The organism is Actinophytocola sp. KF-1 (assembly GCF_054661535.1).
In genome coordinates this window covers 145777-259699 of the sequence record NZ_BAAFVK010000007.1, presented here as the reverse complement: position 1 = coordinate 259699, position 113923 = coordinate 145777, and the positions used below count along the sequence as shown (strand labels likewise).

Sequence of the window (113923 nt, the reverse complement as noted above, 5' to 3'; positions counted from 1 at the left end):
AATTGCCCCTCCAGTTCAGCAAGGGACAGTTCGCCGACCGGCTCGGTACTGTCCGCGATCACCATGCACCTCCCTGCGCGCCAATGAGGTTAAGTCGAGTGCCTGTTCGACTCGTTGGCTGGATTCAGGCTGGTCGTCATGGCGCCGCCGTCGTCCTCAGTGCCGTGTTCGCCGTCATCCAACCTCTCTTGAGCTTGACAGCCGCGACTGTTCTCGATCTGGCGCGACACACCGCTGGTCAGCCAGCAGATGATGAGAGTCGTTGTCCAAGTAGACTAGAATTATGGCGGAGATTGACGGGATGTGTGTTGGAATGACATGTCAGAAATACCTGTCCCCTAAGAGGTCGTATCAGAATGATAGAGCTATGCACCACCTGCGGCACGAACCCGTCAACCGGGCAGGGCGAACACGTATGGCCGCAATGGTTCCTTAAGACGATGGATGCTCTTGGATCACCCAGGAACCCGTGGGCAGTCAACTCAAAGCCAGTACTAAATCGACAAGGCCAGCCCATCCACCACCCCACTCGACAACGCGTTCTTCTGCCAGTATGCAGGGACTGCAATCAGGAACTCAACAATCGCTTCGAGAAGCCAGCAAGACCTATCGTCGAAGCACTCGCAACTAATGGCTGGGCGGGAACTTTCGATGAAACAGAGTGGCGGGCCGTAGGGTTGTGGTGGGCCAAGGTCTTGTTGATGCTAGGACACCCCAAAGCAAGACTAGCTGACAGTCGTCTGAACGACATCGCCGTACGATTCGACAATGCCCCTCCTCATTACACATGGATGATCAACGGCGATCCGCCACCATCCTACTTATCCTTGTGGGTTTTCAGGGGAGCAATCATAGACGCTGACCCCGAGTTCATGATGGTACTTCCCAATGATGTAGCAATGGCCGACGGAACGATTGCCCTATGTCACGAAATGTCTCTTGTCACCGAAGGGCTGTGCGTGACGGTCGTATCCCACCCAGGGATATCTATTGGTCATCCGCTCGCAGAACGCCAGGACGCCTGGGAACTTCTCCATAGTCCCCCGAAGCGAGGAGATCTTTCTAATTTTTCGGTTCTCTCAGGTAAGACAGTTGCGTGGGTTCAAGGAGGAACGGTGCCCGAGAATCATCGTGTCGGACCAGATCAAACGTCACAGCTTACTGCACTATTCGGGTACGAGTCCGATGACCTCACGCCAGAATAGAACACCTTCTGGCGCAGTGAGATGTGCGGGAAGGCTGTAGTCCGGTTATGGATGAACGTGACCGGCCGCCCGGCCAGGTGCGGCAGCAGCACGGACGCGATGCGCGAGTAGTAGTTGATGACCTCGCCCTTGGTGAACCCGTCGGGGTAGAGGACCTTGTCCAGATTGGAGATGGTCAGCCGACGGTCACCGGCTCGCACCCGTGACCCGCTGACCCGCCGGCCCCGTCGAGGTGGCCGGCGCGGGCGCTGATGAGGTCGGCGGCTCAGACGGCGTCGTTGCGGCGCGGGTCTGCGGAGCGAGCACGTCGCTGGGGGTGCGGTCCGCGCGCAGGCCCCGCCAGGCGGTGTGGCGCAGCCGTCCTCCGCTGCGGGTGACCTGCCGGTAGACGACCTCACCGACCAATTCGGGCCGCACCCAGTGGGCTCGGGCGACGTCTTCGCGTGGCGGGGTAACCGCGAAGGGGTGGTCCGGCTGTTCCAGGGTCTCGAGCCGGGCCAGCAATCGGGCGCGTTCGGCCTCGCTGAACCCCCTTCCCACGGCCCCACGTAGATCAGCTCCCCGGTGCCGGGGTGGTAGCCGCCCAGGAGCAGGCCGCCGAGGGTGCCGGTGAAGCGGCGTTGACCGGGCCGCCACCCGCAGATGACGACCTCGGCGGTCTGGATCAGGGGGTGCTTGCACCAGAAGTCGGGGCGCTTGCCCGGCTGGTAGGGCGAGGTGCGGCGCTTGGCGACCAGGCCCTCGTGGCCGGAGGCGGCGACGTGTGCGAGCAGGTGCTCGGGGGTGCGGCGGTCGGCGGCCAGGTCGGTGAAGGTGAAGGCGCGGACCACCGACACGAGGTACGGGTCGGGCATCGGCAGCGTGGTCAGCAGCCCGCGCCGCTCGTCGTAGGGCGCGTCCAGCAGCGAACTCGCGCCCAACTGCAACAGGTCGAACGCGAGGAACCGGACTTTCAGGTCGTCGAACGGCTCGTCGCGGCGGATCGAGCTGTGGTGGGTCTGGTACCGGCCGCGGCGCTCCTGCAGCAACCCGAAATCGATCTCTCCGGCATCGTTGTAGACCACCATCTTGCCGTCCAGCACCGCCGCCCGCCCATCGAGCGCCGGTCCGAGAACCCTGGCCAGGTCCGCGAACTCATGGGTGAAATCGATCCCGTTGCGGCTGGTGAGCACCGTCGTCCCGTCCGCGGCGATCCGCATACAGGCCCGGTAGCCGTCCAGCTTGTACTCATACGCCCACTCCGGGCCCTCCCGCAGCCGGCCACCGTCGGACTTGGCCAGCATCGGCTCGATCCATGCCGGCAGTGCCGAAGGGTCAGCCCGCGCTGGACGCGCCACGGCGACCACCTCCCCGCGCCGCGGCGACCACGCCGGAGCCGTGCACCGCCACGGCCTCCATCGTGCCGCCAACCCGGGCGATCTGCCAGCCGACCGTCCACAACGAACACGGCATGAGCTGCCAAGACGAAGCGCGCTTCGGCAGGCACTTGGCATCAACTGTTGAAGCCCACGACCCGTCACTCCTCAGCCGACTAGCGATGACGGGAAGTCAGCGAGTCGCGGCGGCGGCTTTCCATGCCGTGCCGGGACACGAGGGCAGCGAGCACCTGCCCGTGCACCCCACGCTCGTCGTCGGGGTCGAGGCCGAGGCATCCGTGATGCTTTTACGCGCGGCTGCGCCCCCGCATCCCCAACCTCAATCCGCAACCTTCGGGATGAACACGAGCTACTACTCCGGCCGCTCAAGCTTCACGTCGGACGCATCTCTTCAGCCCTGATGGACTCCCCGTCACGGTGCTTCCGGACCGGGATCTGTCCAATCAGTCGAGCCCACTTCGCTGGACATGCACGTGCAGATGCACGTGCATAATAAGTGATCTAAGCTACCCGAGAGGCAGCCGAGGACTGCCAGAATGTGTCTGGCGAGCGAGGTGTCACACTTTCGTGTGAACTTCACTGGGCTGAAAGTGTCGTATTTCCATAGGTGTAGCTCGAAGGCGTGTCCCCTGGGTAGGGAATGCACATTCGAGCTATCTGCGGTTGCGTGAGGTTTGGCGAGGTTGACGCGGTGCTGGCACCTCGTTTTCTGCCCTGGACGTGGGGAATTAACCCGATTGATGGAACGTCTGGCGTGAGCGGCTGGCTGTGGGTGCTGCACGTGCATATGATCTTGAACCGGTTGGAATGAAGAGTTGTGGAACGGTCGTCGAGTACTCCACAGTCTGCGCCGTGAGCGATTTTCGGCCTGGCGTGTCCGGGCATTGGGTCCCTGTCGGGGGTATTGAAAAGCTGCCTTCCCGCATGGTGCAAGAGGGAGCGTTCCGTCCGGCTCCGCTACACGACGACCTTGAACTCAGCATGAGCACATACCAGGCTGTCGCTGACGCACAGGGTGAGCTCGGTCGGCTGGACGAGGCAGCCGCCCGTCTGCCGAACCGCGAGGCGTTGGTCAGAGTCACGCAGCTTCGCGAGGCAGGCGCATCACTCGACCTCGATGGCCTGTTCGTCTCTCTTGCGGAAGTCATGGCGATGGACCTGCCGCACGTGGACATACCGGCCGCGATCGATCCCCGTGTGCTCCGTTTTCGGCGTGCGGATGACGACGCCGTGGCGCGTATCGCCGGCGGTGCGTCGCTCGCGGGCACCCTGCTTGTCCGGACAGCGCACATGCTCGCCGGTGGGCCGTCCCGAGAGTCCGACGAACGGGCGGAGCTCATGGCACGGGTTCCTTGGCGGACTGGTCACGCATGGCTGGGCGGCCGTTTTGCCGAAGACGCGAACCTGTTGTGCGTCCCACCGGGGCCGGAGATGCAAGCCGCGGTGGCCGAATTCGCCACCTGGCTCGAGGCCGATACTGACCTTCCGCTGGTGGTGCACCTCGCGTTGGCGCACCTGCAGTTCGTGCTGCTCAGTCCGGTTTCTTACAGTGACCACCTCGGTCGCCTCATGATCCCGCTCGCCTGTATCCGGGCGAACATTCTGCGGGATCAGATCCTGGCGCCGTCTCTGTGCTTCTCGTACGCGAACGAGGAGTATCGACAACAGCTTCGCAATTTCGTGGACCGCGGCAACTTCGACGCTTGGGTGGTCTTCTTCGCCAACGAGCTCCGCGAGCTGTGCAAGAGCCAGATCGAGCTCGTGTACGCGCTCGAGGAGATCCGGGACGAGCTGCTCAACAAGCTGAACCGGCGGAACGACGGTCTTGCGCGCCTGGTCGACTCGCTCATCTCGACCCCGGTCTTCAACACGGAACTCGCGATGAAGCTCAGTGGTCTGGGCGAAAGGCAGGTGCGCACCCTTATCGCGACTCTGGAACGTGCGGACCTGGTGCGCACGCTCGACAAGAACCGGTGGCCTCGGAAGAAGAACCAGCAGGTAGTGCGCGAGGTCCCGGCTGTCGTCAAAGCGATCGGCATGCTCGACCACCTGCCATTCCGCCGGGATCGCACAGCACTCGACAAGTAAGCCCAGGTCCCCCGCTGGACGCTCCACCTGAAAGTACCGACATGAGCCAACCCGAACGTCCCCACCACTGCCACCGCGTCGCGTGCGAGGTTTGCGAGAACCGCTCCCGGCGCAAGCCACGCCGCATACGACGTCGCCTGCGCTCGAGAGCAGCACCGATCCAGAGCGTGGTAGCCCTGATCCAGCTCGCAGGAGCCTTGCTGCACCTGTTTCGTGAGTGACTCAGGATCCTCGGCTTGCGCTGCTGACTGCGGCGAGGAGATCACGCACGTCGTCTGCTGCCTCATCGTCGACGTCGACCAGCTCGGCCAGGGCGCGGCTGTAGACCGGCATAGCCGTCGCCGGGGAACCCAGCTCTTCCCAGAGCAGGCCGATTGTCACCAGCTGCTGGGCGTGGCGGCTGACCTCACGTGGCGAGGGTGCATCTATCACCAACGTGTCAAGAGCGCGGTCGAGATAGTGCCCGGCGTCGTCTCGTCGGCCACCTCGTAGGAGAGTGACGGCCGTCTCGGTCAGAGCTTCCGCAAGGCCGAGGTGATCGTCAGTGTCGTCATACAGGCGGATCAGTTCGTGGCAGACCGTCAGTGCCTGGCCGAACAGTCTGGCCGAGCGGCGTCGCTCGCAGATCAGCAGGAGAAGCGCGGCCGCGCGCCGACGATCGTGTGTGGCGTCGGCCAGCACGAACGCTCGACGCCACTGTCGATCGGCGCGGTGACCTGCTCCAGAGCGGGTGTAGGCAGTGCCGCTCTCCTGCAGCAGGTCGATCAAGCGGTCCGCCTCGTGTGCTTCGGTGGCGATCTCCTCGCTGACGTGAGCCAGTGTGTGCCACCAGGCCCAATCGCCCCTGGGCGTGGTGGCTCGCCACGTCTGCATTGCCAGGGTCAGCGCCTCGTCCACGAGGTTGAGCCGTCCGGCCGCAGCCACCGCGGCGACGATGGCCGCTTGCCGGTGCGTGTCCAGCGGTGTTTTCCCTGCATCTGCCAGGGCCGCGGCGAGGTGACGTGTGAAGGCACGGACGTGCACGGTCGCGGTCGTGGCGGTGAGCTCTTCAGCCAACGAAGCGACCAGGTGCTCGGCTTCGGTCGTCACCGTCCAGCGGCCGGGACTGACCTCGGACACCCAGCCGCCTCGAGCCAGATCGGTCAAGGTTGGGGCGACATCCTGATGATCGAGATCACCAAGAGGAGCGACGTCGTTGGTCTCGAACGTGTGTGCGCCGACGGCTGCGAGCCCGCGCAGGACGCTTCGTCCGGCGGAGGAGAGGATCTCGCACGACTGCGCCCAGGGCTCAGTCATACGGCATCCTTCCGCCTCGTCGAACCGCCCGCCCGGTTCGCCGTGGTTCCCAGCATGGTCCACGTCGGGTCAGATCCGAAGCGGAACCACCCGGGCGGAGGAACCGGGCGGCAGCGGCGGCCATGCCCTGGTTGCTTGGTGCTCGACGTCTCAGCAACCTCATGCCGAGGGCTGTCTACGATCGCCGGCCGGGGTGATTGCCGAGTCAACCACCCCGCGCGGGTGCCAGGCGCAGGTTGCTGGACAACGCCCGGAACCGGCGCGCTGCGGTGTCCCCGGGGGCTCGGGCGACGTCCGGGGCGCCCTCGACATCCGGCCGGTGCTCGCCCGTCGGTGACCTTGCCCACGAAGGTGGTCGACCACTTGTGGGCGCGGTGAACGGCCTTGTCCCTGCTTGCGGAGCGGCTGGAGATTCGCCATGTCATCGGTACGCCTTCACCAGCGATCGCAGCAGGGCTGAGCTCTTCTCGCTGGACAGCGTCAAGCGGTCCAGCAGGTCGATCTTGTTCGTGTAGTGCTGTGCTTGATCGTCGAACAGGTACACGCTTCCGCCGGTGATCTCTACGTTCACCACCGGCGCGCTGTTCGGGAATGTCATGTAGAGCCAGCTGTAGCTGATCACGACGTAGGGCAGGCACCTCGGCATGATGCGGACCGCGATGCCGCGCTCTCGTGCGCCGGCCAGGTGTTCCAGTTGAGCGCGGTGGGCGCCGGGGCCGCCAAACGGGACGTCGAGCGCTGCTTCGTGGATGAACGCTGTGTAGTCGACATTCCCGAGGATCGTTTGACGTTGTTTCCTCGCTTCCCACTGGGGTTGAGCGTCTTCCTGATTGACGCCTCCTGACTTCCACATGGCCATCGCGTAGAGCTCGGTCTGAAGCAGACCGGGCACGGCCATCACCGACCAGTCGGTCAGGCTGTTCGCTTCCGCGGTATAGCCCGCCAGAACGCCCATCTCTGTCGGCACTCCGGGCAATGGTTGATCCCACCATCCTGCGGAGTGCTCTGCGCGCGCGTCCTGGATGATCTTCACCCGGTCGGCTGCGGGAAGGCGGTAGGCGGTGACGATCGTAGCGACCTCTTCGCTGGTGATCTCGCGGATCCCGTTCTCCGTACGAGAAAGCGTCGAAGCAGACCAGCCCAACAGCTCCGCGGCCTCCTCCAACGTGAGATCAGTAAGCTGCCTGCGGATCGCCCGCAGCCGTGCGCCGATACGCCTGTTGCGTGGCTTCGCTTGCCGACGCCTGTCGCCCACTGCCTGTTCCCTTTCCTGGGTGGAAAGGAGACCTGCCTTTCCAACGGACAATTCGGTTACTGCTCGGGAACCTCCCGGCGGGCCGCCGGGAGGTTCGCTAGTCGGTATTGTCGATGCTGAACGTGTCGAGCACCGTTTCGTTCACCCCCGGAGAGTGGATTCCGACTCTGACTGAGGCGATTGGACCGTCATCGTCATCCATGATGCTGCGGAGGCCACGTGTCGCAGGTCTTCGCCGGTGATGGCCGCCGGGGTCTTCGCTCTCGTTGTGGTCGCCACTGCACCAGCCGTCCTCGGACCGAGCTGCACACGGGGCGTAGCCGGGGAACCTTGACGATGTCGGGTGTTCGGTACTGCGCGTTCCGCGCTGGTTCGACGGTCATGAGGCCGCCGATTGGTCGAGGCTGAGGTCCTGGGGGTGTTCGGGGATGAACTGAGCGAGGTAGTCGGCCAGTACTTGATGAGGGCAGCCCATGAAGGTGGCGAGTTCGCGTACGGAAGAGGGCGGTAGTTCGACGATCCCGTCGGGGTAGTCGATCAGCTTGTTGTGCGCCCATTGGAACAGGGGGAGGAACCTGGGATTCCTGTCGTTGAGCAGGTGGCGCAGGTCGATCTGCAGCACGAGATTCCGGAGGTGGATTTGTGCGCGTTGAAGGGCTTGGTTGAGCAGTGTGGGTGCTGCGGCATCCATTGCCGCGCATAGTTCGATGAAGCGGAGGAGGGTGAGATGTCGGGTGCCGTGTTCGTAGGAGAGCAGGGTGCGTGCGCCGATGCCGGATGGCAGGCGGGTGACGAAGGAGTTGCGTGACCAGCCTGCTGATTCGCGGGCTTGGCGGAGTTCCTCGCCCACCGCTCGTGAGATCGCCTTCTCGGTGATCTCGGTCTGCTGGCCGGTCTCCTGGTTCTGGTGGGAGGTGAGGTCGGTCATGCGGACGCTCTCTGGTCCCCGGAAGCCGGGGTACAGTCGTCCGATTCCAAAGCAGGGGTGGAAGACTCAAAGAGACGTGCCTGTGCTGGTCGCCGCGTCTTCTGCCGCCAGTCGATGGACAGCGCGGCCAATGTGGACCGCTGGTCACGGCTGAGCACCTTCCATGCTGCCGCGAAATCCTCCATCGAAACTTGCCAGTCCAGGTCATCGCAGAACTGGTGCCACCGTCCGGGCGTACCGAACTCGATGGATTCGTAACGACTGAAGTCGTTCGTGATGTCGGCGATGATCCCGGCCGCGGACTGCGTGCCGATACCGTGAATGTCGCGGACGGCATGAAAGAGCGCGTCAGGCGGGAATTGAGCCCACGCCGTCTGGCGTTCGAGGTACATCCTGGCCGCGGCTCGTACGCGACGGACCCACGGCCGGTTTGCCAACTCGCCCCAGGCTTTGTCGTCGGCGGAAGCGACTGTTCTCGCGCGTGGGGTTATGAGCAGGGTGCCCAGGGACGTGGTGACTCTGTCTCCGATCGCCGTGCAGAGCGCTCGGTAGCGTTGAATGGTCTGTGCGATATCGCCGTGCTGACGCACAAGGTGCGGGAGGATGGCCTCCCACAGGTCCGTGCTGCGCACGCGCCAAAGCCGACCGTAGTCGCGGATCAGCGGTGTCTCTCGAAACGGTGAGGGGAGCTGCCCCGGCTCGAAGGATCCGATCACCTGCCTGATGTCCATATCAGACACTTCAGGCCGGATCACGTCGATCTTCGGTTCGAACACGGTGCTGCTCGTCTGGTCACAGGTGACCATCCATACTGTTTCTCTCGCGCGGAAGGCGCGTTGCGCCTGACCCCCTGACGTTGTGAACCAACCGGGATGGTCAAGCATCAGCGTCGACGCTCGGGCGACGAGGCAAGGTGGCGTCATTGTGGCTCCCTGTCGTTCATCTCCTTGACAGCAGCCGAGACCAGTTCCTCGAACGCCCCCAACGCGTCGCGCTCGACCACGAACTCGAAGGCGTCATCCCGTGCTCGTCCGCAGGTGAACTGCACGTGGTCGCTGCCCTCGAAGGAGAAGGCGAGAGGGCAACCCTTCTTGATGATCACGTATGTCCCTACGACAAGATCTTTGCCGTGCATGGTGGTCCTCCGTTCACGGATTCGATGTCATGTGGGAGGGCGTGGCTCGCCTTCCCAATGCGGTGGTTGGATGAGGAAAGCGATCGCGCCGCGGAGGGTGCCGCTGAAGGTCTCGGGCGCTAGAGCTGGTCGCGTGCGGCCTTCGATCGGTCGGCGGTTGGCACCGACGTGCAGGGGGTCGGCGATGTGGACGGTCTCGACGAAGTACTCGTACACGCGCTGGCAGCACACCTCGCCGTCCGAGCGTGTCATGACGCGCCACGGTGGCCCCGGCAGCTGGAGCAGCATCGTCAGACCCGGCCACTTCCTGCACGCGTCGGTGACCTCCGCGGAGTTGGCGTTGTCGCTCACCAGGCGCCTCGGCGGTAGGAGGGTGGTGGACCCGGGCGCGGGGATGAATGCCCGGGTCCACCACCGGACGGGTGGCGGCGCGTTCGGGGGAGCAGCGCCACTCGTCGGCGGGCTCGGACCGTCGCGGTCGTCCGAGCGGAGTCAAAGGAGCGGGCATCATCACGCGGCCCGCCGGTGTGCCGAAGAGAGGGCAGGACTCGCGCAGTTCCGGTTGGTGCCCGTCGGACGCGGTCGGTAGGCGACCAGCGCTGTCGGGTTCGCCGCTCGGTACCGGCGCCGGAACCGCCGGTTCGCAAGCCGACGATGCCGACGCGAGTACCGAACGATCCGCACGATGACAACCGCGACGACGAGCACGGCACCACCCAGCAGGGCCAGAGCGAGCGACGACAACCAATCGGACGTGCTCATGGCACGACCTCCGTCATCGACCACGACACGCACCCGAGGTCACAGGCCTCGGCCGTCACCGGCTCGACCATGATCTCCTGCAGGTTGACCAGCTGACCATCGGACGCGGCAAGGAGGAGCTCGCGGTAGAGGTCGGCACGACCGGTCTCGGTGACGCTCCAGGTGGCGACCGCCAACGGCGTCCACAGCACGACCGGGGACGTCACTTGGACCGAGTCGCACTTCCCGTGCCAGTGGAGGCGTTCGAGCGTCCATCGGGTCGACGGCAGACTGGGGGGATCGCCGTCATCGAACGGCACCACCGGACTGCGCGCCGTCCGGTGGTGCCGCCGCCCGTCGACGAGGCCATGCGGCGCCCAGCAGGGGACGCGGCACGCGTCATCCTCCGCCTGGGCGCCGCGCGTCGACGAGGCCTGGGGGTCCATGCAGGCAGTCGCATCGCTGATAGGGTGTGTACCCATCATGAACCACCTGCCTTGAACGTATGTGGAGTGTGTGCAGCCAACGTAACATTGGGTACAAAGATTTTGTACCCAACTAAACGGGTGAATCTGCGGCTGCTACCGTCCGTGATCAAGTCAGGTGACGACGACGGAGGTCTGCTTCATGGCTCGTGGTCCGCTCCCGCCGCTGATCTACAAGATCATGTGCGGTCGGAAGCTGGAGGCTGCTCGTGAGCGTGCCCAGCTGTCCCAGGTGGAGGTGGCGGCCCGGCTCACGACGACGCGGGGCAAGTGGTCGCAGCAGAAGGTCGCGAACGGCGAGACCGCGGTCAGCGCAGTGAACGATCGCGACCTGGAGTTACTGCTCGACCTGTACGGCGTAGACGGCTCCGAACGAGACGAGTACTTCGAGTTGTCCGCGCTCGCCCGCAAGCAGCTGCCGCGCCGGAAGGGGACGCTGCGCAGCATGTTCGAAGGCGACATGCGCCAGGTCGTCGACATGGAGTTCAGCGCGGCGACCCTGGGATCTCACAACAGCATGGTTATCCCCGGCCTGCTGCAGACCGAGGCGTACATGCGTTACCTGTTTCGTGCCTATCGGCCGTCGTCAGCACCTGACCAGATCGAGAAGTATGTCGAGATGCGCCTGGGACGGCAGGTGGTTCTGGACAACGCCGACCAGCAATTCTGGTTCGTCATACACGAAGCTGCGCTCCGCTCTCTGGAGAACGTCGACGGCGACATGTCGGTCATGCGTGGTCAGGCCGCCGCCTTGATGGAGGCTCTCGACCGGCCCAACGTCGAAATTCAGATCGCGCCCTTCCGTCACGGCTACTACCCCGGGCAGGAGGAGACGTACGGGATCTTCGGGTTCGATACGGAACCCGCTGTACAGGTGACGTACGTTGAGAAGTACGACGGCCTCGACATCCTGCACGACGTGAAGAACCTAACGAGGTTCACCACGTTCTGGGAGCACCAGCGGGTGCACGCTCTTGGGCCGGAGCAGACCCGCCCGTTCCTGCGGGAGCTGTCGAAGCTGTAACGGCACGCACCGAAAGGAACACCGGATGAACAGCTCCCACGGTCGGTGGGTGTGGCGGACGTCCACCTTCAGTCAAGGCGACACCAACTCGGCCTGTGTCGAGGTGGGGCATTGGCGCAAGTCCAGCTTCAGCCAAGGCAACGGCAACTCCGCCTGTGTCGAGGTTGCCTGGGCGCCTGAGGCGACCGCAGTGCGTGACTCGAAGAACCCGGATGGCGGCATGCTGCTCGTTTCCGAGAGCGGGTGGAGCGCCTTCCGCACCTCGGTCACGCGCTGACCGCGTCGCCAGCAGCGATGGCGCGCCTACGCGCCTGCCGAGGGAGGGGATGAGCGTGTCCCACAGGGGGCGGGCTGTTCGATGTTCGTGTACGTCCAAATGCCCCCGATGGCGACCGCGTACGCCGTTTCGCTGCAGGTGGCGTCGCGCGCCACACCGCTAAACCGTCTGCTCAGCGACCGGCCGCGGCCGGTGTGTGACCGGCCGCGGCCAGCCTGGCGATGAAGAATGCAGTCGCACGTTTGATGAGGTCAGACCATCAGATGCCAGGTCAACTGGAGAGTAGGAGTGGCTGTTCAGGCAGGTCTCCGGCGAGGATGGCGTCGACCAGGGTGGGGAGTTCGGCGGGTAGGAGCTTGTCCGGGCAGCTGTGGAGTTCGGTGGCGGTGAACCAGGCGCGTTCGATGAGTCCGGCTTTCTCGTTCTCGGTGAAGGTGGTGGCGGTGGTGGGGATTGGCTGGGCGCACCTTGCGAGGAAGACGTGGTCGATGCGGTGGTGGTCGCGGCCTCGGTAGTGGAAGCGGGATTCGCGGGTCCACAGCTGGGGGCCGAGTTGGTCCAGTTCGATGCCGGTTTCCTCGGTGACTTCGCGCCGGGCCCCTTCCTCGGGTGACTCGCTTTGGTCGAGGCCGCCGCCGGGGAGTTCCCACCAGTGGTGGTCCGGGGCGTCGGGGTCGCGGGCGTGGATGAGGAGCACGCGGTCGTGCTGGTCGAGGAGTAGGACGCGGGCGCCGATGCGGGGTGTGTCGAGCTGGGTGGTGGGGGACATTCAGCCGGTTCCTCCGTGTCGCTGGCCGCTGCCTGATCGAAGCGGCCGGCGTCCGGGGCCGGTTAGAAGAGGGTCGGTTCGCTGGTCGCTTCGACGGGGTCGGAGGTTAGCAACGGTGTGGTACCGGTGCGGGTGAGGCGCACCGTGAGCGCGGAGTGATCGCTGAGCCGGGTGAGTCGTGGCTCGTGGACGTACTCACAGTGAGCGAGTTCGGCGAGCAGATCCTTGGACGCGTGAGCGTGGTCGTAGCGGTAGCCGTCGCCGGTGCGTCCGACCCAGCTGTATTCGCGCTGGTCGGGGTGGAGGTGCCGAAAGGCGTCCACGAGTCCGTGCTGGTCGGCCAGCGCGCGGTAGAAGTCGTATTCGAACTGCTGGAAGAAGGGGTAGCGGGGGTGGTGGTCGGGTTCGAGCACGTTGAAGTCGCCGATGAACACGGTGGCGGTATCGGTGTCGGTGAGGACCGCCGAGAACTCGGTCAGCCAGCGCTTCTTCCGCTCGACCTTTTCCGGTGAGGCGTCGCGGGAGGGGATGTAGGCGCCGAGCACCCGCAGTGGTCCGCGGTCGGTGGTGATGGTGACTCCGGTGACGCGGGTCGGCAGGTAGGTGAGCCGGTGAGTGATGGGGTCCGGTTCTGTGGCGTATCTGCTGACGATCATGACGCCGTACTCGCCGGGTGCGGGTTCGGGGTAGGTGACCGAGTAACCGGCGGTGCGGAACGCGTCGGCGAGGTGGCGGCAGCCGTCGCTGGCCTTGGTCTCGGTGAGCACGAGGACGTCCTCGGGTCGTGCCGCGAGCCACTCGAGCAACCGGCCGGCGCGATCGAGTGACGGGCTCCAGAGGTTGAGCGTGATCAGGCTCAGGCCGGGCATGCGCGGCTCCGCTTCTCGTGCATGGTCATGACGTGTTGGGCGATGTCCTGCGCGATGGTCGCCGGGTCGGTGGAGGTGACGTCGACGGCGAGGAGTGGCCATCCGGCGTCGGCCAGTTCAGCGGCGGCTTGATGGTAGAGGCGGCACTCGGCGCGGCTCGATCCTGGTGCCTGCTCGAAGCGGCTGTTGGTGCCGCGGGCACGCAGGCGCTGCCCGATGACCTCAGGGTCTCCGGTCAGCAGCACGGCGGTGTCGGGGACAAGGACGCCGGCGTTGAGCTGCCACACCGTTGTGGTGGACAGCCCGTCGAGTCGCTGCAGGACGAGCGAGGATGGCAGATAGCGGTCGCACAGCACGACCGCGCCGGTCGTAAGGGCGGGCACGATCTCGGTGGCGAGCTGGTGGTGGCGATCCCCGGCCACGAGGCAGGCGAGCGCCATGCCCTGGTAAGTGTGGGTGCCGTGCCGGATGTGGTTGCCGAGGTCAGTGCGGCTCGGTTGGGTCGTCCGGTGCACAGGCACCCCGCTCGCGATCAAGATCTCCGCGATGATGGCGACGACGGTGGTCTTGCCCGCGCCGCCGGGTCCGTCGACCGAGATGAACAGGCCCTGGTTCATCGGGTGAACACCGGCAGGAGCCGTCGTCCTTCCGGAGGGGCGACAACGGGGCATTGCTCGGCGTCGACGTCTCCGATCCGCCCTCCCGATGCCACGACCGCCGCCGGACAGCCCTTCCCGCACACCCCGTCGAGCGAGCAACTGCGGCAGGTCGGGTTAGCGCCCACCTGATATCGCTCGTGGAGCCGGTAGGCGTCCAGGCGGTCGGCGATGTCGGCGTCGTTGAAGACATTGCCGACGATGAACTCAGCCGGATCATGCAGCGACGTCGAGGTTTTCGCCGCGAACACCAGGTAGGGGCACACCGTCACCTCGCCAGGCGTGAAGACGTAGATGATCGTGCCTGCCTCGCAGCCGGCCAGCGGCTTCCCGGCGTCGTTGGGGAAGCGGATGTGCGCGACGTCGAGCTCTGGACCGCCGAACGGCGCCGTCAGTTCGAAGATCTCACGCATCTGGTGGGCGGGACTGCGGAGCATCCGCTGCGCCTTGACGCCCCGGCCCATGTTGGACAGCGGGTTCATCAGGACGTAGCCGGCACCGAGCTCGGTCGCGAACGCGCAGAGCTCACGGTACTCATCGACCTCGGCCAACGAGTTGGGCGTGCACAGCAAACCCTGCAGCAGCCCCGCTTGCGCGAGGGCTCGCACAGTCTCGACCGTGACGGCGAACGACGCGCGATCCCCTCGGAACTTGCCATGCGAGTCAGCGTGGAACCCGTCGAGAGACACGTTGCAATGAACCCCGCCGATCTCGGCCAACCGCGCGATCCCTTCCTCGTCGAGCAGGGTGGCGTTCGTGCACACCCCAACATCCATGCCCGCGTCTCGGAAGGCGCGCACGACCTCGAAGAAGTTGGGGTGCATCGTCGGCTCGCCACCGGTCAGGGTGACGCGCCGGACACGGGCATCCCACAGCCGCGGGACGACGCACTCAACGACGCTCGGGAGCGACATGTACTGCCCAGTCTTGACCGCATTGACGAAGCAATGCGCGCACCGGAGGTTGCAGCGTTCATCGATCTGAACCAGTGCCTTTCGGAACGGTGCTTCGACCGTTGTGCGGAAATAGCACGACGATGCGAAGTCCTCGCTGGCGATACTGCGTGCCGGCACGACGCCTCCCGTTGATCACCGAACGTGGTGGCCGTAACAGAAGGTGAGTGTTCTCTGGATGAGTTCGAGCTGTCTAGATGTTCTAGCGGACATCTTGAGATATTCTCGCGGGGAACTGCGGTCAAGAACACCTGAACTGTCCGCGCGAACAGCAGGAGGCTCGATGAGCGAGAAGAAGCTGATCGAGCTGGCCCCCGCGGACGCGACATCAGAGCTCGTTCAGATGCCGGGACCGTTGCTCGACCTCACCGTCGACCAGCTGCGCACCCTGGTGATCGTGCACGAGGAGGGCAACGCCCTGGGAGCGGCTCGTCGGCTTGGTCGTGAACAGTCAAGCGTGCAAAAGCAGCTCAACACCCTCAATGAACTCGGCCGGCAACTCGTCGGCGAGGCACTCGTCATCAAGCAAGGCCGTGGGCAAGCCCTGTTGTTCACGCCCACCGGGGAACAGTTGGCGTCCCTCGCAGCGTCGACGATCGACACCTGGACGACCGGAATCCACTCGGCCCGGCGCAGGTTGGGAAGCACCATCACCATTGGCACGACGGAATTCACCATCCGCTTCATCGGCGAAGTGTGGCCACACCTGCGGAGCGAGTTCCAGCGGCGCGAGGTCGAGTTGAAGGTGGTGCACGTACGCACCCGCGACTTTTGGGAGAAGCTCGAGTCGAAGCAGGTGGACCTCGTGTGCGGAAGTTTCGCTACGCAAGCAGGCCAGCTTCCCGACCTCGACTACGACTTCATCGAATGGCAACGAGAAGGCGTCGCCCTGCTCACGAACCTCACCGATTACGAACTTCCCGATCGTCCCGTCTCGACGAACAGGCTGCGCGCTCTTCCGTTGCTCGCGCCGGCAGCCGGACTGCTCGCCGAATTTCTGCGGCGTTGGTATGGACCCGCCTACACCACGGAACTAAACGTCGTGGCCACGATCGACGCGCTGTACTACGGCCTCGGCCTTCTCGACTCGCAACTGATCCGGGGCTGCTTGCTCACGACCAGCAAGGTGGCGCAAGCCGCGGTCGAAGGCCGCCTTCCAGGAGGACATGGCTTGCGGGTCGTGCCGCTTGGCGACGACTTCGAGCCAGCGCTGGAGCTCGTCACTGGTGTGTTCGGACGTCGAAACGAACGGGATCACTACGCCGCCGATCATCCCCTCAACGTGCTGTGGAACGAGTTCCGCGTGCGGCGACCCGCTGCGCGACAATGACTGTCACCCACCCGCAAGAGGGGTCGCCGGTCGGGGTGACGACCCCATCCACGGATGCCGATTCGTCGGGTACTCGGCGCTGAGACCGCTTCGGAATTGGCGCGTTGCGTGATTCACCTATTGCAGGGGTGTTCTCTAGAGTTCGGTTTCTGATACTGTAATGTTGTATGCAGCGCGCGTAACCCACGTATCGCACGCCTTCGGTTGAAAGTAGGGAAATGGCTCAACAGGTTCTGGTGCGGTTGGTCGACGACCTTGACGGCACCTCTTCGGATGATGTTTCCACCGTCTCGTTCGGACTCGACGGTGTGGAGTTCGAGATCGACCTCACCGGATCGAACGCGGAGAACCTCCGCAAGGTGCTGGAGCAGTACGTCGCCAAGGCGCGGCGCACCGGCGGCAGGAAGCGGCGAGGCGTGTCGTCGAGCGGGTCGGGTAGCCAGGGTGATGCTGGTGCCATCCGTGAGTGGGCGAACGAGAACGGCTACGAGTTGGCTGCCCGAGGGCGGATCCCGGGCCATGTCGTGGAGGCCTACAACGAGGCCAAGGCGGAGCCTAAGGCGTCGACGCGTAGAGCGTCTCGCAAGAAGTGACGATCCGCCGGGCGTCTCAGATCGCCCGGCGGATCACGTAACTCGTGAAGCCTGCCGCTACATCAGTAGAACGGCGAACGCGCCGACGAGCATGCCAGGTCCATGTGGAATGGCCGTTTGCTCCCACCTGCGGCTGGTCCAGGCAGCTGCGATTACACCTGTAGCGAGGAAACCCAGCGCGGTACCCGCGAACAGAACGGGCCACCCCTGCCATGCGAGCACGGCGCCGACCAGTAGTGCCGTGCGGACATCTCCGGCACCCAAGCCGCCGCGGCTCGCGACCGCCATGATCAAATAGCCGGTTACCAGTGCGATTGCTCCTGTAGCCGCTCGCAACAGGTGGTGGGCGCTTGGGCCGTTGCTGAGGCCCTCAATGAGGAGAAGCGTCGCGACGGCTGCGCATGTGGGCCACACGAGTGTTCGAGGCAACTGCCGCGCCACGATGTCTATCGTCGCGAGTAGGACGCCGACGGCGGCGAACACGCTCAAGGCCAACTGCTCAGGCGTCAGGGGGTACTTCCCGGCGAGGGCGGCGAAGGCGATGCCGGTCGTGGCGCTGATCAACAGGCGGTAGAGCCTACGGTGCCGCACCTCGGCGAGCCAGGCGGCGGTCGGCGCGAGCGTCGCGCCTGCGCCGACGCCGATAGCTGCCCAAACCAGTTCATGGGTTGCGTTCATGGCTGGCGCTTCCCTTGCGGATACCTGCTACGCAATGTGATCGACCATCCACCGTTCGGGTACACCTTGCGGTTACGGGTCCATGACCTGCGAAGAAGCACTTACCGTCGATCGTCGGGGCGGAGAGTTCGGGGCGATCTCGGTAGTGCGCAGGTTCGGGGGAGCTATGGCAGGGGAGACGAAGATCGGGCTGTTGGCGCCGCTGCGTGTCCGGGAGTTCCGGTACTTGTGGGGGGCTGAGCTGGCGTCGGTGGCCGGTGACCAGCTGGCACGCGTGGCGCTGGCCGTGCTCGTGTACTCGCGGACCTCGTCGGCGTCGCTCACGGCGTTGACCTACGCGTTGACGTTCGTGCCCGCGATCATCGGCGGGCTGCTGTTGTCCGGGCTCGCGGACCGCTTCTCGCGCCGGCAGGTGCTGGTGGTCACCGACCTGGTCCGGGCTCTGCTCGCCGCGGCCATGGCCGTTCCCGGACTTCCACTGCCGGTGCTGTGGGGACTGGTGGCTGTGCTCAGTGCCGCGGCGGCGCCGTTCAAGGCGGCTCAGCTCGCGGTGCTCCCGCAGGTCCTGACCGACGAGACGCTCTACCGCGCGGGACTCTCCCTGCGGCAGGTCACCGCACAGACAGCCCAGGTCGTCGGGTTCGGTGCGGGCGGTGCGCTCATGACTGTGCTCGAGCCACACCTCGCCCTGCTGGTCAACGCCGCGACGTTCGTGCTCAGTGCCGCGCTGGTCATGGTCGGAGTGCGTGCCCGGCCCATCCCGCTTCAGGACGTCGACAAGTCCGAGAGCTCCGGCACGGGGGCAGGGGCGTCGGTGTGGCCGGTCTTCGTGTTCGCGGCCCTGATCGGGCTGTATGTAGTCCCCGAAGGGCTCGCCGCGCCGTACGCGGACCAGCTGGGGCTGCTGGCGGTGGGGGCCGGCGTGTTGATGGCCGCGGATCCGGTGGGCAGCGTGGTCGGGGGGTGGCTCGCCCCGCGCATCAGCATACGAACCTCGACCGTGGCCGCGGCGTGGCTGTCGGTCGCGGCGGGGGTTCCGCTGGTGTTCTGTGCGCTGTCGCCGGGGCTGATCGTGTCCGCCCTGCTGTGGGCCGTCTCCGGCGCCTTCTCGACCCTGTTGATCGTGCAGATCCAGGAGTTGGTCGTCCAGCGGGTGCCGGACGCCCGGCGCGGCGGGGTGATGGGCCGGTTGTCGACGACCCTGTACTCGTCTCAGGGCCTGGCCATCCTGGGCGGTGGTGTAGTCGCCGAGGCGTTCGACGCCTACCGCGCGGTGGCGATGGCCGGGATGCTGGCGATCGTGCTGGCCGTGCTGGTCGGGGCGACGGTGTGGGTGACTCGTTCCCGGCCGGCGAGTGCCGGGAACGAGCCGGATGTGAAATCTGTTCATCACAGGTCCTTGTTAGCCACGTCGGGCACCTCCTCCCCAGGTACGGACCGCCAGCCCAATCCCGGAGTCGAGGAAGTGGTGGGTGACCAGGGATCGGGTGAAGACGCAATTTCGCCGTTTATCAGTGCAGCACACCATCGCGCCCCAGGTGAAGGCCGAAAACGACGCCGACGGTCACAACAGGGTCGGTGGCGTATCTGGACGCTGGCACCACGGCCGCGCGCCTTCCTGGTCGGGGTGGAAATCGTCGCGGTGGTGACGACCGTGTTTCTCGCGATCCGTTACCCGGTCACGGTCGAGGCTGCACGGAACTTCGCCGTCATCGTCGGCATGGGCATCCTGGTGGCCGAGGTGACCAAGCGTGTCGAGCGGATGCGGCGTCGGTTCTCCGACACCCCGCACGTGAACATGAGTTCGGTGTGGACGTTCTCCGCCGCCCTGGTCACCTCGCCCGCTCTCGCCGCCGCCACCACGGTCGTGCTGTACCTGCACCTGTGGCGGCGGAGCTGGCGGGAGATCACGGGGATGCGCCCGTTCCGGGTTGTGTTCAGCGTGTGCGCTGTCGTGCTGTCCTGCCATGCCGCGTTCGTGCTCAACGACTGGTTGCCCGGCGCGCTGCCGGTGGACCTCGACGGCCCGGTCGGGATGCTGGCCTTCGTGCTGGTGATCGTCGTCTACTGGACGGTGAACTCCACACTGGTCGGGGCGGCGATTGCCCTGTTGCGCTCGGACCGGTCGCTCGGGCGGCTCGTGGGCAGTTGGAGCGAGAACGCCATCGAGTACGCCACGCTGGTCTTCGGCGCCATCGTCGTGCTGGTGTTCGCGTTCTACTCGTGGGCTGTCGCGCTGATGCCCTTGCCGCTCTACGTGCTGCACCGCAGCATCCTCGTTCGCCAGCTCGAGCACGACGCCACGATCGACGACAAGACCGACCTGCTCAAGGCGGGCACCTGGCAGAGTCTGGCGTCCCGGGAGGTCGAACTCGCCCAGCAGCACGGCACCGGGCTGGGCGTGCTCATGGTGGACATCGACCACTTCAAGGGCGTCAACGACCGCTACGGCCATCTCGTCGGCGACAAGGCGCTACGCGCGGTCGCCAACGCGATCAAGAGCTCGGTCCGCAGCACCGACCTCGTAGGACGATTCGGTGGCGAGGAGTTCGTTGTCCTGCTCGTCGGTGCCGACCACGCGGGCAGTGTCGAGACCGCGAAACGGATCTGCGAGCGCGTGCGTGCGGTGCAGGTCCAGGACGCGCTCACCGGAGCGAGCTACCCCGACCTTCACCTGAGCGTGTCGATCGGCGTAGCTGCGTTGCCGGACAACGGCAGGGACCTCAACGAGCTGTTGCACGGCGCCGACGAGGCTCTCTTTGCCACGAAGGACGCCGGACGCGACGGCGTGCGTGCCGTCCGCCCCTCCGCGCGCCGCGCCAGTCACCAAGCCGGCGCGTCACCCATCTGACGCAGCCGCGCATACCGGTTCTCCTGCGCCCACTCGGCCAACGGCCGCAACGCGCGCAGCAATGACCTCCCGGTCGGCGTGAGCCTCCACCACGTCGCCGCACCGAAGTCGCTGCCCTCTGTGCGTTTCTCGATCAACCCGTCCTCATGCGCCCGCTGCAGCGTGTCTTCCAACACCCGGTCGGTGAGCGGCCTCGCGTGCGACACACGGCCGGCCCGGTCGTCCACCTCGTTGATCGCCGGGAGCAAGTCCTTGCGCCGGATCTCGCCGAGCGCGAGGGCGGCGAGGACCGCGACTGTCCACTGTCCACGCAGCAACGCCAGCACGTCTTCCACGCCCTGCCGGTACGGAACGTCCCACCCCTCCATGAACAACTACCTAACACGACCCGGCACCAGTTCCGCCACGCGGACGTCCAATTTGTTCCTTCTCGGTGTCCGCGGCATTAGTCCAAACGAGTGAGAATCCCTGGACTGAGGACACACTCAGTCGAGAACTGTCCTTGCACTCAGGCGAAACACCGCCGGTATTCCTGGGACATCCAGGCGGACCGCCTGGAGACGCAATGAGGGATCGCGCGGTGGCCACACCCCCTGACCCGCCTCGCCACCGGGTCGGCCATCGCGCAATCCCGCGGATTCTCCGCAGAGGGGCAGACAGTGAGAACACGAACGTCAATCGCGAAAACTCCGCCAATTACCGGCGCAGCTGCACGTGCACTTGCCGTTGCGATGTTCGCGTCAGTGGTCGCGTGCAGTCCTGACGCGTCGAGCGTCAAGCAGCAGAACGAGGAAATGTCGTCGCCGCGGTCGTCGTTCCGGAAGGCATCACGTGCGGAGGTCGCCGGGAAGAAGGCGATCGAGGTGTACCTGGGGATGTGGCGGAACATGGCCACGGCGGCGCGGACGTCGGACTGGCGGTCGCCGTTGCTGAGTCAGTTCGCCACCGGCACCGCGCTGACGACGATCTCCCGAGGTCTGTACACCGATCATCAGAACGGGCTGGTGACACTCGGCGAGCCGAAGCTGTCCCCGTCTGTGGCCGGCGCGGAACCCCAGGAGGAGCCTGTCCTGGTGCGGATCGCCGACTGCGGCGACTCGACGAACTGGCTGAAGTACGACGCGAAGACCCGCCTGGCCGCGGACGACGGTCCTGCCGGTCGCCGGTCGATCAGCGCGGTGGTGACCAAGGAGCCCGGGGGCCGATGGATGGTGTCCGACTTCGCGGTGCAAGCGGTGGGCACATGCTAACCCGCACGACCACCGTCGGTGGTGCGATCGCCGTGGTGGCCGTCCTGGCCACGCCCCAGGTCGCGCGAGCCGACGGGTGGGGAACGGTGGACTGCGGCCAGGCACCGACACCGCAGTGCCAGATCGAGGCCGGGGCCTCCGCTTCGTCTCCGGGCAGGCCGAGCGACCAGGCAGACGGACCGAAGCCGGGTGGTGGGGCAGAGGGGAACCAGCCGGTCTGCGAGTACGCGCCGAGCGAGTTCGAGGCGTTCCCCGGTGCGCCGGGGTGGCGGCCGCCGGGCACGTGGTACCAGGGTGCGTGCTCGTTGACGGACGTGATCCGTCCGCCGGTTGAGGGCGCCGGTGTCGCGCCGGAGTATGTCGCGCGGCTGGCGCGTGCTCAGCTCGATCTCCCGAGCCCGCGGTTGGCGTCGAGCCCGGCGGGGGAGCAGCTCGTTCATCTGCCGACGTGGTTGTGGCTGGCCGACGGCTGGGAGCCGGTGAGTGCGACCGCCACAGTGCCTGGGGTGTCGGTGACCGCCACCGCCAAGCCGGAACTGGTGACGTGGCTGATGGGTGACGGCGCGATCACCACCTGCGAGGGGCCCGGTACCCGATTCCGGACCGGGATGAACCCGCGGTCCGCGTCACCCGATTGCGGACATACCTACCGCCGCTCCTCGGCGTCGCAACCTGGTGGCGCCTACCTCGTGCAGGCCACCGTGCGCTGGTCGGTCACCTGGGAGGGCGCGGGGCAAACAGGGACGTTCCCACCGATGACCACCACCAGCCAGGTGGCGCTTCGAGTCGCCGAGTCGCAGGCGCTCAACACGCTGCCCGGTCCGCGCTGACCTTCTACCTTTCATAACCCGTTCTGCCGTCGCGGGCGCGCCCGATCGCGTGCCAGCGCGGTCCCGCACACCCAAGTGGAGTTGATCATGTCCGCAACATCTGTCCGGTCTCTGCCCGTCGACGCGGGCTCCGAGCACGCGTCCCGGCTTCGCAATCGGCGGCGCCGGTCGATGCCTCACCTGGTGGTCGGAGCGCTGTTGGTGACCTCCTGCACCGCCGGCGGGATCTGGTGGTCGCAGGCCGCGGGGGAGCGCGAGCCCGCCCTGGCCGTGGCGCGTCCGCTCACGTTGGGGTCGGTTCTCGCGCCCGCGGATCTGCGTGAGGTCAGCATCGCGATCGACGGCCCGGTCGACGTGATCCCGGCCGTCGAGGTGGCCCGTGTGGTGGGTCAGCGGCTCGCGGTGAGCCTGCCCGCCGGGGCGCTGCTGCCGCGCGGGGCGCTCGGCACACCCGCCAGCCCGGAGGAGGGGCGTGCGGTGGCCGCCCTCGCGCTCGGACCTGGGCAGGCATCCCCGGACCTTGCCGCCGGTGCCGCAGTACTCGTGGTGCTCAACGCCGATGCCGCGGACATCAGCGGGGCAGCCACGTCGGGGTCCGTGTGGCGGGGTCTGGTCACCAGCGTCACCTCTCCCACGGGTGCGGGGGAGACGACGCGTGTGGTCTCAGTCGACCTCGACGAGGACGACGCCCGACAGGTCGCGGCCACTCCGGTCGGCCGGCTGTCACTGGTGATCGTGCCCGGGGGTGAGCGGTGAGGGTGATCGCGATCGGGTCGGTGAAGGGATCGCCGGGCGTCACGACGCTCGCGGTCGCGCTCGCGGCGAGGTGGCCTGCGCCGGGGCGGCCGGTGGTCGTCGAGTGCGACCCGTCCGGCGGCAGCCTCGCGGCCCGTTTCGGGTTGCGGACCGCGCCCGGCTTGGTCAGCCTGACCGCAGCCGCCCGCCAGGACCCCGACTTCGCGCTGCTGTGGCGGCACACCCAGCCGCTGCCAGGCGGGCTTCCGGTGGTGGTGGCGCCACCCGGCGCCGACTACACCCGCGCCGCTCTGGCCACGTTGCTGGAGGCCCGTCGCCAGACGGTGCCGGTCTTGCGCGGCGCGGCCACCTGCCCGGGCGCGGTGGTGATCGCCGACTGCGGACGCCTGGACACCGGCTCACCCGCCGTCGCGATCGCGCGGGAGGCCGACCGCCTCCTGCTGGTGGCACGCCCACGGCCGGACGAGCTGTCGCACCTGGCGGCCGCCTTGTCGATGGTCGACCTGTGGGCCATGCGCGCCAACCTGGTGCTCACCGGCACCGGTTACCCGGCCGCCGAAGTAACCCGGGCGCTGGGCGTGCCGGTACTGGCGACGGTCCCGCACGACGAACCGGGCGCCACCGCCCTCACGGGCCTACCGGGACGCCGACGCGGCGCCGACCGCTCACGCCTCGGCCGCGCCGCGCACGCCCTGGCCAACGCACTACTCGAAGCACACACTGCGCGCCCCGAGCACGGCGCGGTCACCGAGCACCCGGTCACGCCCGAGGTTCTCCGGCACGACAACCACTGGCCGTCGAATCGGCTGCTCCCACCACTCAAGGGCACCAGGCTGGAGGACCTACGATGACGCGCACCCGCCACGAACCTGACCTCGCTGATCCCGCCGTCTGGCCGACACCGCACCCAAGGACCGAGGAGACCCCGGCCGGGAGGCTTCGCGCCCGGCTGCGCACCACGCTCGCCCAAGACCTGCCGCGCCGAATCGACGCCGCCCAAGACGGCACAGGCGTGTTGTCGGCCGGCGAGCGGCGCGAACTCGCGCGGCAACTGCTCGGAGAGGCGCGGCGCGACCACAGCGAGGCTGAGATCCTGGCCAACCGCGTCCTGCCCGACCCCGCCACCGAGGAGCGAGTGGTCGCCGAGGTCCTCGACGAACTGTTCGGCATGGCCGGCCTGCAGCCACTGCTCGACGACCCCGACATCGAAACGATCAACATCAACGGCTACGACCGGGTGTTCGTCAAATACACCGGCGGCCGTCGCGCCCGTCTTGGTCCGGTCGCCGAGTCCGACGCCGAGCTGGTCGACCTCGTCCGCACCCTCGCGGCCCGCGCCGGCAGCGAGGAACGCCGGTTCGACCGCGGCAGCCCCGCGGTCAGCGTCCAGCTGCCTGGCGGGGAGCGCCTGTTCGCCGTCATGGCCCTCACCGCCGGCGGGCGGCCCGCATTGTCGATCCGCCGCCACCGCTTCCGCACCGTCACCCTCGGAGACCTCTCAGGGCTGGGAACCGTGGACGTCGGGCTGCGCACATTCCTCGCGGCCCTGGTCCGCGCCCGTCGCAACATCCTCATCACCGGCGGCACCGACCTCGGCAAGACCACACTGCTCCGCGCGCTGGCCAGCGAGATCGACCCGCACGAGCGGCTCGTGACGATCGAGGACGCGTTCGAACTCGGCCTCGACCACGACGAGGCCGCACACGCCGACGTCGTCGCCCTGCAAGCACGAGAAGCGAACGTCGAAGGCGAAGGCGCGCTCTCGCAGGCGGATCTGGTGCGGTGGGCGCTGCGGATGACGCCGGACCGCGTGATCGTCGGAGAGATCCGCGGACCGGAGGTCATCCCGATGTGCCAGGCGATGTCCCAGGGCAACGACGGGTCGATGGCCACCCTGCACGCCTCCTCGTCAGCCGCGGCGTTCCCGCGGCTGGCTGCCTACGCCGCCCAAGAGGGATTCACCCAGGAGCAGACCAACCTGCTCGTCGCGACCTCGGTGCACTTCGTCGTCCACCTCGAGCACGCCCGCGACACCGGCGCCCGGGTGGTGTCGTCGGTCCGCGAGGTCGTCGGCGCCGAGGGCAACCAGGTGATCTCCAACGAGGTCTACCGCCCAGGCCGCGACAACCGCGCCTACCCAGTCCCTGGCGCCCTGCGCACCGACACCCTCGACCGCCTCGCCAAGGCAGGGTTCGACCCGGCCCTGCTCGACGGCCCTGACGACTGGTGGGTCCGATGACCACGCCAGCGCCCGTGCTGGGCGCTGTCATCGGCGCCGGGCTCGGACTTGGCACCGCCCTGCTCGTGGTCGGCTGGCGTCCCCGGCCCAACCAGCAGCGCAGGACGCTGCGCGACGTGCGGCGGATCGCGATCGCCGCCGCCTTCGGGATCGTCGCAGGGGTGGTCACCGAGTGGTTCGTCGCCGCCGTTCTAGTCGGAGTAGCCGCATGGTTCGTCCCCTCGTTCCTCGCCCGCGGCCAGGAGCAGGCGCGTCAGGTCGCCCGGATCGAGGCCGTGGCCGGGTGGGCGGAACTGCTGCGGGACACCCTCGCCGGTGCGGCCGGACTCGAACAGGCCATCCTCGCCAGCGCCCCCGTCGCACCCGCCGCGATCCACCCCGAGGTCAACGCCCTCGCACTGCGCTTGCAGACCGGCCAGCGGCTGGCCCCGAGCCTGGACCGGTTGGCCAACGACTTGGCCGACCCCACCGCGGACCTCGTCATCGCCGCGCTCCGCCTCGCCGCCACCCAGCAGGCCCGCAACCTCGGTGACCTGCTCGGCTCCCTCGCCACCGCGGCGCGGGAACTCGCGTCCATGCGTCTGCGGATCGAGGCCGGGCGAGCCCGCACCCGGACCAGCGTGCGAATCATTATCGGCACCACTGCCGCGTTCGCCGGACTCCTGGTGGCGTTCAACCGCGACTACCTCGCCGTCTATGACACGGTCACCGGGCAACTCGTGCTCGCGATCGTCGGTGGGCTGTTCGCCACCGGATACCTCGGGCTGGTGAAGATCACCGCGATCACGCAGCCCGTCCGGTTCCTCGCACCCACGCCACTCAAGGGTGGGGGAGTGGCATGACCGTCATGATCGCCCTGGGAGCCGGTGGCGGACTCGGACTTGCCCTCCTCACCGTCTGGCTGGTGCCACCCACACCCGCGCTCGGCCCGCAGCTCGCGCGCCTCACCGCATCCACCGCCACCCCGGACGACAACACCGGCCGGTTGACTGTGCTCGCGCCGTTCACACGGTTCCTGCACGCCACGGGACTGCCCACCCGTCGCGTCGCCCGTGACCTCGCTGTACTGGACCGGCCTGTGCAAGACCACCTCGCTGAGAAGGCCGTCTTCGCGCTCGCGGGTCTGCTCCTTCCGGTTCTCGCCGCGCTCACGGCCGCCATGCTGGGCATCGAGGTCGGAGTCCGCGTGGTCGCCATCGCCACGGCAGGCGCTGCCGCGGCCGGGTTCCTGATCCCCGATCACCGCACCCGACGCGCAGCGGCCCGACGGCGCCGCGACCTCCGGCACGCACTGTCGGCGTTCCTTGACCTCGTCGTCATCTCCTTGGCCGGTGGCGCCGGCGTCGACAGCGCTCTCACCAACGCAGCCAGCGCCGGTCACGGGTGGGCCTTCACCTACCTCCGCCGCGCTCTCGCTGCCGCCCGCCTCACCCGCACCACCCCCGCGGCCGCGCTACGACAACTCGGCCGGGATCTCGACATCCCGGAACTCGCCGAGCTCGCTGCCTCCGTGGCACTCGCCGGAACCGAAGGCGCCGCTGTCCGCCGGTCCCTGCAAGCCAAAGCGTCCGCACTCCGGAACCGCCAGCTCATCGACGCCGAAGGAGACGCCAACTCCGACACCGAACGCATGAGCCTGCCCGTCATGGCCCTGTGCTTCGGGTTCCTCTGTTTCATCGGCTTCCCAGCCATCAGCCAAGTCGTCAACAGCCTCTGAATCGCAACGCCTGAAAGGAAAATCTGATGTGGACACACGTCACCGCCCTCATCGACGCGCTCCGCGCGACGTGGAAGAAGCTCACCACCAACCCCGACGACGGCTACGCCTCCGAAGCGGTGCTCGTCACCGCGCTGCTGATCCTCTGCGCGCTCGTCGTGATCGGCATCATCACCGCCAAAGTCACCAGCAAAGCCAACGACATCGACCTCGGTGCCGATATCGGCCACTCGCCACCCGCAATCTCGGTGACCGCGACAGGGACGCCGGCACAGTGAGCGCCGAAACCGCGCTCGCCGCACCCCTGCTGATGCTGATCCTGCTGGCGATCACACAGTTCGCGCTCTGGAGCCACGCCGCCCACATCGCCCAAACCGCGGCCGCCGAAGGACTCGCAGCCACCCGCGTCCACAGCGGAACCACCACCATCGGTGAGTCCCGCGCCCGCGCCACCCTCAACCAACACGGCGACGGACCACTCCACGACGCCACCGTGCACGCCACCCGCACCGTGAACTCGGCCCGCGTCGAAGTGAAAGGCGTCGCCGCGAGCGTGCTCCCGTTCCTCCACCTCCCCGTGCACGCCGAAACCGAAGGCCCCGTCGAACAGTTCGTTCCCGACACCGACAAAAGGTGACCACCATGCCCACACCCGAGACCACGACACACCGCTCCGCCAGTCCCCACCGAGGCGAGTGGTGGCGCGGCGACGACGGCTCCGCCACGACCGAACTCGCCCTCGTCACACCATTCTTGATCACACTGCTGACGCTCGTCGGCATCGTCATCCACCGCGGCGTGGACGCCCGCATCCGCATCGACGACGCCGCCCACCAAGCCGCACGCGCCGCCAGCCTCGAACGCGCCCCCGCTGCCGCCACCACCGCAGCCCAGCACACCGCGAGCAACGCGCTCGCCGCAGCTGGCGTCGCGTGCCGCCACCACGAGGTCACCACCACCGGCCTGGAACCCGGCGACACCATCAGCGTCACCGTGACATGCGACGTCGACGTCGGCGACGCACTCATCCCAGGCCTGGTAGCCACTCAACGTGTGACGGCCACCGCTACCGAGCCCGTCGACCTGTGGCGGTCCGCCCATACCGGGAGACAACCATGAACCGAAAGGCCTGGTGGCACGGTGAAGACGGACAGGTGACCGCGTTCGTCACCGTGCTCACGGCGGGCATCCTCACCCTGTCCGGCCTCGTCCTCGACGGCGGCCTCGCCCTCGCCGCCACGACCAGAGCGAACGGCCAAGCCGAAGCCGCAGCCCGTGCCGGTGCCCAAGCCATCGATCTGACCGCCTATCGCGCCACCGGCTCCCTCCGTCTGCTCCCCAGCGACGCGATGGCCCGAGCCCGCGCCCACCTCACGGCAGAAGGTGCTATCGGCGACGTGACCGCCACTGTCGACACGGTCACGGTCACCGTGACCGCGACCCAGGCCACGCAACTTCTCGGACTCGTCGGAATAGGCACAATCACTGTGCATGGCCGAGGGGCTGCCCACCCTCAAAGCGATACCGCCACGGGTGGGCCGTGAATGTGAGCGATTAACGCGCATTCTTCGTAGATATCATCACCAAGACGACGTAGCCATGCGTGCCGCCGTACCGGCGATTCCCTGCGGATCCTGTGTTGCAGGGCTGATTCTGCGTGAGGATCTCGAAACCTTAGAGATCCCTTTGGGTTAGTTGACATTCGACAACTGATGGCACACGGTCGAATTGACGCTCCGAATCCGAACTCGATTCAGTCGACATTTGCATTATCCGCATGATTCCTACACCACCTGAGGAGAAATCATGAAGACCATCAACATTCCTCGCCTCGGACAGCACGTCCTGACCGCCGGACTCCTGCTGGCGACACTCGTCGGCGGCGCCCTGACGGCCCCAGCCGCCACGGCCACACCTGCACACAACGCCACAGCCTCGCCACCCGCGATCCCTGGTGTGCCGGACGTCGGCACCCCCGGCGAAGGGGCCGGAAGACAACTCGAGCCCACCATCGACCCGCACGGCAACCCCGTCTGGCCAACCGACGCAGCGCCACGTGCACGTGGCGGCTGGACCTTCGTCATCGCCATCGTCGACGGAGCCCGGATCCGAACCCGCCCGGTCTCCGGCACCGTCATCGGTCTCATCCCCAGGCATGCGCAATTCATGGTCTCCTGCAAGACCCGCGCTCGCGACGGCTACGTGTGGGGCTACTCCCTCCACAACGATCGACGAGGCTGGGTCCGAGGCGACCTCTGGGAGGTCATGCAGTTCACGGCCCCAGGCGCGCCGGCGCCACGGCCGATCCCTTGGTGCTGAGCACCGTGCAGCCCGCGGGTGCCCCCTCGACATCCACATAGGGCCGGGGGCACCCGCTACTCCGCCGCCGCGGTTGTAACGGCAGAGCACCCATCGCGGACGACCGCGACGCCATCAGCTAACCAACGGAAGCGGTCGGGCGCCCCGGACATTTGCTCGTCACGGTGACGGGGACGGGCCGCGCGGAGCCCCAACGCGGCATATCCGGAGTCCTTCCCTGACGCAGAAGGGAGATCATGATGGTCGCGACCGAAGAGGAGATCACCCGCAGCATCGCGGAGGACGACGCCGCACGCACCACGAGAAGGGCAGCAGCCGCCACGCGGGTCGGCGAGCTTGCCCGGCAGCGAGCGGCTCTCGTTCAGCAGCTCAACGACATCGAGCGCGAACTCGGCGACGTGCTCGCCGGGGCGAGCGACGTCATCGAGATCGACGAACTCGCCCGGTACACGAAGGTCAAGGCCGCCGACCTCGCTCGCTGGCTCAACGAACGGAAGCCGACACGGACCAAGCGCAAGCGGTCGCCTGTCGCCCGGCCTGGCGGGAAGAGCGGTTCGACGGCTCGGCCTGATCCAGTGGACCCACCCGCGCGGTTGTCCGAGAACGTGGCCTGACAGGAGGACGACGTGCCAGCTCGCGCCTCCGGCTCGCCGACACGTGGTCACGGCATCGCGGTCGCGGTCCGGTCTCTCGGCCGTGCCGCGCGCGGGCTCGTGGCAGCCGTTGTGTTGCTGGCACTCCTCGCGGGCCTGCCGTGGGCTCTGGTGCGTTTCGTGGCCTCGCCACTGCCAGATCACGTGCCGTCCTGGGACGAGATCGAAGCGACCTTGCTCAACCCGATGAGCGCGCAGTTCCTGCTCAATAGCCTCGCGGTGATGTGCTGGTTCCTCTGGTTCGTCTTCGCCATCGACGTCATGCGCTGCGCCATCGACATCGCGCGCGGGATCACCTGGCCGCGGGTCCACGCGCCCGGTCCTGTCCACGGACTCGCCGCCGCGTTGACCGGCACCATCGTGCTCACCCTGCTGGGCAGCCGAACCGCTCACCCTGCGATACCGCCACCGACCTCGCCGACGAGCGACATCGCACCCGTCGTGGCCACCGCCCCACTGACGCCCGGCGCGGTTGACTCCGCGCAGCACACCCTGCCGAAGGTCGACAGAACAGCACCGGCGCCACCGGGAATGGTGCGAGTCATCGACGAGGTCCGGCTCCCGCAGGACGGTGTCCACGACTGCCTGTGGCGGATCGCGGAGCGGATCTACGGCCCCGGCGGCGGCAGCCGGTGGCCCGAGCTGTACCAGCTCAACCGCGGCATCGAGCAGCCCGACGGCCGTGAACTGTCGAACCCCAACCTCGTGCGACCCGGCTGGAAGATCATGGCGTTCGTACCCGCCACAAACCAGACGCCGCCGGACGGCCACGAGCAGGAGGCTCCACCGGAGCAGTCGGCACCATCGACGAGCACAGAACCCGCGCCGCCTCCATCGCCTACGCAGGAAGATCGGTCCCGTGAGCAAAGCCAGGAGGAGGCCAGACCGGGCCTGAACCTGGTGACCGGGGCGTTCGTCAGCGTCGGTCTCGCCGCTGCGGTCACCGCCGCCGTCGTGTCGGCTCGGATGTGGCGCCGACGCCGGTACCGCATCGGCAGCGGAGACCGCTCCGACCTGCAACGTCCCATCGCGCCTGTCGTCCGGGCGCTACGTGCCGCCGACCAGCGAGACGAGGATGGCCAGCAGGTCCTGGACGACGTGGGGTTCGTCCTCGGACCGGACGACCGACAGGAACCTGTCGCCGTGCGGGTCGGGGTCCGCGGCGACCGCGAACTCGCGGTGAGCCTGGCGGGCACTCACGGGCTCGGGTTGGCAGGTGCCGGAGCGACAGCCGCAGCACGTGCGCTCCTACTCCATCTCGTCGCCCAGCCTCAACATCCTGACGGTATCCGTGTGATCGTCCCAGCCGACGACTTCCACCACGTGTTCGAGGGCGTCGACGTGGACAGCACGCTGTCCTCCGTCATCGTGGTGGACTCCGTTGACGCGGCCCTCGACGAGATGGAAGCGGCGTTGCTGACGCGCACCCGACGTGTCGCCGAGGAGAACGTCACCCCGACCGCGCTTGCCCCCCTCGTGCTGCTCGCGAGCCCTGCACCGCACGCCGAACGTCGCCTTCAAGCCATGCTGGACAACGGCTCGGTCTTCGGTCTGGCAGGCATCGTGCTTGGACAGTGGCGGCCAGGCACGACCGTTCTGGTCCGCGACGACGGGACGGTCCGCGCCGCGAGTCCTGGCCGCGGCGACGCGCTCACCGGCGCGCGGCTGTTCTCGCTGCCCGCGGCTGACGCGAACGACCTGCTTGCCGTGTTCCGCGACGCCGAAGACCCGGCCGACCAGCCGCCGACCGCAGCCGTCGCGCCGACGCAGGTCGAACCGGCCTGGCCACCCGCGAGCGATACGGACAGCTCTGGAGCTGACCTCGAGGCCGCCACCACGACGCACGATGAGCAACTCGACACAGGTTCACCGCGCCCGCGCTTGTCGGTGTCGGTCATGGGGCGTGTCCAGGTCACCCTCCACGGCGATGACGGTGACCGCGACGTCGGAGGCACGCTCACGCCCAAGCAACGCGAGGTCCTCGTCTTCCTGGCCCTGCATCTCAAGGGCGTGCGCCGCGAGGTACTCAACGAGGCAGTCTGGCCGAACAGTAGGCCACCGCGCCCGTACAACAGCTTCCACAACACCCTGTCCCTGCTGCGCCGGTCCCTGAGCGAGGCCACGGGCGGAGACACCAGGTTCATCCTCAACGAGGACGGCCGCTACCGACTCAACAGCGAACTGGTCACCGTCGACTTCTGGAAACTGCAGGAGGCCCTCCGGTCGCCGAGCGCTCCTGGGGGCGGTCTCACCGAGACCAACGAGCTCTACCGAGGCGACCTCGCCGAAGACGTGACCGCGCCCTGGGCTGAGCCGATCCGCGAATCCGTCCGCCGCGACGTGCTCGACGCGCTGAGCGGCCTCATCAGCACCTACAGCGAGACCGAGCCGGAGTTGGCGCTCGCCCTGCTCGAACGCACCAGGAAGCTCGACCCGTACAACGAAGGCGTGTACTGCTCGCTGCTTCGCCTCCAGGCGCGACTCGGCCGATACGACGCGATCCCGCGCGCCGTCGCGCTGCTCACCACGACGCTGGAGGAGATCGGGGAGCGCCCCAGCAGCGACATCCTCAACCTCGCCGACTTCCTCCAACGGCGCGGCAACACTCGCCGACCCTCGAACAACGCGGCAGCCAGCTGAACCCGATGTCGGCGTCTTCGGTCAGTCCGGCAGACTGTCATCGGAGATGTCGGATGGATCGTTCTCGTGGCCGGTCGACAACGCCGTCTGAAGCCGCTTGATCAGGTCGAAGTTCTCCTCGGCCCACTCGACGAGAGGCCGTCCCCGCTCCAACAGATCAGCCGCAGGCGGGGTGAGCGAGTAGACGACGGACCGCGGGAACGTCTGCTCCTCGAACCTGTCCACCAGGCCGGCCGCCTCCATTCGTCGCAACGTGCGGCCCAGCGCTCGGCTCTGGATCCTGCGCTCCGTGCCCGTCCACGGGTCGAACGTCGTCATGTCCTGGATTGCGGCATGAAGCTCGTTGTAATGAAGCGGCCCTTTGCTCAAAGCCACAAGAATGTGTGTCAGCCACTCGCCGTTCAGCAGATGGCGGAGATCCCGCGACAGCTGTAGGTACCTGGCGTCCCCCGTTACCATGTACATCCCCACGCTCATTTTGCCCCCGTCTTACCGGCAGTTCGCCTCCCTGCGGTGCCAGTAATACCTGATATACAAGGTCGAAACGCCCCACTATTATCAAAGGCTGGGCACTTACCCCGTCACGATCACCTCGCATGGTCGGTTGCAAGGTCATCAACGCTACGTCCTACGAGGGGTGCCGCGTACTGTAATTCTACTTAGAGCCGATCAAGTCACCGTATTGAGTGACGGCAGCGTAGCCCGATGACACGCTGCGTGAACCTTCCCGACTGCATGCCTGGCGACGGTCTCGTCCAGTTACCGGTTAGAGCGGCAAGCCCTCGGGCTGGAGAAGTACCTGGTCATCCCTGCCGAGACAGCTACCGATGCAGCACCCGACTCGGTGGCCGGCAGGCGTATGAACAGTCGACTGGGTGGGTGGTCGCCTTCCGTCCATGACGATGGTGGTCGCCTGTTCCCGGTGCTTCCGATCTCGTCGTGTCCATCTCCCACAGCGCTTGTATCTCGCTTGACCCAAGTTGCCGTCGTAAGGACGCGTGGTTACGTTCGCGCCGGCTCGCGCGCAATCAATTCAGGCCAATCGGCAACCGTAAAAGCTTGATCCCGATTGGCTCGCGAGATTTCCCGCGCAATGGTGGCCGATTTGATGCCGGAATCGGGTCATATTCTCGATTGTATCGCATCTCGCGCGTTTGTGTGCCAGAAAAACCACCTGTCGCCGTTGAGCTGTCCCGCTCCTGGAGTGGGGGGAGTCGTGTGCAGTCGACTTTGTCGCGTCTGGCGGATCTTGGCTTCCGTCCGGAGCGCGCGGCCCTGGCGTGCTGGGTAGTTCCGCCCGAACACCTCGGCTCAATGTCACGGAGCGGTAACGGTGGGGTGCTCTGGACTTGCAAAGCGTCGACCAGGGATGTGTACTTCTACATGTCGACTCCACAGCAGAAGGTCAACACATCGAACGAGCGTGAGGATCAGGGCACGGCGTCCCTGCGAGCTCTTTCGATCGGGGTCATCACCTCCTTCTGGTGTCGAGAAGACAGTAGTCCCGCGAAGCGCGGGCAGCGGCTTGGGCCGTGCGGACAGCAGCGAAACCGTGCAGAGCAGCGCGAAGGACGACGCGCAGCCAAACGCGCATTTCTGTTCTGGAGTGCGTAGTAACTGTGCTTGCAGCTTCGTGGCGTAAAGCTCTCGCTATAAAGCGGAGAAGCGCGCATAAATGGCATGCCTGCCACAGGTGTGTTCCCAAGATAAGTCAATGGTGGTCTAGCACCGACATCCGTCGTAATGCGTGGACGTTCCCGGTCCAGTATTGCGCGCTAGACGTAACGGCTTATCTCAACGACCTTGAAAGATCCCCGCTTTGGCTCACGAAACGGAGTACCGCCATGACTATGACTCTTATCGATTGGTCCGCCCGGATTAGCGGGATGGCGGACGCTCTGTCTGTCCCAGACGGTGGATTCACCGTCAACCCCAGTGATGGTTCGGACGTGCGCGCCGGCTACGCGGTAGCGGTACATCCGGAACGCGAACGCATCTTCGACCGACGCGTCACCAGCAACGATCTCCATGAATACATCGCAGAGGCTAAAGACGCGCTCTCGCTACCCGGGCGCGTCCTCGGTGGCTGGCGCGACCCTGCGACTGGTCGCGTCTACCTCGACGTCTCCGTCGTGACCGCCGATTTGCCGGTAGCAATGACCCTCGCGCGGGAAACCGCGCAGATCGCCATTTTCGACTTGGCGGCCATGGCATCCATTCCGGTTGCGGTTGCTGCGTGAACTCTCCTGCGATCTGTGGCATTGGATGTCGGAGAAGTGCGACGCGAATTGCTCGCGCTCGACATATATGTACGAAACGGCCAGTGAACGTCCCGCTCGAGACAAATGGTCCCGGTTGCGGGACGACTCACCGGTGAATCACAGCTGAAGGACTGAGTAAGTCATGCCTGCCCCCAGCGACCATCCATGGTTCCGGGCGCATCCCGTGAACCACGAGAACATCGTGTGGCACTGGGAACAGGCCACACCTGAAGAAATCGCGCAAGGAATGCGCTGGTATGCCGACGCGCACCACGTGGCAACCGCCATCGCGAACGGCGACGCACATCTCGGCGCCGGAATGCTCGCCATCTACTCGCCCCAGCAGGGATGGATCGGCAACGTTCTCAACGCCGCTCGTGTCCTGCGCGAGCGGCGGGGGATCGGCGGGCCCGGTTCCGGGATGTTCGCCACGGCCGGCCAGAAGCGCGCAGCGGACCGACTTCTCAACGGTGAGCGGTACGAGGACATCCTCAACGGACCGAAGATCCGGGACTTTGCCCACCTGATCGAGTTCGGCGGGGACCTCGACCCAGAAGACCCGCACGTGGTGATCGACCGACACGCACTGTCGGTGGCACACGGTCGCGCGCTCTCCTCCGAGGAATACGGCTCCGCGCCGGTCAACGGTTCCCGCCGCAAGGACGGTTCGATCTCCCGGCCGCAGTACGACCACGTGGTGAGCCTGTACCGCCGTGCTGCGGAGCTGATCTCCGCCAGCGCGGGGGAGCGGGTCTCGGCACACCAGGTTCAAGCCGTGACCTGGCTGGTACGGCAACGGCTCAACCAGGAGGCCGAGCAACGGCGCGGGGTCACCCGGCTGGACAAGGGGCGCAACCGGGCCCGCGCGAATGCCGAACGTGCGTGGAACGCGTTCCGGGCCACCTACCTGCCCCACCTGGCGACGTGTCCCGGCACGGGCTACCAGTCAGCCGCTTAGCCCGTTCTCGAAAGCAAATCCACGAGGCGTGTCGGCTCGGCGACCGGTCCGGGCCGACACGCAGGCGACCACCCCGACCGAAAGCGAGTAACACCATGAACAGCGACTCGACCACCTACGACGCCCTGCGCGCGGAACTCGAGCGGGAACGCGCACGCGCCGACTCCATGGAAGCCCTCAGCCGTGTGCAGGCAGCCAGTCTCGCTGGCCTTGCCAGGCTCGCGGAGGAACTCCGGTGCCAGGTCGCCGACCTGTACGACGACGCGCTCAGTTCGACCCCGATGCGCGTACAGGGCCTGCGCAACGTCACCGGCCGCATGGACGGCTTGGCCGAGACCCTGAGCCGCGCTGCACGCGGCTACTCAGGCGCACGCACCACCGACATGATCTACCCGACCGTGAGCGACGATCTCCGCGCGCACCAGTGGACGCCCAGCCCCGACCGTGGTCTCGATGGCGTGTTGCCGCCGATCCCAGTCACGGAACTTCCGGACCGCCGGGGCTACGCCCGTGGCTGGCACCGAGGCCCACAGTGGATCACGTTGTGGTTCACCAGCCCGTGCACGCTGGCCTACGCGGACAGCAGCGACCACGGACGGCTCCCCGATGTCGACGCCATCCGCGCAGTGATCACCTCCTCTCAGGCGTTGTTGGCAGACGCGCTCCATGCCTTGGGCCGAGGCCCGGCAGAAGGCACACAGAGAGCCGTTCGATGCCTCCTACGTCCGGGTGTTCGCGCACCTGCGCGCGTCGTGGGGTGGACCGCTCGACGAGCACCGGTGCGACGAACGCGGCGCACCCGCCCCCGGACGGTCCAGGCAGGCGCTCTGCGTGGGCCTGCCCGAGCGACCCCGACTTCCGGCTCTACGTCTGGGGCATCGGCAACGAACCGGTTCACGTCCGCTACTGGGCCGATCCGGTGGTCGACATGGCCCACCTCGTCGAGATCACCGGCCAGTGCCGCTGATCACCGGCCACGGGATCGGCGTCAACGACGGCCTCCGCCTCGCCATCCGCCTACACCGGCTCCGTGTGTGCACCTGGCAAACCGAGTTCGACAACGGCCGCGGCTCGCGCAGCTTGCCCTGCGCGCTCGCACCCATCACCCCCCCACACGATCCGAGGAGAACCCCATGCCTATCGACGACCCCACGACCGCGACACCCCGTGACATCGACGAAGAGCTCGCCCGGCTCGAGATCGAGCACGCCAAGGCCCAGAAGGCGCTCGCCAGGCTCACAGTCAGCTTCAACCGTCTGCTGAGCGACGGGATGACCGAGTACGCGAACGAGCTGCAGCCCCGCATCGAGCAGGTCCGCCGGACCGTCACCCAGTGCGAGGCTGCTGCACGTCCCCTCAAGGCGGAGTTCGAACGCCGGGGCGGCTGGACCCGCGCGTGGCTGGTCCTGAACACCGGTGGCCACGTGCACCGCACGACCGCCTGCCGCACCTGCTTCCCGTCCACCCAGTTCGCCTGGCTGACCCAGCTCTCCGGTCAGGACGAGACCGAGATCGTCGAGCTGGCAGGCAAGGCCGCGTGCACGGAGTGCTACCCCAGCGCACCGGTCGACGTCCGCAAGCGACCCAGCCGGATCAAGACTCCCGAGCAACTCGCACGGGAACAAGAGAAGGCTGAACGCGCGAAAGCCAAGGCCGCGAAAGCGATCACGGCACCGGACGGAACACCCTTGCATACCACGGGATACGGACAGATCGACACCGAGTTCACAGCGCGCCAGTCCTACGCAGACGCAGTGGCCTACGCCAGATACTTGACAAGGGCAAGCGTCACCCACCACCGCGACACCATCGCCGCGTACCGCGAGGACGCACAGCTCATCTTGGCCGCGCTCGCAGCAAAGCACGGCCGCACTGAGGACGACCTGCGCGACGAACTGGCGCCCAAGGTCGAACGCCGATGGCAGCGCGAATACAAGTAACCACCTTTCTGTCTCGAAAGGACCCGACCGATGATCCTGGTGGAAACACTGGAAGATCTCGTACACAGCTACCTGAAGAACCCCGGTTCAGCTGTCGGCAGGGTCAACGTGCAGGACCTGGTCGGTCGCCTTGCTGACCACCTCCTTGTGCGTGGTGTCGCCATCGGCTTCGTCGACGGCTCACGTCTCACCTTTCCGGGGACCACCCCGGACCCGCCGGAGCCGCAACGACACCACCTTCCTCTGGTACTTCAAGAAGACAGCGACGGGCACATCCGCATCCACTGCGACGGCCGCGACTGTTTCTGGTTCTGGCCGCTCCACACCAACGCGACTCCTCAAGCCAAAGGCGATGCAATCGCCGGCGCTGTCGAGCACGCACTACGCCGACGCGTCCACAACTGACAGACGGTCGACGCCCAGCAGCGCCCCGGTTCGGTGACCTCGTCCCGAACACGAGGGACGAAGCCCACTGGCCGGGGCGCTGCCCCATGAACCCCTTCCCATTCTCAAGAAAGGACACGCCATGTCCCGATTCGACCTGCACCAGGCACACATCGACGGCCTCGTCAACGCCGGACTCCAATTCGGCCTCATCGGCGCCACCGACGATCCGACCTCGATCGGACTGATGTTGCTACAGCAACACCGCCCCCGCCATCGAGGCGAGCAAAAAGCCAACGACCAGCCGGACTACAACGCGACGATGACCGACGGCGCACTGCATCCGGTAGCCGTCCTGTGCTTGCTGGACTGCTACGAGTACCAGACCCTCGGCACGACCGGCTGGGACACCAGCGAGGCGCACGCCTGGACAGCCCGCCTGCGCGACGCCACGCTGGCCCGGCTGCCCGCCGAGGCCAGAGCGACCGTGCGCCACGGCGCGATCCCCGTCCCAGCCTACGAACTGCTGGCCACGTACACCGAGACACCCTGGGGCATCACGGACCTGGACAACATCCCCGAGGCTGGGGACGGTGTCATCCAGGTGCCGGTCGTCAGGAAAGGGCTGCGGGCCGAAATCCTGACCGGCCCGTTCCACAGCCCGAATGGCGGTCTGTCCTCCCGCGTACGCCACGTCACGATCCTGGGCATCGACGAGGACCGGAGGCTGCCCGCCTTCGCCCAAGTCTCCGAGCCCTCCGATCATGCACCAGGGGTCTACCTGCTGTTCGAGAACGACCGTTACGTGGCGCGCCCTGCTGATGCCCCACCCGGAAAGTGGTTCATGGCTTCCGGCGCGCACCTCTACACCGGCGATTCCCGCTGGCGCGAACTGATCGGTCACAGCCTGCCGATCCCACTGCACGACCGAATCGAGCCCTAGCCAGCCCCGCGCGGCAACCACCAATCCACCCGAGAAGGAGTACCGCCATGTCTTCACGTGACGATCTGCGCGCTCGCCTGTACCTGCTGCGTGCAGCGGAACCACCGGCACCCGCCACTCACCAGTACGTCACCGTCCACGGCGCATCCGACGCCGCGACGCACGTCCGGCACGGCACCGCGCCCAGCGCCGTCCTCGACGAGATCACCCGACCCGACGCGCGGATCGAGGACGACCTGGATGCCCTCGACAAAGGCATGGCGCGCCTGCTCACGCCAGATGACGACGATTGGCCCTCCGGGCCGCTGGGGTGCCTCGCCCACTACGCCCCACTCGCTCTGTGGGTTCGCGGCAGCGGCTCGTTCGCCGAGCTCACCACCCCCGCCATCACGGTCACCGGCTCCCGTGACGCCTCGGGGTACGGAAACACGGTCGCCGCAGACTTCGGTTACGAGCTCGCCCGCACCGGCACGACCGTGATCAGCAGCGGCGGGTACGGCGTGGACGAGGCGGCCCACCGCGGAGCGCTGGCAGCCGACGGCAGGACGATCGTCGTGCTCGCCAACGGCGTCGACCGACCTCATCCGCATCAGCAAGCTCGGCTCTTCGAGGCCGTCGTCGACCAGGGTGGATTGCTGGTCAGCGAGTATCCGATCGGCACTCCACCTACCCGCAAACGGTTCCACGCGCGGTGCCGGTTGCTGGCGGCGCTCGGTGCGGCGACCGTGATCGTCGAAGCCGGGCTGCTCTGCAGCGCACTCGCCGTGGCTCGAGCCGCCGGCGAACACCGCCGACGGGTCTACGGAGTGCCCGGACCGATCCATTCGACCACGTCGAAGGGCGTCAACGAGCTGCTGCGCACCGGCGTCGCCGAGGTGGTCAGCTCAGTCGAGCACATCAACAACCACGAAGTGCGGTGACGACATGGCCACCTCGACCTGCGGACAGGCGCAGGTCGAGGTGGCCATGTACGTCAACCGGCCGGTCTCGACACGATGCTCAGCCGGTGTCGAACCGAAGTGTTGTCCTCCACAGCGTGATACAACATGCTGTGCGGGTTGCCGCGACGGGCACCACGCGATCCGGTAGGAGGCAGGACGTGGACAAGGAACAGCACTTCGAGCTGCTCCGCGAGAGTGCGGCCGAGGTCAAGGAACTGCAGGACCGCCTCCAAAGCATTCGTGATCAAGAAGCAGCACTTCAGGCCCAGCGAGTCACGACGCTCGATGAGCTCAAGAAGGCTCGTGAAGTGCGGTTCCAGCGCATGACAGCAGCCATCGACGACCGAGTGCCGAAAGCGCAGATCGCCCGCGAGCTGGGCATGGACCGTACCAACCTGTACAAGCTGCTCGAGGGCAAGGACGCCGAGCAGGACGCCACTGGTTCTTGACGTGGCACCCTTTCTCGACTGCCTACCTCAATGGCGGGCGGCCTGAGCCGGAGGTACACCTCGTGGGTATCGAAGAACTCCACCGCGATGTGTTGATAGCGTGAGCCGCGCTCGTTGGACACGCAGGCGTACGAGCGAATCGAACCCGGCGTGCGACGATGGGCGATGCGTCGAGACGGCGCACGCACGACTCTGCCAGAATCCCGCCTGTGCTGATCACTCCCAACCCGGGCGTCGCCTACGGGCAAGTCCGCAATGTGCTCTTGTCGTTAGCCAGCGAAGCGGGGAATCTCCACTCAACTGGACAAGCAATTGGGCCGGGGGCTTCTGCCTCGAAGTTGTGGGCCTACTTGGGATGGGTTCGCAGGGCTGAAGCAACCCTGTCCAGGCTGATCTTCCGCGCGGACGCCAGGGAGTTGTTGGACTGGGCGGGATATGAGAACTTGATGATGATGGCCCCGGCTTGGGCAGCGAGCGTTGGCGGGAACCCGCAGGAGCGAATTCTGGCCGAACTCCTGACCGAAGAGATCACCAAACGCGTTGATGTTATCGAAGCCGCCCGTGCGGCGGTGGAAGATCAGATGGCTACGTGGGGCGGAGGATTCTCACAGACGCTGGTCTTCGACACAAGCGTGTACCTGTCATACATCCTCCCCTTAACGAAGATCGATTGGGGCAAGTTCATGGTCAAGGGTGACCAGGGCATACGGCTCGCGGTGCCGATGATCGTAATCGATGAACTGGACGCGACCAAGGCGGATAGTCTGCGAGGAAGGGCCAGCCTTGCGCTCGCTGTGCTCGACAAGGCGCTGCGCGAAGACGGGAAACTTGCCCGTGATCCCGTCCCCGTGGAAGTGATGCTTTTCAACGATCCCCTGGGTCACACGCGGCTCCCGATCAACGACCAGGAGATCGTTGCCAGAACTCTTGCTCTGCAAGCTATCGCACAATCTCCAGTCACTCTTCTGACCTGTGATACCGGGATGGCGCTGCGCGCACGCGAAGCGGGTCTCGCCGAGAGAAAACTCGAGCGACAGGATTCGTCCAAGGGGAATAAGCGCAAAACATCGACCGTCCAACCCAATCCGAGCGGATCCCCAACTCAGTCCGAGAAACCTCGCGAGTGAGGTTGTTGCTTACTCGGTGGTATTGGACTAATTCGTCGAACATGATACCCCCTTCAGGGGCCTCGCCTGCCTTGCGCCCTCGGAGCTGCGGCCGACAATCCTTTCAAGGCTTGCCCGGGTCGCCTAGAGCGAGCCTCTCCACAGCGCGTACTAGTCAGTTGGGCAGGTGAGAGTCCACCGCTCAACTGGGCTATGCGTGAACGCGCTACAAACGCGAATCGACGGCTGGGCGCGAAGCCGCGAGATAGTCATCCCCGGTCCAGCGGTACGAGCTGACCTGGACCGGCTCGCCGAAAGTGGGTGCGTGCACCATCTTGCCGGCGCCGATGTACAGGCCGACGTGGTGCACGTCGTCGGGTGTGCCGTAGAAGACCAGGTCGCCGGGGAGTAGTGGCTCGCCTGTAGGGACCAATGGTCCGGCGTTGTATTGGGTCTGTGCTGTACGCGGCAAGGAGATTCCGGCGGCGTTGTAGGCGGCTGTGGTGAGGCCGGAACAGTCGAAGCCAGCGTCTCCGTTGGATGGTCCGTTGCCGCCCCAGACGTAGGGCAGTTTGAGTTGGCCGCAGGCGAAGTTGATGGCCATGGCGGCTGCGGGGTTGGGTGCTTCGATGTTGTTGCAGTCGCCGGTGCCGACGATGGTCTCGCCGTACTTCTTGGCTTGTGCGAGGACCTTCTTGACGTACCAGTCCGCGTGGTTGTACGCAAACAACGCCTTGCGGATGTCCTTCGGGGCACCCTCGTCGCACAGGTAGTGCGCCGCCGCGTAGACGGCGTCGTGCTTGTCCCATGGGGACGGTGGGTTCTGGCCGCCTGGAGGCAGTGGATGCCGAGATACGACGCTGTCGAAGGTGGACTGAAGGAACTGCATCGGACCGCGTGCGCCAGCTGGGTTCTCGGTTCCTTCGGCGATACCGGCCAGCTTGCTGCGTCCGTGGTCGCTCTCGATCTTGCCGATGGCGGCGAGGATCGACCAGTCCAGGCCTGGGCACACGGGAGCCGCCTCCTGGTAGAGGGCGAGGTAGTCACCGGGGATGTCGGCGAGTGCTTCCTGACTGGGCTCCGTGGAGCCTTGGCTGAAGAGGGCATCTACAACCGCCTTGCCGATGCCGCCGCCGAGCATGGCGACGGCGACGGTGAACGCGGCGACGGCGATGGCGATCTTCACGGGGTCACCTCCGGAAGCGGTTGGTGGGTGAGGGCGGAGGTAGCGGGTCTGGCGCGGCGACGTCCGCCGACTGCGTCACGACGGAGGTCGGCGCCGTGCCGGACGATTCGGTGTGGGGCCAGAGCTGTGCGAGTTCGACCAGGCGCAGTCGGCCGGGCCGTCGTGCCGGCGGGCCGAAGATCGGCAGCCACCGGCCGACGGTGGGGTTGTTCACGCCGGTCACGCCCACGACGTCCGCCGCGCTGGTGGCTACCGGCACGATCGTCGGGCGATCCAGTTGGGCCAGCGTGTCGGCCAGTGCTCGGCGGGCGTTGGTTTCGCGGCGGTTGGTGGGCAGCCAAACCAGGACTGGCGTGGTGATGCCCGTTGCTGTGGCGAGCTTCTCGTAGCCGTGGAGCTTGCGGGCGAGCGTGTCGAGGTCCTCGGTGCCGAAGTCGAACTCGAGGAAGAACTCGATCTGGTGCCCGTCTTCGCGCCAGCGACCGTAGGCGTCGGGCCGGACCATGTCGCCGAACAGGCGCCTGCAGCGTAGCTCGGACCACCACGCGGTCAGCCGTCCTCGAGCGCCGGGGTTCCGGCTGAGCGCGACCAGCGTGGTGAAGAAGCCGTTGACACCGACGGTGTGGGCCAGGCGTAGCGAGTGTGCGATTCCGATCGCGTCTTCGTGGCGGTAGCCGATCTTCTTCGGGTCGAGGCCGTCCTCATAGGCCAGGGCTACCGCTCCGGCGATGTCGAGGACGTAGTGCATCGGCGCGGTGCCGGAGCTGACGAACGGCTGGAACCGGTCGACGACCCGCCACTTGAACAGGTCGAGCAGCCGGTGGTTGGCCGCACGCATGCTTGGGTAGCACAGCTCGACGACTTGTTGGGTGGTGAAGACCTTGTGCTCGTGCAGCATCCGCGCCAGCCACCGGTCCCGGAGCGTGAGCCGTCCGGCCAGCTGGGCGTGATGCTCTCCGGTGGTGGCAGCTCGGGGCGTAGGCCGTTGGGGCATGTGCCCGCGCAAGGCCCGTTGGGGCGTGGGATTCGAGATCATGGGAACGCACCTCCGGCAATGGGCAGGAGTGATGGCGAAACGTTCGGCCTAGGCGGCGCGACGTGGGTCCACAGTGGTCTGCGCGGCAGGACTGACTGCATTGGCTTTGATGGCGCGCGGGCGCGTGTTGACTCTGGCTGCTCGACGTATTGCCTTGGCGCGTCCTGGAATCGCAGGCGGAAGCTTCTCGGTCACCGCGGTGAGCGGCGGTGCCTCTTCGCCGCCGAGGACGAGGCGTGCGACTACGTGGTAGGCGCCGAGGTTGGACAGGTCGTGATCGTTGAGCCTCGGCATGGTGTGGCGTGCCAGCCGCTTTGCGTCCTCAGGGGAGGCGTTGAAGAAGATCTTCGAGCGGGCGTTGGTGCTGATGCCTTCTTCGAGTTCCTTCGGAAGCTGTCCGAGGTACTGGTGGGCCAGCGTCATCGCGAGGCGGTAGCCGCGGGCCTCGGCGAGCATGTCCTCCAGCGGGTAGGCCAGGTTCAGGAAGTTGTGGCACTCGTCGACGTACAGGCCGCAGTCCGGTCGCCGGCGCTGCGGGATGCGAGCCCGGCGGGTGGCGGCTTGCCAAGTGCGTGCCACCACGATCGAGCCGACCAGTCGTGCGGTTTCCATGCCCAGGGCGTCGCGCGCGATGCGGACCAGGCAGATGCCGCCCGTGTTGAGGATCTCGTCCATGTCCACGGTGGATTCGCCACCGGCGATCGCGGCGCGGACGAACGGGCGCAGCAGGAAGCTGCGGACCTTGTTCATCAGCGGCGCGATGACGTGCGCGCGGGTGGCGTCGGACAGGTCGTCGTACCAGGTCCAGAAGCCCTTGAGCACCTCATCATCGATCTGGTCGCAGGCCCGTTGCCGGAATGACGGCACCGTGAGCAGCTTGGGCAGATCGACCAGGGTCGGTGTGCCGGGCATCGCGGTAAGGGTGAGCAGGCCGGCGCGGAGGATGTCGTCGGTGCGCGGACCCCATGAGGAGGCGTAGATCCGGGAGAAGATCGACACCAGGTTGTCGACCGCGCGGGGCTTGTCGGCGCCTTCCAGGGGGTTGAGCACGGGTGGACGGGACCGGGAGTCGGCGTCGAAGAGCACGACCTTCTCGCCGAGTTCCTCGGGCAGGCGCATCAGGATGTCGGAGACGAGGTCGCCCTTGGGGTCGACCACGACGACGCCACGGCCTGCCTCGGCGTCGGACAGGATCATCCGGGCCATCAGCTCGGACTTGCCGGAGCCGGTGGCGCCGAGGATATGCAAGTGGTGGCGCGCGTCGGCGACGTGCAGGCCGACCGGACGGGAATGGCCGGAGTCGGACAGCCCCAGCGGCTTGATCTGCTCTCCAGTGGTGGCGATGCCGGGAGGGGGAGGCAGGGCCTTCGCACCGGCTCGCTGCAGGCCCGGGGTGGCCTCGTCGATCGGCAGGTGCGCGATCGCGGATAGCTCCGGGATCGAGAGCAGGTCACCCTTGCCGAGCCGCCGCTCGGCAAGCACCGTGACGGGGTCGGGGCGGAGCCGAACCCGGCGGTAGTAGTTGTGCTCGGAGTAGGCGGCGAACGCCGAGGCGATCGCATGCCCGCGACCCCGCAGCACCTCACGCACCGCGCGGACCTCGCTCGAGGTGGCATCCACGGGGACGGTGGTGGCGACCGCGTAGCGGATGCGGGTCTCGAACTGGTTCGCCCGCAGCTTCTCGACAACGGCGCGGTCCTGCGCGGCGTACTCCAGGCTCGTCTGCCGATCCAGTCCTGGTGTCCGTGTGCTGGTCGACCGCTTCCGGGGCTTGCCTGGCGTGATGATGTCGAGCAGTCGGCTGATCAAGTGGACCGACGTGCCCGCGTGCACGCGGCGCGCCGCCCGGCGTGCCTTGGTCACCCGGTGTCCGGCGACCGGTCGGGCGAGGATCTGCACGCAGGCCCGTTCGTGCGGGCCGAGGCCGACTGGCGCGCCGAGCATGGCCCGGATCGGGTCGGCCGGGTGCTCGGTGCGGATCGGGAGTGCTTCTGACCGCGCGAGTCGCAACTCGCCGCCGACTGCTTCGACTCGTCGGCCTGGTGCCGCCGTTGTCGGGATGGGCGGTTTGGCTGGGGTGGTGCGGGTGTGTGCGCCGGGCCAGGCGGCCTCGATCGCACGCTCGACCATCCCCGGTGGGACCACGCCTGGTACCCACAGGCGGATCTGCACGCCGTCGTCGGTGAACGTCAGCTCGAAGGCCAGGTGCGGCTGCCCGCTGAAGCGGCGCAGCCACCCCGGCCGCAGCAGGCCGACGAGGTTCGACCAGACGGTGGTCGCCCCGGATGGGTCGACGGTGGGTGGCGCGAGAACGGTGACCAGGCGGGCGTCGGCGGTCAGCCGTGCGTGGTAGCGGCGTCGCCACCGGCGTCGCGCGACGACTGCGGCGGTCATCGTGGTCGCGAGTACCGGTCCGGCGACCGGGCCCCAGGTGAGGGCGAGGTCACGGAGGTGGGCCAGCACGTTCTCGAACGCGCCGAGCGGGTCACGCAGATAGTCGCTGACCGGTAGGGCGAGGACTCCAGTACGAGGAGAGGGCATGGCGGGAGACCTCCACAGGGATGCTGGAGGTCAGACAGCTCGCAGGTGTTCGCCTGCCTGGACGCGGTTTCGGTGGTGATGAGCTGCTGACCGGTGGTGTTGCGACGACCAGCCACACATCGCGGCGACGTCGGCGAGTCGTCGATGTCGGCCGGCCATTCGGAGAACCGGCGTCCGGCCAGTCGATTGAGGAAGAACGGAATGCGGTTGGCTGGCACGCCGACCAGTCGCGGACCGAGGACCACGAGCATGTCGCTGACCCTCCCGCGAAGCCCACCTAGCCTCAGCGAATGGCGGTCTCGTCGGGAACGACGTCGGCGACCGGTCGATCGATGCGCGTGTGCTAGGCGGCGTCGAGTTCGACGAACGATTCCTCGATTCCCGGCGAGGAATCGGAGTACTCAGCGATTTCGGCGGGGTTCGAGGTGACCAGGTGGTGTTCGACCGGTGAGGCGATCGACTGGAAAGCGACCCGCTGCGTCCCGGTGCTGAGCAGACCCTGTCCGCGGTCAGCGGAGAGCAGGAACTGGCGTTCGCCCATCGAGAGGTCGAAGGTGCGGGTGATCTCGTCGATTGCCTGCGAGGCTTGCCGTAGCAGGATCTGGGTCGCGGCGTTCGCTACGACTGCCTTGCCGAGGTCCGAGCCGAGTACGTCGGCGGTGTCCTGTGTGGCCACCGTGAGTCCGGCCCATTGCTTGCGTGATGCCTTGGCCATGCGGAACAGGAACTCGGCGCCCGCGGGTTCCTTCATCAGCAGCCACGCCTCGTCGACCACGACCAGCCGTGGTTTGCGGATCGCCGGGTTGGAGACCTGCCGCCACACCGCGTCGAGCGTGAGCAGGGTTCCGATCGGCTTGAGCTCGTCGGCGAGATCCCGCAGCGAGAACACCACCAGGTGCCCCTCGGGCCGCGTCGACGTGGGGCCGGAGAACAGCCCGGAGAACGCACCGGTGATGTACGGGTGCAGCCGCGCGGCGAGTTCGACACCGGCGGGGTCGCCGGTCTCGGCGAGGGCTTCGGCGAGGTCGACCAGCAGTGGTGCCGGGCGGGTCCAGGTCCGCGGGTCCGAGGTGATGCTGACGCGCTGGTAGGTGGCGGTGATCGCCCGGTCCAGCGTGGCCCGTTCGGTTGCTTCGAGTTCGCTGCCGAGCAGGACGGAGATGACGGTGTGCAGGAACAGCGACCGGCGGATGAGTGCGTCGCGGGGTGCGGTGCGGCGTCCGTCCGGTCGGGTGTGGATCGGCAAGTCGAGGGGGTTGAGTCGGACGTTCTCGGCGCCGAGGTGGACGTAGGTGCCGCCGACCGCGGCGGCCAGGCGGGCGTACTCGTCCTCGGGGTCGATGACGTGGATCTCGATTCCGCGGTACAGCGATCGCAGCAGTTCGAGCTTCACCAGGTAGGACTTGCCGGCGCCGGAGCGGCCGAGGATGACGGAGTTGTGGTTGTCCAGCGCGAACCGGTCGTGGTGGACCAAGCCTTGGCTGCCGACGTTGAAGCCGTAGAGCACACCGCTGGGCGCGCCCACCGAGGTCGGGTCCGGTGGCGGCAGGTCCGGCGAGGTGAATGGGAACGCTGCGGACAGCGCGCTGGTGTCGAACGTGCGGCGCATGCCGACCAGATCGAGCCCCATCGGCAGGCTGGTGATCCAGCCCTGCAGGCTGCGGTAGGTGGTGGGTTTGCAGTCCAGCAGCAGTGACGCGGCGAGGGACCGGATGGCGGCGACCTCGTCGCCGAGGGCGTCCTCGGTCGGGGCGTGCACGGTCAGGTAGAGCCCGAGCCGGTAGAGCTTGCCCTCGCCGCGGGCGACGCGCGCTGAGAGGTCGTAGGCGTCCTCTGTGGCTGCTTCGACCTGGGGGTCGTACAGCCGTCCTTTCTCGCTGGTGTGCCGACGGCCGGACTCCAGTTTCGACAGTTGCTTCTTCAGCCGGCTGGCTGCGGTGACCGGGTCGATGGGCTCGATGTGCAGCGAGACGTCGACCCGTCCGGGGTAGGTCAGCAGCGGTTGCAGCCAACCGGGGTGGACCTCGCGCGGGTAGCCGGTGACCGCGAAGGAGGCGACCCATTCGCCGCCGACTTCCAGCGCGCGGGGACGCACTGAGATGGCGTCAGGGGTGTACGCGCTGGCGCGTCCGAGCGGCGGTTGCACGCCACGGTCGTTGCGGACGCGGCGCTTGGGTTTGGTTGTCATCGGCGGTACCTCCCCGCGGCGTCGTCGTAGTCGTCGGGGTCCTCGAAGTTGTCGTCCCAGCTGTCCTCGGTGTCCGGGGCGAACACGGTGCGGCCGAACGCGGTGTCGTCCCAGCCCTCACCTGGGGCTGTCGTGATGACCTCGTCTGACCCGGCGAGACCGGAGTTCGGCGGGATCAAGCTGTCAGGGTTGCATGCAGCGGAGAGGACTGCGGTGGCCCGTCCGGCGTCCAGAGGGGTGACCACGATCCCCGACGGGGTGAGCAGCCCGACCGCCTCACCGAGTCGGCGCACGAGCCGGGCTTCGGCAGCGCGCCGGGTGGCGTCATCGACCACGTTGGCCTGCTTGGCGGCCTTGCGTTTGGCGGCCAGCGCGGCGAGGGGAGAGGCGCCGCCGAGCCCGTCGGTGAGGCCGGTGGCGAACACGGGTTCGCGCAGGATCAGCAGGACCTGGCGGCGCAGCAGATCGGTTGCGCGGCCGAGTTGTTCGAGATACTCGGCGTGCTCACGTGCCGCCTGTTCCAACGCCGGGTGCGGCAGGCCACCGGCCTGCTCGCGCAGCTCCGTGATCTGTCCGGACAGGTCTAGTCGCTCGGCGCGCACGAGCACCTGTACTGGGGCGGTGAGCGAGTGCAGGTACCGCCCAAACGAGGCAACCAGCGACTCTTGTTCGGCCGGCGTTCGGAGACCGAAGTTGATGGTGGAGCAGACCGCGACCACGGCGACGCCGTCCTTGCCGAGGTCGATGACACCGGTGTCGGTGACGGCCTCGGCGGGCAGGCGCAGCGGGGCTGGCGAGACCGCTGTCGGGTCGTTCCCCGTGGTGCTCGTGGCCTGACCGAGCCACTCGGGCGCTGGCCGGACACCTTCGGGCGCGGCCACTTGATGTTGAGGGCTCATTCGCTGCCGCAGCGCTGCCAGCACCAACCGCTCCAGGGGGATGCCGTCGCGTTGACCGAGCGCGAGGAACGCGGCGGTCGCGCCGAGTGGGATGGCGACGATGAGGAACACCACCAGCGGCACGAACGCTCGGGTGGCCATGTAGGCCCCGTACAGCGCGGTGCCGGTGACGGTGAGGATGAGCAGTTGCCGTGCGGTCAGCGGGCCGAGAACGCGGTCCTCGCGGTCGACGTTGGCGGGAATCCTGACGGGCTGACTCATGTCGCTTCACCTCCTGGTGCTGGTTTCGGCGCGCGGAACAGCGGCGGCGGGACCGACTGGGTGCGGCGGTAGGCATCGCCGATGCGAGGCTCCGGCTGCGCCTGCCGGAACACCGGCGCGGCGGGCGCCGACGACGGCTTGACCGGCTGCGACGGCTGTCGCGCCGAGGGAGTGGCCGGCCGAAACTGGAGCTGTGCGGGCACGGAAGCCGTGCGTATCGGCCGTGCTGGTGGCGGGGTGGTGCCGCGCCGTCGCGGACCGCCAGCGGCTTGGAACTCGGGCGCGGAGCCAGACCGTCGCCCTCGTCGTGGCGTGGATGTCGCCGGGGTGGGCGCGGAGCTGAATTCGGGCTTCGTCGAGCCCTTGTACGCAGGGGTCACGGCCGGGTCGTGGATGCTGTCCTGCGGCATGGGCTGCAGAAATCGCGGAGCCTGCGACGGCAGCCGTGGCCGACGAGCAGCACGGGCGCGCTCGGCGTCATGGGCGGCCTGAAGCCGCTTGTTGACCATCTCCGGGGTGGGAGCGACACGCGGTTGAGCGGGCTGCGGGGGAGCAGCCGCACCGCCGCGACTGCTGTTTCTGCGGGTGCCGGTGTCCGCGGTACCGGCTTTGCCGAAGGCGCCAGCCTTGTCGGCGACCATGCCAAAGGTCTTCGCGGCGATGTAGGCGCGGGCCAGACCGCCGAGGAACGAGCGGCCTGAACTCACCTTCACCGCGCGCAGCAGCCAGAACGGGATCTTGAACAGGATGAAGAACAGGGCGATCGCGGCCACCAGCATGCCCAGTGCGGACAGCGTAGAACCGAACAGGTGCACGCCGCCGGACAGGAACGTCCGCACGGCCGTGATCAGCACCAGCGCCTGCGCCACCTGAACGCCCAACGTCGCGGCGAGCGCCTTCCACCACCACCGCGCCAGCGGGTCGGTGTGCGGCAGGGCATGGCACATCAGGAACAGCGGCCCGGAGACGATCAGGATCAGGGTGATGACGATCCGGACCACGTAGACGACCAGCAGGCCGAGACCCATTACCACGAGGACCAGTCCGACCAGGATGATGAACAGGCCACCAGTCAGGACGCCGGTGATGGCCTCGTTGAGGGTGTCCCCGAGCGAGGGTGCTTCCGCGCCGCCGCCGAGGATGCCCAGGGTCAGGCCGTTCGCCAGGCGGATCAGCTTGTCGGCGAAGAACAGCGACAGCGCCGAGGCTACGAACGCGACCGGGATCCTCGGTCCGATCTCCTTGATCGAGTAGCGCGTCTGGACGCTCTCGTGGCCCATCACGACGATGCCGCCGACGAGGATGAGCAGCGCGTAGGCGGCGACCACGATCTCCCACGAGCTGTTCCACAACTCGCCGATTCCGGGCAGGTCGCCGATCGTCGGTGTGGACAGTGCTGTGTGGCCGATCAGGTCGAGGATCGGTGACAGCGCGGCCTCGACGATGCCGCGGAACATCCCGTTGATCGCCTCGGTGATGCACGCGCCGACGTCGCTGATCCCGCACTCCGACTCGGCGGCACCGCCACCATCGCCCGGTTGCTCGGGACCGGTGCTGGGGCTACCGGGTGTGGTGGGTTGCGGGATGCAGTCCTCGCCCGAGCAGGGGGTCGCAGACGTGGACGTGGCAGGCTGTTCCGGGGTGGTCGACGGGAAGCAATACGGCAGCTGGTTGTGCTCGCACGAGTCCGGCAGGGGCGTCGCCGAAGCGGGCGGAACGGGAGCGGGCGGCGTGCTCGGTTGCGCGGACGCGCGGACCGTGAGGCCACTGATCGCGAGGACGCCGACCAGGAGCGCGACGATGCTCAACGCCAGCATCCAGCCCGCGTGCCACCGCCGCGGCCGTCCAGTCGGCGGCCGGTCGGCGCCGTCGGTCGTGCCCGGCTGAAGGCATGGGCGAACCTCCGGGAGGGTGCTGGCGGCCATCGGTCAGGCCCCCACGATCCCTTTGAGAATCTCCACGATCACGGGCGCCAGCGCCGCCAGGCCGTAGCCCCACCCTGCGGACTTGAACGCGGTTTTGGCCTTCTCGACCTCGCCGGGTTCGCCGCCGCCCATCACGTACCGGACGCCACCGACGGTCAGGAACACCGTCGCGAGCCCCGCGAGGATGCCCATGATCCAGTTGCGGACGTTGGTCAGAACGTCGGACAGCGACTCCGCGAGGGCGACAACCATCGGGTCGGCGTACGCGGCCGACGCCGAGGCCAGCAGTCCCAGGACCGCCAGTTCGACGACCAGCGCCGCGCGGAACCAAGGCCTGTTCCTCCGGCCATTGGTCGGAGCACTTGTCCGCTCGGTGGCCTCACGGCAGCCCGGCTTGCATACCCGGAAAGCACCGGCGGGCGACCGCAGTTGGCCGTCGAGACCGCCGCCTCGCGGCCCGCTCGCGGTGGTGGAGATTCGATCGATCACGCGCATCGCGGCACCTCCGAAGATCGGGCTGAGCGCGGGTTGTCCCCGCAGCCCTGAACTCCGGAATTCGCGTCCGTCTTGGACACCCGGCGCCGAACTTTCGGCGCCGGTTCGACCTCGGTCGTGGATACGGACGGTGACCGAGGTGGTGTGTCGGCGCTCGTGGCTGAGTGCGCCAAAGCCATCGACGTGACGACCCGATCGGTCAACGGATCGGACTCGGCGGCGCCATCGCGCAGGTACTCCACGAGCCGGCGCTCGGCCCGTTTGCGCGTCTTGTAGACCGCCCACTCACCGGTCTGGTGCTGCACGGCCCAGTCCGCGACCGACACGTCCTCCAGCCGGGTCGCACCGATCAGCGCGGCCTCGGTCGGGGTCAGGACCCGGTCCGCGACAGCGCGGGCGAGAACGAGATCCGGATGGCCCCACGGCGTGTGCGGCGGGGTCGATCGGAACCCTGGCGCGACCGGAGTCGGACTCGCCAACGCCTCCGCGAGCGCGTCGTATCCCGACCGGTACGCAGCCCACCGGAGCCGCAGCATGATCCGCGGTCGGCGCAGATCGATCGTCGGCAGCGCGGCCAGGAAACCGCGCAGAACCTCGGCGTGCACATCGGCCGGATCACCTGCGAACCGAGCTGACAGCGTGGCCGCGACGGACGTCAGTGCGGGCAGTGCGACCCCGACCGCGGCGACCGTCCACGTCGCTCCTTCGGTACGTGCGCGCAGCACCAGATGCGCCCACACCGCGTCCCTCGTCGCCTGCGGACACCGGCGCGCGAGCAGCCGGTCACGGACCTCGTCGAGGGGGATCTGCCGGTTGGGAAGGCCCTCGAAGTGACGGCCGTTCAGCGACACCGGATGCGGCCCGGTGACCAGCCAGGTGAACGTGTCCCGCGCGATATCCAAGGCGTTCATGTCGTGCTCCGTGGTGTCGATGCGAACAACATCGACTCCATGAAGCAGTGACCGATACCACGGAAATACCAGACCATTGCTAAGCGGCGACTAGCAAACGCTGGGCGGTTACTAGAAATCGACTAGTTCGTCCCGCGTGCGCGTCTAACAAGATCAACTAAATGGACCCGGGGCGGCGCACCCGTCGGTCGAGTTAGTGCCGCTGACCTGGAGATATAGTTGGTCTTTGGTTCGTGGCTAGTAGGGGGGGCTGTGTGCCGTGCAGCCATCAAGATCGTTCCTGGGGTCTCGTGGTGCCCGGCAAATAACGTCTTCAGGGATCACTCGGATGTGATCAGGGTTGGGTTGATATCGGGCAAGCGCAAAATCGCGAAAGTTGCTGCCGTGTTGTCCAAAGCGGGGCCTGAATACGGAGTTAAGGGGCGTCAGAACGCGCAGCACCCATCCGCCGGAGGAGACCCGCGATGGCCCCGAAACACGGAAACGACACCCCCCGAGGCGGCCCCCAGGAGCATCGCGCCGCCGCTCCTTCGACCGGCCCCATCCCGCTCGCACCGAGGCGGCGAACGCCGCGCCGACGCCCACTGCGCCTGGCCTTGCGTCACCATCGGCCCGCCCGCCCGAGCACCGTCTGGCCCTGTGCTCAAGACGACCACCGCGAAGGCACCGGTCTGCTCGTCACCTGGCTGTTGACCGCCGTCGTCAAGATCGTCACCACCTACACCCAACCCGGTCAGCGAGTGCTCCTGCTCGACCCCGCGCCCTACCTCGAACCGCCCACCTCGAGGTCGACAACCTCACGCCGAAGTCCAGCCCGTCCCGGCCCATATGCCGGACTGCGCGAAGCCGGTTGGACCGTGGTCCGACTCGGACGCGGCGTCCAAACACACACCGCCGTCGCGCCCGCAGACCCCATCGGCGAACGTTCCGGCGACAGGCCTGCTGAGTCCGAGTCCGGACTCCGACCGAACACCACCAGCCCGACCGCCGACTGGCCCGACGCGCCGACCGCGCACCGCCGTCCTGGACCGGACTCGACCGCGACCGGCTTCGATCCGGACCGCTACGACCTCGTCATCACTGCCGCTGAACCGCCCGTCCTCGACTGGTTCCATCCGACCGACTGGGGCGACCTGCTCACCTCGAACGGCACCCTCGCTGTCATCACTCGCAGTGACCATTCTCATGGGCGTCTCACGGACCCGGCCAGCTCCCTGGTGCATGCCGCACACCACGCCGGACTGCGCTACCTCGATCGCATCGCACTACTGCGCGTGCCGGTACGCGACGGCGCGCTCGCGGTCGCCACGACGGTGAGGAGCCCTCGCCCGAAGCCTCTCGTGGGTCCGATCGCGACACCGGTCCGGCACACACAGGTGCACGACGACCTCTTGGTGTTCGCCCGCCGACCGACCCCCGCAGTGGCCGCCGACGGCGAGGGAGACCTCGGATGACTGATGGGCCCACATCGCTGCTGTCGGTCTGGCCGACCGGCCAGCGCGACCCCCTCGAGCAACTACGCGACGCCGGCTACGTGCCCGGCACAGACATCGACCTCGACCGGATCCCTCCCGCCGTCGCCGCCCACGCGATCACCACCTACACCCGTCCCGGCGACCTCGTGCTCGATCTGGACTGCGGCGCCGGAACCGTGCTCACCGAGGCACTGCGCGCAGGTCGACACACGCTCGGACTGACCGCACACAACCGATGGTGGACACTCGCACGCGCCAACGTCACAGCCGCCAAGACAGCAGGCGGCCACGGCGACGGATCGGTCCTCGACGCCCGGTCGAAGGCACTCGCGACCAACCGTGCCGCAGCTTTGGTCGGGCGAGTCGGACTCGTCCTGACCGCCCTGCGCCCCGGCCCGGACCGCGATCCGGTCGAAGCCGCCATCGCCGAACTCGCCACGACGTTTCACTACTGCGAACCGCTGCTGCGCCCAGGCGGGCACCTCGTCGTCGTCGCACGACCCCGCCGACACCCGGACGGCTCCCTGGTCGACGTGACCACCCCACTGATCGCGGCCGGAATCTCGGCCGGACTGGCACCGGTCGACCGGTGCATCGCGCTGACCGCCGGACTGCGCGGCAGCCGGCTGGTCAGCCATGCATCACTCGCCGAACGTCGCGCCGCAGCACGCGCCGCCGGCAGGCCGACCACACTCACCGCACACCACGAGGTGCTCGTCTTCCAACTCGCCCACGACGCCGAACTCGCCGCGGAAGCGGTCGCCGACCTCCCATCGCCCACCGGCGCGAACGTCATGCGGCTAACCGCCGCACGCGTCGAGCACCAAGGCGGGAGGCGAGCGGCATGACCACCCGCCTGTACTGCCGCGACTGCGGCTGGCACCCCGAGTTCCGACGCAAGCGCACCGCACTCCGCGCTGCCGCGCGACACCATTGCACCACCACGCCCACGGTGTCGACCAACCCAAGGCGGTGGTCCTGGTCCGCCGTCTGGACGCGCCTATTCGGCACGCCGCAGACCGCGACGAACAACGCCATGGCGGAAGGCGTCGCGAGCGACAACCCTGCCGAGTTCGTCGACAGCTACGGCAACCGCATCCAGTGGGCCGTGCTTGCCGCGCACCACGCCGAGACCACCCGCCGCGCCCGCCAGGCCATGGCCGAAATCGTTCGCGCCGGCTACCAGATCGGCCCACCGCCCTACGGATACCGAGCCCTGCGCATCCGCGTCACCGACCCGACCGGGCACAGCAAGCTCCGCACCGTCCTCGTCCCGGACTGGCCCACCGCGACGGTCGTCAAGCAGATCTTCACCTGGCGCGCCGACCACGACCTGAGCTTCACGGCGATCGCCGCACGGCTCAATGCTGACCCGCGCCAGTACCCGACTTCCCTGCCTAACGGAAGGTGGACAGCCAAGGCTATCCGGCGCGTCGTCACCAACCCGAAGTACGTCGGCCGCCAATTCTGGGCGCGCACCGTCTCCGGCCGTCCGGCGCCAGTCGAGCAATGGATCACGTCCCAGCCACGAGCGCACGAGCCGCTCATCGACGAGCGCACCTTCCAACGCGCCCAACCTCGGCCCGCAGCGGGAGGTGCCCATGCCCTCCCTGTGTGACTGCCACCCGCATCTCGACCTGGAGCACGGACCGGTCATCGGCTCTTTGTGTACGGGCTATGGCGGTCTCGACCTCGGCGTGCTCGGTGCCCTCGGCGGCGGCCGGATTGCGTGGGTGGCTGACCCCGATCCGCACATCAGACAGATTCTCGAGGCGCGGATGCCTGACATCCCCAACCACGGCGACCTTCGCGCCATCGACTGGACCGCCGTCGAGCCTGTAGATGTTGTCGTCGCCGGATTTCCTTGTCAGGACATCTCCGCCGCCGGGCGGCGCGCGGGTATCGAGAAAGGCACCCGCAGTGGCTTGTGGACCGACATCGTGGCGGGCGTTCGCGTACTACGACCGGCGCTCGTCGTCGTGGAGAACGTCGCCGCGCTTCGCTGGAAAGGCGGAGGTCTCCACCGTGTACTCGGCGACCTGGCCGAAGCAGGGTATGACGCGCTCTGGCGTAGCGTCCGCGCCGCGGACATCGGCGCAGCACACCGCCGTGAACGCGTGTTCCTGCTCGCCTGGAACCGCGCCGCCACTCGACCGGATGCTGCCGACACCACAGGCGCGCGACGGCGACAACCGCGGCCCGGCGGACCCAGTCAGGCGACGCGCTCAGGGGCACCAGGTCAACTTGCACGACGTCGTGCATGCCTACGTCACATCACCGTCCTGGTTTCTTGCCGCAGTGACTGTCGCGGATGCGCCGAACAACAGCCGTCATGCTCAGATCGACGGATCGCCCCTGCCCGACGAAGCACCGCTAATGCCGACGCCCACGGCTGCCGACTCGCGTTCCGCCGCGATCCAGACGGTGCTCAGATCGGGGCGTCCAACCCCGGTCGGCTGTATGACTCTGACCGATTCTGTACGGCTCCTGCCCACGCCTCGCGCGACCGACAGCGGCACCGAGGGTCGCAAGGCAGGGAAGGGTTTCCGGCCGCCGTTGTCGCAACAGGTGCTGCCGCTGGCCGATCAGACCTAGCCGACCCCCTTGCCGCCCAGGGCGACCAGCGGGACGACGAGTCGTCCGCCGCACCGCAGCACGTAGGGGGACGTCAGAGCACCCACGAGGGCTCCGTCGCAACCAGTCGACAGCCGCTTGGCCGATCACTGGACGAACGAAGTAGAGGGCATCTCAGAGTCGTTTCCGACATCAACGGCGTGCCTGTCGACTTCGGCAACCGTCCGGGTTCGACGTCACCGGCACCCCGTGCGAATTGGGGTGTCTATGAGGCGGCGGTTCGTCGCTGGGAGCGGGTGGCCAGGCGGCCTGTTCCATACCCAACCCAGCCGGGGAAGCATGGACGGCCGGTGCTCGCTCCCCGGTTCGTCGAGCACCTCATGGGGCTCCCTGAAGGATGGGTCACCGACCTCTCGCTCCCGCGCACTGCTCAGTTGCGTGCGCTGGGGAATGGAGTAGTTCCCCAACAGGCCACCCATGCGGTGTCAGTCCTGTTGGCTGATCTTGCCGCCCTTCTGCACCTCGATCAGCTGTCCCACTGCGGGCAGGAGGTAGCCGCATGACTACCTCGGCCGCACCCGGTTCCAACACATCCCCGAACGCTGATCGACCCGCATTGCGGTTGCTGTCGATCGGTGCCGGAGTGCAGAGCACGGCCGTGCTGCTGCTGGCCTGCGAAGGAACCATCCCACGGTTCGACGTGGCCTTGTTCGCCGACACCGGTTGGGAGCCGCGCGCGGTCTACGCCAACCTCGACCGGCTGACCGTGCACGCCGAGAAGCACGGCATCCCTGTCCGGCGCGTCTCGGCCGGGAACATCCGTGCCGACGCGCTCGACCCGCGCCACCGCTTCATCTCCATGCCCCTGCATACCCGCAATCCGGACGGGAGCAAGGGACTCGCCCGCCGCCAGTGCACCAGCGAGTACAAGATCGTCCCGTTGAAGAAGGCCGCGCGGGAGCTGCTCGGGTATCCGCACCCGCGCAGGGTGCCGTCCGGGGTGTACGCCGAGCAGGCCATCGGTATCAGCACCGACGAGATCGGCCGCGTCCGCGACTCCGGCGTGCGGTTCCTGCGCAACGTCTTCCCGCTTCTCGACCTCGGTTTCGACCGAGCCCGCTGCGTCGACTACCTCCGGGACCGCGGCTTCGCGGAGACGGTGAAGTCCGCTTGTGTTGGTTGTCCGTTTCACCGCAACGCAGGGTGGCGCTGGATCAGAGACCACGACCCGGACGGGTGGGCGGAAGCCGTTGGATTCGACCGCGCTATTCGGCACGGCCACCCGCTCGTCTCTAGCCAAGGTCCGCGCCGTGAGTACTTTCTCCACCGCTCCTGTCAGCCCCTGGACCAGGTCGACCCCGACGTATCCCCGCGGCGGTTCGCGGCTGACTTGGTGCGGGAGGAGGACGGCGATCCGGATGGTTGCTCGCCCTGGTCGTGTCGTTCCGGGGTGCCAGTCACCGATGCTGTGGCGGGGGAGATCGCGGCATGAGCTCCCTGGCGACGGGTGTGGGAGGCGGGGCCAGGGCGGTGCCCGGGGCTCAGGGGGGTCGATACCGGACGCTGATGCCGGGATCGATGGCGCTGGCCGGATACCTGCTTTCCGTCGTTGCGGCCAACGTCGCCTCGGTCCACTGGTCGGTGTTCGCTGTTGCTGGGCTGCTGATACCGGCAGGCACCTTGTTCGCCGGAATGACGCTGACCGCCAGGGACGTGATCCACGACGCCATGGGTACGCGCTGGGTGGCGGTCGACATGGCGGTTGGGGCGGGGCTATCTGCTGTGCTCGCATCCCCAGGGGTGGCTGTCGCGAGCGTCGCGGCGTTCACAGTCTCCGAGCTCGTCGACACGCTGGTCTACACGTGGCTGCGTCACCGCCACCGTTTGATCGCCGTCGCGGTGTCGAACGTGGCTGGGCTCGTGACCGACAGCTTGCTGTTCGTCCCGCTTGCCTTCGGCAGCTTCGCCCCCGTGCCCGGGCAGGTCGCAGGCAAGGCAGCGGCCACGGGGCTGGCCTTGGTCGCGCTGCACTTTGGACACCGTCGAGCGGTGGCGCGGCGATGAGGTTTTACCTCGGCACGCACCAGCCCGCGTGGCTGGCGCGTGGTCTCGGCGTGCCGCTGCTGGTCTCGCACCGGCGCCTCGTCGGCCGCCGCACGCTCCCACGGGCAACCGGCCGGTGGGCGCTGGACTCGGGCGGGTTCACTGAACTGTCCCTGCACGGCGGATGGCGCAGCGACCCTGGCACCTATGTCGCAGCGGTTCGCCGGTATGCCGAGGAGATCGGCAACTTGGACTGGGCCGCACCGCAGGACTGGATGTGCGAACAGAGCGTCCTGAGACGGACAGGCTTGACGGTCCGCGAACACCAACGACGAACTGTCCGCAACCTTCTCGAGCTCCGTGAACTCGCGCCTGACCTACCCTTTCTGCCAGTTCTTCAGGGCTGGACCATCGCCGATTACGAGCGCTGCGCCGATCTTTATGAACAGGCAGGTATCGGTCTGGAAGCCGAACCGCTTGTGGGCGTCGGGACGGTGTGTCGTCGGCAGCACAAGGCGGTCGTCGAACGGATCATGCGCGTCTTCGCATCGCGCAACCTGTCGTTGCACGGCTTCGGTGTCAAGCTCGTGGGTCTGAGCCACTACGCGGAGACGTTGTCCAGTTCGGACTCGATGTCATGGAGCAGGCGCGGTCGATACGTACCTGGTTGCACGCCAAGCCATCGCACCGAATCGAACTGTCTGCGCTTCGCGCTCGGCTGGTATCGCCGGATCCAAGAGATGCTCGGGCTTGAGGCCGCAGCGGCAGAGAGCGGCCCGGTGAGGTTGGCGAGGGCTGCGTGAAGCCGTGTACCCAACAGCGGCGGCGCGGTCAGCGATCGCCCTGCTCGTCGTCGCTGTCCGGGTTGTCGGCGAGCGATGTTTCCTGGGGTGTGTCGATGCCGAACAGTTCGTTCGGGGTGCATTTCAGTGCGGTGCACAGGGCTTGCAAGGTCTCGACCTTGACCTGGACCGGTTGTTTGTTGACCAAGACCGAAATCGACTGCTTTGACAGTTCGAGGCCGCCGCGGCGAGCGAGCAGTTCGCGCAGGTCTTTGGCCGTCCACACCTCACGGGATGCCATCACCTGTCGCAGCCGCCACCGGATCAGCACTTCGCACCTTCCTGCGCTTCGTCTCGCGTCGCCCTCGCGCCGAGCAAGTCGCGGGTCAGTCTTCCCGATGGCCCGTGTCGGAAGGCGTCATCGTCCGGCGTGTTCCGGACGTGTATCGCGTAGGTCAGGCTTCGCTTGACTCAGTCAAGTTGCACCTGACTACGTCAAGGGTTACTTTGTGAGAGCTTGGGAGGGGGAGACCATGACCTCAACGGCTGGGAACCGCTCACTCTTCGGCTCGCTGACGGTGGGCGGCAGGAAGTGTCGGAGGGCCGGAGGTGGCTCACCGTGAACTCCTCCGAACGTCCCCACGAGCCAGCCGACGCGGCGGCCATCGAACCTGACGTCGCGAAGGTCATTCCGTTTCCACCTGGTGGCCGCGACGGGCGCAACCACAGCCAGGCGGACTGGCCATTCACCACCAACGTCCGCTGGGTGGATGGCGCCGAAGGCGAGTGGCTCTGCAAGGAACTCGCCAGCGTGGTCCGGGAGCTCCTCCTCTGGGCGTGCGACGACATGAACATCAGCGATGACGAGCGTCACGGAGAGACGAGGCGGGCTGCATGACCGTCAATGACTCGAACCCGCCCTCGCCGGCGATGGCGTCCCGGTTCGCCCGGTCGGGGTTGAGCGACCTGGCGGTCTCGCCGTTCGGTCTCCCGCTGGCGCTGCACGCGAAGGAGGTGCGGGTCGCCTGGGTGGGGCGGACGTCGACCGAGGAGCACCAGGATCCGCGGCAGTCGCTGTTGCGGCAGCTGGAGCGGTCGAAGGTCGCGCTGCCCGAGTCGTGGGTGATCGTGTGCCACTTCTACGACGTCGAGTCCGGCCGCATGGAACTCGAGATGCGTGGCCAGGGCACCGGCTACGAGCGGTTCGACATCCCGATCGCCCGTGACGGCGGCATCGCCGACTTGCTGGCCGAGGCGAAGCGCCCGGATCGCCGTTTCGACGTGGTGATCTGCGAGTCGATGTCGCGTACCGCGCGCAAGATGTACGAGAGCCTGTCGGTCGAGCGCGAGCTGGAGCGCGCCGAGGTGCCGGTGTTCGCCTCGAACGAGCCGATCATGCTCTCCGGTGGCCGGGCGCAGCAGATCCTGCAGCGGCGGATCAACCAGTCGGTGGCCGAGTACGAAGTCCTCAACATGCTGGAGCTGTCCTGGGGTGGCACCTGCACCCACGTGCGCGAGGGCTACAACATCGGCAAGCCGTGCTACGGGTACAAGGCGAAGAAGATCCGCCACCCCAACCCCGCCAAGGCCGAGAAGGGACTGACCAAGACCCGGCTCGAGCCCGACGGGCTGAGGGGCGAGACGGTCACCTTGATGGCCAAGTGGCGCTACCACCTCAAACTCGGCTGCGACACCATCGCCGAACGACTCAACGAGGATCTGGAGAAGTACCCACCCCCCGAACCGCCCGGCAAGACGCGGGCAAGGGGCGCGTGGTCGAAATCCAGCGTCGCCGAGATCCTGAAGAACCCGAAGTACACCGGCTACCAGGTGTACAACCGCCGCGCACGCCGCAGTCGCGGCGGCCGCAACCGGCGCAACCCGCCCGAGATGTGGGTGTGGTCCGTCGAGGCCGCCCACGAGCCGTTGATCCCGAAATGGCTGTTCGACGCCATACAGACGACGGGCGAGGCGAAGCAGGGATCTCGCGACGGCGCCGGGTTGAAGAAGGACCCGCGGGCCAAGCGCACCTACCGGTTCCGGGGGCGCGTCCGGTGTGATTGCGGCCGCCGCATGATCGGTAACCCTCGGCACAACACGACCTACTACCGGTGCCACCCCGAGAACAACAACCGCGGCCGCCCGGACAAGTACGCGGGACATCCGGCGACGATCTACATGCGCGAGGACCTCATCATGACCGAGGTCAGCAGGTTCTTCGCCGAGCGTGTCTTCGGACCCGGTCGGCGTGAGCTGTTCCTGGCCGATCTGGACGAAGTCGACGACAGCGCCCGCCGGAAGCGGGAGGAGCAGCGTCAACGCTTGCAGCGCAAGCTGGCGGACACGGCACGCAAGCAAGACAACGTCCTGCGGCAAGCCGAGGACGCCGATCCTTCAGACCCCTTCGTGCAAGGGCTCCGCCAGCGCTACAACGACCTGGCGACCGAACGACAAGCCCTGCTCACCTCGATCGCGGAACTGGACAGCCAGGACGCCGCCGAGCCCGAGCGGCCGAGCGCCGAGCAACTCGATCTCCTCGACGCGCTTCCGCACCTCACCCTCAACCTGCACCGAGCGCCCGCCGAGCTACTCGACCGCTTGTTCGAACTGACGCAACTCGTGGTCCACGTGCACTACGCCACCAACGAAGCAACCCTGAAAGTCACCCTGCCGGCCGACGACGTGATCAACGTCGCCGAGATCGGCCAGACCATGGAGGAAAAGATGCCCACACAGGCGACCACGTGCGGTGAATCCGCAGGTCAAAGCCTGTGTGCAACCTGTACGTGCCCCCGGTGCGATTCGAACGCACACTGGACGGGTTTTGAACGGATCCGGCATCTAAGTTCTGGCCTGCGGATACACGCCGGATCGGCCGTCCTTGGGGAGAAACCGGGGAGCGGGCAGGTTCAGACACCTGTCATGCAAGGTCAGTAAGTCCTGCGCCCCAGCGTGCCGTCCGAGCAGCCGTGAGGGCTCGCCGACCGCGCCGGGCCTGGGCACACACTCCACCTGCACAGGTGAGAGCCGAGATCGCTGGACGCTCTGGAGCGGGCGCAGGTCCGCGGTTCGCCTCGTCCTGTCCAGTCCCGCCGCTGTGGCCTTCCGGCCTGGTCGCGTCATCCTGCTGCGGTGGCTCCACGATGCCGGTCGGTGCCCATGCCGGGTTGAGGGTGTGGTGGGGCCAGAGGACGAGCTGGTTGGGGCTGACGGCGTGTCGCATGGCCTGTGCTCCTGTGAGGTCGGGTGCTGTGCGGGTCTGTTCCTTCGCACTGGCCGTTGGTTAGCGCCGGGTCGTCGGTGTCAAGGGTGGGCGTAGCCCATCGCGGAGCGACGCGACGAAGGAGCGCCCTTGATGGCGGCGGGCCGGTGTTAAAGGATCACCGGGCGGTTCGAGGGGACGGCCGTGGTGAGTCGCTGGTGCCATGGCTCGGGGGTGCTGGGTGGCGTCGCTTGTCGGGGGGCGGGCGGCGGCCGTGAGCGGAGCGGCAGGCCGTCCGCCCGTGCGGCGCGCTTGCGCGCCGCCTTGATCCCCTAGAGCCAAGTTCCGCAGAGGTGTCACGACGACATGTCATGAAGGGTCGTCCACGCGCGCCCGTGAACTCCGTTTTCATGATCAGATCCGCCGGGCCCTTGCTGTCGCAGGCCTGCGGATCAGCTGCGGGATGTGCGTCAATTAGCACGATGTTCCGGTAGCCCGTTCGCGCCATTACAACCCTCAGTGAACGCCTGCGTACAAGCCGTCACAGTCTCAGTCTGCTTCGGTTGCGAACCGCAAGCAGCCACTGTCGGTGTCGCTACCCGAGTAGCGCTGCGCCACAGCTAGGCTGTTCCGGTGTTGACCGGTGATGATGGTGCAGGACCGTTGGACGAACTGCTGGCTGAGGTAGAGACCCGCAGGACACGAGTGGGTGGGCTGGTATCTGCCGCTAACAAGCGCCAGCTCGGCCAGGTCTTCACCCCTCGTGAAGTGGCAGTACGCATCGCGGCGCAACCAGACTTGGAGCGCCAGACCGGAACGCTCACAATACTCGATCCGGGGGCTGGTGTCGGCGTGCTAGCGGCGGCCATGGTTGCGCGTGTGCTCCGCGAGCGACCAGACCTGCCGATCGCGATCACAGCCGTCGAGGTAGACGAAGCATTACTCGAACCGCTTCATGCGACTCTGGCGGCCTGTCGGCAAGCTGCTGCTTCGGTTGGAATAGAGCTAACTTACGAGGTTATTGCGGCCGACTTCGTTTCTTGGGCAACCTCCTGTGTTCTTGGAAGTCTGGACAACCCAGATGAGCATCGACAATTCGATATCGTTATACAGAACCCTCCATACGGCAAAGTGCAACGCGGCTCGGCGGTACGCCGTTATCTGTCGATGCTCGGCATAGATGTCCCAAACGTTTATGCCGCATTCCTTGCTTTGGGCAGTCGGCTCTTGACTAAGGGTGGACAGCTTGTTGCGATCACACCCCGAAGCTTTTGTAATGGGACATATTTTCGGAGCTTTAGACGTGAACTTCTACGCGAAGTTGGCGTAGAGCGTGTCGCAGTTTTCAATGAACGTGGGACTCTATTCGGAGACTCCCTCGTCCTGCAGGAGACGCTTATATTCAGTGCAACTCGTGGTGCAACTCCTGACAAGGTGACCATATCCACGGCGCGTGGATATGTCGATGTGCCACATGAGCGTCCGATTCCTTATCAGGATCTCGTCCAACCAGATGATCCGGAACAGTTCATTCGCATACCCACCGATGTAGACGATGATGCAATTAACCAAATTGTATCTAGACTACCGGCCACGCTAAGTGATCTTGAGTTGCAAGTGTCAACTGGGCGAGTAGTTGACTTTCGGGCAACGGAGTACCTTCGCTCCGACCCTGATAATACTACTGTTCCTCTCATCTATCCGCACCACTTCCGAAGGGGCCGCATATCGTGGCCTTTGGAGGGGGCTCGCAAACCAAACGCCATAGTCCACGCCAGTGGATCCCAGAAACTGCTACTTCCTGTCGGTACTTATGTTCTAGTCAAACGCCTCAGCTCTAAGGAAGAGACCAGGCGGGTCGTGTCGTGCGTCTGTAGGCCAGAAGACGTAGCTGCCGCCGCTGCTGTTGGGTTCGAGAATCACCTCAATGTATTTCATTGGGGAAACGAGGGGATTGATCCTTGTCTCGCAGCAGGTCTGTCGGCGTGGCTTAGTTCTTCAACGCTTGATCTCTACTTCCGCCAGTTCAGTGGCCACACGCAGGTAAATGCAACTGATCTTCGCAACATGCGATATCCTGATCGTGCTACATTGATTAGCTTGGGGCGCGCAATCGACGTTGAAGAGTGGCCGGATCAGGACCAGATCGACGAACTAGTCCAGACATACGTGCTCGACGAGCATGCTGCTAATACACCGGGGGACGATTTGAAGAACACTCAGCCGTCGATAGTCACGGAGGCTCGGGAACTGCTGACCGAGCTCAACTTCGATGCCGAACGCAGCAACGAGCGGTCGGCACTAGTATTGCTTGCGTTGGCGCAGCTGCGACCGGGGCAGCCGTGGAAAGAGGCTACTAACCCATTGCTGCGAACTGTCGAGATAATGGACTTTCTTAGGCAGCACCATGGCCGAGACTACAAGCCAAACACTAGGGAGACGATCCGCCGCCAGACGCTTCATCAATTCGCCGACGCTCATTTGGTGGTTCAAAACCCTGATCAACCGGATCGACCTATCAATTCTCCTAAATGGTGCTATCAGCTCACTGACCGCGCATTAACAGTACTCAAGGCATACAGGACAGATGGCTTTGGCGAACTTTTGGAAAAGTATCTAACTGAACTTCCTGGACTACAACAACTATACGCCGCCGAAAGAGAAATGGTTCGGATACCTCTGAAGCTCCCAGACGGGCGGGAGGCGAATATCAGCCCTGGTGGCCAGAACCCACTGCTGAAGTCTATGATTAATGACTTCTGTCAACTCTTTACGCCCGGCGGCGAGGTTCTCTACGTTGGCGATGCAGGTGACAAGTGGAAGCATGTCGAAAAGAAGACGCTCGAAGAACTAGGAATTGTTGTAGACGACCACGGAAAGATGCCTGATCTTGTCGTTTATCTTCGCGACAAGAACTGGCTTGTATTGCTCGAAGCGGTAAAGAGTCACGGGCCGGTGGACGCCAAACGTCACGGTGAGCTACAGACGCTATTCGCGGGCAGCTCGGCGGGCCTCGTCTTTGTGACCTGCTTTCCCACGCGGACTGAGATGCGCAAGTTCTTGGACAAGATCGCATGGGAGACCGAGGTGTGGTGCGCTGACGCGCCCACGCATATGATCCATTTTGACGGTGAACGCTTCCTTGGTCCGTATACATCGTGACGAGCAAGGCTTATCCAACATGGCAGATCGTGAGCCTCAAGCCGCATGCAGGAAGTATTTTCTAGCTGTCATTAGTGACGCTCACTCGCTCGCATGGGTCCTTGACAACAAGCGTATGGCATTTCCAGAAAAGCGACGCCGGCAGCTTGAAGGCATACGCGAGGGAGACGGCCTATTTATATACACGGCACGCGGATGTTTCGGTAACCCTGACCGCGATCGAAGCCGTGTGATCGGGATGGCGACTATTGAGAATGCCCCTACTTTGAGCGATCCAATTACCCTTGGCTTCAGATCGTTCTCCTATACTTGCAGGTTGAGTATAGATCGGGTCGCGCCGCTGCGCACCGGCGTGGGATTTTCCGAACTTGTCGAGCAGTTAGAGTCCTTCCCGGATAAGATCCACTGGAGTGCTCGCCTGCGAACGCCGCCCGTGGAACTCACTGCGAGAGATTCGCAGGTGATACTTGACCTGCTGGGTCCTATTATGGAGCCGATCAGTGCACATTTGTCGAGCTATATAGCAGCTGGAGCTCAAGAGTTGGAGCGTAGAGCAGGTGGAGACGTAGGATAATGGGTATTCATTAATTCTCAACTACTTGATGTTATTTTGCGGTGAAATCAGGTGGTGTTGAGGTCGACGCCGTCGTGAGTTCGCGTTCGGACGTCGCTGCTGAATGCGTCTTGTACGCGGATAGCGAATGCCGGGACCATACGCTCGTCGACTTCGTCAGGCGTGAGCCAGCAGGCTTCGACGGTTTCCGCCGTAGGTGCCGGTTGTCCGTTGATTGGGGAGCATTGGAACACAAGGGCCACGACGGCGCTGCTCATGTTCTTGTAGACGCCTGTCAGCCGTTGGACCGTGACGGCGACGCCGGTTTCCTCCATGATCTCGCGGCGGACGCCTTCCTCGAACGACTCGTCGACTTCGAGTATGCCGCCGGGTATCTGCCAATGATCGTTGTCCCGGCGGCGGATGGCGAGGATACGTTCGTCGCTGTCAATCACCACGCCAGCAACGCTCACTGAGTGCATCGGCAGTGCTTCAGGCATGTGGGACATATCTCTCTCTGCTGACTTCGCGGTCCCGGAGGTAGTACGTCCGCGGGCGGACGTGTGCCTCCCATGGTCCGGGGGTCGAACGCCGTGGTCCAGGTTGGGGCGCTGGATCGTGAGGTTACGACATGCAGAAGTGTGGGCAGATGCACTCATTGACACTTAACGATATGACTATGTCTCACCCGATTGGTCGATGTGGTGCCCGCGCGGATCTGATGCAAGGATCGGAGGCGTGGCCGAACTTGCGTTGACTGCGGAACGTCGTACTGAGCTGCTTGCGCTGTTGGACGACGAGGAGCGACTTCGTGCTGAGTTTCCTAAGGTGAGTGATTACCTCGAAATGGCGCCGACCCTGCCAGGTACGGGGAACCTGCAGGTTGACGCTGCCTTCGATTTACGGTTCGTGCACTATGTGACCGGCGGTCGTGCTGTGAGCGCTAATCCGTATTGGGATATCGTTGCTCCGTTCGTGAGCGAACGTGAAGGTCGCAAGCTGGTTGATGGCGGAAATCCAGAGGGAAGCGGCCGACTCGCCTACGCTCAAATGGCGCTTCAGGAGATCTACGCGTACGCGATCCCGTCGCCGCAAACCATCGAATGGGTGTCAGGCTTCTGCGCCGGTCATCAGCTCGTTGAGCACGGGGCGGGGCGCGGCTACTGGGCTGAACAGTTGGCTAAGAGTGGAGTCAACGTCGCTGCCTACGACTTCGAGCCGCCGGACAAGGCGGAGAACGCGTCGTTCTCGCGAGCCGCGGGGCAGGCGGATGTCGTCTGGCATCACGTGGGTGACCTGGAGGAGTTCGAGGCCAACAAGGAGGGCTACGGCGACGCGGTGCTCTTCCTGTGCTGGCCGCCAGGTTGGGGCAACACGATGGCTTCGGAGGTCCTGCGGTCGTTCGAGGAGGCAGGAGGCTCTCGGCTGATCTTCATTGGGCAGCCCAAGGGTGGGATGACGGGCGACGATGCCTTCTTCGACGCTCTATCTGCCGGATGGGAGTTGGAGTCCGAAGACCCCGGCTTTGTCGCATGGTGGAACCTGCTGGACGTGGCGCAAGGCTGGGTTCGGCGCTGAAGAGGTCTGGGCTGAATCCGATGTGCTCAGATTCAGCCCAGACAGTTCGTGCGCCACCCGGTGGTCAAGACTCGCGGGTCAGCTTCATGCGGAACACGAACGCGTCGTAGCGGTCCATCGGGTACGACACGTGAGACGCCATGATGACTCGGCCCTCACCGCTGATGAAGTGCTGGCGGACTGACCTCACCAGGTCGCCCGGCGTCGTGTGCAGCCACTCGGCGTGGACCGGGGACGGCAATTGGTCGGACAGTGTCTCCTCCAGGTCGGTCGCTTCCGAGAGGTCGGGCGCGTCCAGCGGCTGGTAGGTGTCAGAGATCGAGATCGGCCGGCCGCTCTCGGCCACGCGCGTGACCACGAGCTTGATCTCGTCGCCTGGCGCGACGCCCAGGGTCTCCGCAAGCTCCTCGGTGGCGCTGACCCGCTCTTCCTCGCGGTCGACTTCGATCTTGCGTTCCGACTCGGTGCCGAACGTGACCTCCGGGTCTTGGAGCTGGCGTTCAGGCGACAGGCGGACCAGGTTCGGGCGGTCCGCCACGAAGATGCCCCGTCGCCGGACTGGGCGAACAAGCCCCTGGCTCCGCAGTAGCTCGATGACCTTGCGAACGACGATGTCCGAGACGCCCTCTTCCTTGGCGATCTCGGCGTAGCTCGGTAGCTGCGTTCGCGGCGGCAGCTCTCCGCTCCTGATCCGCCGCGCGTACTTGCCTGCGATCGAGACGTAGGCAGGCTGCGTCATTGGTTCTGACCCCTTCGGAAGTTGGCGTTGAGCTGGGCGTCCGTCGAAGCGTAGCAGGCTTCGTATACGCAGACCTTGTGCGTATACGAAGCTACGTATACGATGGTCTCACCTGGTTGTGAACAGCGCACGGCAGGGGCAGGTGATCGCACGTCGCCTGCGAGCGCGAGACGAAGGACTACGAACAGATGGCGATCAGCAGGGGTCACAGGTTCCCCATTGAGTTCTCAGAGGCGTTTCCGCGTGGCCTGGTGATGGTGGGCGAGGTGCAGCCGGACACGGAGTTCCAGTCGCGGGAGGACCGTGCGCGGAACCGCCCGGTACGTCAGCACACCGACGAGGTGACCGGGCTGCGGCAGTGGAAGGTCATGGTCACCGATCCGGACGAGGAGAAGGCGAAGCGGGCGTCGTTCGAGGTGACGTTGCTCGCGGAGGTCCAGCCGGTGCCGACGACCTCGGAGGTCATTCCGGGGATGCGGCCGATCGAGCTGGAGGGGCTGACGGCGGAGCCGCGCGTGGCTGGCAACGGGGAGTTCAAGTACCTGTCCTACGTGTTCCGGGCCACCGGCTTCCGGGCAGTGGGGTCCGGCAGTGGTCGGTCGGCAGGCAAGTCGGCTGGATCGAACACGGCGGACAAGGCCGCGTGAAGCACGAGATGCGTGCCGGACGTGGCCAAGGGGAGATGACCGCCGAGTTGGCATCGGTGTCGGTGCTGGCGGCGGGTCAGCCCCCAGTCACGTCCGGCCGGGAGGCGGCGGAGATGAACGGCGCGGATCTGGTGCCTGTGGCGATGTTGCGTGTCTGGGAGGACGTGTACCGGGATTACCTGGCCGCGTCGTTGCAGATGGACGCGGGGGATGTCGGCAAGGAGCAAGTGCTGGCGCACTCCTCGGCCCGGCTGGCGGTGACGTGGCGTCGGATGGCAGACGTGGTGCCCGTGGGTGAGTGGTGGCTTCGGGCTGTGCTGTTGACGGCTGCGGAAGCGATGGAGTGGCAGGCCGGGGACCTGAGCGCGCACCTGCGGAGGCCGCGGTGACACACGGCCTGGGGCTGGACATCTATGTGGAGATGACCTCGCCGCGTATGCGGGTGACGGTGGCAGAGGGTCCGGACGACCGGTTGGAGGTGCAGATCGGGGCCGGGCACACGTCGGTGACCGGGGAGTCCTCGACGGTGCATCTGTGGTTCAAGCGTCCACAGGCGGTGCTCGAACTCGGTCGGGAGCTGCTTGCCAAGGGGCAGATGTTCCTTGATCAGCATCCGGATCGCGGAGTGGAGCCGGAGAGTTCGGGGCTGGCGGGTGGTGTGGCCGATGCAAGTTGATCGATTGCCACGGACGTTGGCTGAGGCGCACGAGGTGTTGTGGGAGCGGCGGCCGGGGTGGGATGCGGACCCGTTGGTGTGGGCCGCGTTCCATCGCGGCAGTGCGGAGGTCTACGCGCGGGCGGCGAAGGTCGACAGTGTGCACCGGCAGGAAGCGACGCAGTGCGCGGTGATGGAGATCCGGCGTGCTCGGGAGATTGAGCATCGTCTTGATCCCAGTGTGGACGATGAAGCCTGTGTGGGGTGGTGAGTGATGTCGGCGGTGACGTCTGGTTCGGGCGTGGATCGTCTGAACGTGACGGACAAGGCGACGGCTGCTGCGATCGCGCGGGCGTTGGGGGAGGAGCTTCGTCGGGCGCGTGAGGCGCAGGGGTGTTCGCGGGCGCGGTTCGTGAGGCGGTTGCCGTCGGAGATCGGTGATCGGACGTTGCTGGCCTACGAGCATGGGTCGCGGCACATGACCGTGCTGCGGCTGGTGGAGCTGGCCGAGGGGTTGCGGGTGCCTGCGTCGGTGCTGGTGGGGCAGGCGTTGCAGCGTGCTCGCCTGTCCTTGCAGAACCTGGTGCTGCGGGTGGACCTGCGGAAGTTGCTGGAGGACAGGAACGTCCACTACCGGCCGCTGTCGCAGTGGGCGCGGAACCGTTTCGCCGACAGCGTGAACGGCGTGGTCGAGGTGACGCCGACGGGGTTGCGGGAGCTGGCCGCGTACCTGGGTCGCACACCCGAGGAGCTGTCGACCTATCTGTCCAGGTTCACCCCGGATGAGGTCGGCGAGGAGGAGGGGGAACTCGTCCTCGTGTAACCGGGGGAACCATCTGCTGGCTTGTACGCCAGCGTCATAAATCGGATCGCACCGTGCACGCATGTTGTGCGGCGGTGAAGCACGTCCTTGTTGTGCTGTAAATAGAACTGTTAGGCGCAGAAGCGGAACCCTAGGTCTGGCAACCGTTTCCCGCTTCTGCGCTGCTACCTCGGAAGGTAACAATGGGCACGATAACGCGTGCCTCGGACTGTCCGCTAGGCGGGGTGCCGGGCACATTTCCCAGTGATACCGAGACAACCGAAAAGCGCAGCGCGGGTTCGGCGCGGTGCGCGACCTGTAAGCGGTTCGCCCGGCTGTGGCCGGGAGAGGCCGACTGCGACCGCTGCCGAGGCGTCCTGCCCCTGGTGTTCGTCCCTGGGCGGGGTGAGCGCCGATGAGCGCCCAGTCGGTGATGTCGCTGGTGCTGGCCGGTGGCGGCCTGGCGCTGGTGGTGTGGGTGCTGCACAAGGTCGGGCGGGCGCTGGCGTCGATGGCTGAAGCCGTGCTCACGCTGGCGTCGCTCGCGGTCGCCGTGTGGCTGCTGGTCAAGGCCGTGTTCGTCATGATCAAGGCCGCGGTGACTCACCCGCGCACCTCGGCGACGGTGCTGGCGGTAGTCGGCTGGCTGGTGTGGTGGGGCTGGCCGTCGCTCGCCGCTGTGGTCGTCGTGACGGCGGGCGGTCTGTTGGTGTGGCGGTGGCGGCACCGGACGTCGTTCGAGATGTGGGCGGGGCGGTGGCTGCGGTCGTGGTGGCTGCGGTGGACGGTCTACGCGCGGAAGCTGCCGGGGTGGCTGCGGGCCTGCGGGCTGACGGTCGTCGACCCGGACCGGCCGACGGTGCTGGTGATGAGCCCGTTCGGCCGGAACCGCCGGCCGCGCCGCCAGGTCCGACCGCGCGTTGACCTGGTGCCTCGGGTGCTCGGGGTGCGGTCGGGGGCGTCGTGGGACGAGGTGCGTGTCCGGCTGGTGGCGGGGCAGAAGCCGGAGGACTTCGACGAGAAGGCACGGGAGCTGGCGGTGGCGCGCGGGGTGTCGCGTTGCCAGGTGCGGGAGCTGTCGCCGCGTGTGGTGTCGGTGGACTTTCAGCGCCGGAACCTGCTCCGCGAGGTCGTGTACTGCCGGGAGCTGGCGGGGCTGGTCGACGTGCCCGGCACCTCGATCGACCTTGACCGGGTGTGGAGCGGGCGCACCGAGTACGGCACCGACTGGCACCAGCCGCTCAAGGGCTCACACACTCTGCACGCCGGGGCGACGGGTGCGGGTAAGGGGGCGCAGATGTGGTGCCCGCTCGTCTCGATCGCCCCGGCCATCCGGGACGGCCTGGTGCGCGTGTCCGGGATCGACCCGAAGGGGATGGAACTCGCGTACGGGCGGCGGATCTTCCACCGCTACGCGGTCACCGGCAAGGACGCGCTCGCGCTGCTGGATGACCTGATCGAGGAGATGGAGCGGCGGAAGACGGAGTTCGCCGGTCGGCTCCGCTCGGTGCCCATCTCGCGGGACTTCCCGTTGGAGATTGTGGAGTTCGACGAGATCGGGGCGTTGATCCGCTACATCGGTGATCGCAAGCTGCGGGAGGCGATCACTGAGCGGGTGGCGCTGTTGACCACGCAGGGGCGGGCGTTGGCGTGCACAGTGCGCGGCTACGTCCAGGAGCCCACGAAGGACACCGTGCCCGTGCGGGAACTGTTCCCGCGCCGGATCTGTCTGCGCGTGGCTGCCAAGTCGCACGTGGGGATGGTGCTCGGCGACCAAGCGTACGAGCGGGGCGCGTGGGCGAACCGGATCGGCGAATCCGAGGCCGGTGTGGGCTACCTGTTCGGTGAGGGCATCCGTGAGCCCCTGCGCGTGCGCGGCGGCTGGGTGCCTGACGAGGTGATCAAAGAGCTGGAAGCCTTCGTCACCCGCGACCCCATGCCTTCCACCGTTCGTGGCGGCACGGTGCATGTCTTCCCCGGCCGTGGCGCGGTGTCCCACCGCAACGCACCCGACGGTGCTGCCTGAAACCCACTTGTCTTGAAAGGACTTCCCTTGCCATGAACACGCTTACGAACAAGACGGCCGCCGGTACCTCCGAGGAATTGATGTCCACTGTGGATGTCCTGATGCGAGCGTTCCGCGCGCACACGCACGGCCGGTGCCTGCCCGCGCCCGGTGTGCTCAGCTTCTCCCCGCTGGCACGGCGAATCGAGATCGAGCCCGACGGCAGGGACGACCTGGCGCGACAGCTCGCCAACCTGCTGCTGTGGGCGCACACGCTCACCGACGTGACCGCTGCCTGGACGCGGCTGGACTCCGGCCGCTTCCACGTCGCCGTCACCGGACGCACCACCATCGGCGCCCGCGTACGGGTCTACTGCCTCGGCCTGTTCACCGACTGCGTCGGACTCGTCGCGCTCGACCCCGGCCAGACCGACGGCGTGTCCCTCGACGAGCTGTACGCGCTCGCTTGCCTGCTTCGCGAGAACCAGCAGAACGGCGGCATGGTCGCCCGTGAGGGCGCGGGAAAGGGGGTGGCCTGATGACTACCGACATCCGCCAGGAGGTTCGGCCTGGGTCGCGGGCGGAACGGATGAGGCTGCCGCTGGCCTCGGACGTCATCGCGGCGACCGCTGAGCAGCACGGCGTGTGTGTCCGGCCGTTCACGATGGAGGTCGGCGACCTGGAGACCGGCGAACTCCGCTACGTGCCGGTCCCCTGCGGCTCGACCGTGGAGTCGGTCTGCGGGCCATGTGCGCGGAAGGCTCGGGCGCTGCGGATGGCCCAGTGCCGCGAGGGCTGGCACCTCGACGAGGAACCCGGCTTCACCCCGGACAAGCCCACCGACGAGCACACGGCGCTTCTCGAGTACCGCGCTGACCTCGTGGCCGCCTACCAGCAAGCCGCGGAACAGGGCGCGGCGGAAGCGGACGAGCTGCGCGACGAGATCCGCTCGGTGGACGAGGAACTTCGGCAACTCGGGATGCGCGGTCGCCTGCCCAACCCGGACGGCCCCGGCAGGCGGTCCCCGAAACGCTCGACCAAGCGGCGGCAGGACGCACCCGACCTGCCTCGTCGACGGGTCGAGAAGCGCACCGTGGGTCGCGAGTACGCCGGGCGGTTCCGGCCGTCCATGTTCGTCACCCTCACCCTCGACAGCTACGGCCGCGTCACCGACGACGGCACCCCCGTCGACTCGTCGACTTATGACTACCGGCGAGCGGCGCGGGACGCGGTGCACTTCGCCGCGCTGGTGGATCGGTGGTGGCAGAACCTGCGGCGCGTCGTCGGCTGGGACGTGCAGTACTTCGCCACCGTGGAACCGCAGAAGCGCTGCGCACCGCACCTGCACGCAGCTATCCGGGGGTCGGTGCCGCATGAGGTACTTCGGCAGGTCACCGCAGCCACCTACCACCAAGTGTGGTGGCCGCAGCATGACGAGCTGGTCTACGACGGCGACCACTTGCCGGTGTGGGACGGCGGCCGGTTCGTCGACCCCGACACCCGCCAACCCCTCACCTCCTGGCGCGACGCAGTGGACGCTGTGGAGGAACCGGCGCATGTGGTCACGTTCGGGCGGCAGGTGCACTCCAAGGGCATCCTCGGCGGCACCGAGGAAGCCGGACGGCACATCGGCTACCTGACCAAGTACCTCACCAAGTCCACTGGTGAGGTGATCGAGGCGGCCACCGATCGCCAACGGGCTCATCACGACCGGCTGCATGACGAGCTGCGGGTCACGCCGTGCTCGCCGCGTTGTGCCGTGTGGCTGCTCTACGGCATCGAACCCCTCGGCGCTTCGTCGCGGACTGCACCGGGGCACTGCAAGGGGCGTGCTCACCGGCGCACAACCCTGGGTCTGCCTGGTCGGCGGGTGCTCGTGTCGCGGAAGTGGTCGGGCAAGACGCTCGTCGACCACAAGGCCGACCGCCGCGCGTTCGTCCTGGAATCCCTCGCCGCTGTCGGCATCACCAAGACTGATCCCGACCCGGTCCGGTTGACCTGGCAGAAGGTCCCGCCCGGTGACCCGAATCTGCCGCCACGGGATCACCTGATCCTGCACGCGATCGCCGAACGCACCCGATGGAGAGCCGAGTACGACCGGGCGCTACTCGCGGCGAGTGCACCGGATCTTTCGGCAACTGAGGGGATGGCGGCCTGACATGGGGGAGAACAGGAACGTGGGGAGAGAACGGCATCTGACTATCGACGACGTGTGCGCGGATCTCGATATCGCTCGCTCGACGTTCTACGAGTGGCGGGCGAAGAAGCGTGCGCCGCGCTGTATCAAGCTGCCCAACGGCGACATCCGCATCCGACGTGAGGAGTACGAACGCTGGCTGAACTCCCATGAGGAGGCGGCCTGATGGCGTACTCCTACGACGTGAAGGTCTGGCAAATTCAGACGCGTTCGGGGAAGCGAGGCAAGAGCTACCGGCTGCCATGGAGCGTCGACAAAAGGCGGTTCTCAAAGGGATTCAGCACTTTCGCTCACGCGGACAGCTTCCGCTCGGACCTTATCGCTGCGTCTCGACGTGGAGAGGCGTTCGACGTCGACGAGGGTCTTCCCCTGTCGATGGTGCGTGAGAAGCAGGTCATGTCCTGGTTCGACTTCGCGGTCAAGTACATCGATATGAAGTGGCAGAGAGCAGCGGCAAAATCGCGTGCTGGCAACGCTGACGCGTTGGCGACGGTCACGCCGGTCATGTTCGCCACGGACAAGGGGAGGCCGGACGCTCGGGTTGTGCGCCAGGCGTTGACGGGCTGGGCGTTCAACACCAAGCGACGCGATGCGGCCAAGCCACCGGAGATCGAACGTGCCTTGAAATGGGTGGCCGCGCACACGCTGCCGGTGTCCCGGTTCGAGGACATCGCGATGTTGAGGAACGCGCTCGATGCGCTCGCGCTCAAGCTGGATGGCAAGCAGGCGGCGGCCAAGACGGTGACGCGGAAGAGGGCGGTTCTGTTCAACGCGCTCGACTACGCCGTCGAGATCAAGGCTCTCTCGGCGAACAACCTGCCTGCTGTGAAGTGGACAGCACCCAAGACAATGCGGGCGATCGACAAGCGGGTCGTCATCAACACGCGTCAGGCGGAACGGTTGCTGGCCGCGGTGGAGGCTCAGGTTGTCGACGGGCAGCCTCGGCGGTCCTCCGGGCCGATGCTGAAGGCGTTCTTCGCGGTCATGTACTACGCGGCGCTGCGGCCGGAGGAGGCCGCAATGCTGAGCAAGCCCGATCTTCAGCTCCCGGAGAGCGGATGGGGTGAGTTGCTGCTCTCCGAGACGGCTCCGATCGCCGGTGCCTCGTGGACCGACACGGGGGAGCGGCGGGACAGGAGGCAGCTCAAGCAGCGGGCCATCGGAGAGGTGCGGTCGGTCCCGTCGTCGCCTCCGCTGACCCGCATCCTGCACGAGCACCTGCGGCGGTTCGGAGTGGCGGCCGACGGGCGGCTGTTCCGCAACCTGGTCGGCGGGGATCTCGCCGAGTCGACGATCGCCCGGGTCTGGGACAAGGCGCGACGGGCGGCGCTGACCGAGGAGGAGTACGCCTCGCCGCTGGCTCGTCGGCCGTACGACCTCCGGCACGCCTGCGTGTCCACGTGGCTCGCGGCTGGTGTCCCGTCATCGCAGTGCGCCGAGTGGGCCGGTCACTCCGTGGCGGTGCTGCACCAGATCTACGCCAAGGTCATCAGCGGCCTGGAGGCGGCGGCCCACCGGCGTATCGAGGAGGCGCTGGGCTGGGAGCCCGAAACTCGGACACAAATAGGAGACAACTCGCCGGATTCGGCCGGGTCTGCCCGGACAGAGCCGGACAACGCATGATCCACCACGGGGGCATCATCGCAGGTCAAACGGCCTGGTCAGGCATGGTTTGCGGTGGTGCCCCCGGTGCGATTCGAACGCACACTGGACGGGTTTTGAATCCGTTGCCTCTGCCGGTTGGGCTACGGGGGCTTACGCGTGGCAAGACTTTACGGGATGCCCCGGCGCCGGGTCTTCAGGGTTCTCCCTCACAGACCCGTGACCGGCGAGCAGGCACGGAGCGTCACGGCCGGTCACGCGGCATTCCCGCAGGTGTGGTGCTCGTCATCCGTTCGGCGGCCGTGTGTTGCCGGGGCGTTAACGTTGTGCTGATCACGGCCTGTGTGCGGGTCTCCGACGGCCCTCCGCCGGTAGGCTGGAGGCTCAGACCGACTCGATTCAGGAGGACCCCGGTGACCGATCAGGCTGCCGAGGCCCAGTCCGTCCCGGCCGTGCAACGTAGTGTGCTCGTCGCGGAGGATGAGGCGCTCATTCGGCTCGACCTCGTGGAGATGCTCAAGGAAGAGGGCTACCACGTCGCCGGGGAGGCCGCTGATGGCGAGCAGGCCGTCGCGCTGGCCAAGGAACTGCGGCCCGACCTTGTGATCCTCGACGTGAAGATGCCGCGGATGGACGGCATCGACGCGGCGGCGCAGATCGCGGGGGAGCGGATCGCGCCCGTCGTGATCCTGACCGCGTTCTCGCAGCGGGACCTCGTCGAGCGGGCCCGGGAGGCCGGCGCGATGGCGTACCTGGTGAAGCCGTTCGCCAAGCACGACCTGGTGCCCGCGATCGAGCTGGCCGTCAGCCGCTTCTCCGAGCTGGCCGCGCTCGAGACCGAGGTGGCGACGCTCACCGAGCGGATGGAGACGCGGAAGCTCATCGAGCGTGCCAAGGGCCTGCTCATGACCAAGCAGGGCCTCTCGGAACCGGAGGCGTTCCGCTGGATCCAGCGCACCGCCATGGACCGGCGCGCCACGATGAAGTCCGTGGCCGAAGCGGTGGTCGAGAACATCACCTGACGGTGAAGTTCAGCACCGCCGACACCGGCCGCTCCTTGCCCGACATGGTGTACTCGCGCACCTCGAGCACGTGCGGGCCGCGGGCCATGCCGGGCAGGGCGATCGACAGCGCGTGCTGACCGCCGACGCCGGGCCCGTCCACCCTGGTCGGCACCCCGGCGATCAGCTCGCCGTCGAGCCACACCTCGAAACCCTGGACGCCGCCGACCGACCCGGTCTCCCACTGGTCGGTCGACGCGTCCAGGTTCACCTTCAGCACCATCTGGCCCGTCGGCGCCACCACGGCCGACGTCAGCGGGTCGCCCGCCGAGTTGGCCAGCACGGCGTCGACCGACGGCAGGCCGTCCGCGCCGCGCGGGCGGCCCGTCACCAGCTCCGGATCGGGTGGCTGCCACCCCGGCACCGGCGTGACCCGCAGATACGTCTCGACCAGGCGGACCTGCCGCGTCGCACCCGGCGCGCGCAGCACGAACGGGGTGATCGACGTGCTGCCCTTCGTGCCGAGCAGGGCCGCGGGCACGTCCGCGGCCACGGTGAGCGCCGCGCCGTCGACCGCCGACGGTGACGCCACCACCGGCCGCGCGGGCACCCGCAGGTCACCCATCTGCACGACCACCCCGCGCGGGTCCATGCCGTCCGCGACCACCAGGGTCGCCACCAGCGTCGCCGCCCGCGCCGGCTCCAGCGGCGTGCGCGCGATGCCGACCTGCGGGGACGGCTCGGCCAGGTCCAGCACCCGCTGCGTCCCCGCCGTCACCGGCACGTCCACGACCCCGGGCACCGCGGCGGCCGGTCCCGTGAACCCCGCGCCCGTCAGGTGCACCCGCGACCGCCGCCGCTCCGGGCCGCGGAACCCCAGCAGCACCGACGCCGACCGCCACGACGGCACCACGCCGGCCACCGCCACCAGCAGCCCGTCCTGGTAGACCCGCAACCCCGACGTCGTCAGCACGACCTCGAACAGGTGCGCCACGTACGGCCCGCGCACCGGCGCCGACAACACCTCCAGCCGCTGCGGCGCCACGGCAGGCACGTCCGGCGCCGCGCTCACGTGCACGCCGGCGTCGTCGACGCCCACGCGGATCGTGCCGCCGGGCAGCGCGTCGTCCCTCGGCGGGAAGCGGTCCGCGCGCTGGCGGTCCGCGCCGACCCGGTCGACGGGGCCCGGTGCGAGCGTGATCGTCAGCTCCCCGCCGGTGCCCGCGGTGTCCGTGCGCACCGCGACCCTGCCCAGCTCACCGGACGGTGTCGGCGCGGTCAGCGTCATCGGCTGCTTCGCCCGCAGCACGGCCAGGTCGGCGCCGCAGCCCAGCTCGATCGGCAGGCCCCGGCCCCGCTCGGTCACCACGTCGACGCAGCCGCGGTACCCGGACAGGTGCCAGCGGTCGTCGTAGACGGACGGGTCGGCGAAGTCGTCGTACAGCCCGGTCAGCGGCGTCGTCCAGCCGGTGGCCGGCTCGCCGGGCGTGCCGGTGGCCCGCGCGGGCCGCGACCGCTGCCCGAACGCGTCGACCGTCCGCACCTCGACGACGTGCTCGCGGTCGTTCGTGAGCCCCTCGAGCCGCACGTCGGGGGTCGCGACGAGCCGGGTGCCGAAGTCGCGGTCGCTGCCGTTGCCGTTCGACGGCCGCCAGCGGACCTCGTAGCCGGCCGCGCCCGCCGGGACCTGACCGCCGGGCAGCGCGTCCGCCCACGCCACCCGCAGCGCGTCCCGTTCCGGTTCGGTGACGACCAGGGCGGGCGGGGCGGGATCGTCCCCCGGCGCGGGCAGCACCACGTTGTCCGCCGCGAACCGCTCGACCGTCACGGGCTTGGGTTTGTCGTCACTCTCCGTGTCGCTGCTATGGGGGTCCTCGGTAGCACGGAGAGTGACCACGGCTGCCGCGATCAACGCGATGGCGCCGAGCCAGATGAACAGTCGCCTCCTGGTGGGCACCAACGCAGATTAGGGTCGGCAGGTACCTGCCAGGGGGTCCGTTGCGAAGTTGAGATCGTGTTACCGCGCCATGACCGGAAGGTCCTGGTTCGTCCGGTGAGCGGACACGGACGGTCAGTTTCGTTGCAGTCTGGTCACGAGCGCCCTTGGGACGTGACTAAGACTGCGCTCGGTTACTAGGTTCCGGCCAGCCCTCCGACATGGACGAGGGCAGGGTTCGGCATGCTATGCGGCAACACGCCGGACGGAAATGCGGAGAAGGGACACGTCACGTGCGAAACCAGACGGTGAAAGCCGCGGCTGTCGTGGCAGCGGGCTTGCTGCTGCTGTCGGCTTGCGGCACGAACAAGGAGGAAGGCGGCTCTGGTGGTGGCGGGAGCAACCAGTCCTGCGACACCAGCAAGGGCACGCTGACCCTCGGCGTGATCGCGCCGCTGAGTGGTGAGCTTTCGGCACTGGGCAAGGGCATCGAGCACTCCGCCGACCTCGCGGTCAAGCAGGCCAACGAGAAGTGCACGGTCAAGGGTTACAAGCTGGCCCTCCAGGCCGAGGACGACCAGAAGACCCCGCAGCTCGGTGCGCAGGCCGCGACGAAGCTCGCGTCGACCCCGGACGTCGTCGGCGTGGTGTCCACGCTGAACTCCTCGGTGTCCCAGAGCGTGCAGCCCATCCTGGACCAGGCGGGCATCCTGCAGATCTCGCCCGCGAACACCGCGGACTCGCTGACCAAGGGCGAGGACCCGGCCAACCCGAAGCGGCCGTACAAGACGTACTTCCGCACCTGCACGGTCGACTCGCTCCAGGGCCCGTACGCGGCGAACTACCTGGTCAAGGAGACCGGCAAGAAGAAGATCGCGATCATCACCGACGGTCTGACCTACGGTGAGGGCCTCGCGGACTCGTTCACGACCCAGGCGGAGAAGAACGGCGCGCAGATCGTCACCCGCCAGAAGATCGGTGAGAAGGACACGGACTTCTCGTCCGTCATCGCGGCGGTCAAGCCGTTCGCGCCGGACGCCATCTACTACGGCGGCCAGTACCCGCAGGCGGGCCCGCTGTCGAAGCAGTTCGCCGCGGCCGGCCTGAACGTCCCCGTCATGGGCGGCGACGGCATCTTCGACGACCAGTACATCGCGCTGGGCGGCAAGGACGGCGACCTCGCGACGTCGGTCGGCGCCCCGACCGAGGAGCTGGCGAGCGCGAAGGCCTTCGTGGACGCCTACGGGAAGGCCGGCTACAAGGAGGGCTTCTCCGCGTACGGTGCGTTCTCCTACGACGCCGCGAACGTGATCATCGCGTCGGTGGCCGAGGCCGTCGGCGACGGCGAGTGGTCCGAGGACCTGCGCTCGAAGGTCGTCGAGGCTGCCCAGAACTACAAGGGCGACGGCGCCACCGGCGAGATCGCGTTCGACGAGAACGGCGACAGCACCAACACCGTGCTGACCGTCTACCAGGTCACCGGCGGCAAGTGGAAGTCGGTCAAGACCGGGAAGTTCGAGGGCTGATCCACGGGTTCGTAGATCTATCCATCGATGAGTGACGCGACGGCGGGGGTGGGCCGAGCCCACCCCCGCCGCCTGTGGAGGTAGATGTGACGACCCTGTTACAGCAGATAGTCAACGGGCTCGTACTGGGCGCGACGATCGGTCTGATCGCCCTGGGCTACACGATGGTGTACGGCATCATCCAGCTGATCAACTTCGCCCACGGCGAGGTGTTCATGGTCGGCGCGTTCGGCGGTCTCGCCGTGTACCGGTGGGTGCTGCCCGAGAGCGTGCGCGGCGACTGGTACATCTCGCTGCCCGCGATGCTGGTCGGCGGCGTGATCGTGGCCGTGGTGATCGCGGTGCTCATGGAGCGCTTCGCGTACCGGCCATTACGCAACGCACCAAGACTCGCGCCACTGATCACCGCCCTCGGTGTGTCGGTGGCGCTCCAGGAAGCCGTCCGCCTGTGGTACCCGGACGCGGACGCCGCGCAGCCGTTCCCCAGGGTGTTCATCGACACGCAGATCAAGATGGGCGACATCGAGATCTCGGCGTCCGGCCTGCTGCTGATCGTCGTGTCGATCGTGCTGTCGGTGCTGCTGCAGACCTACATCAGCCAGTCCAGGATGGGCCGCGCGATGCGCGCGACCTCCCAGGACCGCGACACCGCGCGGCTGATGGGGGTGAACCCGGACCGGGTGATCGTCCTGACGTTCATCCTCGGTGCGGCGCTCGCGGGCATCGCCGGTGTCCTGTACGGCTCCTACATCACCAACGTGGACAACTCCATCGGCTTCCAGAACGGCATCTTCGCGTTCACCGCGGCGGTGCTCGGCGGCATCGGCAGCCTCCGCGGCGCGGTGATCGGCGCGTTCATCATCGGCCTGATCAAGGCGCTCGGCGGCCAGTACCTGCCGGGCGGCACCCAGTACGACTACGTGTGGATCTTCGTGGTCCTCATCCTCGTGCTGGTGTTCCGGCCGCAGGGTCTGTTCGGTGAGGCGGAAAGGGTGCGCGCATGAGCAAGCTCTCGGGCGTGATCCCGCCCGCTCTCGCCCGGCCCGCGACGGCCGTCGGCGGACTCCTGCTGCTGGTGGCGGCGATGCTGCCGTGGGCGACGTTCCTGCTGAACGACGGGCCGTACCCGGAGAAGTCGACGCTGCAGTTCTTCGACGCGCCGTTCGAGCTCACCGGGTTCCGCTGGCACCTGCTGCTGTTCGGCATCGCGGCGCTCGTCGTCACGTTCGTCGCGGTGCCCGGCAAGGGGCGGGTGCTCCGCGCGCTCGGCTGGGGCGGTCTCGCGATCTCCGCGGTCAACGCCGTCTTCATCGCCTCCGAGGGCGGCGGGGTCGGCGCGATCACGGCGGCGGACGGCAACTTCGCGTTCGCCAGCATCGTCGGCATCATCGCGGGCGTGCTGCTGATCCTCGGCGGCGCAGCCACCGGGATCACCGACATCCCGGATCTCACCGGGAAGCTGTTCGGGATGACCGGCTGGGGCGGCAGGCTCGCCGCGTGGGCCGTGCTCGCGGTGGCGTTCGCGGGTGTGCTCTACATGGTGTCGCTGACGCTGACCGCGGGCGGCATCGGTGGCGCCGCGTTCCCGTACGCCGGCCCGATCTTCCTGGCGTTCCTCGGGTTCGCGGGCGGTCTGCTCGGCGCGCTGCACGGCATGGGTGTCACGCGGCTGATCTCCCAGCTGTCGGAGCGGCACCGGGCGTTCAGCATCGTGGTGCTGCTGGTGTGCGCGTTCGCGCTGCCGTTCACCGAGGCGGGCAACTCGTACTGGATGCGGGTGGCGGCCACGATCGGCGTGTACGCGGTCACCGCGATCGGCCTGAACATCGTGGTCGGCCTCGCCGGCCTGCTGGACCTCGGCTACGTGGCGTTCCTCGGCATCGGCGCGTTCGTCGCGGCGAACCTGTCCGGCGCGACGGCGGCGGAGTTCGACATCGAGCTGCCGTTCCCGGTGGCGGCGCTGATCGCCGCGGTCGTGGCGGGCATCTTCGGCGCCATCGTCGGCTCGCCGACACTGCGGGTCCGCGGCGACTACCTGGCGATCGTGACCCTGGCGTTCGGTGAGATCTTCTACCGGTCCGCGCTGAACGACGTCGGTGGCCTCACCAACGGGTCGAACTCGATCCCCGGCATCCCGCCGGTGGAGCTGTTCGGCACGCAGTTCAACGAGGCCATCAACCTGTTCGGTGTGAAGCTGCCGACGGGCGTGCTGTACTACTTCCTCATCGTGCTCGTGGTCGGCCTGATCATGGCGGTGTTCGCGAACCTCAAGAACAGCCGCATCGGCCGGGCGTGGATCGCGATCCGCGAGGACGAGGACGCCGCCCGTGCGATGGGCATCCGGACCGGCAAGGCCAAGATCCTCGCGTTCCTCGTCGGCGCCACGGTGGCCGGTCTCGCCGGCGCGATCTTCGCGCACAACCTGGGCACCGCGTCGGCGGAGAGCTTCCGGTTCCTCGAGTCGGTGACGCTGCTCGCGGCGGTCATCCTCGGTGGCATGGGCACGATCCCGGGCGCGGTGCTCGGCGCGTCGCTGCTGTTCGTGCTGCCGGAGAAGCTGCGCGAGTTCGACGACTACCGGTTGCTCGTCTTCGGCCTCGCGCTGGTGTTCATCATGCGGTTCCGCCCGCAGGGCCTGGTGCCGGACCGGCACCGGCGGGCCGAGCTGGCCGGTGAGACCGCGGAGGGCAAGTCCATCGAGAGCGAAGAGGAACAGCTGGTGCTCGAACAGGAGCAGGCTGAACACACCATGCAGCTCCCCGCGGTGGGTAAGGAGGACCGGGCATGAGCGCGGCACAGCATCGCGCGACCGAACCGGTGCTCGAGGCCACCGGCGTGACGATGATCTTCGGTGGTCTGACGGCGCTCAACGACGTGTCGCTCCAGCTCACCGAGGGCAAGATCGTCGGGCTGATCGGGCCGAACGGCGCGGGCAAGACCACGCTGTTCAACTGCCTGACCGGGCTGTACACGCCGACGCGGGGCGCGGTGCGGCTGCGCGGGAACACGCTGCCGTCCGACCCGGCCAAGGTCACCTCGGCGGGGATCGCGCGGACGTTCCAGAACATCCGCCTGTTCCCGAACATGACCGTGCTGGAGAACGTGCTGGTCGGCAGGCACATCCGGATGCGCCAGGGCCCGCTGGCCTCGGTGTTCCACGGCCCGGTGTTCCGCAGGGGCGAGGCGGCGGCCAGGGCGAAGGCGCGCGAGCTGCTCGAGTTCGTCGGGCTGCGCGGCGCCGAGGACGAGGTCGCCCGCAACCTGCCCTACGGCGACCAGCGGCGGCTCGAGATCGCCCGCGCGCTGGCCACCGAGCCGGACGTGCTGCTGCTCGACGAGCCGACCGCGGGCATGAACCCGCAGGAGACCGAGGCCGCCCGGCAGCTGATCTTCCGGATCAGGGACACCGGCATCTCGGTCGTGGTCATCGAGCACGACACGAAGTTCATCTTCTCGCTGTGCGACTCGGTGTCCGTGCTCGTGCAGGGCGAGGTGCTGGTGGAGGGCTCACCGGAGACGGTCCGCGACGACCCGCGCGTGATCGAGGCCTACCTCGGCAAGCCGCGCGAGGAGGTCGAGGCGGACGTCGCCGAGGCCGCCGCTCAGCAGCACAGGGAGGACGCGTGACCGCTCTTCTGGAAGTCGACGAGCTGAGCGTCGCCTACGGCGCGATCGAGGCCGTCCGCAACGTGTCGTTCGTGGTCGAGGAGGGGCAGATCGTCTGCCTCATCGGTGCGAACGGCGCGGGCAAGACCACCACGCTGCGGACGATCTCGGGGCTGCTGCGCCCGAGGGCCGGGGACATCCGGTTCGAGGGCAGGTCGATCGTCAAGGAACCCGCGCACGTCATCCTCAGCCGCGGCATCGCGCACTCGCCGGAGGGCAGGCGCGTGTTCGCCAGGATGACCGTGGAGGAGAACCTCCTGCTCGGCGCGTACACCCGCAAGGACGAGTCCGGCGTGCGCGCCGACATGAACCGGGTGTACGAGCTGTTCCCCGTGCTGGGGGAGCGGCGCACGCAGAAGGCGGGCCTGTTCTCCGGCGGTGAGCAGCAGATGCTGGCGATCGGGCGGGCGATGATGTCCAAGCCGCGCCTGCTGATGCTGGACGAGCCGTCGATGGGCCTGTCGCCGATCATGACACAGCTCATCTTCGACACGATCTCCGAGCTGCAGCAGCAGGGCACGACGATCCTGCTGGTCGAGCAGAACGCGCTGGCCGCGCTGGCGCTGTCGGACCGGGGTTACGTCGTGGACCTCGGCCAGACCACGCTCGAGGGCCCCGGCAACGACCTGCTCGCCGACGAGCGCGTGCGGGCCGCCTACCTGGGTCAGTAGCACTGTGAGACGGACGCGCCCCCGGGGAACTCCCCGGGGGCGCCGTCGTGTCAGGAACCGGGTGCCGCGTCGCGCAGCACGCAGGTCAGGCGGGCCGTGCAGGTCCGCTTGCCGTCCTCGTCGGTGATCACGATCTCGAACGTGGACGTCGACCGGCCGGTGTGGAGCGGCGTCGCGACCCCGGTGACCAGGCCCTTCGTGGCGGCCCGGTGGTGGGTGCAGGACAGCTCCAGCCCGACGGCGACCCGGCCCTCCGGCGCGTTGAGCGCGGCCGCGACCGACCCGATGGTCTCCGCGAGCGTGGCGTTCGCGCCGCCGTGCAGCAGCCCGTACGGCTGGAGGTTCCCGGCGACCGGCATCGTGGCGACGACCCGCTTGGGATCCCACTCGGTGATCTCGATGCCCATCTTCGTCGGCAGGAACTGGTCCGCCAGGTCGTACCGGATGCCCGGCAGGTTGTCGGGGAAGGTGTTCACACGCACTCCTCGCTGGTCAGTAGGGGCCCGCCGGGAATTGTCGGTCCCCCACCCTAGACTCGCCGTGTGCCTGAGACGCCCGCCACAGAACCTGTCAAGACCTCCGAGCGCCGGTTGCTGCTCATCGACGGCCACTCGATGGCCTACCGGGCGTTCTACGCGCTGAAGGAAGCCAACCTGGTCACCAAGACCGGGCAGCACACCGAAGGTGTCTACGGCTTCACCTCGATGCTCATCAACCTGCTCCGCGACGAGGCGCCCACGCACGTCGCGGTGTGCTTCGACGTCTCCCGCCAGACGTTCCGCAGCGAGCAGTACGCCGAGTACAAGGCCAACCGGTCCGCCACCCCGGACGAGTTCAAGGGCCAGATCAGCCTCATCCAGGACGTGCTGACCACGCTCGCCATCCCGTTCCTGTCGAAGGACGGCTACGAGGCGGACGACCTGATCGCGACGCTCACCACGCAGGCCGTCGCCGACGGGTACGAGGTGCTCATCTGTACCGGCGACCGGGACGCGTTCCAGCTGGTCAACGACCACGTCACGGTGATCTACCCGACCAGGGGCGTGTCGGCCGTCTCGCGCATGGACCCCGAGGCCGTGCACGCCAAGACGGGGGTGCGTCCCGACCAGTACGCCGACTTCGCGGCGCTGCGCGGCGACCCGTCGGACAACCTGCCGAAGATCCCGGGCGTCGGCGAGAAGACCGTGGCGAAGTGGATCAACCAGTTCGGGTCGCTGAACGAGCTGGTGGACCGGGTCGACGAGGTCAAGGGCAAGGCGGGCGACGCGCTGCGCGATCAGCTGTCGAGCGTGCTGATGAACCGGCAGCTCACCGAGCTGGTGCGGGACGTGGCGCTGGACGTGCGCCCGGACGACCTGGCGCGCCGCCAGTGGGACCGCGACGCCGTGCACCGGCTGTTCGACGACCTGGAGTTCCGGGTGCTGCGCGACCGGCTGTTCGGCGAGCTGACCACGGCCGAGCCGGAGGCCGACCACGGGTTCGAGGTGTCCGGCGGCGCGTACGAGGCGGGCGGGCTCGGCGCGTGGCTGTCGGCGAACGCGCCGTCGGGCGGACGGGTGGGACTGTCGTTCCAGCTGGGCTCGACCGGTGTCGCGGGCGAGTCGGTGGAGCTGCGGTCGGTGGCGGTCGCGAAGGCCGACGGCACCGGCGTGTACGTCGACGTCACCACCTTGGGCGAATCCGACGAGCAGGCGCTCGCGGCGTGGCTCGCGGACGAGTCGGTGGCGAAGCTGACCTACGACGTCAAGCCGGCACTGCACGCGATCCGGCACCGCGGGTGGACGCTCGGCGGGCTGGCGACCGACACGCAGCTCGTGGCGTACCTGGTCCGGCCGGGACAGCGGTCGTTCGCGCTGGACGACCTCGTGCTGCGGTACCTGAAGCGGGAACTGCGGGTCGAGCAGCAGCCGGAGGAGCGGCAGCTGTCGCTGCTGGACGGCATCGAGGGCGACGACGCGAAGATCGCCGAGGGCGAGATCGTGCGGGCGCGCGCCATCGCCGAGCTGGCCGACGCGCTGGCGACCGCGCTGGCGGAGACCGGTCAGACGAACCTGCTCACCGACATCGAGCTGCCGCTGCTGAAGGTGCTGGCCGACCTGGAGGCGGTCGGCATCGCGGTCGACACCCAGCAGCTGGCGTCACTGGAGGCGCACTTCGCGTCGCGGGTGAAACACGCCGAGCAGGAGGCGTTCGCCGTCATCGGCAAGGAGATCAACCTCGGTTCGCCGAAGCAGCTGCAGGTGGTGCTGTTCGACGAGCTGCAGATGCCGAAGACCAAGCGCACCAAGACCGGCTACACCACCGACGCCGACGCGCTGACCGGGCTGTTCGAGCAGACGGAGCACCCGTTCCTGGCGCACCTGCTGGAACACCGCGACGCGACCCGCCTGAAGATCACGGTCGAGGGCCTGATCAAGTCGGTGTCCGACGACGGCCGCATCCACACCACGTACAGCCAGACGATCGCGGCGACCGGGCGCCTGTCGTCGACGGAGCCGAACCTGCAGAACGTGCCGATCCGCACCGACGAGGGCAGGACCATCCGCGACACGTTCATCGTCGGCGACGGCTTCGACGAGCTGATGACCGCGGACTACAGCCAGATCGAGATGCGGATCATGGCGCACCTCTCCGGCGACGAGGCGCTGATCGAGGCCTTCAACTCGGGCTTCGACTTCCACGCCGCCACGGCCGCCCGCGTGTTCTCGGTGGAACCGACCGAGGTCACGGGCGCCCAGCGCGCCAAGATCAAGGCGATGAACTACGGCTTGGCGTACGGCCTGTCCGCGTACGGCCTGTCCCAGCAGCTGCGGATCTCCACCGAGGAGGCCCGCGAGCTGATGGAGGAGTACTTCGCCCGGTTCGGCGGCGTCCGCGACTACCTGCAGGAGATCGTGGCGAAGGCCCGCAAGGACGGCTACACGTCCACGATCTTCGGCCGCCGCCGCTACCTGCCCGACCTCACGTCGGACAACCGGCAGCGGCGCGAGATGGCGGAGCGCATGGCCCTGAACGCCCCGATCCAGGGCAGCGCCGCGGACATCATCAAGGTCGCGATGCTGAACGTGCACCGCGAACTGCGCGACGCCGGGCTGAAGACACGCATGCTGCTGCAGGTCCACGACGAACTCGTGCTGGAGGTCTGCAACCCGGAACGCACGGCCGCGGAGGAGCTGGTGCGCAAGGGCATGGGCTCCGCCTACAAACTGGACGTACCGCTGGACGTCTCGGTCGGCTTCGGCCGCTCGTGGAACGCGGCCGCCCACTGACGGTTCCCTGGCTGTGGGCCGGGCACGCAGCGCCTGGTTGTGCGGACACCGCCCGCTGGGCCCGGGTACTGCCCGGCCCGGCCGGTCGTGTCCGGAAAGGCGCGTTCATGTCGCCTGATGACCTGAACGCGCCTTTCAGGACGGCGCGTTGTCCTGAACGCGCGGCGGTTTCATCGGGTGGTTGCAACGTCCTTGGTTGTTGGAGTTGTGATTGCTGGGTTGTCGGGTGGGGTGTGCGTCGTATCGGACGGAGTTGATGGTGGGGGTGTCGGGTGAGACGGCTCGGCGGTGGTTCGCGCAGACTGGTGGGGTGATCGGTGGCGCGCCCCGCCGGTTGAGTGGCCGGTTCCCTGTCGTTGGTTGAGGGGGAGGAGATCTTCCGCGGTCTGGTCGCCGGTGTTCGTGTCGGCGGCCGGGAGTAGTACCGGGCGGTCCAGGCCGGTCTGGCTGCCCGGGCGCGGGCGCGGCGCCCGAACCGGCGAAGCCGGCTGCTTGCCTGCGGTCCGGCCGTTGCGGAACCGCAACGGTAGGCCGCCCGCCAGCCCCGGATCCCCGGCATGATCCACATCAGTGAACGCCCGGCCGAAGCCGGGGACCGGGCGTGCCCGGCCCATTGGGAAGTGACCTGATCTTCGGGAAGGCGAACCGGTCCGCGATCGGCACCCTGGTGGAGCAGCTGCGCCAGTCGCTGACCTGAACATCCACACCGCCGAGCACCTGGACGCGGTCGCTGCCGAACCGACGGCAGACACACCCTCGGCTGGCCCACCCCAGCCCCATCACTCAACCGCGTACTCCGCGGACGATCCCCCCGTTGCACCCACAACACGAAACCGCCCTTCAGGACGCGGCGGTTGCGGGCGCTACCGTTGCCGCGTGTCTGTCTCCCAGGTCGTGCACCTGCGCCGGGCGCGGGACGTCATGGACGCGCGGTACTCGGAACCGCTCGACCTCGACGTGCTCGCGGCCGTGGCGGGCTACTCGCGCTTCCACTTCGCGCGGGAGTTCCGGCACGCCTTCGGGGAGACGCCCGCCGCGTACCTGAGCCGGCGCCGGGTCGAGCGGGCCAAGGACCTGCTCGCCCACGCGAACCTCACCGTCACCGAGGTGTGCATGGTCGTCGGGTTCTCCTCGCTCGGCTCGTTCTCCCGGCGGTTCCGCGCGCTGGTGGGGCGCTCGCCCGGCGAGTACCAGCGGCAGGCCGCGCCGCCCGCGATCCCCGGCTGCATCGCGATGACGTGGGGGCGACCAGCAAGCGCGGACAAGCGCGCGGACGGCCCCCGGTCCTAGCGTTGCCGCATGATCAGAACGCTGACACACACCACCGTCTACGTGCTCGACCAGGACTCGGCCAAGGACTTCTACACCGAGAAGCTCGGGTTCGCGCTGAGCCAGGACCTCGTGATGGGCGACGGTTTCGACGGCGCGGGCCAGGGCTTCCGCTGGTTGACCGTCACCCCGCCCGGGCAGCCGGACGTGCAGTTCATCCTCGCCGACTGCCGGATGGGGCACGCACCGGAGCACGCCGAGACCATCCGGGAGCTCGTCGCCAAGGGGGCGATGGGCAGCGCGGTCCTCGCCACCGACGACTGCCGCGGCACCTTCGAGGAGCTGTCCGCGCGCGGGGTCGTGTTCCTCACCGAACCCACCGAGCGGCCCTACGGCATCGAGGCCACCTTCCGCGACGACTCCGGCAACGTCTACAGCCTCACCCAGGCGCTGTGGCGGGCGGAAAAGCAGTAGACGCCGGTAATCTGGGGGCCCGTCGATCAGCGGAGGCCGGATGACCGCGCGTCGCGCCCTTGTTCTCGGTGGCACCGGCATGCTCGCGGGCGTGGCGGCCGCGTTGCTCGACGACGGGTGGCACGTCGTCCTCCCCAGCAGGCGAAGACCAGCCATGCCGACCACCAACGGGCACGCGGCGAGCTGGGTGAAGGCCGACTGGACCGAACCCGCGGAGCTCGTCGCCACCGTGTCCGAGGCCCTCGACGGGCCCGCCGACCTGCTGGTCGCGTGGGTGCACCGCGAGGTCCGGGTCTCCGTCCTCCGCGCCGTCGCGCCGCTGCTGGCCGCCGGGGCGCCGGTCGTCGAGGTGCACGGGAGCGCGTCGGCCAACCCGCTGGGCGGCTGCCCCGACCCCGTGCTCCCCGACCACCCCACGCAACAGGTGGTGCTCGGGTACGTCCGGCACGCCGGACGTACCCGCTGGCTCACCCACGACGAGGTGTCCGCGGGCGTGCTGGACGCCGTGCACCGCGCGCTCGACGGCAAGCCCCCGCACGTGCACCAGGTCGGCGAGTTCCGCGGCGTGACGCACTAGCGGATCTCGAAGTTCCGCCAGGTCAGCCCGTCCGTCGACACGGCGTACGCGTGCGGTCCGCGTTTCGCGACGTAACCGCCCCGCGTCCACTGGACCTCGCCCGGCACCCGCAGCAGGGACTTCATGAACGTGCTGCCGTCGGCGCTCTCGTAGGTCCCGGTGGCGGCCGAGTACACGAGCAGCCTGCCGTCGTCGGTGGCCACGGGGGAGCCGAGCATCGCCTGCAGCACCGTCGCCAGGGTCGCCCGCCACGTGTTCGTCCAGGTCACGCCGCCGTCCGTGCTGCGGTACACGGCCAGCAGGCCGAACGGGCCCTTCGCGATCGATCCCTGCAGCGTCGCGTACATGACCCCGTCGTTCTCGACCACCGCCCACGGGTCGATCATCCCGGGCTCGCCCGGCAGCGACAGCTGGGTCGTCTGCCAGCTCCGGCCGCCGTCGGAGGACACCGAGATCGCCCAGCGCCCGCTCGACCGCGCCACGCCCGCCGCCCACAACCGGCCGCCCTCGGTCGCCGACCTGCCGATCACGGGTTCGATGAGCGGCGGCTGCGCCGGGGCGGGCGCCACCCGTTCCGGGTCGCGGGACACCGTGCCGACCCCCATGCGGCACCCCGCCGCGTCCTGGTCGTCGCCGACGCACACGGGCTGGAGCCACGCCCCGTCGGGGATGGGCGCGGGCGCCGCCGGCGAACCCGCCGAGGCGGCGTGCCACGTGCGGCCCCCGTCGTCGCTGACGACGCGTGCCCACTGCTCCTGCTCGGTCACCCGGTTGAGCATCACCCGCTCCGGTCCGAGCACGGTGACGTCACCCAGCGAGTACCGCTCGTCCCCGTCCGGCAGTTCCCGGCGCTGCCAGGTCCGGCCACCGTCGGCGGTCGCGAACAGCGCCAGGGCGCACGAGCCTTCGGGCTCCGGGCAGTCGCTGCCCAGCGCGTACCCGTGGTCGCGGTCGGCGAAGTCCAGCTGGAAGGTCATCGACGCGGGCAGCGGCGGCTTGGCAGGCCGCTGGTCACCGGGCAGCGAGCGCAGCAGCGGCACCGCCACGCTGACCGCGACGACCGCCGCGACCGCGCCGATCTGCATGCGCCGCCGCGTGGTCCGCTGCCGGGCTCGGGCGGTGACGTGCGCCAGCTCCGGCGGCGTGATCGACTCTCGCAGGTCGTCGCGCAGGGCCGCGAGCTTCGCGTCCAGCTCAGACATGGTCCACCTCCGTGCGCAGGCGTTCGGCCAGCGCGGCGCGTGCGCGCGACAGCCGCGACTTCACCGTGCCGACCGGCGCGTCGAGCACCGCCGCGACCTCGTCCACGGGCAGGTCGGCGAGGTAGTGCAGCACCACGACCGCCCGGTGGTCCGGGCTGAGCGTCCTGATCGCGTCGTGCAGGTCGAGGTGCTCGCCGGGTGGGGTCACGTCGGGTGGCGGCTCGGCCTCGTGCCTGCGCAGGATGCGGTCGAGCGTCGCCCTGCGCCGGTACCGCCTGCGCGCGAGGTTGACCACCACGGTCCGCAGCCACGCCTCCGGGCTGTCCGTGCGCGAGACCTTGCCGCGCCTGCCGTAGGCGATCGCGAACGCCTCCTGGGTGATCTCCTCGGCGGTGCCGAGGTCACCCGTCATGCCGTACGCGGTCAGCACCAGGCGCCGGTAGGACCCCTGGTACAGCTGCGCGAACCACGTCTCGTCAGCCATCGCGCCCCCATGTTCCGTCCTCACCGTGCAAGAGGCACGACCGGCGGACCAGGTTCCCGGCACCTCACCGCAGCGCCGACGCGGGCCGCAGCTCCCAGCTCGTCCACAGCGGCCGGTAGCCCTGCCGCGCCCAGAACACCGAGGCCAGCGGGTTGGGCGGGTTGACGTAGAGGAACGTGCCGCTCGCGCCGCGGCGGTGCAGCTCGTGGTGCGCGACGGCCATCAGCTCGCTGCCGACCCCCGCGCCGCGGGCCCCCTCCACCACGGCGACGCAGTTGACATAGCCCCAGCGCCCCGGCCGCAGCCGGGTGGCGATGAGCGAGTCCGCGGCCACGTCCATGAGCCTGCAGTGCGCGAGCCCCACCGCGACCCCGTCGCGCTCCGCGAGCCACATCGGGTCGCCCTGCTCGACGTGGCGCAGCACGGTCGCCCGCTTCACCCGCTCCGCGTCCGGCCGCAGCACCGCCGCGCCGACCAGCGCCGAGTACGCCAGCTCGGCCAGCTCCAGCGCGAGCACCGTCTCGACGTCCGCCGCGGTCGCGAGCCGGACCGTCACCCCGGCCTGCGGCGCCCGCCGCACCGGCCCGCCCGCCCGGACCGGGCGCACGGCGAGGTTCGTCAGCGGCGTGAACCCGTGCGCGAGCAGCGGCTGCGCGGCCTCCGCGTCCCGGCTGGGCCAGGTCACCAGGCACGCGGAGTCCGCGCCGGTCGTCCTGCGCGTCAGCAGCCGGGCCCACTCCCGCAGGAGCGCGTCCATGCCCGTGCCGCCCGCCGCGCCGACCAGCGGGTGCAGCTCCCACAGCTCCAGCGCCGACCACAGCGCCGTGGCGCTGCCGGGCTCGAACTCGCTGTGCGTGAGCACGCCCGCCACCCGGTCACCGGCGGGCAGGGCGGCGGTCAGCACGTGCCCGTCCGGCGGGGGTGCGGCGGCCGGCAGCAGCGGGTCCAGCTGCTCGAACCGGGTGGTCTGTGCGCCGAGCAGGGTGCCTGCGACCCTCACGCCGCGCGCCGGGTCAGGAAGATCGCCGTGCCGGGGAACAGCTCGCCGCGCAGCGGGCTCCACTGCCCCCACACCTGGGTGAGGTCGTCCGGCCACTCCGGCTCGACCAGGTCGACCAGCGTCAGCCCGGCCCAGTTCAGCGCGCGCACGAAGTCGCCGAGCGTGCGGTGGTACTCGACGTATGTGGCGTTGCCGTCGGCGTCGACCTCGACGTACGGGGTCCGGTCGAAGTACGAGCCGGTCACCCGCAGGCCGTTCGGGCCGGGATCGTCCGGGAAGATCCACCGCATCGGGTGAGTGACGGCGAACACCCACGAGCCGCCCGGCCGCAGCACGCGCGCGACCTCCCGGAACGTCCCGGGCAGGTCGGCGACGAACGGCACCGCCCCGAACGCCGAGCACGCCACGTCGAAGGACCCGTTCGCGAACGGCAGGCTCTCCGCGTTGGCCCTGACCAGCGGCACGTCGATGCCGGTGGCCTCGTTGGCGGCGGCCGCGTACCGCAGCATGCCCGCGGACAGGTCGAACGCGGTGACGTGCGCGCCCTGCGCGGCGAGCCAGCGCGCGCACGGCGCGGAGCCGCAGCCCACCTCGAGGACGTCCTTGCCCGCCACGTCGCCGAGCAGGCGCGCGTCCTCCTCGCGCAGCGCCTCCGGGCACCACACGAAGTCGGCGACGCCGAGGAACTCGCCGTGCTCGACGTGGTAGTCGTCGGCGTCGGCGTCCCACCAGGCGCTGTTGGCCGCCACGGACTCGGCGGACCCCGCCCAGCGCCGCTCGCTGCCGACCGTCCCGAGCAGGCGCTCGGCGGTCCGCTGCGGTGGTGTTCCCGGGTTGTCGCCTTCTTGCGGCATGCTGGCGCCCGCTTCCAGCGTCGACATCCAATCCCCCTCAGTGCGCCCCTCGCGACGGAATCCCCTGGCCCAGGTTTGCCCGGTCAACGCACGGCCGCGTAGGATACCTCCGCGCAGTGGTTTCGTGCTGCCGTCTGTTCAACTCGGGAATCAGATCCGGTCGCGCGGCGTTGTCGGTGGTTGTCTCGTTGGTTCGGGGTTCGTCGCCGACGGCACTATGCCGCTGTCGCACGACAACTGCAAATCCCATCCGCCAACTCTCAACCAAGCCGTACCGGAGCCTCCTAGCTAATGTCCACCGACACCACCATCGTCCCGGCTGACACCGCGCCGAAGCAGCAGGTCGCCATCAACGACGTCGGGACGGGTGAGGACTTCCTCGCCGCCATCGACAAGACCATCAAGTACTTCAACGATGGTGACATCGTCGAGGGCACCATCGTTAAGGTCGATCGGGACGAGGTCCTGCTCGACATCGGCTACAAGACCGAAGGGGTCATCCCCTCTCGTGAGTTGTCGATCAAGCATGACGTCGACCCCAACGAGGTCGTCAAGGTCGGTGACGAGGTCGAGGCCCTGGTCCTCCAGAAGGAGGACAAGGAGGGTCGGCTGATCCTGTCCAAGAAGCGCGCGCAGTACGAGCGCGCCTGGGGCACGATCGAGGCGCTCAAGGAGAGCGACGAGCCGGTCAAGGGCACGGTCATCGAGGTCGTCAAGGGTGGTCTCATCCTGGACATCGGCCTCCGGGGCTTCCTCCCCGCGTCGCTGGTCGAGATGCGCCGGGTGCGCGACCTGCAGCCGTACGTCGGCCGCGAGCTCGAGGCCAAGATCATCGAGCTGGACAAGAACCGCAACAACGTGGTCCTGTCCCGCCGTGCGTGGCTGGAGCAGACCCAGTCCGAGGTGCGCAGCGAGTTCCTCAACCAGCTGCAGCGCGGCCAGGTCCGCAAGGGTGTCGTCTCCTCGATCGTCAACTTCGGTGCGTTCGTGGACCTCGGCGGCGTCGACGGTCTGGTGCACGTGTCCGAGCTGTCCTGGAAGCACATCGACCACCCGTCCGAGGTCGTCGAGGTCGGCCAGGAGGTCACGGTCGAGGTGCTGGACGTCGACATGGAGCGCGAGCGCGTCTCCCTGTCGCTGAAGGCGACGCAGGAAGACCCGTGGCGCCAGTTCGCCCGCACCCACGCGATCGGCCAGATCGTGCCGGGCAAGGTCACCAAGCTCGTGCCGTTCGGTGCGTTCGTCCGCGTCGACGAGGGCATCGAGGGCCTGGTCCACATCTCCGAGCTGGCCGAGCGCCACGTGGAGATCCCGGAGCAGGTCGTGCAGGTCGGCAACGACGTCATGGTCAAGGTCATCGACATCGACCTCGAGCGTCGCCGGATCTCGCTGTCCCTGAAGCAGGCGAACGAGGGTTTCACGCCGGACACCGAGTTCGACCCGACCCAGTACGGCATGGCGGCCGAGTACGACAACGAGGGGAACTACATCTACCCCGAGGGCTTCGACCCGGACACGCAGGAGTGGCAGGAAGGCTTCGACAAGCAGCGTGAGGAGTGGGAGCGGCAGTACGCCGAGGCCCACCAGCGCTACGAGCAGCACATGGCCCAGGTCAAGAAGGCCGCGGAGGCCGACGCGGCCGCCGAGGCCGAGGGCGGCGCCGACGAGGGCACCGAGCGCGAGTACTCCTCCGCCGGTTCCGACAAGCAGAAGAGCGGCGGCACCCTGGCCAGCGACGAGCAACTGGCCGCCCTGCGCGAGAAGCTGTCCGGCGGCGTCTGATCCTGAACGCCTAGCCAGCTGACAAAGGCCCCACCGGTTCCGACCGGTGGGGCCTTTCGCATGCCCGGACCTGTCCGGCCTGTCGAGAAGTGGGATTCCCAGTACTGGGAATCCCACTTTCGGGACACCCGCTACTGAGAAGTCCACTTTCGGAAGGCCCAGTTCCGGGTGGTCCGCTTTCGGGAGGCCCGGTTCCGGGAGGCTCGATTCCGGGAGGCCCGCTTTTGGGAGGCTCGGTTCCGGGTGGTCCGCTTTCGGGAGGCTCGGTTCCGGGAGGCTCGTTTTCGGGAGGCCCGGTTCCGGGGGCTCGCTTTCGGAAGGCCTGCTTTTGGGAGGCCCGGTTCCGGGAGCCCGCTTTCGGAAGGCCAGCCCTGGAAGGCCAGCCCTGGAAGGCCAGCCCTGGAAGGCCCGCTTTCGGGAGGCTCAGGTCCGGGAGGCCCGGGGTGGGAGGTGCGCGTTCGGGGAGACCCACGTTTCGCACGTTTGGGATCGGCAGGTCCGGAACCGGGAGGCCTGTATTCGAGAGGCCCGCATCGGGCCGCTCACACCTGGGATGCCCGCGACTGAGAAGCCCACTTCGGAGAGGCCCATCCGTGGAGGCCCGTTTTCGGGAGGCCCGGGTTCGGCAGCTCGCGATCGAGAGGCCCATGATCGGGCTGCCCGCGGCTGGGAAGCCTGCTTTCGGGAGGCCCAGCCCTGGAAGGCTCAGGCCGCGAGGCCGGGGGTGGGAGGTGCGCGTTCGGGGAGACCCGCGTTTCGCATGTTCGGGATCGACAGGCTCGGAACCGGGAGGCCCGGGTTCGACAGCTCGCGATCGAGAGGCCCATGATCGGGCTGCCGGCGGCTGGCACGCCTGCTTTCGGGAGGCCCAGCCCTGGAAGGCTCAGGCCGCGAGGCCCGGGGTGGGAGGTCCGCGTTCGGGGAGACCCGCGTTTCGCATGTTCGGGATCGACAGGCCCGGAACCGGGAGGCCCGTGTTCGAGAGGCCCGCGGTCGGGCCGCTCGCGGCTGGGACGCCCGCGACTGAGAAGCCCACTTCGGAGAGGCCTATCCGTGGAGGCCCGTTTTCGGGAGGCCCGGGTTCGGCAGCTCGCGATCGAGAGGCCCATGATCGGGCCGCCTGCGGCGGGGAAGCCCACTTTCGGGACGCCCAACCCTGGAAGGCGCAGCCCTGGAAGGTCCGTTTTCGGGAGGCTCAGGTCCAGGAGGTCTGGGGTGGGAGGTGCGCGTTCGGGGAGACCCACGTTTCGCATGTTCGGGATCGGCAGGTCCGGAACCGGGAGGACCGTGTTCGAGAGGCCCGGGGATCGGGCCGCTCGCGGCTGGGATGCCCGCGACTGAGAAGCCGCATTCGGAAGGCCCATATCTGGAGGCTCGCTTTCGTGAGGCCCGGGTTCGACAGTTCGCGATCGAGAGGCCCATGATCGGGCCGCCTGCGGCTGGGAAGCCCACTCTCGGGAGGCCCAGCCCTGGAAGGCCGCTTTCGAGAGGCTTGGGTACGGAGGCCGGATTTCGGGAAGCCCGCGAGTGGGAGGCCAGGTTTCGGGAAGCCCGGGCCGAGAGGTGTGCGATCGGCAGATCCGCGTTCGGCATGTTCGGGATCGGCAGGCCCGGAACCGAAGGCCCGTGTCCGAGAGGTTCGCGACTGGGCGGCCCGCGACTGAGAATCCGCACTCGGAATACCCACACTGGAAGGCCCACTTCCGGGAGACCCGCCCGCGGAGAGGTCCGGCCGGGATTGGGCACCTGCGTTTGCCCTGTTCGGAGTCGGCGCGCCCCGGAACCGGGGGAGAGATGCGGCGGCCACGTAGTCCGCAATCGCGTCGCCCGCGACCGGGAAGCCCATTTCGGGAAGTCCACTTCTGGAAGACCCGCCTCCGAGAGGCCCGCGCTCGCGAGGCCCAGGTTCGGGTTGCCCAGAACTGGGATTCCCACTATCGGGATTCCCGGAACCGGGACACCCACGTCCAGGAAGCCCGCGGTCCGTGAAGACCATTCCCCACCACCCGCCGGTCGCTTACCGTGGACCGATGCGTGTGCGGCTCGTCGTCCTCGGAGCGGTGCTCGCGCTCGGCGGCTGCGCCCGGAGCGCGCCGCCGAGCACAGCGCCCGCCGTGCCCGTGTTCAGCACCGCCCCCGCCGATGCCGGGGTCGAGCGAACCGTTCCCGACGACTGCGCGGGCGTGGCCACCCTCGACGAGCTGACGAAAGACCTGAACAACCTGGTCACCGGCACCGTGCAGCCGGTCGTGGGGGTGCCGCAGGACAACATCGGCCGCACGGCGCGGATCGACTGCTACTACGGTGTCCCGCCCCGCCAGCCGCTCGCCAAGGCCAAGGTGTGGGTGGGCCTCGCGAGCTACGTCAACGAGGAGGCCGCCCGCAAACGGCTCACCGCCACCATCGCCGGCGAGCGGAAGGCCGGGGCGACGGTGAGCGACGTCAAGGTCGGCGCGGACCGCGGGGTGCTGATCCGGAACGCCAACTGGATGCTGGTCGCCGGGCGGGGCCGCGTGACGGTGGTCGTGCAGGTCATCCCTGTGCTGGTCCGCGACGACCACGCCGGCATGTTGCTCGGCCAGGTCGCGGACCACGCACTGACCGCACGGTGACGCCTGCCAGAATGCCCGCATGCTGCGCGTAGGCCTCACGGGCGGGATCGGCTCCGGCAAGTCCACAGTGGCCCGGCGCCTCGCCGAGCACGGTGCCGTCGTGATCGACGCCGACAAGATCGCCCGCGAGGTCGTCGAGCCCGGCACCGACGGGCTGGCCGAGATCCGCGCGGCCTTCGGCGACGACGTGATCAGCGACGGCGCGCTGGACCGAGCCAAGCTCGCGCAGCGCGTGTTCACCGACGAGGCCGCCCGCGCCACCCTCAACGGCATTGTCCACCCGCGGATCGGGGCGCGGACCGCCGAGCTGATGGCCGCCGCCCCCGTCGACGGGATCGTCGTCCACGACGTGCCGCTGCTCGTGGAGAACCACCTCGGCCCCGCCTACCACCTGGTGCTGGTGGTCGACGCCCCCGAGGAGGAACGGGTGCACCGCGTCGTCCGCGACCGCGGCATGAGCGAGCAGGACGCCCGTGCCCGCATCAAGGCCCAGGCCACCGAGGAGGCCCGGCGCGCCGCCGCCGACGTCTGGCTCGACAACGGCGGCAGCCCCGACGAGGTGCTGGCCGCCGTCGACGCGCTCTGGGCCGACCGCCTGGTCCGCTACGAGGCCAACGTCCGCCTCCACCGCCGCGCCCAGTACGGCACGCCGCGCCTGGTCGACCCCGACCCGGCGTGGCCGGCGCAGGCGACGCGGCTGCGGGAGCGCATCGCGATGGCCGCGGGCGGGCTCGCGCGACGGGTGGACCACATCGGTTCCACGTCGGTGCCCGGGCTGCCCGCCAAGGACGTCATCGACCTGCAGGTCACCGTGGCCTCGCTCGCCGACGCGGACGCCATGGCCGACCAGCTCACCGCCGCCGGCTTCCCGAAGCACCCCACGATCGACCGCGACAACCCGAAGCCGTACGCGCCGGACCCCGAGCAGTGGCGCAAGCGCTACCACGGCAGCGCCGACCCGGGCCGCCCCGCGAACGTCCACCTCCGCGTCGAGGGCAGCCCCGGTTGGCGGTACGCGCTGCTGTTCCCGGACTGGCTGCGCGCGAACCCGGACGAACGCGACGCCTACCTGGCCGTCAAGAAGGAGCTGGTCGAGCGCTTCGCGGACGACGACGACACGGCCGGCTACGCCGACGCGAAGGAGTCGTGGTTCGACGCGGCGGGCACGCGCGCGGAGGCGTGGGCGGAGCGCACCGGCTGGCAGCCGAGCTGACCCCTCACCCGCCGCGGGTGTGCATCTCCAGGTGCGGGTCGTTCTTCAGCGCGGTCAGCGGGATGAACGGCGTCCGGTCCCGCTGCGCGAGCCGGTCCACGGCGCCGCGGTCGGTCCTGGCCGTCCACGCGTCGGTGATGATCGTCGACAGCTCGGCCTTCGACGCGCCGGCACGCAGCGGGTCGCGCAGGTTCACGCCCTCCATCGCGTACAGGCACAGGTACCAGAGCCCGTCCGCGGTGAGCCTGCTCCGGTCGCACGTCGCGCAGAACGGCCTGGTCGTCGACGACACGATCCCGAACGTGGTGCCGTCCGGCAGCTCGAACCGGTCGGCGGGCGCGGCGTCGTGGTTGCGCAGCGGTGTGATCGGCCCGTAGTGCGCGGACAGCCGCGCCAGCATCTCCGCCCGCGACAGCACCAGGTCCGGCGACCACGTGGTGGCCCCGCCGACGTCCATGTACTCGATGAACCGCACCTCGGCGGGCACGGTCCTGCCGAACTCGATCAGGTCGACGAGCTCGTCGTCGTTGATCCCGTTCAACGCGACGGTGTCGATCTTGGTGTCGGTGAACCCGGCCGGCGCGATCGACGCGATGCCCTTCAGCACCGACGGGTGGGTCGCCCGCTGCGACAGCGACTTCGACCGCTCCGCCTGCAGGGTGTCGAGGCTGACGGTGATCCGGTTCAGACCGGCCTTCTTCAGCTCCTCCACGTGCCCGGCCAGCAGCACACCGTTGGTGGTCATCGCGAGGTCGCGCAACGGCTTGGCCGAGAGCATCGACACCAGCTCGGGCAGGTCACGGCGCAGCAGCGGCTCACCGCCGGTCAGCCGCACCTTGTCCACGCCCAGGTCCATGAACACGTCGACCAGCGTCGAGATCTCCTCGAACGTCAGCAGGTCACGCCGCGGCAGCCACGTGTACTCGGCTTCCGGCATGCAGTACCGGCACCGCAGGTTGCACCTGTCGGTGACGGAGATCCGCAGGTTGCGCAGCGGGCGGCGGAAGGTGTCGAGCACCAGCCCCGCGTCGTCACGTTCGGACACCAGTCCAATCTATAGGCCGGAACGCATGCACGCCATAATGGTGATAGGTACGATTTATTGCGCAATTTGTAAGTATTCTGAAAATGCGCGCAATTCAACGCTCCGCAGTCAGATAACCACGGGAGAACGCGGTCGCCACGGCGGCCGCCCGGTCGTTGACCCCCAGCTTCGCATACACGTGGAGCAGGTGCGTCTTCACGGTTGCCTCGCTGATGAACAGCTGCCTGGCCGCCTCCCGGTTGGTGGAGCCGCGGGCGATCAGCTCCAGCACCTCCAGCTCCCGCTGCGACAGCGGTTCGGACGCGGGCTGGCGCATCTGCCCCATCAGCCTGGTCGCGACCGCGGGGGAGAGCACGGCCTGGCCCTGCGCCGCGGCCTCGACGGCGCGGAACAGCTCCTCGCGCGGCGCGTCCTTGAGCAGGTAGCCGGTGGCGCCCGCCTCGATCGCGGGCAGCACGTCGCTGTCGGTGTCGTAGGTGGTCAGGACGAGCACCCGCGACGGCACGCCCCGCTTCGCCAGCTCCTTGATCGCGGTGACCCCGTCGGTCCGCGGCATCCGCAGGTCCATGAGGACCACGTCCGGGCGCAGCCGCTCGGCGGCGGCGATGGCCTCCGCGCCGTCCCCGGCCTCGGCCAGCACCTCGAACCGGGGGTCGGCGGTGAACATGCCGCGCAGCCCGTCCCGCACGACGGGGTGGTCGTCCACGATGAGCAGCGAGATCACTCGGCACCTCCGGCCGGGATGGCGGGCACGGACGCGGAGATCGCGGTCCCGCCACCCGGTTCGGACTCGATCTCGAGCCTGCCCGCGAGCCGCTGCACCCGCTGTCGCATGCCTGCCAGCCCGAAGCCGCCGTTCGTGGACCCGTTGGCGCGCTTGGTGCTCGGTGCGAAGCCGACGCCGTCGTCGCGCACGTCGAGGGTCACTAGATCCTCCATGTAGGACAGTGTGAGGCCGACGCGGCTGGCGTTGGCGTGCTTGGCCACGTTCGCGAGCGCCTCCTGCGCGGTCCGCAGCAGCGCCACCTCGACGTCGGTGTGCATGGGGCGTGCGTCACCGGTCGTGGTGAGCACCGCGTCGATGTCGTTGACCTCCGCCCAGCGCCTGGTCACGTCGCTGAGCGCGTCCGGCAGCCGGGCGTCGGCCAGCACGGACGGCTCGACCGCGTGCACCGTCCTGCGCGCCTCGGTGAGCGACTCACGCGCCAGGTTCATCGCCGTCGTGACGTGCCGCCGCCACCGTTCCGGCACCTGTTCGGCCGCCTGCAGCTGGGCGAGGATGCCGGCGAGCCCCTGCGCGAGCGTGTCGTGGATCTCCCGCGCCATCCGCTGCCGCTCGTCCAGCACCCCGGCCTCCCTGGCCTGCACCAGCAGCTGGGCGTGCAGACCGGCGTTCTCCTCCAGGGCCGCCTCGAGCTTGGCGTTCGCCTCGTGCAGCTCGGTCAGCGCCTGCTTCTGCCGCTCGTTGCGCCGGTCGCTCAGCTCGCCGAAGTAGGAGAACGCCTCCGCCAGCACCATGCAGATGAGGCTGACGCCCGCCCACGCCCACCACGAGTCGCCGGTGATGTTCTCGACGCCGCCGACGTAGGACACGGCCGCGATCGGCGCCGTGGCGGCGATGCCGATGTAGCGCCAGTGGTTGTGCAGGTACTGGAAGGCGTGGATGTAGCCGATGAAGGTGAAGAAGCCGAACAGCGGGGTGGTCGCCACCAGCCCGAGGGCCAGCAGCAGCTCGCCCGTGTAGAACAGTCCCATCAGCCGCCGGTTCCGGTGCAGTTCCGGGTGGAGCGTGTGGAACCAGAGCAGCCACGCGACGGTGGCGGTGACGAGGCCGAGCAACGTCGGGTAGTGCACGGTCGGCAGGCCCACGATCGGCTGCAGCACGGCGAAGACCATGCTGGCCGTCAGGAGGAAGTACGGCAGGACCTTGAGGACCGCGTTCTCCTTGCGCTCCCACCGGTCGAACTCCGCACGCAGCTCGGCCTCGATGCTCAACGATCTACTCCCAGCGGAAGTACCGCGCGGCCAGCCCGCCTGCCACGACCGTCCACCCCAGCATGACCGCGACGTGCAGCAGTTGCGGCCAGTGCCCGGCGGTGGCGTCCTGCAATGATTGCACGCCCGCGCCGAGCGGGGTGAAGTCGCTGATCCGCCGCAGCACCTCGGGCATCGTGGCGCGCGGCGCCCACAGCCCGGCGAAGAACAGCACGGGGAAGAACAGCAGCGTGCCGATCGCGCTCGCGCCTTTGCCGCTCGGCGCCAGCGCGGCCACGAGCAGCCCGAGCGCCAGCATGGACAGTGCGGCCAGCACGTACCCGAGCACGTAGGCCCCCGCCTGCCGGGGCAGCGCGACGTCGAACGCCAGGTTGGCGATCACCTGCACGACCACCATGACCACCACGGCGATCACGGTGAACATCAGCAGCTGCGCGCCGAGCAGGCGGGCGGGCCGCACCGGGGTGGTCCGCATGCGGCGCAGGACGCCGCGTTCGCGGTAGGTGGCGAGCAGCTGCGGCAGGCCGGACAGCGCCAGGAACGCGAGGGTCATCGCCACGATGATCGGCGCGTACAGGTCGATCACCCGCAGGCCGCCGAGGTCGGCCTCCGGCTCCCGGAACGACGGGATCGACCCGAGGATGACCAGCAGGATCGGCGGGAACGCCAGCATGAAGAACACGCCGGCCGGTTCCCGGAAGAACAGCTTCGTCTCGGTCAGCGTGAGACGGGACAGGGCGGACACGGGGATCTCCTCAGTTGTCGATCGGGCGGCCGGTGAGCGCGACGAACGCGTCGTCCAGCGAGGTCTGTTCCAACCGCAGGTCGGCGGCGACGACCTGGTTGCGGGCGAGTTCCGTGGTCACGGCGAGCAGCAGGTCGCCCGTGCCGGTGACGACCAGCTGGCTGCCCGCCCGCTCGACGGCCGTGACCTCGGGCAACGCCATGAGCACCGCGTGGTCGATCGGCGCCGACGGGCGGAACCGGACGCGCTGCCGGTCGTCGACCGAGGACACCAGCCCGGCGGGGGAGTCGACCGCGACGACCTTGCCCGCGTCGATCACCGCGAGCCGGTCGCAGAGCCGCTCCGCCTCCTCCATGAAGTGCGTGACCAGCAGGATCGTGACGCCGCGGGCACGGATGTCCTCGATGAGGTCCCACGCGTCGCGGCGGGCCTGCGGGTCGAGCCCGGTGGTCAGCTCGTCGAGCACCGCCACCCTCGGGTTGCCGATCAGCGCCAGTGCGATCGACAGCCGCTGCTTCTGCCCGCCGGACAACCGCCGGTACTGCGTGCCGACCTTGTCGGTCAGGTGCAGCGAGTCGAGCAGCGCCCGCCAGTCGGCCGGGTCCTCGTAGAAGGAGGCGTACAGCTCCATCGCCTCGCCGACCCGGAGCTTCTCCGGCAGCTGGCTCTCCTGCAGCTGCGCGCCGAGCAGCCCGCGCAGCTCGTCCTCGTCGCGGCGCGGGTCGAGCCCGCAGACCCGGATGGTGCCGCTGTCCGGCGAGCGCAACCCCTCGATGCACTCGACCGTCGTGGTCTTGCCCGCCCCGTTGGGGCCCAGGATGCCGAAGATCTCGCCCTGCTCGACGGTGAAGCTGACGCCGTCCACGGCCGTGTTGTCGCCGTACCGCTTGACGAGGTTGCCGACCTCGATGATTGCCATGCCGCAAGCGTGCCGTGACCTGGGGTTTTCCGGATCGACCGCGCGGGTGCGGTGCTGGGCCGCTGAGGCTGGTCCGCCGATCAACCGATCGGTGGACCCCCGATCAGTAGGGTGGCCAGACGTCGAAGATGTGCTTGTAGGCCAGCCACGCGGACAGGTCGTGCCGGAACTGGCTGAGCTCCTCTAGCGTCTTGTGCACGGTGCAGAGCGCGAGGTCGGCGTCGCTGACGAGCAGGACCCGCCCGGCGACCGCGGCGGCGAACTCCTCGGACTGCACGATCCGCGCCCGCTGGCCGGTCGGCGTCTCCAGCCCGAGCAGCAGGTCGGTGGTCCGCCAGTAGCGACCGTCGCTGGTCGCGCGCACGGCGGTGAGCACGCTCGGCGCCGCTTTCGCGTGGCGGGAACGGGGTCGCTGGTAGGTGAGCCGCAGGTTGAGCGTCGGCATCAGCCACGTCACCTCGGCGTCGTGGAACGGGTCCTCCGGCGTCGGGCACTCGGTGCGCAGGCCCCAGCGTTCGACCTGGCACGTCCGCAGGTGCCGGGTCGTTCCGGACGAGTACGTGCGCGACGCGGTGAAGGTGTCGACGATGTCGACGAGCTGAGGGGTGATCGCCGTGCCCACGCGTCGAAGGGTAGCCGTCAGGGTGCGGTCCGTGATCCACGGGTTCGATTCGTTATGTCACGTCTCGTGCGCAGAGAGATACCGATCCTATGAACCTGCCACCCGGACGTGAAGTAACCATTGACCGAGAGTGGATGTGTCGCTATTCGACGTCGTCCCAGGTCAACGGTAGTCCCAACCACCGCTCGACGTCGTAGCCGGCGGCGGTGATGCCCTCGACGGCGGAGAAGGTTCGCTCGAACGCGCGTTGGACGGTCACACGGTCGAGGTGCCCGATGGTGAGCGCGTCGAGGGCCTCGTCCGTGTCGTGCACCCGCAGGCCCGTGCCGTCGTGGACGAGGATGTCCAGGTAGAGGTCGGTGGTCCGCCAGACCGGCCCCTTCTCGACGTCGGCGATGTCGATGTAGACGTCGTGGTCGAGGCGCATCCCGGGGTGCGCGACCCAGCGGCTGACCCGCAGCCCGTGCTCGGGCAGCAGCCATGTGCGGAAGTACGCGATGTCGGGGTGCCCGACCACCGGCCGCGCCATGTACAGCCCGAACTCCGTCGTCTCGTACCTGTCGACCGCGCGCACGAACCCCTTGTTGTCCGTGTTGGTCATCGCGGCGACGTCGAACAGTTCGATCTTCGGCGGGTGCAGGTGGGTCACGTGCTCAGGGTGCCAGGCACCGCACGTAATTTCGCCCGCAACTGTGGTGAAACGGCCCCCGCAAGATCCTCTTCTGGTTAACCTCACGGCGTGTTCGGGATCATCAGACCCTGCCGTCACCGGCTCTCCGACTCGCTCCGCACCTCCTGGTGGGCGCACCTGTGCGGGCTCTGCCTCGCGCTCCGCGACGAGCACGGGCAGCTCGCCCGTGCCGCGACCAACTACGACGGTTTGATCATCTCGGTCCTGGTCGACGCCCAGTCGCCGGCAGCGGAGCCGCGCAGGGTGGCGGGGCCGTGCCCGCTGCGGGGCATGCGGACGGCGGAGGTGTCGGTCGGCGCGGGTGCCCGGCTGGCGGCCGCCGCGTCGCTCGTGCTGGCGTCGGCGAAGGTGCGTGACCACGTCGAGGACGGGGACGGCGCCTTCGGCAGGCAGCCGGTCGCCGGCGCGGCGCGGCTGGTGGCGAAGCGGTGGGCACGGCAGGGCGGCGCGTCCGGGCACGGCGTCGGGTTCGATACCGATGTATTGGTCGACGCCGTCGGCAGGCAGTCGGCGCTGGAGGCCGCGGCCGGTCCCGGCGACCTCCTGCTGGTCACCGAGCCGACGGAGACGGCGACCGCCGCGGCCTGTGCGCATACGGCTGTATTGGCGGGCTGTCCGGAGAACGAGGCGCCGCTGCGCGAGGTCGGCAGGCTGTTCGGTCGCGTGGTCCACCTCGTGGACGCGGTGGAGGACCTCGAGGAGGACACGGCGTCCGGTGCGTGGAACCCGCTGACGGCCACCGGGACGTCGCTCGAGGAGGCGCGGCGGCTGTGCGACGACGCGGTGCTCGGCGTGCGGCTGGCGCTCGCGGACGTGTCGTTCCGCGACGGCAAGCTGGTCCACGCGCTGCTGGTGCACGAGCTGGAGCAGGCGGTGGTCCGCGCGTTCGGGCCCCGGCACCGGCACGTCGGCCCCGGCGACGTCCACGACGGCAAGGGCGGCGGGCTGTGGCTGCCCAAGCTGCGGGTGCCGCCGCGCAGGCGGGGGCTCGTCCCCGGCTGCGGCATCGCGCTCTGGCAGTGCTGCACCTGCCAGCAGTGCTGCCGCGACCCGTGGCCGGGGCCGTGGTCCGGTGAGCACCACGACACCTGCTGCGACGGTTGCGACTGCTGCCCGTGCGACGGGTGCGGCAGCAGCAAGGGCTGCGACTGCGACTGCTGCGGCTGCGACTGCTGAAAACCGCCCCTGACCAGGGGATACGAAAATTGTCGGTGCCCCGGCGTAGCCTGTTTCCGTGGCAATCGTGACTGCTAGCTCCGAGTTCCGGCCCATCGGTGACATCCCCCGCACCGACGGGCGTTTCCGCATGGTCAGCGACTACCAGCCCGCTGGTGACCAGCCCGCGGCGATCGACGAGCTGGAGCGCCGGATCAGGGCGGGTGAGAAGGACGTCGTCCTGCTCGGCGCCACCGGTACCGGCAAGTCGGCGACCACCGCGTGGCTGATCGAACGCCTGCAGCGGCCGACGCTGCTGATCGCCCCGAACAAGACGCTCGCGGCCCAGCTGGCCAACGAGCTGCGGGAGTTCTTCCCGGACAACGCGGTCGAGTACTTCGTCAGCTACTACGACTACTACCAGCCGGAGGCGTACGTCCCGCAGACGGACACCTACATCGAGAAGGACTCGTCGATCAACGAGGACGTCGAGCGGCTGCGCCACTCCGCCACGTGGAGCCTGCTGTCGCGGCGGGACGTCGTGGTGGTCGCGTCGGTGTCCTGCATCTACGGCCTGGGTTCGCCGCAGGAGTACCTCGACCGGACGATCGCGCTGACGGTCGGCGAGGAGGTCGACCGGGACACGTTGCTGCGCGCGCTGGTCGACACCCAGTACACCCGCAACGACGTGTCGTTCACCCGCGGCACGTTCCGGGTGCGCGGCGACACCGTGGAGATCATCCCGGCGTACGAGGAGCTCGCGGTCCGCATCGAGTTCTTCGGCGACGAGGTCGAGGCGCTGTACTACCTGCACCCGCTGACCGGCGACATCGTCAAGCAGGTCGACACGGTCCGCATCTCCCCGGCGACGCACTACGTCGCGGGCCCGGAGCGCATGGAGCGCGCGATCAAGGGCATCGAGGAGGAGCTGGAGCAGCAGCTCGCGAAGCTGGAGAAGCAGGGCAAGCTGCTGGAGGCGCAGCGGCTGCGCATGCGCACCCAGTACGACATCGAGATGATGCGCCAGGTCGGCTTCTGCTCCGGCATCGAGAACTACTCGCGGCACATCGACTGGCGCGGTCCCGGCACCGCGCCCGCCACCCTCCTGGACTACTTCCCGGAGGACTTCCTGCTGGTCATCGACGAGTCGCACGTGACGGTGCCGCAGATCGGCGGCATGTACGAGGGCGACATGTCCCGCAAGCGCACCCTCGTCGAGCACGGGTTCCGCCTCCCGAGCGCGATGGACAACCGGCCGCTCACGTGGGAGGAGTTCCAGGACCGCATCGGCCAGACGGTGTACCTGTCCGCGACGCCGGGCCCGTACGAGATGGGCCAGGCGGGCGGCGAGTTCGTCGAGCAGGTCATCCGCCCGACGGGCCTGATCGACCCCGAGGTCATCGTCAAACCGACCGAGGGCCAGATCGACGACCTGGTGCACGAGATCCGGGTGAGGGCCGAACGCGACGAGCGCGTCCTGGTCACCACGCTCACGAAGAAGATGGCGGAGGACCTCACCGACTACCTGCTGGAGCTCGGCATCCGGGTCCGCTACCTGCACTCCGAAGTGGACACCCTCCGCCGCGTGGAACTGCTCCGCCAGCTACGCCTCGGCGAGTTCGACGTGCTCGTCGGCATCAACCTCCTGCGCGAGGGCCTGGACCTCCCGGAGGTCTCCCTGGTCTCGATCCTGGACGCCGACAAGGAGGGCTTCCTTCGCTCGGGCACCAGCCTGGTACAGACCATCGGCCGAGCGGCGAGGAACGTCTCGGGCCAGGTCCACATGTACGCGGACCGCATCACCGACTCGATGCAACACGCCATCGACGAGACAAACCGCAGGCGCGCCAAGCAGATCGCGTACAACGAGGAACGGGGCATCGACCCACAGCCCCTGCGCAAGAAGATCGCCGACATCCTCGACCGCGTGTACACGGAGGCATCGGAAGGCGAAGAGGTCCCGATCGGCGGCTCAGGCCGCAACGCCTCCCGAGGCCGCCGAGCAGCAGGCGAACCAGGCGGCCGCTCATCGGGCGTGTACGTCAAGGAAAACGTGGGCTCCATGGCCCGCTCCGAACTGGCGGACCTGGTCCAGCAACTGACAGACCAGATGATGAACGCAGCCCGCGACCTCCAGTTCGAACTGGCAGCCCGCCTACGAGACGAGATCGCCGACCTGAAGAAGGAACTACGAGGCATGGACGCAGCAGGCGTGAAGTAACTCGCGCAGAGCCCCACCCCTGCGCCCAAGCCCCGCGACCGCAACCCGAGAACAGCCATCCACGCCCAACGCCCGACTCCAGCCCGCACAAGCGGAGCTGCGGGAAGAGGCGGCGGCACCGGCTGCGGATGAGCCCGGCGGCCGGGCCGCAGAGCCGGGTCACGGCATGCGACTCCGGACTCGGGCCTGAGCCGCGCCACGGGCATCGGCTCCGGGTCTGAGCCGCGGCATCGGGCATCGGCTTCGACTGGGCCGGGCACTGGGCATCGACTCTGGACTGAGCCGTGGCACCGGGCTTCGACTCCTGGACCTGAGTCGCGGGCCCGGGCGTCGGCTCCGGATCTGAGCCGCGGCACCGGGCATCGGCTTCGACTGGGCCGGGCACTGGGCATCGGCTCCGGACCTGAGCCGCGGCACCGGGCTTCGACTCCCGGACCTGAGTCGCGGGCCCGGGCGTCGGCTTCGACTGGGCCGGGCACTGGGCATCGACTCTGGACTGAGCCGTGGCACCGGGCTTCGACTCCTGGACCTGAGTCGCGGGCCCGGGCGTCGGCTCCGGACCTGAGCCGCGGCACGGGCCTGAGCTGCGGGCCCGGGCGTCGCTCCGGACTGAGCCGCGGCTTAGGTGCGGTGGTGGGCTCGCCGGCCCGGGCTGCGTAGCGATTTGCGGGAATGAGCCCAAAGCTGGGCTGCGGCACCGGGCTCCACGCCCGCGCCGCGGAACCGGTGCGGGACGAGGCTGCGGGCCCTGGCGGAGGGGCCCGCTGGGGGCTGGGCCACTGGACCGGGCTGGGGGACCGAGTCGTCGGGCCGGAATGTGGTAGCGGGCTCCGGAACTGAACCCGCAGGCCTCGGTAGGGTGGTGAGCTGCCGGGTGGAGCTGTGGGGCGAGGCTGCGGATCGTGGCGGAGGAGTCCGCCGGGGGCTGGGCCACTGGGTCGGGCCGGGGTACTGAGGCGTTGGGCCGGAAGGTGGCACTGGGCTCCGGAACTGAACCGCAAGCCCCGGTGCGGTCGTGAGGTACAGGACCGAGCCGCGGACGAGGCCGAGGAACCCGCCACGGGGACTGGTCATGGAACCGAGCTGCGTGGCTAAGCCGCGAAAAGCGACCGCAGGCCCGGGTGGCGTCGTGAGCGACAGGGCCGAGCCGCGGAAGAGGCTGCGGATCCTGGCCGAGGAACCGGCCAGCGCACTGGCCATGGAACCGAGCTGCGTGGCTAAGCCGCGAAAGCGACCGCAAGCCCGGATGTGGGACCAGCCGTAGCACCAGGTGCGAGACCGAGGCGGGGAACACGCGGCGGACGCTGGTCGACGAACCCGCCGGGGAGACTGGCTACGAGACCGAGCTGGAGGCCGGGTGCGGGAGTGAGCCGCTGAGCCGGAATGTGGCATCGGGGTGCGGCACTGGGCAGCGGCGTCGGGATGCGCCCCCGCCGTGCTCGGCCTGCTTCGTGGTCACCTGGCTTTGTCACACCACACGTCGCTCGGGGGTTACACCACTAGTGCGCCTGCCAGTGTCGACGAATAGCGTTGTGGCTTTGCGTCTCTTGCCAGGTTGGTTTCCCGCACCGCCACGGGTAGTGGGCCCAGCAGGCTTCTCACTGCCTCCGCCACGGCGTCTGCCGGGCCGTGGGTTTCCACGCGCACGGCACCGGTCTCGTCTTGGTGTAGTTGCCATGCCGCCAGGCCTAGTGGGGACAGCACGTGTGTCAGCTCGATCGAGTTCACCCACTTGCCTGTCGCGGTTCGGTAGCGGACTGGGTCTCTGCCTTCCAGGTCCGTCAGCACCGGTTCGCCGTTCCGCCAGGACAGGGACGCGTGGTCGCCGGTGCGGTAGCGGAGCAGCGGGAGCAGCGGGTTCTCACCGCTGGTCACTGTTATCTCGCCGCGTTCGCCCGGGGGGCATGGGGTGCCTGCCGGGGTCAGGATCTCCACGTGCAGCTTTCTCGGGAGCACGCGGTGTGGGCCGTTGTCCGGGCGCCACGCGATCAGGCCCGCCTCCGTGATGCCGTACAGGTCGATCACCGGGCAGTTGAAGTGGCTCGCCAATCGTCTGCGCAAGCCAGCGCCCAGTGCCATCGCGCCGCTCATGATGGCTTTCGGGCGGGTGGTGAGCGGTAGCTCCGCCAGTTTTGCCAGGGAGATCGGGTTGCCCGTGTAGAGTTCCGGGGCGCACGCGTCCAGGAACGCCGTTCGGTCGGCTGGGGTTCGCCAACCGGACTCGTGCAGGTTCACCTTCACCACGCCCGCGCCGTCCAGGTAGGACGACACCGACGCGAACTGGTACGCCACCGGCTGGTCGTACACGTTCACCAGCGACACCCGCGACGCGCCGCCCCGTACCGCCACGCCGAGCGCCGACAGCGCGTGTTGCATCACCGGGAGGTCCAGCGCGCAGAACTCCGGGGTCATCGGCACGGTCGCGGCCGGACCGCGCGAGCCGGACGTGCGGTACACGATCAGCTCCGACAGGTCCGCGTCGTCCGGGACGTGAGCTTCCGCGTGGGACAGCAGGTCGTGGCGGTCGGTGGTCGGGACCTCCGCCAGCGATCCCGGCGTGGGCTTGTTCCGGTAGCGCGGCACCGTCGCGTAGACCCGCTCCACCAGCGGCATGATCCAGTCGTCGGACGGGTGGCCCGTCGCCAGCTCGGTGCGGTACGCGGCCAGGTTGTCCCGCGCCTTCGCCGACAGGCGATCACCGCACGCGTGGTTGTACTTCGGGGCCGACGGGTGCGTGCGCAGCCTGTTCAGCATCGTCTCGGCGGCCGGGGTCATCAGCGGCCACCGTTCGCTGTCGGTCAGTGCGGTCGCCGCCATCGGTTCGTAGTCGGCCACCGGGTAGTCCACGTGCGCGCTCATACCTGGCTGTACCTCGCCGCCGCCTCCTTGGCCCGCTGTTCCTCCATCGCCTTGCGCACCGTCGCGGCCCGTTCCTCCGCTGCCTTCGCCGCCACCAGGACCTCCTGGCGGCGCACGCTGTCTACTGTGGACAGACGGTCGGCGGCCTGTTCCGGCGACTCGCCCGACGGGTGCAGCGACAGGGCCCGCAGCGTCAGCCGCGCCAGTTCCTCACGGCGGTCCGGGTCCTGCACGAACCGCAGTGGGTCCACCAAGCGTGACAGCGTCAGCAACTCGGGTGCGGTCAGCCACTGCCTCAGTGCCGCGGGGCCGCATGCCAGCAGGTCCGGGTCCGCGAGCAGCCAGCACATCACCAGCACCAGGCGGCGCCACCGTGGCTCGTCCGCCTCGAAGCGCTCCGCCTCCGTGGCGTCCACCGGCGTGCCGCCCGCCATCAGCAGCACGTCCGACACCACCGCGGGCAGCGCGACGTTCGCTGGGTCGGCGAGGAAGTCCTGTGGCGTGTCGGCGAGCCTGCGCGTCAGCCGCGCGACGGGCACCTCGGTCACCGGTCGCTCCTCTCGTAGGTCCGCCTGCTGAACGCGGCCGCGAAGTCGACGAGGTCCGCCCAGCTCGTCACCTTGTGCACGGCCCAGCCCGGCGCCAGCGCGCTGATCCGCTCACGCTGCTTCTCCGACCGCAGCAGCAACAGCAGCGTGCCGCCCGCGCCCGCCGCATCGAGCGCCTTCGCCGAGATCACCGCGCCCGGCGTGCCCTGCTCGTCGACCGGGCGGAACATCGTG

General features: G+C 67.9%; 107 protein-coding genes, 1 tRNA gene and 5 pseudogenes (2 of these 113 running past the window's edge). 68 read left to right on the top strand and 45 right to left on the bottom strand.

From position 1 onward, the window contains the following. Positions 1 to 65: the beginning of a hypothetical protein gene (locus ACYQ77_RS22800; protein WP_459714473.1), read on the bottom strand. 376 nt of this gene lie to the left of the window's left edge; 65 of the gene's 441 nt are visible here — the first part of the coding sequence; the start codon lies at positions 63 to 65; its stop codon lies beyond the left edge, outside the window. A gap of 1190 nt (positions 66 to 1255) precedes the next feature. Beyond that, positions 1256 to 2488: pseudogene (locus ACYQ77_RS22795) on the bottom strand (ATP-dependent DNA ligase); the annotation flags it as partial. Positions 2489 to 3433: 945 nt separating this feature from the next. On the opposite strand from ACYQ77_RS22795, the gene ACYQ77_RS22790 reads away from it, so the two are divergent. Continuing rightward, complete coding sequence (locus tag ACYQ77_RS22790) at positions 3434 to 4669, top strand: Fic family protein (RefSeq protein WP_459714471.1); 1236 nt, start codon at positions 3434 to 3436, stop codon at positions 4667 to 4669. Positions 4670 to 4891: 222 nt separating this feature from the next. Here ACYQ77_RS22790 and ACYQ77_RS22785 read toward each other — a convergent pair whose 3' ends face one another. The 7 genes from ACYQ77_RS22785 to ACYQ77_RS22755 form a co-directional block, all read right to left on the bottom strand. Next, the gene (locus ACYQ77_RS22785; protein ID WP_459714469.1) at positions 4892 to 5965 is read right to left on the bottom strand and encodes a hypothetical protein; all 1074 of its coding nucleotides are present in this window, start codon (positions 5963 to 5965) and stop codon (positions 4892 to 4894) included. 421 nt (positions 5966 to 6386) lie between these two features. Next, positions 6387 to 7220: a helix-turn-helix domain-containing protein gene (locus tag ACYQ77_RS22780; protein WP_459714467.1), complete on the bottom strand. Its 834-nt coding sequence runs from the start codon at positions 7218 to 7220 to the stop codon at positions 6387 to 6389. Between the two features lie 379 nt (positions 7221 to 7599). After that, on the bottom strand, positions 7600 to 8148 hold the full coding sequence (locus ACYQ77_RS22775) for a helix-turn-helix domain-containing protein (RefSeq protein ID WP_459714465.1): 549 nt from the start codon (positions 8146 to 8148) through the stop codon (positions 7600 to 7602). After that, positions 8145 to 8924 (bottom strand): hypothetical protein, encoded by a 780-nt coding sequence (locus ACYQ77_RS22770; RefSeq protein ID WP_459714463.1) that lies wholly within the window; start codon positions 8922 to 8924, stop codon positions 8145 to 8147. Before ACYQ77_RS22770 ends, ACYQ77_RS22775 begins: the two co-directional genes overlap by 4 nt. Positions 8925 to 9067: 143 nt before the next feature. Continuing rightward, entirely contained in the window at positions 9068 to 9250 is a 183-nt protein-coding gene (locus ACYQ77_RS22765) for a hypothetical protein (protein ID WP_459714461.1), read from the bottom strand. Positions 9251 to 9310: 60 nt separating this feature from the next. Continuing rightward, positions 9311 to 9634 carry a hypothetical protein gene (locus ACYQ77_RS22760; RefSeq protein ID WP_459714459.1) on the bottom strand — a complete coding sequence of 108 codons (324 nt, stop codon included), beginning with the start codon at positions 9632 to 9634 and terminating at the stop codon, positions 9311 to 9313. A gap of 407 nt (positions 9635 to 10041) precedes the next feature. After that, the gene (locus ACYQ77_RS22755) at positions 10042 to 10251 is read right to left on the bottom strand and encodes a hypothetical protein (RefSeq protein ID WP_459714458.1); all 210 of its coding nucleotides are present in this window, start codon (positions 10249 to 10251) and stop codon (positions 10042 to 10044) included. Between the two features lie 376 nt (positions 10252 to 10627). On the opposite strand from ACYQ77_RS22755, the gene ACYQ77_RS22750 reads away from it, so the two are divergent. Next, positions 10628 to 11533 (top strand): helix-turn-helix domain-containing protein, encoded by a 906-nt coding sequence (locus ACYQ77_RS22750; protein WP_459714456.1) that lies wholly within the window; start codon positions 10628 to 10630, stop codon positions 11531 to 11533. A gap of 25 nt (positions 11534 to 11558) precedes the next feature. Continuing rightward, positions 11559 to 11810, top strand: coding sequence for a DUF397 domain-containing protein (locus ACYQ77_RS22745; protein ID WP_459714453.1), 252 nt, complete (start codon positions 11559 to 11561; stop codon positions 11808 to 11810). A 271-nt stretch (positions 11811 to 12081) separates the two neighbouring features. Here ACYQ77_RS22745 and ACYQ77_RS22740 read toward each other — a convergent pair whose 3' ends face one another. From ACYQ77_RS22740 to ACYQ77_RS22725, 4 genes are all read right to left on the bottom strand, one after another. Further along, a complete protein-coding gene (locus tag ACYQ77_RS22740) occupies positions 12082 to 12579 on the bottom strand; it encodes an NUDIX hydrolase (RefSeq protein WP_459714451.1) in 498 nt (165 codons plus the stop codon). A gap of 62 nt (positions 12580 to 12641) precedes the next feature. After that, entirely contained in the window at positions 12642 to 13448 is an 807-nt protein-coding gene (locus ACYQ77_RS22735) for an endonuclease/exonuclease/phosphatase family protein (protein ID WP_459714449.1), read from the bottom strand. Beyond that, a complete protein-coding gene (gene tmk / locus ACYQ77_RS22730; protein ID WP_459714447.1) occupies positions 13436 to 14065 on the bottom strand; it encodes a dTMP kinase in 630 nt (209 codons plus the stop codon). The genes ACYQ77_RS22735 and tmk overlap by 13 nt, the downstream gene beginning before the upstream one ends. After that, positions 14062 to 15177, bottom strand: a complete 1116-nt coding sequence (locus ACYQ77_RS22725) for a radical SAM protein (RefSeq protein ID WP_459714445.1) — start codon at positions 15175 to 15177, stop codon at positions 14062 to 14064. Before ACYQ77_RS22725 ends, tmk begins: the two co-directional genes overlap by 4 nt. Before the next feature lie 163 nt (positions 15178 to 15340). Between ACYQ77_RS22725 and ACYQ77_RS22720 the strand changes: the two genes are divergently transcribed. Together ACYQ77_RS22720 and ACYQ77_RS22715 are read left to right on the top strand one after the other, a co-directional pair. Continuing rightward, positions 15341 to 16387 carry a LysR family transcriptional regulator gene (locus ACYQ77_RS22720; protein WP_459714443.1) on the top strand — a complete coding sequence of 349 codons (1047 nt, stop codon included), beginning with the start codon at positions 15341 to 15343 and terminating at the stop codon, positions 16385 to 16387. Positions 16388 to 16605: 218 nt separating this feature from the next. Further along, positions 16606 to 16980: a histone-like nucleoid-structuring protein Lsr2 gene (locus tag ACYQ77_RS22715; protein ID WP_459714441.1), complete on the top strand. Its 375-nt coding sequence runs from the start codon at positions 16606 to 16608 to the stop codon at positions 16978 to 16980. A gap of 57 nt (positions 16981 to 17037) precedes the next feature. On the opposite strand, the gene ACYQ77_RS22710 is transcribed toward ACYQ77_RS22715, so the two are convergent. Further along, positions 17038 to 17658, bottom strand: coding sequence for a prepilin peptidase (locus ACYQ77_RS22710; protein WP_459714439.1), 621 nt, complete (start codon positions 17656 to 17658; stop codon positions 17038 to 17040). Positions 17659 to 17824: 166 nt separating this feature from the next. On the opposite strand from ACYQ77_RS22710, the gene ACYQ77_RS22705 reads away from it, so the two are divergent. Continuing rightward, complete coding sequence (locus tag ACYQ77_RS22705) at positions 17825 to 20509, top strand: MFS transporter (RefSeq protein ID WP_459714437.1); 2685 nt, start codon at positions 17825 to 17827, stop codon at positions 20507 to 20509. On the opposite strand, the gene ACYQ77_RS22700 is transcribed toward ACYQ77_RS22705, so the two are convergent. Then, a complete protein-coding gene (locus ACYQ77_RS22700) occupies positions 20482 to 20844 on the bottom strand; it encodes a winged helix-turn-helix transcriptional regulator (RefSeq protein WP_459714435.1) in 363 nt (120 codons plus the stop codon). The genes ACYQ77_RS22705 and ACYQ77_RS22700 overlap by 28 nt on opposite strands. A 396-nt stretch (positions 20845 to 21240) precedes the next feature. On the opposite strand from ACYQ77_RS22700, the gene ACYQ77_RS22695 reads away from it, so the two are divergent. The 14 genes from ACYQ77_RS22695 (at position 21241) to ACYQ77_RS22630 (ending at position 32913) form a co-directional block, all read left to right on the top strand. Then, the gene (locus ACYQ77_RS22695) at positions 21241 to 21759 is read left to right on the top strand and encodes a hypothetical protein (protein ID WP_459714433.1); all 519 of its coding nucleotides are present in this window, start codon (positions 21241 to 21243) and stop codon (positions 21757 to 21759) included. Then, a complete protein-coding gene (locus tag ACYQ77_RS22690) occupies positions 21753 to 22589 on the top strand; it encodes a hypothetical protein (RefSeq protein ID WP_459714431.1) in 837 nt (278 codons plus the stop codon). The genes ACYQ77_RS22695 and ACYQ77_RS22690 overlap by 7 nt, the downstream gene beginning before the upstream one ends. Before the next feature lie 201 nt (positions 22590 to 22790). Continuing rightward, positions 22791 to 23345 (top strand): hypothetical protein, encoded by a 555-nt coding sequence (locus ACYQ77_RS22685; RefSeq protein ID WP_459714429.1) that lies wholly within the window; start codon positions 22791 to 22793, stop codon positions 23343 to 23345. Continuing rightward, on the top strand, positions 23342 to 24196 hold the full coding sequence (locus tag ACYQ77_RS22680; RefSeq protein WP_459714427.1) for a chromosome partitioning protein: 855 nt from the start codon (positions 23342 to 23344) through the stop codon (positions 24194 to 24196). The genes ACYQ77_RS22685 and ACYQ77_RS22680 overlap by 4 nt, the downstream gene beginning before the upstream one ends. Beyond that, positions 24193 to 25584 (top strand): CpaF family protein, encoded by a 1392-nt coding sequence (locus ACYQ77_RS22675; RefSeq protein WP_459714425.1) that lies wholly within the window; start codon positions 24193 to 24195, stop codon positions 25582 to 25584. Before ACYQ77_RS22680 ends, ACYQ77_RS22675 begins: the two co-directional genes overlap by 4 nt. Next, on the top strand, positions 25581 to 26426 hold the full coding sequence (locus tag ACYQ77_RS22670; RefSeq protein WP_459714424.1) for a type II secretion system F family protein: 846 nt from the start codon (positions 25581 to 25583) through the stop codon (positions 26424 to 26426). Before ACYQ77_RS22675 ends, ACYQ77_RS22670 begins: the two co-directional genes overlap by 4 nt. Beyond that, on the top strand, positions 26423 to 27301 hold the full coding sequence (locus tag ACYQ77_RS22665) for a type II secretion system F family protein (RefSeq protein WP_459714422.1): 879 nt from the start codon (positions 26423 to 26425) through the stop codon (positions 27299 to 27301). The genes ACYQ77_RS22670 and ACYQ77_RS22665 overlap by 4 nt, the downstream gene beginning before the upstream one ends. 26 nt (positions 27302 to 27327) lie before the next feature. Continuing rightward, positions 27328 to 27579: a hypothetical protein gene (locus tag ACYQ77_RS22660; RefSeq protein ID WP_459714419.1), complete on the top strand. Its 252-nt coding sequence runs from the start codon at positions 27328 to 27330 to the stop codon at positions 27577 to 27579. Then, positions 27576 to 27938, top strand: coding sequence for a TadE/TadG family type IV pilus assembly protein (locus tag ACYQ77_RS22655; RefSeq protein WP_459714417.1), 363 nt, complete (start codon positions 27576 to 27578; stop codon positions 27936 to 27938). The genes ACYQ77_RS22660 and ACYQ77_RS22655 overlap by 4 nt, the downstream gene beginning before the upstream one ends. A gap of 5 nt (positions 27939 to 27943) precedes the next feature. Next, a complete protein-coding gene (locus tag ACYQ77_RS22650; protein ID WP_459714416.1) occupies positions 27944 to 28420 on the top strand; it encodes a TadE/TadG family type IV pilus assembly protein in 477 nt (158 codons plus the stop codon). Further along, positions 28417 to 28845 carry a pilus assembly protein TadG-related protein gene (locus ACYQ77_RS22645; protein ID WP_459714414.1) on the top strand — a complete coding sequence of 143 codons (429 nt, stop codon included), beginning with the start codon at positions 28417 to 28419 and terminating at the stop codon, positions 28843 to 28845. Before ACYQ77_RS22650 ends, ACYQ77_RS22645 begins: the two co-directional genes overlap by 4 nt. A 262-nt stretch (positions 28846 to 29107) precedes the next feature. Continuing rightward, positions 29108 to 29620 carry a hypothetical protein gene (locus tag ACYQ77_RS22640; protein ID WP_459714412.1) on the top strand — a complete coding sequence of 171 codons (513 nt, stop codon included), beginning with the start codon at positions 29108 to 29110 and terminating at the stop codon, positions 29618 to 29620. A 239-nt stretch (positions 29621 to 29859) separates the two neighbouring features. Further along, positions 29860 to 30234 (top strand): hypothetical protein, encoded by a 375-nt coding sequence (locus ACYQ77_RS22635; protein WP_459714410.1) that lies wholly within the window; start codon positions 29860 to 29862, stop codon positions 30232 to 30234. 12 nt (positions 30235 to 30246) lie between these two features. Then, positions 30247 to 32913 carry a BTAD domain-containing putative transcriptional regulator gene (locus ACYQ77_RS22630; RefSeq protein WP_459714408.1) on the top strand — a complete coding sequence of 889 codons (2667 nt, stop codon included), beginning with the start codon at positions 30247 to 30249 and terminating at the stop codon, positions 32911 to 32913. 21 nt (positions 32914 to 32934) lie between these two features. On the opposite strand, the gene ACYQ77_RS22625 is transcribed toward ACYQ77_RS22630, so the two are convergent. Then, positions 32935 to 33378: a winged helix-turn-helix transcriptional regulator gene (locus ACYQ77_RS22625; RefSeq protein WP_459714406.1), complete on the bottom strand. Its 444-nt coding sequence runs from the start codon at positions 33376 to 33378 to the stop codon at positions 32935 to 32937. A gap of 1421 nt (positions 33379 to 34799) precedes the next feature. Here ACYQ77_RS22625 and ACYQ77_RS22620 point away from each other — a divergent pair. The 9 genes from ACYQ77_RS22620 (at position 34800) to ACYQ77_RS22580 (ending at position 41916) form a co-directional block, all read left to right on the top strand. Further along, complete coding sequence (locus ACYQ77_RS22620) at positions 34800 to 35153, top strand: hypothetical protein (RefSeq protein ID WP_459714404.1); 354 nt, start codon at positions 34800 to 34802, stop codon at positions 35151 to 35153. A gap of 205 nt (positions 35154 to 35358) precedes the next feature. Then, complete coding sequence (locus ACYQ77_RS22615) at positions 35359 to 36132, top strand: DUF7178 family protein (protein ID WP_459714402.1); 774 nt, start codon at positions 35359 to 35361, stop codon at positions 36130 to 36132. A 757-nt stretch (positions 36133 to 36889) separates the two neighbouring features. Beyond that, the gene (locus ACYQ77_RS22610; protein ID WP_459714400.1) at positions 36890 to 37099 is read left to right on the top strand and encodes a hypothetical protein; all 210 of its coding nucleotides are present in this window, start codon (positions 36890 to 36892) and stop codon (positions 37097 to 37099) included. A 166-nt stretch (positions 37100 to 37265) separates the two neighbouring features. Further along, positions 37266 to 38072, top strand: a complete 807-nt coding sequence (locus ACYQ77_RS22605; RefSeq protein WP_459714399.1) for a hypothetical protein — start codon at positions 37266 to 37268, stop codon at positions 38070 to 38072. Positions 38073 to 38102: 30 nt separating this feature from the next. Then, positions 38103 to 38477 carry a hypothetical protein gene (locus tag ACYQ77_RS22600; protein WP_459714397.1) on the top strand — a complete coding sequence of 125 codons (375 nt, stop codon included), beginning with the start codon at positions 38103 to 38105 and terminating at the stop codon, positions 38475 to 38477. A gap of 121 nt (positions 38478 to 38598) precedes the next feature. After that, positions 38599 to 39399, top strand: a complete 801-nt coding sequence (locus ACYQ77_RS22595) for a hypothetical protein (RefSeq protein WP_459714395.1) — start codon at positions 38599 to 38601, stop codon at positions 39397 to 39399. Positions 39400 to 39446: 47 nt separating this feature from the next. After that, complete coding sequence (locus ACYQ77_RS22590; protein WP_459714394.1) at positions 39447 to 40319, top strand: DNA-processing protein DprA; 873 nt, start codon at positions 39447 to 39449, stop codon at positions 40317 to 40319. A gap of 179 nt (positions 40320 to 40498) precedes the next feature. Further along, entirely contained in the window at positions 40499 to 40789 is a 291-nt protein-coding gene (locus ACYQ77_RS22585; protein WP_459714392.1) for a hypothetical protein, read from the top strand. Positions 40790 to 40998: 209 nt separating this feature from the next. Further along, the gene (locus ACYQ77_RS22580) at positions 40999 to 41916 is read left to right on the top strand and encodes a PIN domain-containing protein (RefSeq protein ID WP_459714390.1); all 918 of its coding nucleotides are present in this window, start codon (positions 40999 to 41001) and stop codon (positions 41914 to 41916) included. Positions 41917 to 42121: 205 nt separating this feature from the next. Here ACYQ77_RS22580 and ACYQ77_RS22575 read toward each other — a convergent pair whose 3' ends face one another. The 9 genes and pseudogenes from ACYQ77_RS22575 to ACYQ77_RS22535 all read right to left on the bottom strand — a co-directional run bounded on the left by ACYQ77_RS22575 (position 42122) and on the right by ACYQ77_RS22535 (position 53277). Then, a complete protein-coding gene (locus ACYQ77_RS22575) occupies positions 42122 to 43081 on the bottom strand; it encodes a C40 family peptidase (RefSeq protein WP_459714387.1) in 960 nt (319 codons plus the stop codon). Between the two features lie 4 nt (positions 43082 to 43085). Further along, positions 43086 to 44117 (bottom strand): replication-relaxation family protein, encoded by a 1032-nt coding sequence (locus ACYQ77_RS22570; RefSeq protein ID WP_459714385.1) that lies wholly within the window; start codon positions 44115 to 44117, stop codon positions 43086 to 43088. A gap of 48 nt (positions 44118 to 44165) precedes the next feature. Further along, on the bottom strand, positions 44166 to 46658 hold the full coding sequence (locus ACYQ77_RS22565) for a helicase HerA domain-containing protein (RefSeq protein ID WP_459714383.1): 2493 nt from the start codon (positions 46656 to 46658) through the stop codon (positions 44166 to 44168). Between the two features lie 101 nt (positions 46659 to 46759). Beyond that, positions 46760 to 46992 (bottom strand): annotated as a pseudogene (locus ACYQ77_RS22560) (GP88 family protein); the annotation flags it as partial. A 9-nt stretch (positions 46993 to 47001) separates the two neighbouring features. Then, a complete protein-coding gene (locus tag ACYQ77_RS22555; protein WP_459714382.1) occupies positions 47002 to 48846 on the bottom strand; it encodes a VirB4 family type IV secretion system protein in 1845 nt (614 codons plus the stop codon). After that, complete coding sequence (locus tag ACYQ77_RS22550; RefSeq protein WP_459714380.1) at positions 48843 to 50006, bottom strand: PrgI family protein; 1164 nt, start codon at positions 50004 to 50006, stop codon at positions 48843 to 48845. Before ACYQ77_RS22550 ends, ACYQ77_RS22555 begins: the two co-directional genes overlap by 4 nt. Then, a complete protein-coding gene (locus ACYQ77_RS22545) occupies positions 50003 to 51823 on the bottom strand; it encodes a TrbL/VirB6 family protein (protein WP_459714378.1) in 1821 nt (606 codons plus the stop codon). Before ACYQ77_RS22545 ends, ACYQ77_RS22550 begins: the two co-directional genes overlap by 4 nt. Before the next feature lie 111 nt (positions 51824 to 51934). Then, on the bottom strand, positions 51935 to 52426 hold the full coding sequence (locus ACYQ77_RS22540; RefSeq protein WP_459714376.1) for a pilin: 492 nt from the start codon (positions 52424 to 52426) through the stop codon (positions 51935 to 51937). Continuing rightward, positions 52417 to 53277, bottom strand: coding sequence for a hypothetical protein (locus tag ACYQ77_RS22535; RefSeq protein ID WP_459714374.1), 861 nt, complete (start codon positions 53275 to 53277; stop codon positions 52417 to 52419). Before ACYQ77_RS22535 ends, ACYQ77_RS22540 begins: the two co-directional genes overlap by 10 nt. Positions 53278 to 54194: 917 nt before the next feature. Here ACYQ77_RS22535 and ACYQ77_RS22530 point away from each other — a divergent pair. The 8 genes and pseudogenes from ACYQ77_RS22530 to ACYQ77_RS22495 all read left to right on the top strand — a co-directional run bounded on the left by ACYQ77_RS22530 (position 54195) and on the right by ACYQ77_RS22495 (position 60232). After that, a complete protein-coding gene (locus ACYQ77_RS22530; protein WP_459714372.1) occupies positions 54195 to 54791 on the top strand; it encodes a hypothetical protein in 597 nt (198 codons plus the stop codon). Next, positions 54788 to 55660 carry a DNA methyltransferase gene (locus ACYQ77_RS22525; RefSeq protein WP_459714370.1) on the top strand — a complete coding sequence of 291 codons (873 nt, stop codon included), beginning with the start codon at positions 54788 to 54790 and terminating at the stop codon, positions 55658 to 55660. The genes ACYQ77_RS22530 and ACYQ77_RS22525 overlap by 4 nt, the downstream gene beginning before the upstream one ends. Beyond that, a complete protein-coding gene (locus ACYQ77_RS22520) occupies positions 55657 to 56430 on the top strand; it encodes a recombinase family protein (protein ID WP_459714368.1) in 774 nt (257 codons plus the stop codon). The genes ACYQ77_RS22525 and ACYQ77_RS22520 overlap by 4 nt, the downstream gene beginning before the upstream one ends. Then, positions 56414 to 56893, top strand: a pseudogene (locus ACYQ77_RS22515) (DNA cytosine methyltransferase); the annotation flags it as partial. The gene ACYQ77_RS22520 and the pseudogene ACYQ77_RS22515, both read left to right, overlap by 17 nt. 163 nt (positions 56894 to 57056) lie before the next feature. Next, on the top strand, positions 57057 to 57407 hold the full coding sequence (locus ACYQ77_RS22510; protein ID WP_459714916.1) for a hypothetical protein: 351 nt from the start codon (positions 57057 to 57059) through the stop codon (positions 57405 to 57407). 538 nt (positions 57408 to 57945) lie between these two features. After that, entirely contained in the window at positions 57946 to 58878 is a 933-nt protein-coding gene (locus ACYQ77_RS22505; RefSeq protein WP_459714366.1) for a hypothetical protein, read from the top strand. 74 nt (positions 58879 to 58952) lie between these two features. After that, positions 58953 to 59450 carry a VUT family protein gene (locus tag ACYQ77_RS22500; RefSeq protein WP_459714363.1) on the top strand — a complete coding sequence of 166 codons (498 nt, stop codon included), beginning with the start codon at positions 58953 to 58955 and terminating at the stop codon, positions 59448 to 59450. Beyond that, positions 59447 to 60232 (top strand): deazapurine DNA modification protein DpdA family protein, encoded by a 786-nt coding sequence (locus ACYQ77_RS22495; protein WP_459714362.1) that lies wholly within the window; start codon positions 59447 to 59449, stop codon positions 60230 to 60232. Before ACYQ77_RS22500 ends, ACYQ77_RS22495 begins: the two co-directional genes overlap by 4 nt. Positions 60233 to 60260: 28 nt before the next feature. On the opposite strand, the gene ACYQ77_RS22490 is transcribed toward ACYQ77_RS22495, so the two are convergent. Beyond that, entirely contained in the window at positions 60261 to 60542 is a 282-nt protein-coding gene (locus ACYQ77_RS22490; RefSeq protein ID WP_459714361.1) for a helix-turn-helix domain-containing protein, read from the bottom strand. A gap of 288 nt (positions 60543 to 60830) precedes the next feature. On the opposite strand from ACYQ77_RS22490, the gene ACYQ77_RS22485 reads away from it, so the two are divergent. From ACYQ77_RS22485 to ACYQ77_RS22475, 3 genes are all read left to right on the top strand, one after another. Further along, the gene (locus tag ACYQ77_RS22485; RefSeq protein ID WP_459714359.1) at positions 60831 to 61109 is read left to right on the top strand and encodes a hypothetical protein; all 279 of its coding nucleotides are present in this window, start codon (positions 60831 to 60833) and stop codon (positions 61107 to 61109) included. Next, positions 61106 to 63148 (top strand): recombinase family protein, encoded by a 2043-nt coding sequence (locus ACYQ77_RS22480; protein WP_459714357.1) that lies wholly within the window; start codon positions 61106 to 61108, stop codon positions 63146 to 63148. The genes ACYQ77_RS22485 and ACYQ77_RS22480 overlap by 4 nt, the downstream gene beginning before the upstream one ends. A gap of 898 nt (positions 63149 to 64046) precedes the next feature. Continuing rightward, a complete protein-coding gene (locus tag ACYQ77_RS22475) occupies positions 64047 to 66575 on the top strand; it encodes a BsuBI/PstI family type II restriction endonuclease (RefSeq protein ID WP_459714355.1) in 2529 nt (842 codons plus the stop codon). Between the two features lie 621 nt (positions 66576 to 67196). On the opposite strand, the gene ACYQ77_RS22470 is transcribed toward ACYQ77_RS22475, so the two are convergent. Then, a complete protein-coding gene (locus tag ACYQ77_RS22470; RefSeq protein ID WP_459714352.1) occupies positions 67197 to 67628 on the bottom strand; it encodes an NUDIX hydrolase in 432 nt (143 codons plus the stop codon). A 238-nt stretch (positions 67629 to 67866) separates the two neighbouring features. Here ACYQ77_RS22470 and ACYQ77_RS22465 point away from each other — a divergent pair, with 238 nt between their 5' ends. Beyond that, entirely contained in the window at positions 67867 to 68706 is an 840-nt protein-coding gene (locus ACYQ77_RS22465) for a methyltransferase domain-containing protein (protein WP_459714350.1), read from the top strand. 64 nt (positions 68707 to 68770) lie between these two features. Here ACYQ77_RS22465 and ACYQ77_RS22460 read toward each other — a convergent pair whose 3' ends face one another. After that, positions 68771 to 69445: a GntR family transcriptional regulator gene (locus tag ACYQ77_RS22460; RefSeq protein WP_459714349.1), complete on the bottom strand. Its 675-nt coding sequence runs from the start codon at positions 69443 to 69445 to the stop codon at positions 68771 to 68773. 188 nt (positions 69446 to 69633) lie between these two features. Between ACYQ77_RS22460 and ACYQ77_RS22455 the strand changes: the two genes are divergently transcribed. From ACYQ77_RS22455 to ACYQ77_RS22410, 10 genes are all read left to right on the top strand, one after another. Next, on the top strand, positions 69634 to 70092 hold the full coding sequence (locus ACYQ77_RS22455; RefSeq protein ID WP_459714347.1) for a hypothetical protein: 459 nt from the start codon (positions 69634 to 69636) through the stop codon (positions 70090 to 70092). Then, positions 70089 to 70481, top strand: coding sequence for a hypothetical protein (locus tag ACYQ77_RS22450; RefSeq protein WP_459714344.1), 393 nt, complete (start codon positions 70089 to 70091; stop codon positions 70479 to 70481). The genes ACYQ77_RS22455 and ACYQ77_RS22450 overlap by 4 nt, the downstream gene beginning before the upstream one ends. Next, positions 70478 to 70768 carry a hypothetical protein gene (locus tag ACYQ77_RS22445; RefSeq protein ID WP_459714342.1) on the top strand — a complete coding sequence of 97 codons (291 nt, stop codon included), beginning with the start codon at positions 70478 to 70480 and terminating at the stop codon, positions 70766 to 70768. Before ACYQ77_RS22450 ends, ACYQ77_RS22445 begins: the two co-directional genes overlap by 4 nt. Next, positions 70758 to 71018 (top strand): AMED_5909 family protein, encoded by a 261-nt coding sequence (locus ACYQ77_RS22440; RefSeq protein WP_459714339.1) that lies wholly within the window; start codon positions 70758 to 70760, stop codon positions 71016 to 71018. The genes ACYQ77_RS22445 and ACYQ77_RS22440 overlap by 11 nt, the downstream gene beginning before the upstream one ends. 207 nt (positions 71019 to 71225) lie before the next feature. Then, positions 71226 to 71570, top strand: a complete 345-nt coding sequence (locus ACYQ77_RS22435; RefSeq protein WP_459714337.1) for a hypothetical protein — start codon at positions 71226 to 71228, stop codon at positions 71568 to 71570. Between the two features lie 394 nt (positions 71571 to 71964). Then, positions 71965 to 73575 (top strand): FtsK/SpoIIIE domain-containing protein, encoded by a 1611-nt coding sequence (locus ACYQ77_RS22430; protein ID WP_459714336.1) that lies wholly within the window; start codon positions 71965 to 71967, stop codon positions 73573 to 73575. Positions 73576 to 73607: 32 nt separating this feature from the next. Further along, positions 73608 to 74093, top strand: coding sequence for a hypothetical protein (locus ACYQ77_RS22425; RefSeq protein ID WP_459714334.1), 486 nt, complete (start codon positions 73608 to 73610; stop codon positions 74091 to 74093). Next, positions 74093 to 75712 (top strand): replication initiator, encoded by a 1620-nt coding sequence (locus ACYQ77_RS22420; RefSeq protein ID WP_459714332.1) that lies wholly within the window; start codon positions 74093 to 74095, stop codon positions 75710 to 75712. The genes ACYQ77_RS22425 and ACYQ77_RS22420 overlap by 1 nt, the downstream gene beginning before the upstream one ends. Before the next feature lies 1 nt (position 75713). Continuing rightward, positions 75714 to 75917: a helix-turn-helix transcriptional regulator gene (locus ACYQ77_RS22415; RefSeq protein ID WP_459714330.1), complete on the top strand. Its 204-nt coding sequence runs from the start codon at positions 75714 to 75716 to the stop codon at positions 75915 to 75917. Then, positions 75917 to 77374, top strand: coding sequence for a tyrosine-type recombinase/integrase (locus ACYQ77_RS22410; RefSeq protein ID WP_459714329.1), 1458 nt, complete (start codon positions 75917 to 75919; stop codon positions 77372 to 77374). The genes ACYQ77_RS22415 and ACYQ77_RS22410 overlap by 1 nt, the downstream gene beginning before the upstream one ends. Positions 77375 to 77429: 55 nt before the next feature. Here ACYQ77_RS22410 and ACYQ77_RS22405 read toward each other — a convergent pair. Beyond that, positions 77430 to 77506 (bottom strand) — tRNA-Leu (locus tag ACYQ77_RS22405). A 260-nt stretch (positions 77507 to 77766) separates the two neighbouring features. Here ACYQ77_RS22405 and ACYQ77_RS22400 point away from each other — a divergent pair. Next, a complete protein-coding gene (locus ACYQ77_RS22400; protein WP_459714327.1) occupies positions 77767 to 78375 on the top strand; it encodes an ANTAR domain-containing response regulator in 609 nt (202 codons plus the stop codon). Here ACYQ77_RS22400 and ACYQ77_RS22395 read toward each other — a convergent pair. Next, entirely contained in the window at positions 78368 to 80311 is a 1944-nt protein-coding gene (locus ACYQ77_RS22395; protein ID WP_459714325.1) for a hypothetical protein, read from the bottom strand. The two genes, ACYQ77_RS22400 and ACYQ77_RS22395, sit on opposite strands and share 8 nt — an antisense overlap. A 272-nt stretch (positions 80312 to 80583) precedes the next feature. Here ACYQ77_RS22395 and ACYQ77_RS22390 point away from each other — a divergent pair, with 272 nt between their 5' ends. The 5 genes from ACYQ77_RS22390 (at position 80584) to ACYQ77_RS22370 (ending at position 86153) form a co-directional block, all read left to right on the top strand. After that, positions 80584 to 81816: a branched-chain amino acid ABC transporter substrate-binding protein gene (locus tag ACYQ77_RS22390; protein WP_459714323.1), complete on the top strand. Its 1233-nt coding sequence runs from the start codon at positions 80584 to 80586 to the stop codon at positions 81814 to 81816. Positions 81817 to 81902: 86 nt separating this feature from the next. Further along, entirely contained in the window at positions 81903 to 82820 is a 918-nt protein-coding gene (locus ACYQ77_RS22385) for a branched-chain amino acid ABC transporter permease (protein WP_459714321.1), read from the top strand. Continuing rightward, positions 82817 to 84604, top strand: coding sequence for a branched-chain amino acid ABC transporter permease (locus ACYQ77_RS22380; protein ID WP_459714319.1), 1788 nt, complete (start codon positions 82817 to 82819; stop codon positions 84602 to 84604). The genes ACYQ77_RS22385 and ACYQ77_RS22380 overlap by 4 nt, the downstream gene beginning before the upstream one ends. Further along, positions 84601 to 85443, top strand: a complete 843-nt coding sequence (locus ACYQ77_RS22375) for an ABC transporter ATP-binding protein (RefSeq protein WP_459714317.1) — start codon at positions 84601 to 84603, stop codon at positions 85441 to 85443. The genes ACYQ77_RS22380 and ACYQ77_RS22375 overlap by 4 nt, the downstream gene beginning before the upstream one ends. Next, positions 85440 to 86153, top strand: coding sequence for an ABC transporter ATP-binding protein (locus ACYQ77_RS22370; protein WP_459714315.1), 714 nt, complete (start codon positions 85440 to 85442; stop codon positions 86151 to 86153). The genes ACYQ77_RS22375 and ACYQ77_RS22370 overlap by 4 nt, the downstream gene beginning before the upstream one ends. 50 nt (positions 86154 to 86203) lie before the next feature. Here ACYQ77_RS22370 and ACYQ77_RS22365 read toward each other — a convergent pair whose 3' ends face one another. Further along, positions 86204 to 86629, bottom strand: coding sequence for a PaaI family thioesterase (locus ACYQ77_RS22365; RefSeq protein WP_459714314.1), 426 nt, complete (start codon positions 86627 to 86629; stop codon positions 86204 to 86206). A gap of 138 nt (positions 86630 to 86767) precedes the next feature. On the opposite strand from ACYQ77_RS22365, the gene polA reads away from it, so the two are divergent. From polA to ACYQ77_RS22340, 5 genes and pseudogenes are all read left to right on the top strand, one after another. After that, positions 86768 to 89422 carry a DNA polymerase I gene (gene polA / locus ACYQ77_RS22360; RefSeq protein ID WP_459714912.1) on the top strand — a complete coding sequence of 885 codons (2655 nt, stop codon included), beginning with the start codon at positions 86768 to 86770 and terminating at the stop codon, positions 89420 to 89422. A gap of 566 nt (positions 89423 to 89988) precedes the next feature. Then, positions 89989 to 90098 (top strand): annotated as a pseudogene (locus ACYQ77_RS22355) (IS30 family transposase); the annotation flags it as partial. Between the two features lie 200 nt (positions 90099 to 90298). Beyond that, on the top strand, positions 90299 to 90712 hold the full coding sequence (locus tag ACYQ77_RS22350; RefSeq protein WP_459714313.1) for a helix-turn-helix domain-containing protein: 414 nt from the start codon (positions 90299 to 90301) through the stop codon (positions 90710 to 90712). Positions 90713 to 90721: 9 nt separating this feature from the next. Further along, on the top strand, positions 90722 to 91165 hold the full coding sequence (locus ACYQ77_RS22345) for a VOC family protein (protein WP_459714312.1): 444 nt from the start codon (positions 90722 to 90724) through the stop codon (positions 91163 to 91165). A 40-nt stretch (positions 91166 to 91205) separates the two neighbouring features. Continuing rightward, positions 91206 to 91742: an NAD-dependent epimerase/dehydratase family protein gene (locus ACYQ77_RS22340; protein WP_459714309.1), complete on the top strand. Its 537-nt coding sequence runs from the start codon at positions 91206 to 91208 to the stop codon at positions 91740 to 91742. On the opposite strand, the gene ACYQ77_RS22335 is transcribed toward ACYQ77_RS22340, so the two are convergent. The 4 genes from ACYQ77_RS22335 to ACYQ77_RS22320 form a co-directional block, all read right to left on the bottom strand. After that, entirely contained in the window at positions 91739 to 92944 is a 1206-nt protein-coding gene (locus ACYQ77_RS22335) for a sialidase family protein (RefSeq protein ID WP_459714307.1), read from the bottom strand. The two genes, ACYQ77_RS22340 and ACYQ77_RS22335, sit on opposite strands and share 4 nt — an antisense overlap. After that, entirely contained in the window at positions 92937 to 93428 is a 492-nt protein-coding gene (locus ACYQ77_RS22330) for an RNA polymerase sigma factor (RefSeq protein ID WP_459714305.1), read from the bottom strand. Before ACYQ77_RS22330 ends, ACYQ77_RS22335 begins: the two co-directional genes overlap by 8 nt. A 64-nt stretch (positions 93429 to 93492) precedes the next feature. Further along, on the bottom strand, positions 93493 to 94428 hold the full coding sequence (locus ACYQ77_RS22325; protein WP_459714303.1) for an N-acetyltransferase family protein: 936 nt from the start codon (positions 94426 to 94428) through the stop codon (positions 93493 to 93495). Next, the gene (locus ACYQ77_RS22320) at positions 94425 to 95282 is read right to left on the bottom strand and encodes a class I SAM-dependent methyltransferase (protein ID WP_459714910.1); all 858 of its coding nucleotides are present in this window, start codon (positions 95280 to 95282) and stop codon (positions 94425 to 94427) included. Before ACYQ77_RS22320 ends, ACYQ77_RS22325 begins: the two co-directional genes overlap by 4 nt. Before the next feature lie 291 nt (positions 95283 to 95573). On the opposite strand from ACYQ77_RS22320, the gene rpsA reads away from it, so the two are divergent. The 4 genes and pseudogenes from rpsA to coaE all read left to right on the top strand — a co-directional run bounded on the left by rpsA (position 95574) and on the right by coaE (position 100889). Further along, positions 95574 to 97064, top strand: a complete 1491-nt coding sequence (gene rpsA / locus ACYQ77_RS22315) for a 30S ribosomal protein S1 (RefSeq protein WP_459714301.1) — start codon at positions 95574 to 95576, stop codon at positions 97062 to 97064. Positions 97065 to 97217: 153 nt separating this feature from the next. Next, a pseudogene (locus ACYQ77_RS22310) lies at positions 97218 to 97631 on the top strand (pentapeptide repeat-containing protein); the annotation flags it as partial. Between the two features lie 1463 nt (positions 97632 to 99094). Beyond that, positions 99095 to 99676: a hypothetical protein gene (locus ACYQ77_RS22305; RefSeq protein ID WP_459714300.1), complete on the top strand. Its 582-nt coding sequence runs from the start codon at positions 99095 to 99097 to the stop codon at positions 99674 to 99676. 19 nt (positions 99677 to 99695) lie between these two features. Beyond that, positions 99696 to 100889 carry a dephospho-CoA kinase gene (coaE, locus tag ACYQ77_RS22300; protein WP_459714298.1) on the top strand — a complete coding sequence of 398 codons (1194 nt, stop codon included), beginning with the start codon at positions 99696 to 99698 and terminating at the stop codon, positions 100887 to 100889. A 4-nt stretch (positions 100890 to 100893) separates the two neighbouring features. Here coaE and moaA read toward each other — a convergent pair whose 3' ends face one another. The 7 genes from moaA to ACYQ77_RS22265 form a co-directional block, all read right to left on the bottom strand. After that, complete coding sequence (gene moaA, locus ACYQ77_RS22295; protein WP_459714296.1) at positions 100894 to 101934, bottom strand: GTP 3',8-cyclase MoaA; 1041 nt, start codon at positions 101932 to 101934, stop codon at positions 100894 to 100896. A 94-nt stretch (positions 101935 to 102028) separates the two neighbouring features. Then, positions 102029 to 102658, bottom strand: coding sequence for a response regulator (locus tag ACYQ77_RS22290; protein WP_459714295.1), 630 nt, complete (start codon positions 102656 to 102658; stop codon positions 102029 to 102031). Beyond that, positions 102655 to 103929 carry a sensor histidine kinase gene (locus ACYQ77_RS22285; protein ID WP_459714293.1) on the bottom strand — a complete coding sequence of 425 codons (1275 nt, stop codon included), beginning with the start codon at positions 103927 to 103929 and terminating at the stop codon, positions 102655 to 102657. Before ACYQ77_RS22285 ends, ACYQ77_RS22290 begins: the two co-directional genes overlap by 4 nt. A 4-nt stretch (positions 103930 to 103933) precedes the next feature. Next, positions 103934 to 104674 (bottom strand): ABC transporter permease, encoded by a 741-nt coding sequence (locus ACYQ77_RS22280; protein ID WP_459714291.1) that lies wholly within the window; start codon positions 104672 to 104674, stop codon positions 103934 to 103936. 10 nt (positions 104675 to 104684) lie between these two features. Further along, entirely contained in the window at positions 104685 to 105593 is a 909-nt protein-coding gene (locus ACYQ77_RS22275; RefSeq protein ID WP_459714289.1) for an ABC transporter ATP-binding protein, read from the bottom strand. A 103-nt stretch (positions 105594 to 105696) separates the two neighbouring features. After that, positions 105697 to 106215, bottom strand: a complete 519-nt coding sequence (locus tag ACYQ77_RS22270) for a ribonuclease FAU-1 family protein (protein WP_459714287.1) — start codon at positions 106213 to 106215, stop codon at positions 105697 to 105699. 142 nt (positions 106216 to 106357) lie between these two features. Beyond that, on the bottom strand, positions 106358 to 106864 hold the full coding sequence (locus ACYQ77_RS22265) for a DUF402 domain-containing protein (protein WP_459714285.1): 507 nt from the start codon (positions 106862 to 106864) through the stop codon (positions 106358 to 106360). Between the two features lie 90 nt (positions 106865 to 106954). Here ACYQ77_RS22265 and ACYQ77_RS22260 point away from each other — a divergent pair, with 90 nt between their 5' ends. Further along, positions 106955 to 108082 (top strand): DUF5685 family protein, encoded by a 1128-nt coding sequence (locus ACYQ77_RS22260; protein ID WP_459714284.1) that lies wholly within the window; start codon positions 106955 to 106957, stop codon positions 108080 to 108082. Between the two features lie 58 nt (positions 108083 to 108140). Further along, positions 108141 to 110282 carry an excinuclease ABC subunit UvrB gene (gene uvrB, locus ACYQ77_RS22255; RefSeq protein WP_459714282.1) on the top strand — a complete coding sequence of 714 codons (2142 nt, stop codon included), beginning with the start codon at positions 108141 to 108143 and terminating at the stop codon, positions 110280 to 110282. 1491 nt (positions 110283 to 111773) lie between these two features. Here uvrB and ACYQ77_RS22250 read toward each other — a convergent pair. The 3 genes in view from ACYQ77_RS22250 to ACYQ77_RS22240 are tightly spaced (each overlapping or abutting the next) and all read right to left on the bottom strand, a layout consistent with a single transcriptional unit that may run on beyond the window. Beyond that, positions 111774 to 113141, bottom strand: coding sequence for an AMP-binding protein (locus ACYQ77_RS22250; protein ID WP_459714280.1), 1368 nt, complete (start codon positions 113139 to 113141; stop codon positions 111774 to 111776). Continuing rightward, positions 113138 to 113689, bottom strand: a complete 552-nt coding sequence (locus ACYQ77_RS22245; RefSeq protein WP_459714278.1) for a hypothetical protein — start codon at positions 113687 to 113689, stop codon at positions 113138 to 113140. The genes ACYQ77_RS22250 and ACYQ77_RS22245 overlap by 4 nt, the downstream gene beginning before the upstream one ends. After that, positions 113686 to 113923, bottom strand: partial view of a hypothetical protein gene (locus ACYQ77_RS22240; RefSeq protein ID WP_459714276.1) — the 3' portion only. 1445 nt of this gene lie beyond the right edge of the window; 238 of the gene's 1683 nt are visible here — the last part of the coding sequence; its start codon lies beyond the right edge, outside the window; the stop codon is at positions 113686 to 113688. Before ACYQ77_RS22240 ends, ACYQ77_RS22245 begins: the two co-directional genes overlap by 4 nt.

Excerpts from the sequence above, each read along its gene's own strand:
- ACYQ77_RS22785 (WP_459714469.1), bottom strand. The coding sequence starts at position 5,965 with ATGACTGAGCCCTGGGCGCAGTCGTGCGAGATCCTCTCCTCCGCCGGA.
- ACYQ77_RS22775 (WP_459714465.1), bottom strand. The coding sequence starts at position 8,148 with ATGACCGACCTCACCTCCCACCAGAACCAGGAGACCGGCCAGCAGACC.
- ACYQ77_RS22745 (WP_459714453.1), top strand. The coding sequence starts at position 11,559 with ATGAACAGCTCCCACGGTCGGTGGGTGTGGCGGACGTCCACCTTCAGT.
- ACYQ77_RS22740 (WP_459714451.1), bottom strand. The coding sequence starts at position 12,579 with ATGTCCCCCACCACCCAGCTCGACACACCCCGCATCGGCGCCCGCGTC.
- ACYQ77_RS22735 (WP_459714449.1), bottom strand. The coding sequence starts at position 13,448 with ATGCCCGGCCTGAGCCTGATCACGCTCAACCTCTGGAGCCCGTCACTC.
- tmk (WP_459714447.1), bottom strand. The coding sequence starts at position 14,065 with ATGAACCAGGGCCTGTTCATCTCGGTCGACGGACCCGGCGGCGCGGGC.
- ACYQ77_RS22720 (WP_459714443.1), top strand. The coding sequence starts at position 15,341 with ATGAGCGAGAAGAAGCTGATCGAGCTGGCCCCCGCGGACGCGACATCA.
- ACYQ77_RS22715 (WP_459714441.1), top strand. The coding sequence starts at position 16,606 with ATGGCTCAACAGGTTCTGGTGCGGTTGGTCGACGACCTTGACGGCACC.
- ACYQ77_RS22710 (WP_459714439.1), bottom strand. The coding sequence starts at position 17,658 with ATGAACGCAACCCATGAACTGGTTTGGGCAGCTATCGGCGTCGGCGCA.
- ACYQ77_RS22705 (WP_459714437.1), top strand. The coding sequence starts at position 17,825 with ATGGCAGGGGAGACGAAGATCGGGCTGTTGGCGCCGCTGCGTGTCCGG.
- ACYQ77_RS22695 (WP_459714433.1), top strand. The coding sequence starts at position 21,241 with ATGTTCGCGTCAGTGGTCGCGTGCAGTCCTGACGCGTCGAGCGTCAAG.
- ACYQ77_RS22690 (WP_459714431.1), top strand. The coding sequence starts at position 21,753 with ATGCTAACCCGCACGACCACCGTCGGTGGTGCGATCGCCGTGGTGGCC.
- ACYQ77_RS22675 (WP_459714425.1), top strand. The coding sequence starts at position 24,193 with ATGACGCGCACCCGCCACGAACCTGACCTCGCTGATCCCGCCGTCTGG.
- ACYQ77_RS22670 (WP_459714424.1), top strand. The coding sequence starts at position 25,581 with ATGACCACGCCAGCGCCCGTGCTGGGCGCTGTCATCGGCGCCGGGCTC.
- ACYQ77_RS22665 (WP_459714422.1), top strand. The coding sequence starts at position 26,423 with ATGACCGTCATGATCGCCCTGGGAGCCGGTGGCGGACTCGGACTTGCC.
- ACYQ77_RS22660 (WP_459714419.1), top strand. The coding sequence starts at position 27,328 with ATGTGGACACACGTCACCGCCCTCATCGACGCGCTCCGCGCGACGTGG.
- ACYQ77_RS22650 (WP_459714416.1), top strand. The coding sequence starts at position 27,944 with ATGCCCACACCCGAGACCACGACACACCGCTCCGCCAGTCCCCACCGA.
- ACYQ77_RS22645 (WP_459714414.1), top strand. The coding sequence starts at position 28,417 with ATGAACCGAAAGGCCTGGTGGCACGGTGAAGACGGACAGGTGACCGCG.
- ACYQ77_RS22640 (WP_459714412.1), top strand. The coding sequence starts at position 29,108 with ATGAAGACCATCAACATTCCTCGCCTCGGACAGCACGTCCTGACCGCC.
- ACYQ77_RS22635 (WP_459714410.1), top strand. The coding sequence starts at position 29,860 with ATGGTCGCGACCGAAGAGGAGATCACCCGCAGCATCGCGGAGGACGAC.
- ACYQ77_RS22625 (WP_459714406.1), bottom strand. The coding sequence starts at position 33,378 with ATGTACATGGTAACGGGGGACGCCAGGTACCTACAGCTGTCGCGGGAT.
- ACYQ77_RS22620 (WP_459714404.1), top strand. The coding sequence starts at position 34,800 with ATGGCGGACGCTCTGTCTGTCCCAGACGGTGGATTCACCGTCAACCCC.
- ACYQ77_RS22605 (WP_459714399.1), top strand. The coding sequence starts at position 37,266 with ATGCCTATCGACGACCCCACGACCGCGACACCCCGTGACATCGACGAA.
- ACYQ77_RS22600 (WP_459714397.1), top strand. The coding sequence starts at position 38,103 with ATGATCCTGGTGGAAACACTGGAAGATCTCGTACACAGCTACCTGAAG.
- ACYQ77_RS22595 (WP_459714395.1), top strand. The coding sequence starts at position 38,599 with ATGTCCCGATTCGACCTGCACCAGGCACACATCGACGGCCTCGTCAAC.
- ACYQ77_RS22590 (WP_459714394.1), top strand. The coding sequence starts at position 39,447 with ATGTCTTCACGTGACGATCTGCGCGCTCGCCTGTACCTGCTGCGTGCA.
- ACYQ77_RS22570 (WP_459714385.1), bottom strand. The coding sequence starts at position 44,117 with ATGATCTCGAATCCCACGCCCCAACGGGCCTTGCGCGGGCACATGCCC.
- ACYQ77_RS22565 (WP_459714383.1), bottom strand. The coding sequence starts at position 46,658 with ATGCCCTCTCCTCGTACTGGAGTCCTCGCCCTACCGGTCAGCGACTAT.
- ACYQ77_RS22555 (WP_459714382.1), bottom strand. The coding sequence starts at position 48,846 with ATGACAACCAAACCCAAGCGCCGCGTCCGCAACGACCGTGGCGTGCAA.
- ACYQ77_RS22550 (WP_459714380.1), bottom strand. The coding sequence starts at position 50,006 with ATGAGTCAGCCCGTCAGGATTCCCGCCAACGTCGACCGCGAGGACCGC.
- ACYQ77_RS22545 (WP_459714378.1), bottom strand. The coding sequence starts at position 51,823 with ATGCTGGCGTTGAGCATCGTCGCGCTCCTGGTCGGCGTCCTCGCGATC.
- ACYQ77_RS22540 (WP_459714376.1), bottom strand. The coding sequence starts at position 52,426 with ATGCGCGTGATCGATCGAATCTCCACCACCGCGAGCGGGCCGCGAGGC.
- ACYQ77_RS22525 (WP_459714370.1), top strand. The coding sequence starts at position 54,788 with ATGACTGATGGGCCCACATCGCTGCTGTCGGTCTGGCCGACCGGCCAG.
- ACYQ77_RS22520 (WP_459714368.1), top strand. The coding sequence starts at position 55,657 with ATGACCACCCGCCTGTACTGCCGCGACTGCGGCTGGCACCCCGAGTTC.
- ACYQ77_RS22505 (WP_459714366.1), top strand. The coding sequence starts at position 57,946 with ATGACTACCTCGGCCGCACCCGGTTCCAACACATCCCCGAACGCTGAT.
- ACYQ77_RS22500 (WP_459714363.1), top strand. The coding sequence starts at position 58,953 with ATGCCGGGATCGATGGCGCTGGCCGGATACCTGCTTTCCGTCGTTGCG.
- ACYQ77_RS22495 (WP_459714362.1), top strand. The coding sequence starts at position 59,447 with ATGAGGTTTTACCTCGGCACGCACCAGCCCGCGTGGCTGGCGCGTGGT.
- ACYQ77_RS22480 (WP_459714357.1), top strand. The coding sequence starts at position 61,106 with ATGACCGTCAATGACTCGAACCCGCCCTCGCCGGCGATGGCGTCCCGG.
- ACYQ77_RS22470 (WP_459714352.1), bottom strand. The coding sequence starts at position 67,628 with ATGCCTGAAGCACTGCCGATGCACTCAGTGAGCGTTGCTGGCGTGGTG.
- ACYQ77_RS22460 (WP_459714349.1), bottom strand. The coding sequence starts at position 69,445 with ATGACGCAGCCTGCCTACGTCTCGATCGCAGGCAAGTACGCGCGGCGG.
- ACYQ77_RS22455 (WP_459714347.1), top strand. The coding sequence starts at position 69,634 with ATGGCGATCAGCAGGGGTCACAGGTTCCCCATTGAGTTCTCAGAGGCG.
- ACYQ77_RS22440 (WP_459714339.1), top strand. The coding sequence starts at position 70,758 with ATGCAAGTTGATCGATTGCCACGGACGTTGGCTGAGGCGCACGAGGTG.
- ACYQ77_RS22435 (WP_459714337.1), top strand. The coding sequence starts at position 71,226 with ATGACCGTGCTGCGGCTGGTGGAGCTGGCCGAGGGGTTGCGGGTGCCT.
- ACYQ77_RS22430 (WP_459714336.1), top strand. The coding sequence starts at position 71,965 with ATGAGCGCCCAGTCGGTGATGTCGCTGGTGCTGGCCGGTGGCGGCCTG.
- ACYQ77_RS22425 (WP_459714334.1), top strand. The coding sequence starts at position 73,608 with ATGAACACGCTTACGAACAAGACGGCCGCCGGTACCTCCGAGGAATTG.
- ACYQ77_RS22420 (WP_459714332.1), top strand. The coding sequence starts at position 74,093 with ATGACTACCGACATCCGCCAGGAGGTTCGGCCTGGGTCGCGGGCGGAA.
- ACYQ77_RS22415 (WP_459714330.1), top strand. The coding sequence starts at position 75,714 with ATGGGGGAGAACAGGAACGTGGGGAGAGAACGGCATCTGACTATCGAC.
- ACYQ77_RS22410 (WP_459714329.1), top strand. The coding sequence starts at position 75,917 with ATGGCGTACTCCTACGACGTGAAGGTCTGGCAAATTCAGACGCGTTCG.
- ACYQ77_RS22380 (WP_459714319.1), top strand. The coding sequence starts at position 82,817 with ATGAGCAAGCTCTCGGGCGTGATCCCGCCCGCTCTCGCCCGGCCCGCG.
- ACYQ77_RS22375 (WP_459714317.1), top strand. The coding sequence starts at position 84,601 with ATGAGCGCGGCACAGCATCGCGCGACCGAACCGGTGCTCGAGGCCACC.
- polA (WP_459714912.1), top strand. The coding sequence starts at position 86,768 with ATGGCCTACCGGGCGTTCTACGCGCTGAAGGAAGCCAACCTGGTCACC.
- ACYQ77_RS22345 (WP_459714312.1), top strand. The coding sequence starts at position 90,722 with ATGATCAGAACGCTGACACACACCACCGTCTACGTGCTCGACCAGGAC.
- ACYQ77_RS22340 (WP_459714309.1), top strand. The coding sequence starts at position 91,206 with ATGACCGCGCGTCGCGCCCTTGTTCTCGGTGGCACCGGCATGCTCGCG.
- ACYQ77_RS22335 (WP_459714307.1), bottom strand. The coding sequence starts at position 92,944 with ATGTCTGAGCTGGACGCGAAGCTCGCGGCCCTGCGCGACGACCTGCGA.
- ACYQ77_RS22330 (WP_459714305.1), bottom strand. The coding sequence starts at position 93,428 with ATGGCTGACGAGACGTGGTTCGCGCAGCTGTACCAGGGGTCCTACCGG.
- ACYQ77_RS22320 (WP_459714910.1), bottom strand. The coding sequence starts at position 95,282 with ATGCCGCAAGAAGGCGACAACCCGGGAACACCACCGCAGCGGACCGCC.
- rpsA (WP_459714301.1), top strand. The coding sequence starts at position 95,574 with ATGTCCACCGACACCACCATCGTCCCGGCTGACACCGCGCCGAAGCAG.
- ACYQ77_RS22305 (WP_459714300.1), top strand. The coding sequence starts at position 99,095 with ATGCGTGTGCGGCTCGTCGTCCTCGGAGCGGTGCTCGCGCTCGGCGGC.
- coaE (WP_459714298.1), top strand. The coding sequence starts at position 99,696 with ATGCTGCGCGTAGGCCTCACGGGCGGGATCGGCTCCGGCAAGTCCACA.
- ACYQ77_RS22275 (WP_459714289.1), bottom strand. The coding sequence starts at position 105,593 with ATGGCAATCATCGAGGTCGGCAACCTCGTCAAGCGGTACGGCGACAAC.
- ACYQ77_RS22250 (WP_459714280.1), bottom strand. The coding sequence starts at position 113,141 with ATGAGCGCGCACGTGGACTACCCGGTGGCCGACTACGAACCGATGGCG.